The organism is Roseibium sp. MMSF_3247 (assembly GCF_030733765.1).
Classification (GTDB): Bacteria; Pseudomonadota; Alphaproteobacteria; order Rhizobiales; family Stappiaceae; genus Roseibium.
Genome location: NZ_JASHII010000004.1, coordinates 168,701 through 281,415 on the forward strand (window position 1 = coordinate 168,701; position 112,715 = coordinate 281,415).

General features: G+C 56.4%; 109 protein-coding genes and 1 pseudogene (2 of these 110 running past the window's edge). 46 read left to right on the plus strand and 64 right to left on the minus strand.

The window, feature by feature from the left end; genetic code table 11:
* A protein-coding gene (locus RBB44_RS14685) for an 8-oxoguanine deaminase (RefSeq protein ID WP_306148462.1) crosses the window boundary here: on the plus strand, nt 1–58 show its 3' portion. The gene continues 1,364 nt to the left of window position 1, outside the view; only the last 58 of its 1,422 coding nucleotides appear in the window; its start codon lies off the left edge, out of view; it ends in the stop codon at nt 56–58.
* An 18-nt stretch (nt 59–76) separates the two neighbouring features.
* On the opposite strand, the gene RBB44_RS14690 is transcribed toward RBB44_RS14685, so the two are convergent.
* Both RBB44_RS14690 and RBB44_RS14695 read right to left on the minus strand, forming a co-directional pair.
* Nucleotides 77–841: an FKBP-type peptidyl-prolyl cis-trans isomerase gene (locus tag RBB44_RS14690; RefSeq protein ID WP_306148463.1), complete on the minus strand. Its 765-nt coding sequence runs from the start codon at nt 839–841 to the stop codon at nt 77–79.
* A 149-nt stretch (nt 842–990) separates the two neighbouring features.
* Nucleotides 991–1,566, minus strand: a complete 576-nt coding sequence (locus RBB44_RS14695) for a MarR family winged helix-turn-helix transcriptional regulator (protein WP_306148464.1) — start codon at nt 1,564–1,566, stop codon at nt 991–993.
* Between the two features lie 232 nt (nt 1,567–1,798).
* On the opposite strand from RBB44_RS14695, the gene RBB44_RS14700 reads away from it, so the two are divergent.
* On the plus strand, nt 1,799–2,773 hold the full coding sequence (locus RBB44_RS14700; RefSeq protein ID WP_306148465.1) for a DMT family transporter: 975 nt from the start codon (nt 1,799–1,801) through the stop codon (nt 2,771–2,773).
* Nucleotides 2,774–2,999: 226 nt separating this feature from the next.
* Nucleotides 3,000–3,479, plus strand: coding sequence for a hypothetical protein (locus RBB44_RS14705; protein WP_306156128.1), 480 nt, complete (start codon nt 3,000–3,002; stop codon nt 3,477–3,479).
* Between the two features lie 133 nt (nt 3,480–3,612).
* Here the strand turns inward: RBB44_RS14705 and RBB44_RS14710 are convergent, their stop codons facing one another.
* The 4 genes from RBB44_RS14710 to RBB44_RS14725 form a co-directional block, all read right to left on the minus strand.
* On the minus strand, nt 3,613–3,990 hold the full coding sequence (locus RBB44_RS14710; RefSeq protein ID WP_306148467.1) for a hypothetical protein: 378 nt from the start codon (nt 3,988–3,990) through the stop codon (nt 3,613–3,615).
* Nucleotides 3,991–4,042: 52 nt separating this feature from the next.
* The gene (locus tag RBB44_RS14715; RefSeq protein WP_306148468.1) at nt 4,043–4,939 is read right to left on the minus strand and encodes an ROK family protein; all 897 of its coding nucleotides are present in this window, start codon (nt 4,937–4,939) and stop codon (nt 4,043–4,045) included.
* Nucleotides 4,940–4,941: 2 nt separating this feature from the next.
* Nucleotides 4,942–5,664, minus strand: coding sequence for a class II aldolase/adducin family protein (locus tag RBB44_RS14720; RefSeq protein ID WP_306148469.1), 723 nt, complete (start codon nt 5,662–5,664; stop codon nt 4,942–4,944).
* Between the two features lie 154 nt (nt 5,665–5,818).
* Nucleotides 5,819–6,754: a pirin family protein gene (locus RBB44_RS14725; RefSeq protein ID WP_306148470.1), complete on the minus strand. Its 936-nt coding sequence runs from the start codon at nt 6,752–6,754 to the stop codon at nt 5,819–5,821.
* Nucleotides 6,755–6,913: 159 nt separating this feature from the next.
* On the opposite strand from RBB44_RS14725, the gene RBB44_RS14730 reads away from it, so the two are divergent.
* On the plus strand, nt 6,914–7,519 hold the full coding sequence (locus RBB44_RS14730; protein ID WP_306148471.1) for a thiamine phosphate synthase: 606 nt from the start codon (nt 6,914–6,916) through the stop codon (nt 7,517–7,519).
* 9 nt (nt 7,520–7,528) lie between these two features.
* On the opposite strand, the gene RBB44_RS14735 is transcribed toward RBB44_RS14730, so the two are convergent.
* On the minus strand, nt 7,529–8,410 hold the full coding sequence (locus tag RBB44_RS14735; protein WP_306148472.1) for a LysR family transcriptional regulator: 882 nt from the start codon (nt 8,408–8,410) through the stop codon (nt 7,529–7,531).
* A gap of 333 nt (nt 8,411–8,743) precedes the next feature.
* On the opposite strand from RBB44_RS14735, the gene RBB44_RS14740 reads away from it, so the two are divergent.
* On the plus strand, nt 8,744–10,243 hold the full coding sequence (locus RBB44_RS14740; RefSeq protein WP_209175041.1) for a CoA-acylating methylmalonate-semialdehyde dehydrogenase: 1,500 nt from the start codon (nt 8,744–8,746) through the stop codon (nt 10,241–10,243).
* Between the two features lie 67 nt (nt 10,244–10,310).
* Here the strand turns inward: RBB44_RS14740 and RBB44_RS14745 are convergent, their stop codons facing one another.
* Nucleotides 10,311–10,631: a hypothetical protein gene (locus RBB44_RS14745; RefSeq protein WP_306148473.1), complete on the minus strand. Its 321-nt coding sequence runs from the start codon at nt 10,629–10,631 to the stop codon at nt 10,311–10,313.
* Nucleotides 10,632–10,867: 236 nt separating this feature from the next.
* On the opposite strand from RBB44_RS14745, the gene cydD reads away from it, so the two are divergent.
* From cydD to RBB44_RS14775, 6 genes are all read left to right on the plus strand, one after another.
* The gene (gene cydD / locus RBB44_RS14750) at nt 10,868–12,673 is read left to right on the plus strand and encodes a thiol reductant ABC exporter subunit CydD (RefSeq protein WP_306148474.1); all 1,806 of its coding nucleotides are present in this window, start codon (nt 10,868–10,870) and stop codon (nt 12,671–12,673) included.
* Nucleotides 12,670–14,355 (plus strand): thiol reductant ABC exporter subunit CydC, encoded by a 1,686-nt coding sequence (cydC, locus tag RBB44_RS14755; protein ID WP_306148475.1) that lies wholly within the window; start codon nt 12,670–12,672, stop codon nt 14,353–14,355. The genes cydD and cydC overlap by 4 nt, the downstream gene beginning before the upstream one ends.
* A 153-nt stretch (nt 14,356–14,508) precedes the next feature.
* On the plus strand, nt 14,509–16,113 hold the full coding sequence (locus RBB44_RS14760; RefSeq protein WP_306148476.1) for a cytochrome ubiquinol oxidase subunit I: 1,605 nt from the start codon (nt 14,509–14,511) through the stop codon (nt 16,111–16,113).
* A 6-nt stretch (nt 16,114–16,119) separates the two neighbouring features.
* On the plus strand, nt 16,120–17,277 hold the full coding sequence (gene cydB, locus RBB44_RS14765; protein ID WP_306148477.1) for a cytochrome d ubiquinol oxidase subunit II: 1,158 nt from the start codon (nt 16,120–16,122) through the stop codon (nt 17,275–17,277).
* Between the two features lie 27 nt (nt 17,278–17,304).
* Complete coding sequence (gene cydX / locus RBB44_RS14770) at nt 17,305–17,424, plus strand: cytochrome bd-I oxidase subunit CydX (protein ID WP_008196892.1); 120 nt, start codon at nt 17,305–17,307, stop codon at nt 17,422–17,424.
* 281 nt (nt 17,425–17,705) lie between these two features.
* Nucleotides 17,706–18,716: a BMP family ABC transporter substrate-binding protein gene (locus tag RBB44_RS14775; RefSeq protein ID WP_306148478.1), complete on the plus strand. Its 1,011-nt coding sequence runs from the start codon at nt 17,706–17,708 to the stop codon at nt 18,714–18,716.
* 66 nt (nt 18,717–18,782) lie between these two features.
* Here the strand turns inward: RBB44_RS14775 and RBB44_RS14780 are convergent, their stop codons facing one another.
* Entirely contained in the window at nt 18,783–19,325 is a 543-nt protein-coding gene (locus RBB44_RS14780) for a peroxiredoxin (protein ID WP_306148479.1), read from the minus strand.
* Nucleotides 19,326–19,558: 233 nt separating this feature from the next.
* Complete coding sequence (locus RBB44_RS14785) at nt 19,559–20,392, minus strand: DUF6134 family protein (protein ID WP_306148480.1); 834 nt, start codon at nt 20,390–20,392, stop codon at nt 19,559–19,561.
* A 341-nt stretch (nt 20,393–20,733) separates the two neighbouring features.
* Here RBB44_RS14785 and RBB44_RS14790 point away from each other — a divergent pair, with 341 nt between their 5' ends.
* From RBB44_RS14790 to RBB44_RS14800, 3 genes are read left to right on the plus strand one after another with little or no spacing between them, the layout of a single operon-like run.
* Nucleotides 20,734–21,207: a TRAP transporter small permease subunit gene (locus tag RBB44_RS14790; protein WP_306148481.1), complete on the plus strand. Its 474-nt coding sequence runs from the start codon at nt 20,734–20,736 to the stop codon at nt 21,205–21,207.
* Entirely contained in the window at nt 21,204–22,763 is a 1,560-nt protein-coding gene (locus tag RBB44_RS14795) for a TRAP transporter large permease subunit (RefSeq protein WP_306148482.1), read from the plus strand. The genes RBB44_RS14790 and RBB44_RS14795 overlap by 4 nt, the downstream gene beginning before the upstream one ends.
* Nucleotides 22,764–22,786: 23 nt before the next feature.
* On the plus strand, nt 22,787–23,851 hold the full coding sequence (locus RBB44_RS14800) for a TRAP transporter substrate-binding protein (RefSeq protein WP_306148483.1): 1,065 nt from the start codon (nt 22,787–22,789) through the stop codon (nt 23,849–23,851).
* Between the two features lie 54 nt (nt 23,852–23,905).
* Here the strand turns inward: RBB44_RS14800 and RBB44_RS14805 are convergent, their stop codons facing one another.
* On the minus strand, nt 23,906–24,814 hold the full coding sequence (locus RBB44_RS14805) for a DMT family transporter (protein WP_306148775.1): 909 nt from the start codon (nt 24,812–24,814) through the stop codon (nt 23,906–23,908).
* A gap of 259 nt (nt 24,815–25,073) precedes the next feature.
* Here RBB44_RS14805 and dusA point away from each other — a divergent pair, with 259 nt between their 5' ends.
* Complete coding sequence (gene dusA / locus RBB44_RS14810; RefSeq protein ID WP_306148484.1) at nt 25,074–26,093, plus strand: tRNA dihydrouridine(20/20a) synthase DusA; 1,020 nt, start codon at nt 25,074–25,076, stop codon at nt 26,091–26,093.
* A gap of 14 nt (nt 26,094–26,107) precedes the next feature.
* Here the strand turns inward: dusA and RBB44_RS14815 are convergent, their stop codons facing one another.
* From RBB44_RS14815 to RBB44_RS14830, 4 genes are all read right to left on the minus strand, one after another.
* Complete coding sequence (locus RBB44_RS14815) at nt 26,108–26,821, minus strand: TIGR02281 family clan AA aspartic protease (protein ID WP_209175055.1); 714 nt, start codon at nt 26,819–26,821, stop codon at nt 26,108–26,110.
* Nucleotides 26,818–27,003, minus strand: a complete 186-nt coding sequence (locus tag RBB44_RS14820; protein WP_371932268.1) for a DUF1289 domain-containing protein — start codon at nt 27,001–27,003, stop codon at nt 26,818–26,820. Before RBB44_RS14820 ends, RBB44_RS14815 begins: the two co-directional genes overlap by 4 nt.
* 68 nt (nt 27,004–27,071) lie before the next feature.
* Nucleotides 27,072–28,259 (minus strand): alpha/beta hydrolase, encoded by a 1,188-nt coding sequence (locus RBB44_RS14825; RefSeq protein WP_306148486.1) that lies wholly within the window; start codon nt 28,257–28,259, stop codon nt 27,072–27,074.
* Between the two features lie 40 nt (nt 28,260–28,299).
* Nucleotides 28,300–29,013 (minus strand): adenosylcobinamide-GDP ribazoletransferase, encoded by a 714-nt coding sequence (locus tag RBB44_RS14830; protein ID WP_306148487.1) that lies wholly within the window; start codon nt 29,011–29,013, stop codon nt 28,300–28,302.
* Between the two features lie 272 nt (nt 29,014–29,285).
* Between RBB44_RS14830 and cobT the strand changes: the two genes are divergently transcribed.
* Nucleotides 29,286–30,311 carry a nicotinate-nucleotide--dimethylbenzimidazole phosphoribosyltransferase gene (gene cobT / locus RBB44_RS14835; RefSeq protein WP_306148488.1) on the plus strand — a complete coding sequence of 342 codons (1,026 nt, stop codon included), beginning with the start codon at nt 29,286–29,288 and terminating at the stop codon, nt 30,309–30,311.
* A gap of 19 nt (nt 30,312–30,330) precedes the next feature.
* Here cobT and RBB44_RS14840 read toward each other — a convergent pair whose 3' ends face one another.
* Complete coding sequence (locus RBB44_RS14840) at nt 30,331–31,881, minus strand: HAMP domain-containing sensor histidine kinase (protein ID WP_306148489.1); 1,551 nt, start codon at nt 31,879–31,881, stop codon at nt 30,331–30,333.
* 130 nt (nt 31,882–32,011) lie between these two features.
* Between RBB44_RS14840 and RBB44_RS14845 the strand changes: the two genes are divergently transcribed.
* A complete protein-coding gene (locus RBB44_RS14845; protein ID WP_371932269.1) occupies nt 32,012–32,659 on the plus strand; it encodes a uracil-DNA glycosylase family protein in 648 nt (215 codons plus the stop codon).
* 50 nt (nt 32,660–32,709) lie between these two features.
* On the opposite strand, the gene RBB44_RS14850 is transcribed toward RBB44_RS14845, so the two are convergent.
* A complete protein-coding gene (locus tag RBB44_RS14850) occupies nt 32,710–33,666 on the minus strand; it encodes a sulfurtransferase (protein WP_306148490.1) in 957 nt (318 codons plus the stop codon).
* 234 nt (nt 33,667–33,900) lie between these two features.
* Here RBB44_RS14850 and RBB44_RS14855 point away from each other — a divergent pair, with 234 nt between their 5' ends.
* On the plus strand, nt 33,901–34,392 hold the full coding sequence (locus tag RBB44_RS14855; protein ID WP_209178775.1) for an Lrp/AsnC family transcriptional regulator: 492 nt from the start codon (nt 33,901–33,903) through the stop codon (nt 34,390–34,392).
* Nucleotides 34,393–34,540: 148 nt separating this feature from the next.
* Nucleotides 34,541–35,842 (plus strand): glycosyltransferase family 87 protein, encoded by a 1,302-nt coding sequence (locus RBB44_RS14860; RefSeq protein WP_306148491.1) that lies wholly within the window; start codon nt 34,541–34,543, stop codon nt 35,840–35,842.
* Here the strand turns inward: RBB44_RS14860 and RBB44_RS14865 are convergent.
* Nucleotides 35,829–36,470, minus strand: coding sequence for a TetR/AcrR family transcriptional regulator (locus RBB44_RS14865; protein ID WP_306148492.1), 642 nt, complete (start codon nt 36,468–36,470; stop codon nt 35,829–35,831). The two genes, RBB44_RS14860 and RBB44_RS14865, sit on opposite strands and share 14 nt — an antisense overlap.
* 163 nt (nt 36,471–36,633) lie before the next feature.
* Between RBB44_RS14865 and RBB44_RS14870 the strand changes: the two genes are divergently transcribed.
* From RBB44_RS14870 to RBB44_RS14885, 4 genes are all read left to right on the plus strand, one after another.
* The gene (locus RBB44_RS14870) at nt 36,634–38,670 is read left to right on the plus strand and encodes an NADH:flavin oxidoreductase (RefSeq protein ID WP_306148493.1); all 2,037 of its coding nucleotides are present in this window, start codon (nt 36,634–36,636) and stop codon (nt 38,668–38,670) included.
* 144 nt (nt 38,671–38,814) lie between these two features.
* The gene (locus RBB44_RS14875; protein WP_306148494.1) at nt 38,815–40,050 is read left to right on the plus strand and encodes an aromatic ring-hydroxylating dioxygenase subunit alpha; all 1,236 of its coding nucleotides are present in this window, start codon (nt 38,815–38,817) and stop codon (nt 40,048–40,050) included.
* Between the two features lie 3 nt (nt 40,051–40,053).
* Nucleotides 40,054–41,133, plus strand: coding sequence for a hybrid-cluster NAD(P)-dependent oxidoreductase (locus RBB44_RS14880; RefSeq protein WP_306148495.1), 1,080 nt, complete (start codon nt 40,054–40,056; stop codon nt 41,131–41,133).
* Nucleotides 41,134–41,234: 101 nt separating this feature from the next.
* A complete protein-coding gene (locus RBB44_RS14885) occupies nt 41,235–41,738 on the plus strand; it encodes a DUF302 domain-containing protein (protein ID WP_306148496.1) in 504 nt (167 codons plus the stop codon).
* A 25-nt stretch (nt 41,739–41,763) separates the two neighbouring features.
* Here the strand turns inward: RBB44_RS14885 and RBB44_RS14890 are convergent, their stop codons facing one another.
* Both RBB44_RS14890 and RBB44_RS14895 read right to left on the minus strand, forming a co-directional pair.
* Nucleotides 41,764–42,480 (minus strand): DNA alkylation repair protein, encoded by a 717-nt coding sequence (locus tag RBB44_RS14890; RefSeq protein ID WP_306148497.1) that lies wholly within the window; start codon nt 42,478–42,480, stop codon nt 41,764–41,766.
* A gap of 6 nt (nt 42,481–42,486) precedes the next feature.
* Entirely contained in the window at nt 42,487–43,368 is an 882-nt protein-coding gene (locus RBB44_RS14895; RefSeq protein ID WP_306148498.1) for an NAD(P)-dependent oxidoreductase, read from the minus strand.
* Between the two features lie 358 nt (nt 43,369–43,726).
* On the opposite strand from RBB44_RS14895, the gene RBB44_RS14900 reads away from it, so the two are divergent.
* A complete protein-coding gene (locus tag RBB44_RS14900) occupies nt 43,727–44,605 on the plus strand; it encodes a LysR substrate-binding domain-containing protein (protein ID WP_306156129.1) in 879 nt (292 codons plus the stop codon).
* 27 nt (nt 44,606–44,632) lie between these two features.
* On the opposite strand, the gene RBB44_RS14905 is transcribed toward RBB44_RS14900, so the two are convergent.
* From RBB44_RS14905 to RBB44_RS14930, 6 genes are all read right to left on the minus strand, one after another.
* Nucleotides 44,633–45,223, minus strand: a complete 591-nt coding sequence (locus RBB44_RS14905) for a LysE family translocator (RefSeq protein WP_306148500.1) — start codon at nt 45,221–45,223, stop codon at nt 44,633–44,635.
* A 75-nt stretch (nt 45,224–45,298) separates the two neighbouring features.
* On the minus strand, nt 45,299–46,456 hold the full coding sequence (locus RBB44_RS14910) for a PLP-dependent aspartate aminotransferase family protein (protein WP_306148501.1): 1,158 nt from the start codon (nt 46,454–46,456) through the stop codon (nt 45,299–45,301).
* An 83-nt stretch (nt 46,457–46,539) separates the two neighbouring features.
* Complete coding sequence (locus RBB44_RS14915) at nt 46,540–47,367, minus strand: ABC transporter permease (RefSeq protein ID WP_008190950.1); 828 nt, start codon at nt 47,365–47,367, stop codon at nt 46,540–46,542.
* Complete coding sequence (locus RBB44_RS14920; RefSeq protein WP_133947030.1) at nt 47,364–48,077, minus strand: ABC transporter permease; 714 nt, start codon at nt 48,075–48,077, stop codon at nt 47,364–47,366. Before RBB44_RS14920 ends, RBB44_RS14915 begins: the two co-directional genes overlap by 4 nt.
* Before the next feature lie 134 nt (nt 48,078–48,211).
* Complete coding sequence (locus RBB44_RS14925) at nt 48,212–48,988, minus strand: ABC transporter substrate-binding protein (RefSeq protein WP_209175070.1); 777 nt, start codon at nt 48,986–48,988, stop codon at nt 48,212–48,214.
* Between the two features lie 216 nt (nt 48,989–49,204).
* Nucleotides 49,205–49,648, minus strand: coding sequence for a hypothetical protein (locus RBB44_RS14930; RefSeq protein ID WP_306148502.1), 444 nt, complete (start codon nt 49,646–49,648; stop codon nt 49,205–49,207).
* Nucleotides 49,649–49,854: 206 nt separating this feature from the next.
* Here RBB44_RS14930 and RBB44_RS14935 point away from each other — a divergent pair, with 206 nt between their 5' ends.
* The gene (locus RBB44_RS14935; protein ID WP_306148503.1) at nt 49,855–50,502 is read left to right on the plus strand and encodes a glutathione S-transferase family protein; all 648 of its coding nucleotides are present in this window, start codon (nt 49,855–49,857) and stop codon (nt 50,500–50,502) included.
* A 5-nt stretch (nt 50,503–50,507) separates the two neighbouring features.
* Here RBB44_RS14935 and RBB44_RS14940 read toward each other — a convergent pair whose 3' ends face one another.
* Complete coding sequence (locus RBB44_RS14940) at nt 50,508–51,440, minus strand: LysR family transcriptional regulator (protein ID WP_306148504.1); 933 nt, start codon at nt 51,438–51,440, stop codon at nt 50,508–50,510.
* 154 nt (nt 51,441–51,594) lie between these two features.
* Between RBB44_RS14940 and RBB44_RS14945 the strand changes: the two genes are divergently transcribed.
* Complete coding sequence (locus RBB44_RS14945; protein ID WP_306148505.1) at nt 51,595–52,593, plus strand: MBL fold metallo-hydrolase; 999 nt, start codon at nt 51,595–51,597, stop codon at nt 52,591–52,593.
* A gap of 39 nt (nt 52,594–52,632) precedes the next feature.
* Here RBB44_RS14945 and glp read toward each other — a convergent pair whose 3' ends face one another.
* From glp to RBB44_RS14985, 8 genes are all read right to left on the minus strand, one after another.
* Nucleotides 52,633–53,910 (minus strand): gephyrin-like molybdotransferase Glp, encoded by a 1,278-nt coding sequence (gene glp / locus RBB44_RS14950; RefSeq protein WP_306148506.1) that lies wholly within the window; start codon nt 53,908–53,910, stop codon nt 52,633–52,635.
* The gene (mobB, locus tag RBB44_RS14955) at nt 53,907–54,428 is read right to left on the minus strand and encodes a molybdopterin-guanine dinucleotide biosynthesis protein B (RefSeq protein ID WP_306148507.1); all 522 of its coding nucleotides are present in this window, start codon (nt 54,426–54,428) and stop codon (nt 53,907–53,909) included. The genes glp and mobB overlap by 4 nt, the downstream gene beginning before the upstream one ends.
* A complete protein-coding gene (mobA, locus tag RBB44_RS14960; RefSeq protein WP_306148508.1) occupies nt 54,425–55,078 on the minus strand; it encodes a molybdenum cofactor guanylyltransferase MobA in 654 nt (217 codons plus the stop codon). The genes mobB and mobA overlap by 4 nt, the downstream gene beginning before the upstream one ends.
* The gene (gene fdhD, locus RBB44_RS14965) at nt 55,075–55,953 is read right to left on the minus strand and encodes a formate dehydrogenase accessory sulfurtransferase FdhD (RefSeq protein ID WP_306148509.1); all 879 of its coding nucleotides are present in this window, start codon (nt 55,951–55,953) and stop codon (nt 55,075–55,077) included. The genes mobA and fdhD overlap by 4 nt, the downstream gene beginning before the upstream one ends.
* 66 nt (nt 55,954–56,019) lie before the next feature.
* Nucleotides 56,020–57,189, minus strand: coding sequence for a benzoate/H(+) symporter BenE family transporter (locus RBB44_RS14970; protein WP_306148510.1), 1,170 nt, complete (start codon nt 57,187–57,189; stop codon nt 56,020–56,022).
* 106 nt (nt 57,190–57,295) lie between these two features.
* Nucleotides 57,296–57,754 (minus strand): BLUF domain-containing protein, encoded by a 459-nt coding sequence (locus tag RBB44_RS14975; RefSeq protein WP_306148511.1) that lies wholly within the window; start codon nt 57,752–57,754, stop codon nt 57,296–57,298.
* A 209-nt stretch (nt 57,755–57,963) separates the two neighbouring features.
* Nucleotides 57,964–58,554, minus strand: a complete 591-nt coding sequence (locus tag RBB44_RS14980) for a GNAT family N-acetyltransferase (RefSeq protein ID WP_306148512.1) — start codon at nt 58,552–58,554, stop codon at nt 57,964–57,966.
* Between the two features lie 38 nt (nt 58,555–58,592).
* A complete protein-coding gene (locus RBB44_RS14985; protein ID WP_306148513.1) occupies nt 58,593–59,273 on the minus strand; it encodes an SDR family oxidoreductase in 681 nt (226 codons plus the stop codon).
* A 264-nt stretch (nt 59,274–59,537) separates the two neighbouring features.
* Here RBB44_RS14985 and RBB44_RS14990 point away from each other — a divergent pair, with 264 nt between their 5' ends.
* The 3 genes from RBB44_RS14990 (at nt 59,538) to RBB44_RS15000 (ending at nt 62,982) form a co-directional block, all read left to right on the plus strand.
* Nucleotides 59,538–60,686: an Mrp/NBP35 family ATP-binding protein gene (locus RBB44_RS14990; protein WP_306148514.1), complete on the plus strand. Its 1,149-nt coding sequence runs from the start codon at nt 59,538–59,540 to the stop codon at nt 60,684–60,686.
* Nucleotides 60,687–60,757: 71 nt separating this feature from the next.
* Complete coding sequence (locus RBB44_RS14995) at nt 60,758–61,636, plus strand: DMT family transporter (protein ID WP_306148515.1); 879 nt, start codon at nt 60,758–60,760, stop codon at nt 61,634–61,636.
* A gap of 101 nt (nt 61,637–61,737) precedes the next feature.
* Nucleotides 61,738–62,982 (plus strand): multidrug effflux MFS transporter, encoded by a 1,245-nt coding sequence (locus tag RBB44_RS15000; RefSeq protein ID WP_306148516.1) that lies wholly within the window; start codon nt 61,738–61,740, stop codon nt 62,980–62,982.
* A gap of 104 nt (nt 62,983–63,086) precedes the next feature.
* Here the strand turns inward: RBB44_RS15000 and moaA are convergent, their stop codons facing one another.
* From moaA to RBB44_RS15015, 3 genes are all read right to left on the minus strand, one after another.
* A complete protein-coding gene (moaA, locus tag RBB44_RS15005; protein ID WP_306148777.1) occupies nt 63,087–64,076 on the minus strand; it encodes a GTP 3',8-cyclase MoaA in 990 nt (329 codons plus the stop codon).
* 246 nt (nt 64,077–64,322) lie between these two features.
* On the minus strand, nt 64,323–64,775 hold the full coding sequence (locus RBB44_RS15010) for a MarR family winged helix-turn-helix transcriptional regulator (protein ID WP_133947046.1): 453 nt from the start codon (nt 64,773–64,775) through the stop codon (nt 64,323–64,325).
* A complete protein-coding gene (locus RBB44_RS15015; RefSeq protein ID WP_306148517.1) occupies nt 64,768–65,874 on the minus strand; it encodes a twin-arginine translocation pathway signal protein in 1,107 nt (368 codons plus the stop codon). Before RBB44_RS15015 ends, RBB44_RS15010 begins: the two co-directional genes overlap by 8 nt.
* Nucleotides 65,875–66,041: 167 nt before the next feature.
* Between RBB44_RS15015 and RBB44_RS15020 the strand changes: the two genes are divergently transcribed.
* Nucleotides 66,042–67,478, plus strand: a complete 1,437-nt coding sequence (locus tag RBB44_RS15020; RefSeq protein WP_306148518.1) for a deoxyribodipyrimidine photo-lyase — start codon at nt 66,042–66,044, stop codon at nt 67,476–67,478.
* 61 nt (nt 67,479–67,539) lie between these two features.
* Nucleotides 67,540–67,902: a DUF971 domain-containing protein gene (locus RBB44_RS15025; RefSeq protein ID WP_306148519.1), complete on the plus strand. Its 363-nt coding sequence runs from the start codon at nt 67,540–67,542 to the stop codon at nt 67,900–67,902.
* 42 nt (nt 67,903–67,944) lie between these two features.
* Here the strand turns inward: RBB44_RS15025 and RBB44_RS15030 are convergent, their stop codons facing one another.
* Together RBB44_RS15030 and RBB44_RS15035 are read right to left on the minus strand one after the other, a co-directional pair.
* Entirely contained in the window at nt 67,945–68,904 is a 960-nt protein-coding gene (locus tag RBB44_RS15030; protein WP_306148520.1) for an alpha/beta fold hydrolase, read from the minus strand.
* Between the two features lie 48 nt (nt 68,905–68,952).
* Nucleotides 68,953–69,582, minus strand: a complete 630-nt coding sequence (locus tag RBB44_RS15035) for a pyridoxamine 5'-phosphate oxidase family protein (protein ID WP_306148521.1) — start codon at nt 69,580–69,582, stop codon at nt 68,953–68,955.
* 236 nt (nt 69,583–69,818) lie between these two features.
* Between RBB44_RS15035 and RBB44_RS15040 the strand changes: the two genes are divergently transcribed.
* Complete coding sequence (locus RBB44_RS15040; protein ID WP_306148522.1) at nt 69,819–70,385, plus strand: TetR/AcrR family transcriptional regulator; 567 nt, start codon at nt 69,819–69,821, stop codon at nt 70,383–70,385.
* Between the two features lie 49 nt (nt 70,386–70,434).
* On the opposite strand, the gene RBB44_RS15045 is transcribed toward RBB44_RS15040, so the two are convergent.
* The 6 genes from RBB44_RS15045 to RBB44_RS15070 all read right to left on the minus strand — a co-directional run bounded on the left by RBB44_RS15045 (nt 70,435) and on the right by RBB44_RS15070 (nt 76,920).
* The gene (locus RBB44_RS15045; protein WP_133947053.1) at nt 70,435–71,028 is read right to left on the minus strand and encodes a L,D-transpeptidase; all 594 of its coding nucleotides are present in this window, start codon (nt 71,026–71,028) and stop codon (nt 70,435–70,437) included.
* Nucleotides 71,029–71,329: 301 nt separating this feature from the next.
* Complete coding sequence (locus RBB44_RS15050; protein ID WP_306148523.1) at nt 71,330–72,172, minus strand: DUF1989 domain-containing protein; 843 nt, start codon at nt 72,170–72,172, stop codon at nt 71,330–71,332.
* Nucleotides 72,173–72,573: 401 nt separating this feature from the next.
* Nucleotides 72,574–73,662 carry a DUF389 domain-containing protein gene (locus tag RBB44_RS15055; RefSeq protein WP_306148524.1) on the minus strand — a complete coding sequence of 363 codons (1,089 nt, stop codon included), beginning with the start codon at nt 73,660–73,662 and terminating at the stop codon, nt 72,574–72,576.
* 187 nt (nt 73,663–73,849) lie between these two features.
* Nucleotides 73,850–74,440: a hypothetical protein gene (locus RBB44_RS15060; protein ID WP_306148525.1), complete on the minus strand. Its 591-nt coding sequence runs from the start codon at nt 74,438–74,440 to the stop codon at nt 73,850–73,852.
* 404 nt (nt 74,441–74,844) lie between these two features.
* Nucleotides 74,845–75,150, minus strand: a complete 306-nt coding sequence (locus RBB44_RS15065) for a hypothetical protein (RefSeq protein WP_306148526.1) — start codon at nt 75,148–75,150, stop codon at nt 74,845–74,847.
* 132 nt (nt 75,151–75,282) lie between these two features.
* The gene (locus tag RBB44_RS15070) at nt 75,283–76,920 is read right to left on the minus strand and encodes a fumarate hydratase (RefSeq protein WP_306148527.1); all 1,638 of its coding nucleotides are present in this window, start codon (nt 76,918–76,920) and stop codon (nt 75,283–75,285) included.
* A gap of 234 nt (nt 76,921–77,154) precedes the next feature.
* Between RBB44_RS15070 and RBB44_RS15075 the strand changes: the two genes are divergently transcribed.
* Entirely contained in the window at nt 77,155–77,781 is a 627-nt protein-coding gene (locus tag RBB44_RS15075) for a LysE family translocator (RefSeq protein ID WP_306148528.1), read from the plus strand.
* 26 nt (nt 77,782–77,807) lie between these two features.
* Here RBB44_RS15075 and RBB44_RS15080 read toward each other — a convergent pair whose 3' ends face one another.
* From RBB44_RS15080 to RBB44_RS15090, 3 genes are read right to left on the minus strand one after another with little or no spacing between them, the layout of a single operon-like run.
* The gene (locus tag RBB44_RS15080) at nt 77,808–78,362 is read right to left on the minus strand and encodes a YceI family protein (protein ID WP_306148529.1); all 555 of its coding nucleotides are present in this window, start codon (nt 78,360–78,362) and stop codon (nt 77,808–77,810) included.
* On the minus strand, nt 78,359–78,970 hold the full coding sequence (locus RBB44_RS15085) for a cytochrome b (RefSeq protein ID WP_306148530.1): 612 nt from the start codon (nt 78,968–78,970) through the stop codon (nt 78,359–78,361). Before RBB44_RS15085 ends, RBB44_RS15080 begins: the two co-directional genes overlap by 4 nt.
* Nucleotides 78,971–79,026: 56 nt before the next feature.
* On the minus strand, nt 79,027–79,611 hold the full coding sequence (locus RBB44_RS15090; RefSeq protein WP_209175099.1) for a YceI family protein: 585 nt from the start codon (nt 79,609–79,611) through the stop codon (nt 79,027–79,029).
* Between the two features lie 389 nt (nt 79,612–80,000).
* Here RBB44_RS15090 and RBB44_RS15095 point away from each other — a divergent pair, with 389 nt between their 5' ends.
* The 3 genes and pseudogenes from RBB44_RS15095 to RBB44_RS15105 form a co-directional block, all read left to right on the plus strand.
* Nucleotides 80,001–80,723: a glycerophosphodiester phosphodiesterase family protein gene (locus tag RBB44_RS15095; protein ID WP_306148531.1), complete on the plus strand. Its 723-nt coding sequence runs from the start codon at nt 80,001–80,003 to the stop codon at nt 80,721–80,723.
* Nucleotides 80,724–80,773: 50 nt separating this feature from the next.
* Entirely contained in the window at nt 80,774–81,937 is a 1,164-nt protein-coding gene (locus RBB44_RS15100) for an MFS transporter (protein ID WP_306148532.1), read from the plus strand.
* A gap of 495 nt (nt 81,938–82,432) precedes the next feature.
* Nucleotides 82,433–82,654 (plus strand): annotated as a pseudogene (locus tag RBB44_RS15105) (FecR domain-containing protein); the annotation flags it as partial.
* A gap of 104 nt (nt 82,655–82,758) precedes the next feature.
* Here RBB44_RS15105 and RBB44_RS15110 read toward each other — a convergent pair.
* Together RBB44_RS15110 and RBB44_RS15115 are read right to left on the minus strand one after the other, a co-directional pair.
* Complete coding sequence (locus RBB44_RS15110; RefSeq protein ID WP_306156133.1) at nt 82,759–82,908, minus strand: hypothetical protein; 150 nt, start codon at nt 82,906–82,908, stop codon at nt 82,759–82,761.
* 19 nt (nt 82,909–82,927) lie between these two features.
* Complete coding sequence (locus RBB44_RS15115) at nt 82,928–83,311, minus strand: hypothetical protein (protein ID WP_306156134.1); 384 nt, start codon at nt 83,309–83,311, stop codon at nt 82,928–82,930.
* A gap of 115 nt (nt 83,312–83,426) precedes the next feature.
* On the opposite strand from RBB44_RS15115, the gene RBB44_RS15120 reads away from it, so the two are divergent.
* Nucleotides 83,427–86,204: an EAL domain-containing protein gene (locus RBB44_RS15120; protein ID WP_306148534.1), complete on the plus strand. Its 2,778-nt coding sequence runs from the start codon at nt 83,427–83,429 to the stop codon at nt 86,202–86,204.
* A gap of 6 nt (nt 86,205–86,210) precedes the next feature.
* Here RBB44_RS15120 and RBB44_RS15125 read toward each other — a convergent pair whose 3' ends face one another.
* Together RBB44_RS15125 and RBB44_RS15130 are read right to left on the minus strand one after the other, a co-directional pair.
* Nucleotides 86,211–87,668, minus strand: coding sequence for an NAD-dependent succinate-semialdehyde dehydrogenase (locus RBB44_RS15125; RefSeq protein WP_306148535.1), 1,458 nt, complete (start codon nt 87,666–87,668; stop codon nt 86,211–86,213).
* 185 nt (nt 87,669–87,853) lie between these two features.
* The gene (locus RBB44_RS15130) at nt 87,854–88,297 is read right to left on the minus strand and encodes a helix-turn-helix domain-containing protein (RefSeq protein WP_133947066.1); all 444 of its coding nucleotides are present in this window, start codon (nt 88,295–88,297) and stop codon (nt 87,854–87,856) included.
* On the opposite strand from RBB44_RS15130, the gene RBB44_RS15135 reads away from it, so the two are divergent.
* Nucleotides 88,296–88,448 carry a hypothetical protein gene (locus tag RBB44_RS15135; RefSeq protein WP_306148536.1) on the plus strand — a complete coding sequence of 51 codons (153 nt, stop codon included), beginning with the start codon at nt 88,296–88,298 and terminating at the stop codon, nt 88,446–88,448. The two genes, RBB44_RS15130 and RBB44_RS15135, sit on opposite strands and share 2 nt — an antisense overlap.
* Before the next feature lie 9 nt (nt 88,449–88,457).
* Here the strand turns inward: RBB44_RS15135 and RBB44_RS15140 are convergent, their stop codons facing one another.
* The 6 genes from RBB44_RS15140 to RBB44_RS15165 form a co-directional block, all read right to left on the minus strand.
* A complete protein-coding gene (locus RBB44_RS15140) occupies nt 88,458–92,801 on the minus strand; it encodes a translocation/assembly module TamB domain-containing protein (protein WP_306148537.1) in 4,344 nt (1,447 codons plus the stop codon).
* 5 nt (nt 92,802–92,806) lie between these two features.
* Entirely contained in the window at nt 92,807–94,792 is a 1,986-nt protein-coding gene (locus RBB44_RS15145) for an autotransporter assembly complex family protein (protein ID WP_306148538.1), read from the minus strand.
* Nucleotides 94,793–94,982: 190 nt separating this feature from the next.
* Nucleotides 94,983–95,894 carry a bifunctional methylenetetrahydrofolate dehydrogenase/methenyltetrahydrofolate cyclohydrolase FolD gene (folD, locus tag RBB44_RS15150; protein WP_306148539.1) on the minus strand — a complete coding sequence of 304 codons (912 nt, stop codon included), beginning with the start codon at nt 95,892–95,894 and terminating at the stop codon, nt 94,983–94,985.
* A gap of 133 nt (nt 95,895–96,027) precedes the next feature.
* Nucleotides 96,028–97,197 carry an AGE family epimerase/isomerase gene (locus RBB44_RS15155; protein ID WP_306148540.1) on the minus strand — a complete coding sequence of 390 codons (1,170 nt, stop codon included), beginning with the start codon at nt 97,195–97,197 and terminating at the stop codon, nt 96,028–96,030.
* Nucleotides 97,198–97,346: 149 nt separating this feature from the next.
* Nucleotides 97,347–97,715, minus strand: a complete 369-nt coding sequence (locus RBB44_RS15160; protein WP_306148541.1) for a GFA family protein — start codon at nt 97,713–97,715, stop codon at nt 97,347–97,349.
* 18 nt (nt 97,716–97,733) lie between these two features.
* A complete protein-coding gene (locus RBB44_RS15165; RefSeq protein ID WP_306148542.1) occupies nt 97,734–99,275 on the minus strand; it encodes a trimethylamine methyltransferase family protein in 1,542 nt (513 codons plus the stop codon).
* A gap of 351 nt (nt 99,276–99,626) precedes the next feature.
* Between RBB44_RS15165 and RBB44_RS15170 the strand changes: the two genes are divergently transcribed.
* Complete coding sequence (locus RBB44_RS15170) at nt 99,627–102,188, plus strand: FAD-dependent oxidoreductase (protein ID WP_306148543.1); 2,562 nt, start codon at nt 99,627–99,629, stop codon at nt 102,186–102,188.
* Between the two features lie 193 nt (nt 102,189–102,381).
* Nucleotides 102,382–103,413 carry a betaine--homocysteine S-methyltransferase gene (bmt, locus tag RBB44_RS15175; RefSeq protein WP_306148544.1) on the plus strand — a complete coding sequence of 344 codons (1,032 nt, stop codon included), beginning with the start codon at nt 102,382–102,384 and terminating at the stop codon, nt 103,411–103,413.
* A 32-nt stretch (nt 103,414–103,445) separates the two neighbouring features.
* Here bmt and RBB44_RS15180 read toward each other — a convergent pair whose 3' ends face one another.
* Entirely contained in the window at nt 103,446–104,168 is a 723-nt protein-coding gene (locus RBB44_RS15180; protein ID WP_306148545.1) for a hypothetical protein, read from the minus strand.
* A 233-nt stretch (nt 104,169–104,401) separates the two neighbouring features.
* Between RBB44_RS15180 and RBB44_RS15185 the strand changes: the two genes are divergently transcribed.
* Nucleotides 104,402–104,767, plus strand: a complete 366-nt coding sequence (locus tag RBB44_RS15185) for a VOC family protein (protein WP_306148546.1) — start codon at nt 104,402–104,404, stop codon at nt 104,765–104,767.
* 52 nt (nt 104,768–104,819) lie between these two features.
* Here RBB44_RS15185 and RBB44_RS15190 read toward each other — a convergent pair whose 3' ends face one another.
* The 3 genes from RBB44_RS15190 to RBB44_RS15200 all read right to left on the minus strand — a co-directional run bounded on the left by RBB44_RS15190 (nt 104,820) and on the right by RBB44_RS15200 (nt 107,145).
* Complete coding sequence (locus RBB44_RS15190) at nt 104,820–105,575, minus strand: ABC transporter substrate-binding protein (protein WP_306148547.1); 756 nt, start codon at nt 105,573–105,575, stop codon at nt 104,820–104,822.
* An 80-nt stretch (nt 105,576–105,655) separates the two neighbouring features.
* Nucleotides 105,656–106,441, minus strand: coding sequence for an ABC transporter substrate-binding protein (locus RBB44_RS15195; RefSeq protein WP_306148548.1), 786 nt, complete (start codon nt 106,439–106,441; stop codon nt 105,656–105,658).
* Between the two features lie 227 nt (nt 106,442–106,668).
* Nucleotides 106,669–107,145 (minus strand): hypothetical protein, encoded by a 477-nt coding sequence (locus RBB44_RS15200; RefSeq protein WP_306148549.1) that lies wholly within the window; start codon nt 107,143–107,145, stop codon nt 106,669–106,671.
* A gap of 212 nt (nt 107,146–107,357) precedes the next feature.
* Here RBB44_RS15200 and RBB44_RS15205 point away from each other — a divergent pair, with 212 nt between their 5' ends.
* Together RBB44_RS15205 and RBB44_RS15210 are read left to right on the plus strand one after the other, a co-directional pair.
* A complete protein-coding gene (locus tag RBB44_RS15205) occupies nt 107,358–108,701 on the plus strand; it encodes a ferredoxin reductase family protein (protein ID WP_306148550.1) in 1,344 nt (447 codons plus the stop codon).
* A 100-nt stretch (nt 108,702–108,801) separates the two neighbouring features.
* Nucleotides 108,802–109,227, plus strand: coding sequence for a PaaI family thioesterase (locus RBB44_RS15210; RefSeq protein WP_133947078.1), 426 nt, complete (start codon nt 108,802–108,804; stop codon nt 109,225–109,227).
* 24 nt (nt 109,228–109,251) lie between these two features.
* On the opposite strand, the gene RBB44_RS15215 is transcribed toward RBB44_RS15210, so the two are convergent.
* Nucleotides 109,252–110,520, minus strand: a complete 1,269-nt coding sequence (locus tag RBB44_RS15215) for a GGDEF domain-containing protein (RefSeq protein WP_306148551.1) — start codon at nt 110,518–110,520, stop codon at nt 109,252–109,254.
* A 305-nt stretch (nt 110,521–110,825) separates the two neighbouring features.
* Between RBB44_RS15215 and rplM the strand changes: the two genes are divergently transcribed.
* From rplM to RBB44_RS15230, 3 genes are all read left to right on the plus strand, one after another.
* Nucleotides 110,826–111,293, plus strand: coding sequence for a 50S ribosomal protein L13 (rplM, locus tag RBB44_RS15220; RefSeq protein WP_306148552.1), 468 nt, complete (start codon nt 110,826–110,828; stop codon nt 111,291–111,293).
* A gap of 2 nt (nt 111,294–111,295) precedes the next feature.
* Nucleotides 111,296–111,772, plus strand: coding sequence for a 30S ribosomal protein S9 (gene rpsI, locus RBB44_RS15225; protein ID WP_306148553.1), 477 nt, complete (start codon nt 111,296–111,298; stop codon nt 111,770–111,772).
* Nucleotides 111,773–112,238: 466 nt separating this feature from the next.
* Nucleotides 112,239–112,715, plus strand: the 5' portion of a protein-coding gene (locus tag RBB44_RS15230) for a YqaA family protein (protein WP_306148554.1). 63 nt of this gene lie beyond the right edge of the window; 477 of the gene's 540 nt are visible here — the first part of the coding sequence; the start codon lies at nt 112,239–112,241; its stop codon lies beyond the right edge, outside the window.

Here is a 112,715-nt window from a genome sequence, read left to right on the forward strand (position 1 = left end):
GGTCCCGGTTATCGAGACTCATAACCGGTTGAGCCTGAAACTGGCCGAGGGGCTCTGAAGGCTGGCCGGTGAGACTTCAGCAGAGCCAGCAATTCTCGGGCTGCACAGCTTCTGTGACGTCTCCGCCGCCTGAGATCCAGCTCGTGATGCCATTGGTCACGTTGGCGACCTGGGTGAAACCGCCCTGTCCGGCAAGGTACTCCGACAAGGCTTTGCTGCGCGCGCCCGTCCGGCACAGGAAGATGACCTCATCGCCGGGGCCGGAGATCAGTGACTGCAGTTCCTTGCCGAAATTGGGGTTCGGGTTTCCGGAGGCATCGAAGAAGGTCACCAGATGGGTGCCGGGAATAACACCGGTCTGTTTCCATTCATCCGGGCGGCGAATGTCGATTACAGTCGCTCCTGCGGCCAGGCGCTCTTTGAGCTGATCATTGCTGAGCTCGGAGAATTTCTTGCCTTTGACATCCAGTAACTCGATTTCGAATTTGAGCGTGGCATTCGGCGGAATGACCCCGCCAGCACCGGATGCGCCATAGGCGAGATGCGGCGGGATGATCAGCTCGCGCTTGCCGCCGACTTGCATGCCTTCAACGCCTTGCTCCCAGCCCGGGATTACACGGCGTTCGCCGAGTGTGAAGGAAAACGGGGTGCCCCGGTCGATGCTTGAATCAAACTTTGTCCCATCCATCAGCCAACCGGTGTAATGCACGACGACGGTCTCGCCGACATTGGCTTCTTCTCCGGTGCCTTTTTCGATGTCCTTGATTTGCAGTTCTTCTTGCGCGACTGCCGGGAGCACAAACAGTGTTGCGGCAAGTATGGGAGCGATCCACTTGATCATGTCGGGGTCCATTTGTCCGAGAATTATTTTCTCGCCGACCGTCGATCATCTCCTTCTGAAATGCAAATCAAGGTGCGTTGATTGGGACCACGCCTATTGCCGCACCAATATGCATTCTTCTGGCAGGTTGCGGTTATCTGGCGGGTGGATCAGCCGGTCTTCTTCTCGTTGGCCGTGCGGATGAGTTTTTGCAGGAGGGTGCAGAGTTGCTGTTGTTCGTCTTTGCTCAAACCGTCGACAGCGGCGGCCTGCGCGTCCACATAGTCCGGCATCATGCCTTTGACGAGACTCAGTCCCTTGTCCGTCACACAGACGGTTAGAGCCCTTCGGTCTTCCGGATGAGGGCAGCGTTCGACAAGACCGGCCTTTTCCAGCTTGTCGAGCCGGGCCGTCATGCCGCCGGAGCTCATCATTGTGGTCCGGTAGAGTTCGGTCGGGGTGAGCTTGTAGGGCGGCCCGGAGCGGACGAGCGTTGCCAGGACGTCGAACTCCCCGAGTTTCAGGCCGATCTTGGCATAGGCCGGTGTCAGATAATCGGCGGTCATAATCTGTGAGGCTTCATTGATCCTGCCGAGCACCACCATGGGTGTCAGCTTGTCTGCGATCTCCGGCACTTCCTTTTGCCATTGCTGGCGGGCGCGTTCAGCCCGATCCATCAAAAGCTCTTCAGGATCCCCGAACATGTGGTCCGGGTTTTTTGCGCGTGAAGACGGCGATTTGGACATCTTGCTTCCTGGTTTTATCGCGCAAGCTTGTCCAGGGGACAGATTTGCGCTGCGCAGTGGCTTTTCTAGATGATTGATTTCTATTCCGAAAATGCGCCAGGACTCGCTGGTTGTCAATCAATATCAAGAAGCTTGATAAAAAGTATCTTGATATAAAGATAAAAGTTCTTATGTTGACCGTTACCGGCCGTATTGCAGCGGCTGAGAGACTGTTTCTGAGAAGGATTTTCAAATGTCGGATACGTTTAAAGCCCTGCCGTCACAGGCCGGGGAAGTGCCCCGGCAACAACCGAGCCTCCTGACCCGGTTTTACGACAACCCGCATATACTTCTTCTGACCGTTGGCAGCTTTCTGGCCGTCTCAGTCGTGTTCGCCAAAACCGGCCCCATGGTGGGATGGCATCCGTTGGGACTGTTGCAATGGGCCATTATTGGCGGTGCCGCGCTGCTCTGGAGCGGGACGCTGCTCGCCGGTGTCGAAAGCGGTGCCCGGCATCGCACCACCCGTGCGGCGAAGCTTCGTCTCCTGAAATACCTTTTCATAACCGGCATATTGTTCATTGCGCCCAACATGATTGCGGTGGTTGCGGCCCCTGAAGTCGGCGCAAGTTTTGTCTCGCTGAGTTATGCGTTTCCGCTGGTTCTGACCTATGCCTTCGCCGTGCTGATCGGTCTTGAGCGGTTCCAGTTTTTGCGCAGCATTGGGGTTCTGGCCGGTCTTGCCGGCGGTGTCCTCTTGGCGGGCGGTGGGGCCGGGGTGTCTCCTGAAGGCTCCCTTTGGGCCGTGGTCACACTCGCAATCCCGGTGTTTCTCGCCGTTGGAAACATCTACCGGTCTCTGAAATGGCCGGACGGTGCGACACCCATCGAACTGGCTCTTGGCATGATGGTCGTGGCGTTCATCGCGCTGGCAATTTTCAACGCGGTCATGGGAATACCTGTTGGTCCGGCCGAGTGGACGTCCGCAGCGCTTGGCCTTTTGTTGGCACAGATCCTGGCGTTTTCGGTACAATACGGGCTCTATTTCCGCCTGCAGCAGGTGGCCGGTCCGGTCTACCTCAGCCAGATCGGCTCCGTGGCGGCCATCGCCGGACTTGGCCTCGGATATCTCGTCTTCAGCGAAGTGCCCAACCTTGCGAAACTCGGGGCCATCGCAGCCGTCGCCCTCGGCATCGTGTTCGTCACGCTCGGAAAGGGGCGCGGATAGTCAGTCTTCCGTTCAAATCTGAAAACGCTTTCCCGGCCTCGCGCCGGGACCAATTCGTTTCAGACAGTGAGACCCAGGTCCCGGTTCGCACTTAGCTTGACCGGGACGGCATGTCATTCATGATTTCTCGTTTCGAAAACTATTGTAACAAATACCAGGAATTTCAGCTTGAAAAGCATTCATTGAGCCCATTAGTTATCGATCAGCGACACGAGTAAGAGCAAATATGAGTTCAATAAACGCAGTTAATTTCGAAAACGCCGTCGATATGATTTGGGAGAAAGTCGCAACCAGTCGCGTTTGGCAATATCTGGACAGGAGCGTAGGGTTCACGTGTTTCGATCCTCGGGATGAGATTTATTGTTACTATGACAGGGGCGTCGAAATCCGCTTCACCGAGATAGAACAAGAGCCGAAACTCGTTTCAATTATCCTTTACTTGGAAGCGACCCAAGGAGACGCCGAGGATCCTGGGTTCAAACGCTTTGAGGGCATTCTTCCTTATCGGTTGCCATCTGGCCTTACAAAGCAAGTTGTTCTCGATAGGTTCGGCGAGCCAACTGCGATCGGCAAAGAACAGCAGCATCCCGTTTTTGGCCGAATGCTGCCGTGGATAAAATACTATCCGAAAGACAACGTTCAAATCCTATTCGAACATCGCCAAGACGAGATCGTCCAAATTCATTTCAGTAAGGCGATTTATTGAACATCGTTTCTCTAGTTGTGTGATCAGCGCTTTGTATTGTTCGCAAAAATCAATCATTCTACAGCCAGGCCGCACCGCGCACGCCGGAACTGTCGCCGTGCTTGGCTTTGCGCATGGGCGATCCCTGGAATTTTTAATCCAGGTGAGAACCGAACTTCTCTATCCAGCCATCTTCGGTGTAGAGCTCTCCGCAAAGACCGTCACTTGTCTCCGCAACATTGATCACCGATCCGTCTGAGGCTTTGAACAACAGTTCGAGTGTATCGTAGTTGTTTTCGAGCATGAAGAGAAACTCGTGGAGGCAATCATCAATCGTGGCTTCTACGATTTTCCTGAGTTTTTCTTTTTGTTCGGAACTTGCAGCAAGGGCATCGGTGGTTTCATGCCGCCTTTTGGCATTTTCACCGCGTAGGGACCCGTTTTCTATCTGCCGATATTTCCAATGAACCTGATTTCTAACAGCTGAAATAAACAGTTTGCCGAATTGGTCTAGTGAATCGTTTTGTGTCATACTCTACCTAAGTATTTGATATTAAAATCAGTGTCTTAGAGAATTGATCTGACTAGTCGTTCCAAAGCCAGGCAGCACCGCGCACGCCGGAACTGTCGCCGTGCTTGGCCTTGCGGATGGGCGTGTCATAGGTGTCTGAAAAGACGTAAGGCAGCATGGCGTCCGGCAGGTCGTCATAGAGCTCTGCAATGTTCGACATGCCGCCGCCGAGCACAAAGACATCCGGATCCAGAAGGTTGGCCGACATGGCCAATGCCCTGGCCAAGCGGCTCACATAATCCTGGTAGACCTTTGTGGCCACCGCATCTCCGGATCGTTTCAAGTCGATAATCTCATGACCTTTCAGCGCTCTCCCGGTGCGTTCTTTGTAGTCCCACTGGAAGCCGGTGCCCGAGCACCACAGATCGATGACACCCTTGTGGCCGATCCAGCTGTCGGGGCCCGGAAACTCTTCCGCCGTCATCCAGGGCAGGGCGATGCCGCCCCATTCCCCGCCAATGCCGTTGGCACCAAGATGGGCCTTGGCGTCAATTGCGATGCCGGATCCGGATCCCGTGCCAATGATAATGGCGTGCACGATATGAGCGCCCGCGCCGGCACCATCCGTCGCCTCGGAAACGGCCAGGCAATTGGCATCGTTCTGGATGCGCACCGGACGGTTGAGGGCCGATTCCAGATCCTTGTCGAGCGGCTTGCCGTTCATCCAGGTGGAGTTGGCGTTCTTTACAACACCGGTTTTTGGGGAAAGCGATCCGGGAATGCCCAACCCAAGCGAGCCTGTCCGGCCGGTTGCACTTTCGGCGGCCTCGACCAGATCCTTCACCACGCGGATGCAGCCTTCGTAATCATCTTTCGGTGTTGCGCTGCGCTGACGGAACAGTTCTGCGCCCGCATCATCGAGCGCGATGATCTCGATCTTTGTTCCACCCCAATCAATTCCAAGACGCATGTTCAGCCCACCCGTTTCGGCAATTCAAATGCAGCGGATTGACCGTCTTTGAGGTCGCCCGCCTGTTTGCCGTAAGTTTTGAATTTCGTGAGAATGTCGGCCATCTCCGCCGCATCCAGAATCACCGGTTGCCCAAGTGCCAGCGCGGACAAATATTGGTCCGCAAGATCTTCAACACCTTCGGCAACCGACAAGGCCTTCTTGAGCGTTGCCCCACCGGCAATCTGTCCGTGATTGGCGAGAAGACATGCGTTTCGATCGCCAAGGGCGTCGATCATGGCTTCTGAGAGGGCGCGGGTCCCGAAGCTCTCGTATCGGGAACACTCGATCCGGTCGCCTCCAGCAAGGGCAACCATGTAGTGGAAGGCCGGAATGCCCTTCCGATGGCAAGCCAAGGCTGTTGCACGCGGGCTGTGACAATGGACGACCGCTCCGCAGCCTAACTTAGCCAAATAGAAGTCCAGATGCATGCGCCATTCCGAAGAGGGCAGAATGTCACCGCGGTAGCACCCTTGCATATCCACGGCGATGATCTTCTCGTCAGTCAAATCCTCATAAGGTGTGCCGGACGGAGTGATCAGAAAACCGTTCTCTGTGCGTGCACTGACGTTCCCGGACGTGCCTTTTGTCAGCCCCAGTTTCGGCAAGGCCCGTGCCGTCTCGATGATCTCCGTGCGGAGCGCCTCGGTGTCTTTGGGAAAGACAGGCTGGGTTTGGGCGGTCATGACAACTCCTTGAAACCAATCCGTTCTGTATAAAGGCCAGAGCGACGGCTTCAAGGGACTTGGCGGTGGCATACGGTTTCCGCACCGGTTTCGCAAAAGAAAACCGCGCCGGAGGCCCGGCGCGGCTGAAGTCTTTTTGGGAATGACCTGAAAACTACGGCCCAGGCCGGTCGGGCAGGGGAATGAACTCCTCTTCGTCGCCCGGCACGATGTCGAACCGGCCCTGACGCCAGTCCTCTTTGGCCTGCTCGATCCGTTCCTTGGACGAGGAAACAAAATTCCACCAGATGTAGCGCTCACCATCCATAGGCTCGCCGCCCATCACGACAAACCGGGCGGGTGCCGGAGAGGTGTTTTCGATAACGAGATGATCGCCCGGTTTGACGACCATCAGCTGAGCCGGATCGAAAGTCTGTCCGGCAATCGTGATTTGCCCGGAGATCGTGTAGATGCCGCGCTCTTCCCAACCTGCGTCCAGTGGAACCTTTGCGCCCGGCTCCAGATGGATGTCGGCATAGAACATGTCCGAGGCTGTTTTAACAGGCGCCGTATGGCCGTATAGCGATCCGGCAATCAGTTTGACTGACGCGCCCTGATCGGCAAATTCCGGCTGCTCATCGGTTCCGTGGTGCTGGAAGGTCGGGTCGGTCTCTTCCAGATGTTTTGGCAGTGCCACCCAGCTTTGCAGACCAAACAGCGGACGTTTTTCGTTCAGGCGCTCCGGCCGTTCGCGCTCTGAATGGACAATGCCTTTTCCGGCGCTCATCCAGTTGAGTGCGCCGGGGGCAATGGCGATTTCCGTGCCGAGACTGTCCCGGTGGTACATTTCACCTTCAAACAGATAGGTCACGGTCGCAAGGCCAATGTGCGGGTGCGGGCGCACGTCAATACCGCCGCCAACCAGAAGCTCTGCCGGGCCCATCTGGTCGAAAAAGATGAACGGGCCGATCATTCGGCGCTTTGCGGATGGCAGCGCCCGGCGGACCGAGAAACCGCCAAGATCTGATGTGCGCGGCACGATAATCGTCTCGATCGGATCGCAGCTTGCAGCGTCTCCCGGAGTTGGATCCGGGCAATTCAACCAGCTCATGGGCCTCTCCCAATGTCACAAATACGTTTCTTCTCATCATAGATAGGGGATGCATGCCGAAAGTGTCCATTGAACAGTCCGTTTCGGTCTTGAGCAGTGATTTGCACGCAGTATAACGGACCGGTAATCGGCCTTACGCCGCTATCTCCGTGAGCCAGTATGAAACTCGATCCTTTTTATCTCATCGTTGACAGCTCTGATTGGATTGCCCGGCTGGTGCCGCTGGGCGTGAAACTTGTGCAGCTGCGCATCAAGGACCAGCCGGACGCGGACATCGCCCGCCAGATACGCGAAGCAAAATCCGTCTGTGCCGATCACGGATGCCAATTGGTCGTGAACGACTATTGGCAGCTCGCCATTTCCGAAGGCTGTGATTTCGTCCACCTGGGGCAGGAAGATCTGGCAGATGCTGACGTGGACGCGATCCGTAAGGCTGGCTTGAAACTGGGCGTCTCCACCCATGATGGCGCGGAGCTCTCGACGGCATTGGCAGTGCAGCCGGAGTATGTGGCGCTCGGTCCGGTCTATCCAACAGTTACCAAGGAGCTGAAATGGGCGCCGCAGGGGCTGGAAAAGATCACCCGCTGGAAAGCGGACATCGGCGATCTGCCCTTGGTTACCATCGGTGGATTGACCGTGGAACGGCTTTCGGGTGTCTTTGAGCATGGCGCAGACAGCGCTGCGGTGATCACTGACATTACCCGCAATAGCGACCCGGAAGCGCGGACACGCGAATGGATCTCTGCAACTAAAACGTGGCGCTAAGGTCCCCCATTACTCAAATATCGCCTTGTCGCGCGCGACTTGCTCGCGCAGGAAGTCCTGCACCGCTGCGACGTGGCGCAAGGGTCGGGAACTTTCGTGGGTAACCATCCAGTAGGCGCGTTTCAATTTCATATCTGGTAGAACAGGCACAAGCGATGGATCTGCGCGGGCGATAAAGTCGTGCAGGATGCCGATGCCCGCGCCCGCCTTGACAGCTTCAGTCTGGCCGAGTGCCGACGCGATTTCGAAGCGCGCGGTCCAGCCCTTAAAGAACTCCGTCCCATAATTGAGCGAAGCGGAATAGAGCAGGTCCTCCACGTACCCGATCAGATTGTGCGCGCTCAAATCTCCAGGACTAGCCGGGATACCCCGTTCCGACAGATAGGATCTGGAGGCGTAGAGCCCGAGGGCGTAATCGACCAGTTTTCCTGCGATCAGGCGGCCCGTTTCCGGCCGCTCAATGGTGACGGCAATGTCCGCCTCCCGGCGGGACAGGGAGAAGGAGCGGGAGACCGGAACAAGCTGAACCGTGAGGCCCGGATGCTGGCGCGTGAGAAGCCCGAGGCGCGGGGCAAGGTACGCCACCCCAAACCCGTCTGGTGCACCAATGCGCACGGTGCCGGATATCTCCGGCGTGTCATCGCCAAGATCAGCTTCGGCTTGAAGAGCTGCGGCTTCCATTGTCTCGGCGCGGTCGAAAAAACGGCTGCCGGCATCGGTTAAGACGCAGCCTGAGGTCGAGCGATCAAAGAGCCGGGTGCCAAGACTGTCCTCAAGCGCAGTCAACCGCCGGGCAACGGTGGCATGGTTCAGCCCGAGCCGTTTGGCCGCCGCCAGGATCTGCCCCGTGCGGGCCACGCCCAAAAAGATGCGAATATCGTCCCAGTTCATAGAGTATGTCTTTGTTGTCGTCTCGGACCCTGCGCAGCGAAGATCCGGGGTCCAATCGATTGCGGATGGCTGGTTTAGTTTTCAGCCCGGGTAGTCCCAGCTCCGCGCTCTGCTTGGCCCGGGTTGCGTGGGGTGGCTTTTTGTGCCGGGTTTGTGATGCCTGTTTGTTATCGAGTTATAGTGGAGCTTATGCGTTCTAACTATCAAAAACGCACAACGGATGCGGATTTTCGGTTCTTGTAGAATGCAAAAATAAAAGCGAAAACAGCTGCAGCATAATTTTGGTGGCAGTTATCAGCTGCCGTTGCTTCTGACGTTTTGGGAGAAACGAACATGGAAAAGATCGGTCATTTTATCGGCGGCAAACAGGTTGAGGGTACCTCTGGCCGGTATGCAGACGTCTACAACCCGGCAACCGGTGAAGTCCAGGCGCAGGTCGCGCTTGCAACCACTGCCGAAATGGAAGCTGCCGTTGCCAACGCTGCCGCTGCCCAGCCGGCCTGGGCTGCGCAGAACCCGCAAAAGCGCGCCCGCGTGATGATGAAGTTTGTCGATCTTCTGAATCGTGACATGGACAAGCTGGCCGAAAAGTTGTCCTCCGAACACGGCAAGACCTTTGTCGACGCGAAAGGCGACGTGCAGCGCGGTCTGGAAGTGATCGAGTTCTGCATCGGCGCGCCGCATCTCCTGAAAGGCGAGTTTACCGACAGTGCCGGCCCGGGTATCGACATGTACTCCATGCGCCAGCCGCTGGGCGTTGTTGCCGGGATTACCCCGTTCAACTTCCCGGCCATGATCCCGCTTTGGAAGATGGGCCCGGCGCTCGTTGCCGGTAACGCTATGATTATGAAGCCGTCCGAGCGCGATCCGTCCGTTCCGATGATGTTGGCGGAGCTGTTGAAAGAAGCCGGTTTGCCGGATGGCGTTTTGAACGTCGTCAACGGCGACAAGGAATCGGTCGATGCGATCCTCGACAACCCGACCATTCAAGCTGTCGGCTTTGTCGGCTCCACGCCGATCGCCCATTACATTTATCACCGGGCTGCTGAAAACGGAAAACGGGCGCAGTGCTTCGGTGGTGCCAAAAACCACATGATCATCATGCCGGATGCGGACATGGATCAGGCAGCTGACGCGCTTGTTGGTGCCGGTTATGGCGCGGCAGGCGAGCGCTGCATGGCGATTTCCGTTGCTGTGCCGGTTGGCGATGAAACCGCAGACCGCCTGATCGAAAAACTCGTCCCGCGTGTTGAAGCGTTGAAAGTCGGCCCATGGACAGCCGGTGATGACATCGATTTTGGTCCGGTCGTGACCAAGGCCGCACAGGAAAACATCCTGCGCCTCATCAACTCCGGCGTGGACCAGGGCGCGAAGTTGGTCGTGGACAACCGTGACTTCTCGATGCAGGGCTATGAGGACGGTTTCTTCGTCGGACCGCACCTGTTCGATCACGTCACCAAGGACATGGACATCTACAAGACCGAGATCTTCGGTCCGGTGCTGTCCACTGTGCGCGCCAAGACCTACGAGGAAGCCATTGGCCTTGCCATGGATCACGAGTACGGCAATGGCACCGCGATCTTCACCCGCGACGGGGACACGGCCCGCGACTTCGCCAACCGGATCAACATCGGCATGGTCGGCATCAACGTGCCGATCCCTGTGCCGCTCGCCTACCACACGTTCGGCGGCTGGAAGAAATCCGGCTTCGGCGATCTGAACCAGCACGGTCCGGATGCGTTCAAGTTCTACACGCGGACAAAAACGGTCACCTCCCGTTGGCCGTCCGGTATTCGGCAAGGCGCAGAATTTTCCATTCCGACCATGAAGTAAGTCTTGTTTAAACCGACAGTTTGAGGCGCGGGCGGACCATCTGGTTCGCCCGTTCTTATTTTTAGCTTCAGGCGGCGGCCGTCATCTCGGCCTCGACCACCCGGTCCGCGGTGTAATGTGCCATTGAAACGAGACCATCGATTTCTGCCATGATGGCTTTGAAGCCTGGATCAGACATGACCTTCTGTCCGGCAGCTTTGGCCGTCGCGAGATCGCGCCACATGACAACATCAGCTAAGAGGCCTTCGTCGTCGCAGGCCTCATAGGCGGACCAGGACAAAAAGCCTTCATAGTTGCGAACGACGTCCTGGGCTGCCCGGCGGGCAATGCGCGCCTTGGCGCGGTCCTTGACTTTGAAAACCACCAGTTCGAGGCACGGAGTTGTCATGACGGATCATCCTTTTTCGGTGTTGCTGTTGAGGAAACAATGTCCGCAGACTTTGTTGCACAGGCCTCCTGCCAGCTTCCTGTCAGGAGAAACAGCTGGTGATTGGGGCAAAATCCGCGCTCAAACCTTGGGCTAGATGGAAATTTCGAAAAACCGCGTGTAAGAGTCGTTGAAACAAGACAAAGGGGCAAAAAGCCTCAGTGACATCGCGGGGGGAGCGCGGCGATAAGCAGTCCATGACTAAAGGGAATACCAAACGGGCAAGAATACCGGGTGCGAGCGTGACGACTGCCGATGCGGCTGATGGGCCGATCGGCGTGCCGGATGACGCCTGCGCGAAGGCTCTTCGGCGTGCCGGATTGTTGTTGGCATTCGCCGATCTCATTTGGATTGCCCAGGCCGGACTGATCGCGTTTGCCGCTGCTCTCTTGCTTCAGCCCTTTTTGGATCCAGCAAGCGCAGACGTCTCCCTCGAGAGCTCTGTTCCGGTTCTCGTAGCTGGTTTTGGCGTCATAGCGCTGGCGCTTGTTCGCATGGTTTTGCAAACGAGGGGTATGAATGCGGCACGCCGTTCTGCTCGCAGGGTGCAAAGTGCGGCGCGAACCCGGTTGCTTAAAGCAGCCGTTGAAGTTTCGCCTGCAGCAACATTCCCATCTTCAGGGGCCTTTGCTGCCCATCTGACCGAACAAGTGGATCTTCTTGGTCCGTATTACCAAAACTATGTGCCGCAAATGATGCGGGTGAAGGTCGTTCCGCTGGTCATTGTTGTGGCAGTGCTGCCGGTCAGCTGGATTGCCTCTCTCATTTTGCTGATCTGTGGCCCGTTGATCCCTGTCTTCATGGCCCTGATTGGCATGCGGGCCAAAAAAGCCAGTGCCCATCAGCAAAATGAGCTAACCCGGTTAAGCGGAACGTTGCTGGATCGTATCAGAGGGCTGGAAACGCTCACTCTCTTTGGTGCGCTCGATCGTACGTTGCAAAGTGTCAATGACGCCGGAGAGCGGTTCCGGTCCGGCACAATGAATGTCCTGAAGATTGCGTTTTTATCTTCAACCGTGTTGGAGCTGTTCTCTGCGCTCGGGATTGCTTTTGCTGCCGTTTATATCGGTTTTTCGCTCCTTGGAGACATCTCCATCGGAACTTGGGGATCGCCGTTGACCTACGGCGGAGGGTTGTTTGTCCTGTTGCTGGCACCGGAGTTTTTTGCGCCCTTGCGCGGATTTGCGGCCGCCTATCATGACCGGGCAGCAGGGCTGGCAGCATTGGACAGCCTTGCCAGCCTTGAAGACAGCTTTCCGGCACCCAAGCCAAGCAGTGCTGAAAAGAGCGAAGCAGTTGCGTTCCATGTCGGAGGCGGCGTACCAACTATCCGGTTTGAGGACGTGTCGATCCGGTTCGGCGAGCGGTCCGTCTATGATGGTCTCACACTGGATATCCCGTCTGGCCAGACGCTTCTGTTGTTCGGTCCGAGCGGCAGCGGCAAGACAACGCTGATCGACTGTATCCTGGGTTTCCACACACCAGCAGACGGTGCCGTAACGGTTGATGGGCAGGCGCTGACATCAGCAATGGCCAAGGAATTGCGCCAGAGCGCCATGTGGCTCGGTCAGTCGCCGCGCTTGTTTCATGGCTCGATCAAAGCCAACTTGATGCGGGGCGCGGGGCCTAGCGAAACCGTAAGTGACGATGATCTCTGGGCCGCACTACGGCTTGCCGGTGCAGAGGGACTGGTCCGCGGGTTGCCGCGTGGACTTGGGACACAGCTGGGCGAGGATGGTTTTGGCCTCTCTGTTGGCGAGATCCGGCGGATTGCGCTCGCAAGGGCTGCCGTGCGCAGATCGGCCAAGCTCCTTCTGGCAGATGAACCGACGGCAGGGCTTGATGATGAAACCGCTGCCGATGTGATCTCCGGGCTGCAAAAGCTGTGCGCCGGCCGGACGGCGGTCATTGCAACCCACAATCCGGCCATTTTGGCTCTTCCTGGACAAAAGATTGATCTTGCTCGTTTGGCAGGAGCGAAGATTTTGGAGACAGCAGGATGAGCGCTGTTCTGAGCTTTGTCTCCCGCCACTTTCGGCACAATCGCCTATCATTTTGCCTCGGGATTGCAGCTGCACTGGTTCCGGCAATCTCCGGCCTGTTGCTATTGGGTGTTGCGGGCTGGTTCATCACGGCCGCCGGTATTGCCGGGGCGACGGGTGTGTTTTTGAACATCTTTGCCCCGAGCGCCATGATCCGGGCTTTGGCGATCTTGCGAACGGCGGGCCGGTATGGTGAGCGGATGCTGACCCATGACGCAACATTCCGGTACCTCGCGGATCTGCGCACAAAGCTCTTTGCCGCAATGGCGTCGAAGTCGCTGTCCAGACAGCGATCCGGCTTGCTGTTGAACCGTCTGACCATCGACATTTCCGCTCTGGACGGTGTTTATCTCCGGTTGGTTGTTCCTTTTGCGGTAATTTCGACGGTTTCGCTCGCGGCTCTTGCGATCTGGTTGTCCATGCCGGCAATCGTGTTTGCCGCTGGTGCAATTTGCCTGACTGGCTGGTTCTGGCTCGCAGTCTATGCGGTCCGCAGTGCCGACAAGAAACTTGCCCGCCGGGCGGACGCGGCGAATGAAGCCATGCGTTTGAGAGCTACCGACATGGTTGCCGGGCGACGGGATCTTGCGGTGTTTGGTGGGCTGGAGCCGGTTGTTGAAACCATTCGGCAGGCGGATGACAGCCAAGGAGCAGCGGAAGATCTGGAAGATCGCCGGGCGGTACGCTTGACCGGGTTTTCGGGCGCGCTCGGACAGGTGTTTGTGGCCCTGATGCTGGTCGCCGTTTCCCTCTCGGTTATGGCGAGCGATATCTCTCCCGGCCTCGGCATTGCTCTTGTCCTTGCAGCCATAGCCGTTCCTGAGATCATCGGTTCTATCCTGCCGGGGCTTGCAAAACTGCCCCGTATCGCTTTGGCAGCAGACCGGACAAACACTTTGCTCGCGCCGTCTCATTCGGACGAAAGAGCTGGTGTCCACCAAAGAAACGACAACAACCAGGAAGAGCCAGTCACTGGTTCAATTCTAAAGTTCGACTCGGTGTCATTCGGCTATCCCGGTGCAGAGCGCACTGTTCTGGAAAATCTGTCCTTTGAACTTTCAGAGAAACAAACGCTGGCAATTGCGGGGCGCAGTGGATGCGGCAAGAGCACCGTTGCCGCACTTGCCTCCAGAATGCTGGTTCCAGGCAAGGGTCGGATCCTTCTGAATGGTCAGGATTTGGCTAATGTGCCCGAAGCAGAGCTTCGTTCACGCGTCACGGTTCTGAGCCAGCGACCGCATCTCTTCAATGATACGGTCGCTGCGAATCTAAGGATTGCGAACCCGTCTGCAAGCGATACCGAACTCTGGATCGCGTTGGCGCAAGCGGCCATCGCGCAGCGGATCTCTGAAAGCCCGGATGGACTAGATACGATCATCGGGGAGGGGGGGCTTGGTCTGTCTGGTGGTGAACAGCGGCGGATTGCTCTCGCACGTGCGTTTTTGACCAGTCCGGACCTGTTTATCCTGGATGAGATGACGGAAGGATTGGACACGGCGACGACAACAGATGTCCTTGAGCGGTTCTTCTCGTTCCGGGGGCGCGCTGCTGTTCTCATGATCGCGCACAAGCGGATCGAATTGGAATCGGCCGGCAGCGTTTTGTTTCTCAATCAGAGAAAAGCCGATCTTGCGGCGGAATAAAGTGACTTCAGATTATCTCGAATTTGTAATTTCGTATTCATTTTGATGTAGTTAGGTGTCCTGCAATATAGTTTGGGTGCATTGACCTTGCGATGCACCTGGGTCACCATCTCGTCAAAGGCTAAGGCCGCACGGGCTTAAAAGGGGAACCTGATGGAACTCAACGTCGTCGATCTGTCACGGCTGCAGTTTGCCATGACTGCGATGTACCACTTCTTGTTCGTGCCGCTGACAATCGGACTCTCCATCCTGCTTGCCACCATGGAAACGGTCTATGTCATGACCGGCCGCGAAATCTGGAAACGGATGGTGAAGTTCTGGGGAACCCTGTTCGGCATCAATTTCGTGCTCGGGGTCGCCACGGGGCTGACCATGGAGTTCCAGTTCGGCATGAACTGGGCATATTTCAGCCAGTACGTCGGGGATGTGTTCGGCGCGCCGTTGGCCATCGAAGGCTTGATGGCATTCTTTCTTGAAGCGACCTTTGTCGGCTTGTTCTTCTTCGGCTGGGACAGACTGTCGAAGCGCCAGCACCTCGCTGCGACCTGGGCCGTTGCTTTTGGAACCAATTTTTCAGCGCTCTGGATCCTGATCGCGAATGGTTGGATGCAGCATCCAGTTGGTGCCGAGTTCAATCCCGACACGATGCGGATGGAAGTCACAAGCTTCTATGAAGTCCTGTTCAACCCGGTTGCCCAGGCAAAGTTCGTTCACACCGTATCGGCTGGCTATGTCACCGCGGCGATGTTCATGATCGGGATTTCCGCTTGGTACATGCTGCAGGGCCGGCATCTGCAGATCGCGAAACGGTCCATGGCAATCGCCTCGGCATTCGGCTTTGCCTCGGCACTGTCCGTCGTCGTTCTGGGCGATGAGAGCGGTTACGAAGCCAACTTGAACCAGAAGATGAAGCTCGCAACCATCGAGGCCATGTGGCACACGGAACCGGCCCCGGCTGCGTTCAACGTTGTCGCCTGGCCCGACATGGAAACGCGGGAGAACATCTTTGCGATTGAAGTCCCGTATGTGATGGGTCTCATTGCAACACGGTCTCTCGATACCGAGATCCCGGGCATCAACGAGCTCGTGGAGCGATCGAAAGATCGCATCCGGCAAGGCGCGGTCGCTTGGGATGCGTTGCAGAAAATTCGAGAGAACCCGGCTGAGGCCAGCGAAGAGTTGCGGGAAACATTCCGCCAGAACGCACAGTCTCTCGGCTATGCCTATCTCCTGTTGCCCTACACCGACAACCCGATGGCAGCTACGACCGAGCAGGTTGATGCGGCAGCCTGGTCGACGGTGCCGAATGTTTGGCCGATGTTCTATGCCTTCCGGATCATGGTGGCGTGCGGTTTCTTCTTTATCCTACTGACAGCCGTGTTTTTCTACTATTCCTCTGCTGGCCGGCTGGAAACGCTCATGGAAAAACGGCGCTGGATCCTTCATGTCGCGGTCTGGTCCATACCGCTGCCCTGGATCGCCTGCGAGATGGGCTGGTTTGTTGCTGAGTACGGCCGTCAACCCTGGATCATCGAGAGTATGCTGCCAACGTCTGCTGCCGTTTCCAGTCTCTCAGTTCCTGAAGTTCTGCTGACGCTCGCCGGTTTTGTGGCCCTTTACAGCACGCTGTTGGTCATCGAGATCGCGCTGATGATCAAATACATCAAGATTGGACCGGAGGATGGCGAACGGATTGCTCCCACACCACCACCGTCCATCTCGGCGCCCTCATCAGCTTCAGCAGTTCCGGCGGAGTAAACGATCATGGTCCTTTACGAACTCATCGATTACTCGACCCTGAAAGTGATCTGGTGGTTGCTGCTCGGCATCCTGCTGATCGCATTTGCCGTGACCGACGGTTTCGACATGGGTGTTGGAACGCTGCTGCCGTTCATCGCCGAAACCGATATTGAGCGGCGCGTCGTGATTAACACGATCGGTGCCACCTGGGAGGGTAATCAGGTCTGGTTCATCTTGGGCGGCGGTGCGATCTTTGCTGCCTGGCCGCCGCTCTATGCGATCAGCTTCTCCGGGTTTTATCTGGCCATGTTCGTGGTTCTGGCGGCCATGATCCTGAGGCCAGTGGCCTTTAAGTATCGCTCCAAACGGCCTGATCCTAATTGGCGTAGCGCCTGGGACTGGGCACTCTTCACCGGGTCTTTTGTGCCTGCGCTGGTGTTTGGTGTTGCGGTCGGCAATGTTCTTCTTGGGGTGCCATTCCGGCTCGATAATGAACTTCGCATGACCTATGACGGCTCGTTCTTCGGTCTGTTCTCTCCATTTACGCTTCTGTGCGGACTTTTGTCGGTTACCATGCTCGTGATGCATGGAGCGGTCTGGCTGGTGATGCGGGCGACCGGGGAGATTGCTGCACGGGCCAGAAAGGCCGGCACCTTTGCAGCTCTCGGCGGGATCCTTCTGTTCGGCGTTGGCGGATATCTGATTGCAACCGGTTATGTGGAGGGCTTCCGGATCACATCGGAGGTCGACCCAAACATGCAAGCCAACCCGCTCGCCAAACAAGCGGTTGTTGAGGGCGGAGCCTGGATGCAGAACTATGCGGCTTATCCGGTACTGTGGCTTGCCCCGATCATGGGGTTCCTGGGGATGCTCGGCACACTTGTTTTGCTGCAGACGCGCTTCGAGATGCCGATTTTCGCGTTCTCGAAGATGGCTGTATTCGGGATCATTGCCACCGTCGGAGTTTCGATGTTCCCCTTCATTTTGCCGTCATCGGTACAACCCGAGGCGAGCTTGACTGTTTGGGACGCCTCTTCGACACATCGCACGCTCTTCAACATGCTCGTGGCGGTTGTCATCTTCCTGCCGATCATCCTGGTTTACACGGCCTGGGTCTACAAGGTGCTGTGGGGCAAGATTGATGAAGAAACCATCGAACGCGACAACCACACGGCCTACTGAGGCACGCACAGACGGAGACGAAATCTCATGTGGTACTTTGCCTGGATCCTGGGAATGCCGCTCGCCTGCTGTCTGGCGATCTTGAATGCAATGTGGCTTGAGTTGCGCTCTGAAGACGAACGGCGCCGGGGTCTCAATCCGGACTAAAAGCAAAAGCCGTGTCTCTGACCGCCGCTCCGCCCCGAAAAAAAATCACGGGGTCAAAACGGCTGCGATCCGGCGGCCGTTTTGTCTTTTCCAGGTGCGATAGAGCATGCCTTACTCGTCTCCTGAGTGGTCTATGTGCTGACCTTAGGTAATAATTCAAATTTCAATTGTATTTTTCAGTTGCCCGACAAGTCCGGTATTGGCAGGCTTCGGGTTAGTCGCGTTGATTGCCTTTTCATTCAGTAGAAACACAAGCAATCATCGCCGGAAGAAAGGCGAGAATGCAGAAGATTACGTTATTGAGACTGATTGCCGTTTCTATTTTTCTCGTTTTTTCCGGGGTTGTACCCGCGCGCGCCGAGACTGTTGGTGCTGTTATTTTTACGAATGCCAAGATGGATGGTTCCTTCAACGAACTCGCAGCAATTGGGTCTGAGCGAGCCGCGGCTGAGTTTGGACTCGAAATCCGGGAATGGATCAGCACGGATCCGGACGAGACGATGAACGTCATCCGGCAGTTCGCGAAGTCCGGTGTGAATCATATCCTGACGCTAGGATTTGAGAGCTCGGAACTCGTTCGCACCACGGCGATGGAGTTTCCGGATGTCAAATTCACAAGTATCGATGGTGTCATTAGTGACCTTCCCAATGTCCGGTCTATCCTCTTTGCGGACGACGAGAGCGGATTTCTTGCAGGTTATGTTGCCGGCCTGAAGACAAAAACCGGGACAGTGGGAACCATTGGCGGGATGGATATCCCACCGGTGCGCCGGTTCATGTGTGGATTTGAAGCCGGGGCGAAATATGCCAATGCTGATGTCAGCGTGTTGTCATCTTTCGTGGGGCAGGACATGTACGCTTTCCGGAATATCCAAGGTGGAAAGGCGATCGCAGACAAGATGTTTGCAGATGGGGCCGACGTGATTTTTGCACCGGCCGGAATGGCCGCGGAAGGCGTCGCACGGGCCGCTCGAGAGCAAGATGCCCATGTGATTATGGTGGATGCTAACAAAAACGGGTTTTTGCCAGGAACCGTTTTGACCAGTGCTTTGAAACGGGTCGATGAGGCGGCCTATGCGACTTGGAAAGCTGCGATCGATAACACATGGACACCGGGCCTGGTTGTAATGACAACCCGTGACAAAGGCGTCGGCTGGGCGGTTGACGAGCACAACAGGGCGCTGGTTTCCGATGTCGAAGACCAGGTGAATGCAATCGTGGATGGATTGGCCGCCGGCAGTGTTGCGATTTTGCCTGGGGACACTGTTGCTGGATGCGCCGATGTTCTTTGAAGCTTTGCTGGAAACAAAAAAGCCCCGGAGCAGTTTGCGCCGGGGCTTGATCCAAAAGGCTGCAGTTTAAGCAGCTTTTGCTTTGGATGCCTTGAGGCTCTCCAGAATGTTCTGCGGAGATGAAACACCGTATGGGTCGATTTCGCAGTTGTCAGAGAAGCCTTCTTCTTCGAACCACTGCTCAACAATGCCGTCGGTGACGACCGCGCCATAGCGCCAGGACCGCATGCCAAATCCAAGATTGTCCTTGGCGACCAGCATGCCCATCTTGCGGGTGAATTCACCAGAGCCGTCCGGAATGACTTTGACCTTGTCGACGCCCTGAGCCTTTGCCCAGGCGTTCATGACAAAGGCATCGTTCACGGAGATGCAGTAGATTTCGTCGACACCTTCGGCCTTGAAGTCATCGAACAGTTTTTCAAAGTCCGGCAGCTGATAGGTGGAGCAGGTGGGGGTGAAAGCACCCGGAAGGGAGAACAGCACGACCTTCTTGCCTTTGAAGTAGTCATCGCTTGTCTTGTCGTCCCACCGAAACGGGTTCGGGCCTTCGATGGATTCGTCGCGGACACGGGTGCGGAAGGTGACAAAAGGAACTTTTTTGCCGAGCATTTATAAACTCCAGGAAATGGATTTTGAATTTGCTTTCAAACCGGTAGGAGGTGCAGCGCCCGGGAGGAGGTGGGCCGGCCCGTTATCCAGTCTGAAAACGAAAGGACGGCCCCGACCTAGCGCACTTGCTGCGCTGCGGCAAGGCGCGACGGTTCAATGAGAAGCGGCAAATTCACAGATTGCTGAAACTGAGACCACGCGTTCGACGTGGTCTCAACTGGAGGTCTGATTTGCTAGTGCGCGTCGGTCAGGGACACCTTGAATTTGGCACCATCGCTCACTCCTGAAATCTGAAAGAAATGGGCTGGACCTGTTTTCGGCCGCACCATCCAGATCTCCATCGGTTTTGCATTGGCAACATCAAGTTGGATATGCCGAATAGTCAGGTTTTTCCCTGAGACCGAGGTCTGCGTATCGCCGAGATCTTTCACCTTTGCCTTGAAGACGGACATCTCCTCCGTGTCGATGATCGTCAGAGAGCTTGGCAGATCGTAACCATTCGACTGCCAATAGAGCGGCAGGCCGATCAGTGACGTATCGAAATGGTCGGTTGTCAGGCGTTTGTGCTGCGGAGCGTCCCGCTTGTCTGAGAGGAGAATGCCGGCAACAGTCATCGCGTCTCCTGCGTAAGGGACGACCGTCGCAATGACCTCCTTTGCCAAGCCCGCAAGCTCCTCGGTTTCAAGTTGTTCCGGTGTCTTCATCTCGGCTGTAAATGCCAAATAACTGCTGCCGGACCGTTGAATCTTTGTCCAATAGGTTTTCTTGTTCTCAACCAGCCTGTTGGAGGCTGCATCAAGATATCCGTCAACGGAGATTGTTTCTTCCAGAACGCTGTTGATGCGGACCTTGCTGAAGAATGATTTTGTTTCGATCTGAGTGGACAGTTTCAATCCGTGACCGCCATCTGGCTGCTGAACGTATTCATGAACGATTTGGCCGACCGGTTTTCCATCGAGTTCAATTTGATAGGTAAGGGGGGAAGCCGCATGGGCGCCCGACAGGCTGCCAAGGACCAAACAGGCGAAAACACTTGAGGTGACGATAATTGGTTTTAAGAAGCGCATGTTGAATGAGGCCTGAGTTTTTGAGCAGATGCTCCGGTTAAGACAGGAGGAAAGGGCGTAAGCCCGCAGAGTTCGATAAGTTTCCATAACTGTTGCAGCACGCATGAAGCTGGGATGGTCAGGTGCTCTGCGCTTATTTAAACGAACGAACGTTCGTTTACAATATCTGTGTCTTTCGTTTTTTGTGCACGCTTGTGGTGCTGGCATTTGTTCGGTGTGTTTCACCGATCACTAAAAAGCGAAAACGCTGGTACCGCCGATAACCGGGACGGGCTATTGCGGGATCACAGGCTGAGCCGCTACAACATGGTCGGAATCACGTGTTGCAGTTCGGAATTTTCATGCAAAACTTGTTACAAGCGGTGCGCTGGCTTTGCATGGGGCTCGCCGTCATCGTTTTTGCCGGCCAGCTGGCCATGGTGCTGATGCGGTATTTGCTGGGCGTCGGCTTTGTAGAACTTCAGGATGCTGTCAGTTATTCGTTTGCTGCGCTGGTTGCACTGTCCGTCGCTGTAACCTTTGACCGGGACCGTCACGTTCGAGTGGACGTTTTCCGACAGACCTGGTCGGAACGCGTCAACCAAAGCATTGATCGGGCGGGAGATCTGCTGTTCGCACTTCCAGTCTTTGGGCTGATGCTGTGGGCGGCGTATCCGCTTGTCAAAAGCTCCTGGCTCATTCTGGAGGGCTCCCAGGAAACCGGCGGTCTCCCGGGTCTTTTTGTCGTTAAGACCTGTCTCGTTATCCTCCCCGCATTGATCCTTTTGATTGTGCTCACAAGACTTGTTGGCGTTGTCCGCCGGAGCGTTTCATGAATCCCGATCTTCTCTGGCTTGTAGTTCTGGCTCTGGCCGTCTTTGCCGGGATCCTTTCCGGCGTTCCGGTCCTATTGGCAATCGCGGGCGCACCGACGCTCGTTGCTTTAATCGCCGCATCTGCCGGACAATTTGATCTCGGTTATTTCCAGGCTGTGCCGCAGCGTGTCTTCGGCGTCATGACCAATCCGCTCCTGCTCGCGGTTCCTTTGTTCGTGTTGATGGGGCTGTTGCTTGAGAAATCCCAGCAAGCGGAAAAGATGCTAAAAAGCCTGACGGCTGCGCTTGGTGGCAATCAGTCCGCGCTCGCCTTGGCGGTTGTTCTGGTCAGCGCGCTGATCGCGGCCTCGACGGGTATCATTGGTGCGACCATTGTCATGCTCGGCACGATCACGCTGCCCGCGTTGTTGAAGGCGGGGATCAACAAACATATGAGCAGTGGCCTGATTTGCGCGAGCGGTACGCTCGGCCAGATCATTCCTCCGTCAATCGTCCTCATCTTGCTGGGCGATCAGATTTCCAACGCCTATTTTGAAGCGCAACAGGAAGCCGGCAATTTCGCGCCTGACCCGGTCACCGTTGGTGATCTGTTCGCAGGTGCGCTGTTGCCGGGTCTTCTGCTGGTGGCGCTTTACTCCGGCTACGTGTTTTTCAATCTGCGCGGCAAAGCGTCGGAGACCGAAGAGGCTGCAGATTCACCGAAATCCTCGCTTTCGGAGCTTTTGAAGAACATCGCGCCGACACTCGGTCTCATCATTGCTGTGCTGGGCAGCATTCTGATCGGGGTTGCAACACCGACGGAGGCGGCCGGCGTTGGCGTTGCCGGTGCACTGGTGATTGCTGCGGCCGGGCAGGGGGCTCGCGCATTTTGGACGGCATGTGCCTGTGCAGCTCTCGCAGTTTTACTCCTGATCCTTCGGCAAAGCGGACTGTTCGGTCTTGAGTTTGCCGGCGGCAAGATCGCCTGGACGCTGCCGACACTGACCGCAGTCGGGGCTGTTGTTGTGCTCGGCGCGCTGCTTGCCGCGGTCGTGATGGCTTTGCCCCGCCGCGATGTCTTGGGCTCCGCTCTTAGCGAGACAGTCATCATCACCGGCATGATTTTCGGCATTGTGATTGCCGCAAGTATCCTCTCCTTGGTGTTCCGTGGCTTCAACGGCGACGAACATGTCTCAGAGTTGCTGCAATCGCTGCCGGGGGGCGCCTATGGCATGCTGCTCCTCACGATGCTCGTGATTTTCCTGCTCGGTTTCATACTGGAATTCGTCGAGATCATTTTCATAGTTGTGCCGATTGTTGGGCCAATCATCCTGCAGACGGACATCAGTCCGGTCTGGTTCGCTGTTCTGATCGCGCTTAACTTGCAAACATCGTTCTTGACGCCGCCCTTCGGCTTTGCCTTGTTCTATTTCAGATCGGTTGCGCCCGATACGATCCGGACACGGGACATTTATGTTTCGGTCCTTCCGTTCGTCGGCTTGCAGTTGTTTGCTCTGGCCCTTGTGGCCGCTGTTCCGGCTCTGGCCACCTGGCTGCCGGACGTCTTGTTTAAATAGAAATCATCTGAGGGAGACTTTCCATGAAAAGACGTGATTTCCTGAAGGCTGGAGCTGTTGCGGCACCGGCCACAATGCTTGCAGCACCAGCGATTGCGCAGGGCAAGATCGAGTGGAAAATGCCAACGTCGTTTCCGGCCAAGGCGCCGGGCGTTGGAACAAATGCCACGACATTTGCCGCCCGCGTCAACGCTATGTCGGATGGTCAGTTGACGCTGAAAGTCTTCTCCGGCGGGGAACTGGTACCGCCCTTTGGCGTTGAAGACGCCGTGGAGCAGGGTACGGCCGAGATCGGTCATTCCACGCCGTATTATGCGGCTTCCAAGAACTCGGCCCTTCATTTCTTTTCTGCCGTGCCTTTTGGCATGACGGCGGTTGAAACGACAGCCTGGCTTCAGTACGGCGGCGGCCAGCAGCTTTGGGACGAGATCTACGCCGAGCGTGGCCTCAAGCCTTTCTACTCCGGCAGTTCCGGTGTCCAGGCAGCGGGCTGGTTCAAGAACCCGGTCAACAGCCTTGAAGACCTTGCCGGTTTGAACATGCGGATTGCAGGTCTTGGCGGCGAAGCCATGCGCAAGATCGGCGTCAATGCGGTTCTCCTGCCGCCTCCGGAAATCTTCCCGTCCTTCCAGTCCGGTGCGATTGATGCAGCAGAGTGGGTTGGTCCGCTGCTCGATCAGGCGTTCGGTCTGCAAAAGGTTGCCAAATACTGCTATGTCCCGGCCTTCCACGAGCCGTCCGCGGCGCTTGAAATTGTCGTCAACAAAGACGCTTATGACAGTCTTCCAGCACATCTTCAGGCAGTGATTGAGAATGCCGCCGCTGCGGCGTCTGTCGAGACGACCGCGCAATTCGATTATTACAACGCGCTGTCTTTGAAGAGCCTGCAGGAAGACGGCGTCACGTTTGGTGCCTTCCCTGATGATGTGATCGCGGCGCTTAAGACGGCTGTTGCAGAAGTCATGGCGGAAAATGCTGAAGCGAATCCGCGCTTTGCAGAAGTGCAAGAGAGTTACAATACGTTCCTCGATCTCGCCAAGGACTATGCCACCTTGGTCAAGGAAACGACCTTCACGCAGCGTGTCTAAAGCTTAAAGGCCGGGAGCGATCCCGGCCTTTTTGAAATTGGGGCACAGACAGACCTAAGGCTGCGACCGGCTTTCCCGCAACACGATGAAAATCCCGCTGGCGATGATGATCGCCGCCCCGACGTAGGTCCAGGTATCCGGGATCTCCCGCCAAAACATCCAGCCAAGCAAGGTCGCCCACAATAGCGACGTGTACTCAAACGGCGCGATCGTGGACGCGGGGGCAACGCGAAAGGCCTGGGTCAGCATCGTTACACCCGCCGTCCCGAAAGCTGCAATGCCGAGAAACAAAAGGGCATCTTCTGCCCGCGGCGGCACCCATAGGAACGGCATGGTCAACGCACTGATCAACCCGCCGGAGCCAACCAGATAGAGCATCAATGTCCAGACGCTTTCGCGTTCATCGACCAGCCGTGCGCTCAGCATCAAGACGGCATAGAGAAAAGCCGTTGCAAGCGGCAGAAGCAGGGCTGGCTGAAAAGCGCTTGCACCTGGCCGGACGACCACCAAGACACCGATAAACCCAACCATCACGGCGGACCAACGGCGCCAGCCGACTTGCTCGTTCAAAAACAAGGCCGAGATCGCCGTTATGAAAATGGGCGCGATGAACACGAGGGTCGTCGCTTCGGCCAGACCCAGATAGCGGAAGCTGGTGAAAAACGTCATGGCTGCCAGCACCCAGACACCGCCGCGGACCAGATGAGCGATCGGTTTGTGCGACTTGAGTGCGGAAGGCCCCGCCAGCTTCCAAATCAAGGCCACAACAATCGGCAGAGCGATCAAGTTCCTCAGGAAGAGGATCTGCAAGACGGGGTAATTGGCCGACAAGGCCTTGGCAATCGCGTCGCTGATGCAAAGACAAATGACCCCGGCACATATCAGGATGATTCCGGCCCGGGCATTTGACCGTGGTATATAGGCTGCCGAATTCATGAAATACTCCGAAAAAAGAGCGCCAATAAATCACTGAAGCTTGTCAACGGCAAGCCGAATGTAGCAAATGACCTGATATGTTCTGATGGATCAAAAATCTGTAAGTTATTGAAAAAATACATACCTATCTTCGACTGGCATTGTGTCAGCTGAAGGAGGCAGTCATCTCACCGCACAAGGGTGAGCGAACCGGCGGAACGAGCGCCGGGCTTGATCCCAATCCGCACAAAACATCCGCAGAATTCGCTATTTTGCGTTCCAGGCGGCCAAGTGATATGGAGGCGCCATGACAACCCGTGATCGCCTTTACACCGCCCATCAGCCGCGCTTCGCAGTTGCACCGATGATGGAGTGGACTGACCGCCATTGCCGCGCATTCCACCGGCATTTGTCGGCGTATGCGCTGCTGTACACCGAAATGGTCACGACCGGCGCGGTGATTCATGGTGACCGGGAACATATTTTGGGGTTTTCCGATCTGGAGCATCCGGTTGCGTGCCAGCTTGGCGGGTCTGATCCGCAGGCAATGGTAGAAGCGGCAAAGATCGTGGAAGACTTCGGCTATGACGAGGTCAACATCAATGTCGGGTGTCCATCCGACCGGGTTCAGTCCGGGCGGTTCGGCGCGTGCTTGATGGAAGAGCCGCAGCTTGTTGCGGACTGTGTTTCAGCGATGAAGGCGGCAGTCGCCATTCCGGTAACCGTCAAATGCCGGATTGGCGTTGACGATCAGGACCCGGAGCCGGCGCTTGATGCAATGGCAGATCTGACCTTTGCCGCCGGATCCGACGCGCTTTGGGTTCATGCCCGCAAGGCTTGGCTTCAAGGATTGAGTCCGAAGGAAAACCGGGATGTTCCGCCGCTCGACTACGACCGGGTGTTGCGCTTGAAACAGCGCCTTACGGACAAGTTCATTGGCCTCAACGGCGGTCTCGATACGCTTGACCAGGGCGAGCCTTATCTCAAAACGCTGGATGGCCTGATGTATGGCCGGGCCGCGTATCATTCACCGGAAATCTTGGGCGAAGTCGACGTCCGCCTTTATGGTGCAGAGACCGAGACCATCTCGCCATGGGATGCGGTGCGCGGCCATATGACCTATCTGGAAGATCAGTTGTCAAGAGGCGTGAAACTGGCGCACATGACCCGGCATATGCTCGGACTGTTCCATGGCAGGCCGGGTGCGCGTTCCTGGCGCCGCATTCTGACCGTGGAAGCCATCAAGCCCGGCGCTGGACTGGAAGTGGTTGAAAAGGCACTCGACGCGGTCAGTCTGACGAATTTTGAAGTGGATGCCGCCGAGTAACCGTTGGCTATTTTCTATGGATTCATGATCAGCCGGTCGCCCTCGATGCGCCAGCTTCGAAGACGGTCGAGCGCGGTCATGCCGAGCAGGCTTTGACCGAGTGAGCCGTCCCGCGCGACAAACGCCCGGACATTGCGCAAAGTGTGATCACCGATCGTCAGATTGTCGATCCGGATCGGGGCAACAAGTGTCCGCCCGTTGGCCGTTGCCACCGGCACGGTGAACGACAGATCGCGTTCCGGAATTCCGGCCCTGGCTGCATCTTGGTAGGTGAGGACAACGGCGCTCGCGCCTGTGTCGAGCAGAAAGCTTGTTTTCCGGCCATTGGCACGGCCGTCGACCACGAAATGCCCACCAGCGTCCCGCACGATCAGGATCGAGCCGTCAGCCTGGGTGACCGCCATACCCGGCGCCAAAGAGCCAAGGACCCGGTAACCGGCCTGCACCAGATCGGTCCGGTAGGTGTAGCCGACCACCAGCAAGGCACATAAACCACCCCAGAAGAGCGTGCCTTGAATGATGTCGCGCACTTTCGGCTGTCCAAAAATGAAGCTTGCCAGGAAGACAAAGGCGAGAGTCGACAGGGCGACGACCCGCGGTCCGGTGTCGTCGAAATTGAGATTTTCCGGGTCAGTCGGATCGCCAAAAAAGAAATAGAAGACCGCGGCCGCCATCACCGTGATCAGGATGACAAGTGCAAAGCCCCGGTACTGTCCGCGCCCGCTCACGTGAGCGCCGCTTCTCCGGCAGAAAAACGCATGCGCCGGGTGTCCAAGCTGTCCATGATCGCTTGCCGCCGGGTGTCGTCATAGGTGCTCCAAGACGCAATTTCATCAAGCGTCCGGAAACATCCGGTGCACAGGCGGCTTACCTGGTCGATCTGACAGATTTTGATGCAAGGTGATTTCATAATTCTCATATGGCGTTTGCAGATGGTGCTGCCAATGCTTCTTTCAAGAATTTCACAATTCTCAACTCCTAGAATCCACCTGTCGCCAGTGTAAATGGTGCAGCTATGATTTTGATAGGCAGCGTGACAGCAGCCTGAGTGGTTGTCCCGACAAAGCTGCCGAGATCGTCACCAAAATTCTTGGGACCTGTGGCGCTCGTCTCGCTTGTGAGACCACTTTTCAGCAAGGCATCGCGTAACTCTGGAGAGTACTCAGCCAACGCTGCAAATTTGCTGTGGCTGGATGTTTCGCCTGTTTCGAGTTCGGTCACGTCAAAGACGATCGCCCCAAGTTCCGCCAGTTCTTCGTCATCCGAATAGGCGCCGACCCGCTCAACCCCGCCGGCTATCGCCCTGGATAGCCGAAGTGCCTGATCATCACGAGACACAATAATCACGTAAGGTTTGGCTGGCCCACCTTCCAGTTTCCGGAGGGTGGATTTGAAAAGGTCGATGTCGATATCGGGAGCTGCAAGAACGACGCTGTTGACCTTACGATTGAAGCGCTGTCTGTCGGCCTCTGGGATCTGCCGAGCGGTTTCCATGAGCAAGTAGTTGCCCATGGAATGCGCTAGAATTGAGATGTCATCGGCATTGCTTTTCTCTAGCAGACGGAACGTTTGTTCGAGGCTGTCACGGGCGATTGCGGCGCTGTTGAGATCGTACACATACCCTTGGAGTTGCCCACGGGAAGCCCACGTGAACAGAACTGGCACGACGGGTGTTTTGGAATCGTGGATGATCTGTGTGAAGCGATAAAGCCCCTCCACAAACCTCGTATTGTAACCGTGAATGAACAACATCACGTCCCGTTTGCCCTTGGGAAGTTTTGCGAGCTGCTCGTTCAATTGTTTCAAGAACGCTTGTTCATTTTCGATGTAGCCAGCCTTTCGAGCTACGAAATCAGTGGCTGGATTGCCGGGAAGTTCGCGCGGCCATTCTACCGCACCTGCCTTGTGGGTTGGCGGGACGGAAATTGTTGCTTGCGCATAGTTGGTTGTTTTTGAGCGTTCACCGTTGAAGTAAGTATCCGGCGCAGAGTCTTTTTCACGAGTGGTTACGATGAGAATGTCGTGGTCTTCCGCACCGGCGGCAAGTTCGGTGTTGATTGCAAGAGCACCTGTTGTCGGCCGGCTGCCACAAGCGCTGACCAGAAGCGCGACCAGTAGAGCTGACAGGGCAAGTCTCGCCGGCGCGGGAACTGATATACTCAACATAAACGGCCACGCCTCTTGCTCGGTCCGGATCACCGCCTGATTACACGGCCACCATAAGCACTCCGGTCAAGAATCCAAGTCCGCTGATCTGCTGAATTGCCCCTAGGACATCTCCGGTTGTTCCATTGATCTTGGACAGTGCCACCTGTGCCACACTCATAGCCGCAGACACGGCGACCACAATGCCAACTGCGATGGTCTGCAACGGCAAAGCAAGAAGGGCGGGGAGCAAAAGCACCAGCATAACCAGAACACATTGGCGCAGGGCAGCGTCAGAGGGTTTGCCAAACCGGGCCCCAAGTCCGTCGGGCCGGGCCAATGGCAATCGGTGCCATTGCCATACCATCAGAAACCGGCTGAAGGCCTCTACGCTCACAATGAGCAAGGCGGTGTCCGCTGCTCCGAACCGATCCAGCAAGGCTGCGATTAGAGCAACTTTCAGAACAATGGCAAAGACCAGTGCAATTGCGCCAAAGGCCCCGATCCGGCTGTCTTTCATGATGTCCAGTCGCTTGGAGACCGTGGCTCCTCCGAAAAAACCGTCGGCAACATCGCTCAAGCCGTCTTCGTGCAAGGCCCCGGTCACGATCGTAAGCGCGGCTGCGGCCATCACAGCGACGACGAGTGCCGGGAGGCTGGTTGCTCCAAGCACCAGCAGCAGGCCTGCCGCCGGAAGGGAGACAAACGCACCTGCGAGCGGAGCAGCTCTCGAGATCCGGCTAAAATCCGGAAGCGCTGCCGGATCATCGGCCACATTGAGCTTCTGAAGAGGCATGCGCGAAAAGAATCGGACGCAGGCCGCCATATCAGCGAACAGGACCGCTAGAGATGATACCGTCGTGGTTGATTGGTCCCAAGAAAACTCAGGCTTTGTTTTGGATGCTGTTTCAGTGTTTTGGTCGTTTTCAGACGGCATCCTGTTCGGTCCGGAGCTTGAGTTTTATCAAGGGGCGGTTATAGAACGGCCTCTTGAAGAGACCAAGAGGCGGCCTAACTTTCCGCCCATCAATTGGAACTGTGAGCACCATGTCCCTGTCCGAAACCGCGCTGCCCTTCGACGATATTCGCAACCTGGTCAAGTCCATGCCTGGCCCGGACGAAGAGGCGCTTCAGAAGGTGAAGGCTCGGGATGCAGAACTCACCAAGCCCGCCGGGTCTTTGGGCCGTCTGGAAGAGATCGCGGAATGGCTTGCGGCCTGGTCCGGCAAGGCCCCGCCGAAAATCACCCGGCCGATGGTCGGGATCTTTGCAACGGCACATGGCGTTGCGGACGAAGGCGTTTCAGCATTTCCAAGTGCGGTGAACCGGCAAATGGTCGAAAACTTCGCAGTTGGCGGAGCGGCTATCAATCAGATCTGCCGGGTCAACGACATTGGCCTGAAGGTGTTTGATCTTGCCGTTGATATGCCCACACCGAGCATCACCCAGGAAGATGCGTTGGATGAGGCCAACTGCGCGGCCACCATGGCTTACGGTATGGAAGCGCTGGCGGGCGGTATCGATCTGATTTGTCTCGGCGAAATGGGCATTGGTAACACGACCGTTGCAGCTGCCGTCTTGAACGGCCTGTTTGGCGGATCGGCTGCCGACTGGATTGGCCGTGGCACCGGCGTAGACGACGAAGGTTTGGCGCGCAAACGTGACGCCGTTGAAAAGGCCGTGAACCGGCTGAACGGCGAAAAAGACCCGCTGGAAGTGCTTCGCAAGGTTGGCGGACGTGAAATCGCAGCCATGGCCGGACTGATCATCGCAGCGCGCCTTCAGCGCGTTCCCGTGGTGGTGGATGGGTTCGTTGCAACGGCTGCTGCAGCGGTGGTTTACGCGATGGATCCGGAAGGACTGGATCATTGCCTGTTTGCGCATGTCTCTGCCGAACAAGCCCATGCCAAGGCGCTGTCCCATATGAGCAAAGATGCGCTGTTCGATTTCGGCATGCGTTTAGGTGAAGGTAGCGGAGCTGCGTTGGCGGCCGGGATCATCAAGACCGCGGCCGAGGTGCATTCGGGTATGGCAACCTTCGCAGATGCCGGTGTTTCAGAAAAGTCGGAGTGACGAAACGCGTCTCACGGTCTTATGCGCTGCGCGCGTTCTCAAGGTCGAAGTCGGTGCTGTCCGTGTCTGCCCAAACGACGTCCGGTGAATAGTTCATCACCCGGGCGCGGGGCAGGGACATGATTGCCTCGGTGCCGACACCCAGCTGAGATTTGATTACGAATTTACCGTCATGCATTCCAACGAGCGCCTGGACGATTGACAGTCCGAGCCCAGTGCCGGGTTCTGCGCTCTTGATGGCATGAGACCCTTGGCCAAAAGCTTCCAGCACTGTTGGAATTTCGTCTTCCGGGATGCCTGGGCCGGTGTCGGTGATGGAAACATATTGCCCGTCATCACTGGTCCGTCCGACCTTGATGTGCACTTCCCCGCCCACCGGGGTAAACTTCACCGCGTTTGAAATGAGGTTGAGGACGACCTGACGCAATGCGCGCTCGTCGGCCCACACCCGGGGCATATCCGGTTCGTGGGTGTGATGCAGCATGATGTTCTTGGCGTTGGCGCGTACGGTCATCATCGACCCGCACTCTTCCACGACCTCTTCCAGATAGAGCGATTCTTCCTGAAGCTCATGCCGGCCCGCTTCAATCCGCGACAGATCGAGGATTTCATTGATGAGATTCAATAAGTGTTGGCCCGAGCCATGGATATCGGCGGAATAGCTCTTGTAGGTGTCGTTCTTCATCGGACCGAGCACTTCATCCTTCATGATTTCGGAAAATCCGAGGATCGCGTTGAGCGGTGTGCGCAGTTCGTGGCTCATCGTGGCAAGAAACCGTGACTTGGCAACGTTTGCAGCTTCAGCGCGGCGGCGTGCTTCGTCCGACATGGCGTTGGCCGTTTCCAATTCAGCAATCAGATGGTCCTTTTCAGCGCGATACTCCAGCATGGTGTTGGCGTTCTTCAAGAGCTGGTTGCCAAGAATGAAGAAGAAACCCTGCGCGCCAATTGCCATGGCGGCCAGCGTGTAATGGATCGGGTCGATCTGCTGCAAAAAACTCGCCGTGACGATGAGCGTCATCGGCAAAGTGCTCGCCAACAGGCACCGCGGCAGCGTTGCCGATTGCATCGTGTTCATTGCAACGACAATCAGGAGCGTCGCAAAGTGAAAGATCACAAAACCGTCGCCCGCGTTGTCAGATCGCGGCAGAAGAAAGAACACCGCCCATGAGCATCCATAGAGTAGGTCGCCGAGGGTGAAGCGGCGGCGCCAATAGATCCTGGCCTTTTGGTCTGACGGCGCGCGCTCATAAGAGTGGCACGTGACGACCATCAAGAGATGCGTGCAAAGCGTGACAATGAGCCAGGCGCCGAGAAAAAACGGGTTCAGCCAGATTACAGAGATTGCGGTGACGATAAGCACCAGAAGGGGAACCGCAAAAGCCGCGTTGATCCGTGTGTCGGCGAAGAGATGCTGGCGTTCCAGCTCAAAGGTTGAGTGCTGCCGGTCGGATGTGCCGAGACGGCTGCGGACATTTCCGGCCGAACGGGCCATCTCGCGCCGGCGGCGCGCGCGATCCCGATCAATCGCCTGACTGTCGTCGTCTTTTACTGACGCGGCGGTGTCCATTCGGCCTGCCCAAGGTGTTCAATTGGTTATTTCAATTATGCTTGTTTCCTTGTTTTGACTCACCATTCCTTAAGATCGTCCCTAGAATTGTGGTAAGCAAAGGGTTAACCGGATCGCAAAAATTAAGGCATTGATTGAATTGACAAAAATCGAAGAAATTGAAGCTGTTTCTAACGCAGTGCGCGCGTGCCGGATTTGTGTCGAGAAGCCGGAAAAGGCGCCCTTGCCGCATGAGCCTCGACCGGTTCTCCAAACATCTTCGACGGCGCGGATTTGCATTAGCGGCCAGGCACCTGGGACCCGTGTGCACAAGAGCGGACGAGCCTTTACAGACCCGTCCGGAGATCGTCTGCGATCCTGGATGGGGATTGGGGAAGATATCTTTTATGACCCGGACCTGCTGGCAATCGTACCGATGGGGTTCTGTTTCCCGGGCCTGGATGCCAAGGGAGGGGATTTGCCACCGCGCCCGGAATGCCGAAAAGTCTGGCACGATCGCGTGTTTGCAGCGATGCCGCAAATCGAATTGATCCTGGTTATCGGGCAATATGCACAGGCTTACCATCTGGGTAAGGCGCGCAAGGGCTCTTTGACGGAGACCGTTGCTGCATGGGAGACCTACTTTCAAGAAAGTGGACAGTCTGACCGTCCGCTTGTGCTGCCGTTGCCCCATCCGTCCTGGCGCAACAATGCATGGCTCAAAAAGAACCCGTGGTTCGAAGCGGAGCTTTTGCCGGTCCTTCAAAAAGAAATCGCCCGGCTGTTGAGCCGGGCGTAAGGTGAGGGGCGGCACATTTATGGATGCCATGCCAACCCCAGGGGAAAAGCTTAGTTCGTTGCCGTTTTCGGGCTTGAGATCGGCAGGTCTTTTTGCTGGCTCCAACCAACCATGCTGTCGTCATAAACGGCGACATTCTCGTGACCGAGCAGCTCGCTCAATACAAACCAGTTCGTCGCGGCCCAGTGACCTGTGTTGCAGTACGAGACGACCGGTGTGTCCGAGCCGGAAACCGCATTCTCTGCCAGCGATGCCAAAGCTGCCTGCGGCTTCAACTGGTTGCTTTCAGTGTCGTAGAACTTTGCCTGGTCGAAGTGGGTTGCGCCCGGCAAATGACCGAAGCGGGTTGCATCCTTGTGCTTCTCTGCGCCTTCAAACTGCGCCAGCGGCCGGCCGTCGAGCAGAACGGCATCCCCACCAATGAGGGACGCTACATCGTCGGTCGAAACCAGCAGCTCAGGACGTGGCTCGGCAATGAACATGTCACCCTCTGGCACGACTTCTCCTGTTTCAAGGGGCTTGCCGGCTTTTACCCACGCGTTGTGGCCACCATCCAAAATGGCGACTTTGTCGTGGCCGAGATACTTGAAGGTCCAATAGATCCGGGTCGCAGCCCCAAAATCGAGGTGAGATGTGCCCGCTGGAACCAGAACGACGGTCCGGTCTTCATGAATGCCGAGCTCAGATAGCGAAGCCTCCAGCTTTTCAATCGACGGCAGAACGCCCGTCACATCGCCGCGCGAGGTGCGCCAGAAACCTGGATATTCACTCCAGACAGCTCCTGGAATATGACCTTTCAGGTAATCGTCTTTACCGGACTTGGCGAGCGGGGAGCGAATGTCGAGGACCAGAAGGTTATCGTCGTCTTGGTTGGTCTCAAGCCACTCGACGCTGACCAAAGGAGATGCGTCCAGCGCCTGTGCGGCACTGATCAGGCTTGTGGCCTGAAACAAGATAGCACATGCGGCGGCCACAATCGCTTTTGTGCCAAGGTGCAAACGTGTCATGCCGATCTCCTTCCAAAATTCGAATAAATTTCTATTTGACCGTGGAAATTGCACTGAGAGGGTGCTGTTTCAAGCCAAATCGGCTCCTCTTTTGGAAGAAAAATCTCAATTTCTCTTGCCTTCCCCCCATGTAGAACGGTATTGCGGGATCTGGACCCGGCAGGCAAAAAGAATCCTGTCATTTTGGGGCGTCCCAAAGCTTGGAGACGCTGCGTTTTCTCAGGCAAAACCATGATCGACCGCATAGACCGCCGTATTCTCTCCATCCTTCAGGAAGACTGCACCGTGCCCGTTGCCGAAATCGGCCGGCGGGTTGGGCTGTCGACCACTCCGTGCTGGCGGCGCATCCAGAAGATGGAAGAAGACGGTGTGATCACGGGCCGGGTGGCTCTGCTTGATCCGGCCAAGGTCAATGCAAAGGTGACGGCTTTTGTTGCAATTACCACGAGCCAGCACTCGGAAGACTGGCTGAAGAAATTTGCCGACGTCATTCAGGAGTTTCCCGAGGTGGTCGAGTTTTACCGCATGGCGGGGCAGGTGGATTATCTCCTGCGCGTTGCGGTGCCGGATATCGAAGCCTACGACTCGTTTTACAAACGCTTAATCGCCAAGATTGATATCTCTGATGTGTCTACCACCTTCGCGATGGAGCAAATCAAAAACACCACCGCCTTGCCCCTGGCCTATGTCGCTACAGAAAAGCCGAAAGCTGACAAGGACGCGTAGGATCATCAGGTTGTTTTTGCAGGGGTTATGCATTTATAGCGATTGTATTTATAAATTACACTTTTTGCGTTTATGTGATTTTTACTAATACTGCGTACTTTCAAAAGTGTTGGCTGTAATCAAGCTTGCATTTTTTGAGAGTTTTTCAATGAACTATATTATGGCAATTGCCGCGCAGTGGCGGATAAGTTACCCCACGTTCCTCAACACAGGGCCACTTTGTAAACAGTTAGGCGGTCCGTTTTTTTTCCCTTTTTGGCTTCTTGCGGGCATCTTGACTCTGGTTTTTTTGTTCGGAGTCGATCATGGCTTGTTGGAGTTTGATAAAGGCATCGGTGAGATAGGGGCGGAGGACTTTGCTGCATTTTATCGCGGTGGGCAGTTGGCCCTGAATGGTGCTGCAGCTACAGCTTATGATCCAGTTGTTTTTGCTGAACCGTTCTCTCATGAAAACAAAGGGTTGCTGTTTCTAAATCCTCCACATGCATTCCTTTTTTTTGAACCGCTTGCCAATCTTCCTTATGCCGTTGCACGAGGGATCATTATCGTTGTCAATTTGTCGGCAATTTTGGGCTTGGTGTATATTCTGCGCTTGAAATTAGGGGGGGCTCCATATGTTTTTGCCCTATTTTCTTGCGGGTCCTACTTCAGCTTTAGTGTGCTTCAGATTTCGCCAATTATCATTTTTTTGGTGATCTACGCTTTGATCCATCATCAACGCCGACCTGTCTTGAGCGCAATTGCGCTTGCAATCGCGACAATTAAGCCGCAGCTAGGTGTGCTTATTCCCTTTTTTCTTATTTCTGCAAGAAGTTGGACAACGCTTACTTATGCGACTGTATCTACACTGTTTTTGTTTGTGCTCAGTGTTGCGTTTTACGGCTTTATTGTTTGGACTGCTTTCTTTGTTTCACTGGTTGATGGTTCGCATGTTGTTCAATTTGAAAATATGATTGGATATATGATCGGTATACGCCATTCATTCAGCATAATTGGAGCATCAGGTACTACTAAGTTGGTGTTTCAGTTGCTCGTGACTTTGTGCGGTTCAGTTTTGGTTTGGTATTCAGTTCGCAGCTTTCCCGAAAAACAGGCATTGCCGATCGTTGTTTTTTTGATGTGCATCGCTGCACCGTCCTTTCTTCTCTACGATTGGTTGCTGTTGTCTGCGGCAATGCTTCTTGCGCTAGGTATTCAGAGCCGTTGGTCTGCGCTGTTGCAGATTCTGGCCGGAATGCTGCTGTTGGCTCCATATATTCAAGCGCTGCTTCGTATAAGAGGTAGTGATGCCATGATCCTGTTCTCCTTATTCGTGCCATTCCTAATGATCGGTGTCTGCTGGCTCTACATAAGGGAACTATCTAGCAAAAAGCATGTGACCCGTGGTGCAAACGAAGCGCCTCGACGCCAGAGTTCACTACCCCGAAATGAAGTATTTAGTACCCAATAGGATGCCGGGCGCGGAAGCGGGCGATTTCGGCGTCTGAGACCGGTTGGCCGGTGAAAATCTCCGCGTAGTGGGGCATGCGCGCCAGGCGCGGTTCCAGCGGTTCGGACGGCCCGTCCTCTTTCATCGAGATATAGCCGATCTGGGTCTGATAAACGGTGTTCGCGCGCACATTTGCGTATTGCGGCGCATCGCCAAACCGCAAAAACAGAGCTTCCAAAGCTTCGACGCGCACCTGATCGGCCTCGTTCAGAAGTTTTGCCAGCTGCGGGTCGGTGTGCGCCCAGTTGCGGACGGCAAACTCCAGGCGGGAATCGAACAGTTCCGGCATGAGCCACAAATCGAAAATGTTCAGCATCGCTTCCGTGATAGTCTCAGCGTAAGCCTCGGTTCGTTGGACGAGGTTGCCGGTGTTCTTGGTTTGCCAAAGCGTGATCAGCGCGTCCAGAAGATCCTGCCGGTTTGAAAAGTGGCCGTAAAAACTGGTGCGCGACAGACCAAGCCGGTCGGCAAGGGGCATGACTTTCACTGCGTCAATACCGCCGTTCAAAAGCGCTTCATAAGCCGCCTGGACCCATATGTCGCGAGACCCGCGCCATCCCGATCTTTTGCTGATCAGATCTGTGTTCATTCAGATCCGTTATCAGTGCAAATCCGCAGAAACAAGCAAAATTGACACCTATGTTTTCAAATCCGACATAAATGTCGTTTTTACGGCTTTTCAAAGGAGTTTATGCGGCCTTTATTGAAGGTATTCCGCGGCCATCGCGGGCATGCGCACAAGAGGGAGAGGCATGTCGAAAGATCCGTTGCTGCAGCCGTATCAGCTGAAACATCTGTCATTGAAAAACCGGATCATGATCACCTCTCATGAACCTGCCTATCCTGAAGACGGGATGCCGAAGGACCGTTACCGGGCCTATCACGAGACCCGGGCCAAGGCGGGTGTCGCTCTGACTATGACGGCCGGATCTGCTGCCGTCTCGCGCAACTCTCCACCGGTCTTCAACAATATTCTGGCTTACAAGGACGAGGTGGTGCCTTGGGTTAAACGGCTGACCGATGCTTGTCATGATCATGGCTGCGCGGTGATGATCCAGCTGACCCATCTTGGCCGGCGGACCCACTGGAACAAGGGGGACTGGCTGCCGGCCGTCTCATCAAGTCATGAGCGGGAAGCGGCCCACCGGGCCTTTCCGAAACAGGTCGAAGACTGGGACATTGCCCGGATTGTTCAAGATTATGCCGATGCCGCTGAGCGTATGAAAGACGGCGGCATGGATGGCATTGAGCTGCAGGCCTACGGACATCTGATGGATCAGTTCTGGTCTCCGGTCACCAACACGCTCGAAGGTCCCTATGGCGGGTCTCTGGAGAACCGGATGCGGTTTTCGATGGAAGTGATCGATGCGGTACGAGAGCGGGTTGGCGATGAGTTCATTGTGGGTATACGTTTCACGGCTGACGAAGACCTTGAGGGTGGGATCACCGAAGCCGAGGGACTGGAGATTGCCCGTCGTTTAAATGCAACAGACAAGATCGACTTCCTGAATGTGATCCGCGGGCATATCGATACCGACCCGGGCCTGACAGACGTTATTCCGGTTCAAGGCATGCGCAACGCGCCACATCTTGATTTTGCCGGGCGGATCAAAAAGGAAATCGGACTGCCGACATTTCACGCAGCGAAAATCCCGGATGTGGCCACCGCGCGGCACGCCATCGCGGAAGGTCTTCTTGATATGGTGGGCATGACCCGCGCCCATATGGCGGATCCTCAGGTCGTGAAGAAGATCGCAGAGAAACGCGAGGACGATATTCGTCCTTGCGTCGGGGCGACCTATTGTCTGGACCGGATCTACCAGGCGGGTGACGCGCTGTGCATACACAATGCGGCGACAGGACGTGAACTGACCATGCCGCATGAGATCCCGCCGGCAGACGAGAAAAAGAAGGTCGTTGTTGTGGGAGCTGGGCCTGCCGGATTGGAAGCGGCGCGTGTTGCCAGTGAACGTGGTCACGACGTTACGGTCTTTGAAGCGGCGCCCGATGCAGGTGGTCAAATCCGGTTGACGGCGCAGTCCGAGCGCCGCCGGGAGATGATCTCCATCATCGATTGGCGCTTGCAGCAGTGTTCCAATCGTGGGGTTACATTTCACTTCAACAGATTTGCGGAAAGCTCTGATATCGAATCTGAAAACCCGGATGCTGTCATCATCGCAACCGGAGGCTTGCCGCACACGAATGTGCTTCGTGAAGGCAATGACCTGGTAGTTTCTGCCTGGGACGTCATCGCGGGCGACGTCAAGCCCGGTAAGCGAGTGCTGGTCTATGACGATGCTGGCGATCATCCAGCCTTGCAGGCGGCAGAGTTGATTGCCGCATCAGGGGCACATATTGAAATCATGACCCCGGACCGGTCCTTTGCGCCCGATGTCATGGCGATGAACCTGGTGCCTTACATGCGTGCGCTTCAAGACAAGGATGTGCGCTTCACGGTGACCTACCGCCTGAAAAGCGTGCGCCGGTCCGGCAACCAATTGGCAGCTGTGATTGGAACTGACTATTCGGCGCACACCGAGGAGCGTGAGTTTGATCAGATCGTTGTCAATCACGGCACCGTTCCGATGGATGAGCTCTATTTCGAGCTGAAACCGAAATCGACCAACTTCGGCGCGGTGGATCAGGACGCTTTAATCTTCGGTCGGTCTCAGCCGCAAGGCGCGAATCCCGATGGGGCCTTTGCGCTCTACCGGATCGGCGATGCGGTTGCCGCCCGTAACACACATGCGGCAATCTATGACGCTTTGAGGATAGTGAAAGATATCTAGAAAAGCGGCACAGCTGACTGAATTTGCAGCACGTCTTACTTGGATAAAATCATGCCGTTTTTGTGCTATGTAAAATCACAATTGCGCGTCAATTATCCGCCAGATCAATGGCCACCACAAACGGCTTTTACAGGATGATGCAGAATGCACAGCGACGCTGATATTCTTTCGCTTCTCATGTCCCGGACCCCCGGTTATTCCCTGCCGCAGGCCTTCTATGCCGATGAGGATGTGTTCCAGGCGGACATGAAACACATCTGGCACAAAGAGTGGGTGTTTGCGATCCCATCTGCGGAATTGCCGAAGACCGGGAATTACGTGACGCTTGAAATCGGCGCCTATTCAATCATCATCGTGCGCGGTACGGACGGTCAGATTCGCAGCTTCCACAACTCCTGCCGGCACCGTGGCAGCCGCATTTGCTCTGCGTCCAAGGGAAGTTCCCCGAAGCTCGTCTGCCCCTATCATCAGTGGACCTACGAGCTTGACGGCAAGCTTCTTTGGGCGCGGGAAATGGGCGAAGACTTCAAGCCTGAAAATCACGGGTTAAAGCCGGTCCACTGTGCCGATGTGTCAGGCATGGTGTTCATTTGCCTCGCCGACGTCGCTCCCGACATCTCGGACCTGAAGGCTCAAGCATCCCGATATCTTGGTCCGCATGATCTCTCCAATCTGAAGGTGGCGCACCAGTCGACGATCACGGAGAAGGCCAACTGGAAGCTTGTCCTTGAGAACAACCGCGAATGCTATCACTGCTCCGGTTCGCACCCGTCGCTCTGCCGGACCTTTTCGGATGATCCAAATCTTGTTGGCGGAGACGATTCCAGCAGTTCCAATGTGGGCCTGGCGCATGTCGATCGCTGCGAAAAATCCGGCTTGCCGGCCAAATATGTGATCAACGACGACGAGCAGTGGCGGTTCGTCCGCATTCCGTTCCTTGGGGACGCGGTGAGCTACACCATGGACGGCAAGGCGGCAGTTTCTCGCCGGGTGGGGTCGATCCCGTTCGACAATGCCGGGACGTGCCTGTTTTTCCATTATCCGAACACGTGGAACCATTTCCTATCCGACAGTGTTCTGACGTTTAGCGTGCTTCCGGTCGGGCCGATGGAAACCCGGGTCACGACGACGTGGCTGGTGCACAAGGATGCCCAAGAGGGCGTTGACTATGATTTGAAGCGGCTTACCGAGGTCTGGGTGCACACCAACGATGAAGACCGGCAAATTGTTGAAGAGAATCAGATCGGTATCAATTCCCCTGCCTATGAACCCGGACCATACTCGCCTGTTCAGGAGAGCGGCGTGATCCAGTTTGTCGACTGGTATGCCCGCACCCTTGAAAAGGGCCTTGTGCGCCGGTTTCGTGTAGCAGCGGAGTAAGTCATGGCGATGATTCCGATGCCGGACAAGGACACACCTGTCTGGACCGATGCCGAGATGCTGGAATGCGTGAACGTTTTACCGGAGGCACCAAACGTGAAGACTTTCACGTTCCGTCCGCCGTCCGGCAATCGGTTTGTTTACAAGGCAGGCCAGTTCATCACGCTTGATCTGCCAGTCCCCGGCGGGAACGTGCAACGCACCTATACGATTTCCTCTTCACCAGTGACACAGGCCTATTTGTCGGTGACGGTGAAGGCCCAGGAAGGCAGCATCGGGACGCGCTGGATGCTCGATCACCTGGCCCCGGGCATGAAGATCAAGGCCTTTGGGCCTGCAGGCCTGTTTCATTTGCCGCCTAATCCTGACGGCAAATTCCTGTTCATTTCCGCCGGATCTGGCGTGACGCCGATGATGTCGATGGCGGGCACGTTGTTCGAGCGCGGTGAAGAGCCGGATATCTGCTTCATTCAGTGCGCCAACCGGCCGGCAGAGCTGATTTTCCGCAAGCGTCTGGAATATATGGCCTGCCGGACGAACGGTCTGCAGTTGCATTTCGTTGTCAATCAAAGCGATCCTTACGAGGTTTGGACCGGCTATCGCGGTTACTTCAACCAGCTGATGCTTGGTTTGATGTGCAACGACTATTTGGAACGCGACGTCTATTGCTGCGGCCCTGAAGGGTTCATGGAAGGTGTGCGTGAGATCCTGAACGCGCTCGGTTACGACATGGACCGGTATCATCAGGAAAGCTTCCAGGCTCCGGCGGAGACCAAGGAAGAGCTCACCGAGTTCGACGACGTGGTCCCGCAGGAAGACACCAAGGCGCATATCGTCTTTACCGGTTCCAACGTGTCGGCCTGGTGTTCTGAGACGGATACGGTTCTGGCTGTTGCCAAGGAGGCCGGGTTGAATATTCCGTCCGGCTGTACATTCGGCGTTTGTGGGACCTGCAAGGTCAAGAAGGTGTCTGGCGACGTGCATATGGTGCACTCCGGCGGTATCAGCGATGAGGACATCGAGGATGGTTTCATCCTGGCCTGTTGCTCCAATCCGATTGGCACCGTCGAAGTCGAAGTCTAATCCGGACCGAATAAAACATTCAAAAATTGAGATGTATCAATGGCGGTGGCCGTAATCGTGCCGTATCCTCCAAAAAAACAAAGCTTTCTTGGGAGGATGGTATGAAAACGGGTTTAACCACGGCTGTCGCCATCGCGATTGGAGCGTTTGGGTTTGTCAGCTTTGCAACAGCCAACGCGGCTGACAAGGCAGATGCTCCGGACGGCGTAACCGCCTATTCGGTCGAGGCAGACTTCGAAGATGTCCGGTTCGGTCTTGAGACCGCGATCATCAACAGCGGCCTCGTCATCGACTACACCTCCCATATTGGTGAGATGCTTGCGCGCACATCCGCCGATGTCGGGGGAACAAAGCAGATCTATGCCAACGCCCAGGCGATGCTGTTCTGCTCTGCGGATCTGTCGCGAAAAGTGATGGAAGCCGATCCGGCCAACATCGCCTATTGTCCTTACACCTTGTTCGTTTACGACACGCCGGACGCGGAAGGCAGCATCACGGTCGGGTTTCGCCGCTTGTCCGAAACCGGATCAGATGCATCCAAGGCGGCGATCCGTGACATCAACGCACTGTTGGATGGCATTGCACAGGAAGCTGTCTCTGAGTAACGGAGCAGAGGGGGAAGCGGATCACTCAGTCTTTGCTGATTGAAAAGCGCTGGCGCACCTTGTCGGAGTTCAGTTCCCGAAACGCTTCGCGTCCTACCCGCCTTACGGTTTTGTTCTGATCTTCAGAAAGCTCTTCAGCGAGCTGAAGGGCAGGGCCATGCAGACTGGCAGACCGCTTTCCGATCTGGCGCAAGGCCCAATGAACCGCCTTCCAGACAAAATTTCGGGGATCGCTGGCGGCTGTTCTGATCAGTGGCAGGTAGCTGAGAAAATCGGTGTCCGGCGATTTCTTCGCGTGAACGGCGCGCCAGGCGATCAGCGCGAAGGCTGCGCGCCGGAGGAACTCTTCTTCTTTGGCTGCGAGGGGTGCGATCAAGCCGTCTGATCTTTCCCGCCGAGCCAGGACGTTTGTCAACTGATCGCAGTGGTCCCAGGACCTGATCTCGGCCATCCAATGCAGGGCGCGCTCGTCCGTCAAGGCTGCTGGCGGAATGATCAAAATGGCGAGCAGACGCGCTTCATGATACCCGCTGGCCCAAAGCTCATCAGCCAGGTTTTCGTGTTTGCCAATACGCCGCGCCAAGGGACGCAGCTCTGCCATTGGAACGCCGAAGGCCTTGGACGTTTCAATGCCGAACCGCGCCATGCCGGCGCGGTTTTCTTCTGAGCACAGGGCCGTCAAGGTGTCCAGAACGTGATCTAAAGACCAGTCTTCACCGGAAGGTTTTGGGCGGCGGGACACGTTGAATTAGCTTTTGTCGGCGTTCCGCAAGCGGGCGACCAAGCTGGAGGTGTCCCACCGGTTTCCGCCCATGGCCTGGACTTCCGCGTAGAACTGGTCGACCAGTGCGGTTACCGGCAAGCGGGCACCGGTGTCGCTTGCGGTTTTCAGGCAGATACCCAGGTCCTTGCGCATCCAGTCGACCGCAAAACCATAATCGAATTTGCCGTCGCGCATGGTTTCCCAGCGGTTTTCCATCTGCCAGGACTGTGCTGCACCACCGCGAATGGCGGAGATGACGGTCTCCACGTCGAGGTTTGATTTCTCGGCAAAATGAATGGCTTCAGACAGTCCTTGAACCAGTCCGGCGATGCAGATCTGATTGCACATCTTGGTGAGCTGTCCGGCGCCGCTCGGACCCATCAAGCCGACAAACTTGGAAAAGCAATCGATGACCGGCTTGGCTTTGTCGAAGACATCTTCATCTCCGCCGCACATGACGGTCAAAACGCCATTTTCAGCACCTGCCTGGCCGCCTGAAACGGGCGCATCGATAAAACCGCAGCCCTTTGCTTTGGCCGCTTCATAGAGTTCGCGTGCGACCTCTGCGGAAGCCGTTGTGTTGTCGATGAAAATCGCGCCGTCTTTCAGGCTGTGAAACGCGCCGTCTGGGCCAGTTGTGACAGACCGCAAATCATCGTCATTGCCGACGCAGCAGAAGACAAAATCACACCCCTCAGCGGCTTCCTGCGGGGTCTTTGCGAAGGAGCCGCCATACTCGGCCGCCCATTTTTCTGCCTTCGCAGTTGTGCGGTTGTAGACCGTGACGTCATGGCCGCCTTTGGTCTTCAAAAACCCGGCCATCGGGTATCCCATGACCCCAAGACCGATGAATGCCACCTTTGCCATGATTTTGCTCCCCATGCAGACGAAGGCCCGGCTTGCCGCCGGGCCTCGGTGTTCAGATGTTCGGCAAAGTTCTAGGGCATCTTGATGGACTTGTCAGTCCCTTGCTCAGATCCAATACGGTCCGCGACGCCACAAGCGTGTGTGACGTGTTCTTGCTGCCGTTTGCTGATCTTGATGCTGTTGGGTAGCAGGATCAGGGCGTGTGTTTTGTGTGAAGCGTGTTGCCTCAAAGAAAGAACGGGCATAAACGTTAAACATGATCTAACATCCTTCTATCCGGTTGACTGGAGATAATGTGCGTTTTCTCGCCTTCTTTAGCGAGTCAGGAAGATTTTCAATATGTAAGGAAATCTAATATATGGATTGGCGCAACATGCCCCCGCTGAATAGCCTTCGTGCATTTGCGACTGTCGCGGAAAGCAAAAGCCTGTCCGCTGCCGGACGTGAGTTGAACGTCACACATGCAGCGATCAGCCAACAGGTGCGGGCTCTGGAGAAACACCTTGGTCTTCCGCTTGTCGTCCGGGCAGGGCGTGGAATCGAGCTCACGGACGAAGGGCGGCAGCTCTATGAGGGCCTTCGAAAAGGGTTTGAAACGATCGGTGAAACCGTTGAGGCTATTGGCGCAAGCGGAGAAGCCCGCCCGCTGAACATCACGATGACACCCTCATTTGCAGTGAGTTGGTTGATGCCTAGGATCAACGATTTCCGGCATAAACATCCAGGTGTTGAGCTCATGCTCAATCCGAGCGCCGAGGTGACCGAACTGGCGCCTGGCGGTACGGACCTTGCTATTCGTTTTGGAAAGGGCAATTGGCCTGGATTGGAAGCCGAATTGTTCTTGGCGACCAATTTCGTTGTGGTCGGGGCGGATTGCCTGATTGGCGACCGGAAAATAGAAAATCCGGAAGATATCCTGGAGTTTCCCTGGCTTCAGGAATACGGGACAAATGAGCTTGGCGTCTGGTTGGAGCGGCAGGGGGTTGTTCCGAAAAACAAGCTGAGCGTTACGCACCTGCCTGGCTACATGGTTCTGGAAGGTCTTCGCCGCGGAGAAGGCATCTCCGCCACTGCGAAGGCTTTTATCCAGCCTGACATTGATGCCGGAAATCTAAGGGTGCTGTTTGAGGAGGGCCTCTATCCGGGGACAGGGTATTATTTGGTCACACGGCCCGGCGTAAAGCGGCCCGCCCTGAAGAGCTTTATCAGTTGGCTCCGCTCGATGATGCAGGAATGAGCCGAGCAGTCTTTTTGTTGCGGCGGGTTATTTGGGTGCAAGCAACGCGAGACCGACCACAATCAGCATTGACATTGCCACGGCGATGTTCACCCGCCGTTGCACATGCGGGGCAAGATTGAGCCGGTGGATTGTCATTCCAACATATAACCAACCAAAATGTATCGGGATCCAGATCAGGTTCATGATCAGGAACTTTAATAGCGTTTCCGCGACGAGGCTCGACGGCAAAAAAGCAAACCCCGTCAGCAAGGTTGTGTTCACGGCATAGGCCTTGGGGTTGACCAACTGCAGTGTGACGCCTGCCCAAAAGCCAGGCACGCTTGGTGCTTCCTTGAACGCAATACGCGTTCCCGCAAAGGCAATCCGATAGGCAAGGTAAAGGAGGTAAAGCACCGAGGCGATCAACAGACCTGCGCGAATGTTTTCATTTGCCAGGATTACGGTCGCCATGCCGGACACAACGGCGATCGCAACCAGATTGGTGCCGATGAATAGCCCGGCAATGTAGCGGGCGCCGGGACCAAGCCCGAACGCAGATCCTACACCTGCTACCGACAAGACGCCGGGCCCAGGAGTGATGATCAAGAAGAAAACAGCAAGAGCGAATGTGATCATGCACGTCCTCCTCTCGATTTGTGTCGGATCACCGGCCTATTGCGATTGATGTGTCTGTTATCCCAGGATCATGGATTAGATTGCTTTCAGTGCCGCATCGAAGTCGGCGATCAGATCATCGATGTGTTCGATGCCAAGCGAGAGGCGCAGGAGGTTCCCCGGGATACCGGAAGTTTCGCCTTCAATGGAGCGGCGATGCTCGATGAGGCTTTCCGTACCGCCCAGCGATGTTGCCCGCTGGAACAGCGTCAGCGCTCCGGTGACTTTGAGCGCTTCCTCTTTGCCGCCCTTGGTCTGAACGGACATCAAAGATCCATATCCGCCCGACATCTGTGCCTTTGCGACTGTGTGGTCCTTGTGGCCGGCTAGCCCTGGATAAAGGACCTTCTCGATCTTTGAGTGCGTCTCAAGGTGTTCTGCCAAAGCCTGTGCGTTGGCATTCATGCGCTCAACGCGAAGGCTCAGGGTTCTGAGACCCCGCAGCAGCAGCCAAGCTTCGAATGAGCCCATCACGGCGCCGGCCATCTTGCGTTCCGTCTTGATGAAGTCCCAGGCTTCTGACTTGGCATCGCGTGTGGTGACGACACCGCCAAGGAGATCAGAGTGTCCGTTCAAGGCTTTTGTTGCCGAATGCATGACCAAATCCGCTCCAAGTGTGAGCGGCTTCAGGATCAGCGGGGTTGCGGCTGTGGCGTCGACCGCAAGGAGAGCGTCCGCAGCTTTACAGAGTTCTGCGGCTTTCTCGATGTCTGCGACCTTGAGGTAGGGATTGCTTGGAACCTCAAGCCAGACAAGGTCGGGCTTGGTGATAGCCAGTTCATCACGGAAGGTGGCGAGATCGCTCGCATCGCATTCAACCAGGGCGATGTTGTTGCGGGCGCAGTGTTCACGCAGGAACAGAGTGGTTCCCCAATAAATCCCGGACTGGACCATCAAAGTACCGCCCGGTTTCACAATCCGTGCAACAGCTGCAACTGCGGCCATGCCTGAAGAGAACAGCCGGCTTTCCGCGCCGTTTTCCAGCGTTGCGAGTAGATTCTCCGTCTTGCGGAAGAGGTCATTGTCGTCCCGGCTATAAAGGTGCCCATCGCTGACCAAGGCGTAGTTCTCGTCCCGCACAAATGTCGTCGCCACCGGAATGGGAGGCACAACAGCCCCGGTCGCGGCATCGAACCCTCCGCCGCCATGAGCGAGGAGCGTGTCAGCGTGAAGCGGTGGTTTGTGTGAGGACATGAAAGGCTCCATCACCACGCCCAGTGTCGAGAACAGATGAGCGGGTTTATCAATATTGAAGAATTGGGGAAGCGGTGAGGGGCTCACCGCTTCAAGTGCCGGGTCAACCGGGCTTCGATTTTGTCCCAGATCCGGCGCAGCGTTTCCACGATCAACAGATAGGCAACCGCCGCCCAGATGTAAGCCTGGAAGTCGTAGGACCGCGAATAGGCACGGCGAGTTTCACCCATGAGATCGTAGATTGTCACGATTGAGGCAATCGCCGATCCCTTGATCATCAGAATGATTTCGTTGCCATAGGGCCGCAGGGCGACCATCAAGGCCTGGGGCAGGATGATCTTGAAGAAAATCACATTTCTGGAGAGCCCAAGAGCCTCTCCGCCCTCCCATTGGCCTTTCGGCACGTTCTGGATCGCGCCGCGCAGGATCTCTGCCTGATAGGCCGCCGTGTTCAGCGAGAACGTGAAGATCACACAGTACCAGGCGTCCCGGAAGAACCACCAGAGACCAGCAGCTTTCAGCTCTTCGCTGAAGGATCCAAAGCCGTAATAGACCATGAACGCCTGGGCGAGCAGAGGCGTGCCGCGGAAGAAGTTCACATAGGCATAGGCCGGCCAGGAGAAGATTTTCAGTTTTGACGCGCGCCCGGCTGCAATCGGCACCGACAGCAGGGCCCCCAGCACCAGTGAGACGCTGACGATCTGGATCGTGACGATGAAGCCATCGACATATTCAGGCCAGTACTTCTGGAAAAACGGGCTCGCGACGTTCGAGCCAAGAAAGTACAGCAGATAAAGACCGGATAGGATCCAAAGCGCCATCAGGACATGGCCGGCGATCCGGAGGTTGGTCCACTTTTTCTGCGGTGGTGGCGGGCGTGTCATGCCGGTTGAGGGATTGGCTGCGATCATCTTGCGGCGTCTCCCCGTTTGGACCAGCGTTCAATGCGGAGCAGCCCCACAGAGGAAATCATGGTCAGAAGGAGGTAGATGACCAGCACCAGCCCGAAGAACAGGAACGGCTCTTTGGTCACACGTGCAGCAATTCCGGCTTCTCGAACCAGGTCTGCCAAGCCGATGACGGACACAAGCGAGGTTTCCTTCAACAGGATCAGCCAGAGATTTCCAAGCGCGGGCAAGGCAAGGCGGATCAACTGCGGCAGGATGATCAAACGCATTGTCTTGTAGCGCGACAGGCCAAGCGCGTAGCCGCCTTCATATTGGCCTTGCGGAATGCCGTTGAATGCGGACAGGAAGGCTTCGGAGGCATAGGAGGAAAACACCAAAGACAGCGCTACCATCCCTGCGACGAAGGAGTTGACCTCGAAGTAGATGTCGTAGCCGAGCAGTTTGATGAATTCCTGGATGGCGATTTGAACGCCGAAATAGACCAGGAACAGGGTCAGGAGCTCAGGAAGGCCACGGAAGATTGTTGTGTAGATGTTGGCCGCCAGCTTGAGGCTGGGTTCGGACGAGTTTTTGGCCAGTGCAATCAGAAAACCAAGGATAAGACCGATCGGTAAGGTCGCGAGCGCCAGCGATACGGTGATCAGCACACCTGAGGCAATCGTATCACCCCAGCCTTGTTCCCCAAAAGATAACAGCGTCAAAGCTTCATTCATGAGCCGGCGCTTCTTTCTGTTTTGTCGTTGTTAGTCCAGCCGCCCCTCCGGCTGGCAGCGTGAGGACCACCTCACGATAAAGCGTGGCCCGGAGGTCCGCGCCACGCTTCAAAGGTTTTCACACCGCGATCAGATTAGCCGCCGTATACGTCGAAGGAGAAGTACTTGTCGTTGATTTCTTTGTACTTTCCGTTCGCAATGATGGCTTCGATCGCTGCGTTGAATTTGTCTTTCAGTTCATCTTCGCCCTTGCGGATCGCGATGCCGGCACCTTCACCGTTGATGACCGGATCGGACTTCAACGTGCTCAGAACTTTACAGCATGCACCGTTGTCGGTTGCGAGCCAGTCGGACAGAACCACAACGTCTTCGATCACAGCGTCGATACGGCCGTTTTCGAGATCCAGCTTGTATTCGTCAGCAGTCGGATACAGCTTCAGTTCGGCATCCGGGAAGTGCGCTTCCGCATAGTTGGAGTGGGTCGTGGAGGACTGTGCACCAAGAAGAATGCCGCTCAGGTCTTCCTTGGTAACGCCGGTCAGCTTGGTGTCTTTCGGAACACCGATTGCCGGAGGAGTGTTGTAGTACTTGTTGGTGAAGTCGACCTTCTGCTTGCGCTCTTCGGTGATCGACATGGACGCGATGATCGCGTCGTATTTGCCAGCCTGAAGTGCCGGGATCATGCCGTCCCAGTCCTGAGTGACGAATTCGCACTCGACCTTCATTTCTTCGCAAAGAGCGTTGGCGATATCGATGTCGAAGCCAACAAGCTGACCGTCAGCGGTCAGGGAGTTGAACGGAGGGTAGGCGCCCTCGGTTCCGATGCGGACCTTGGACCAGTCTTTTGCAGTTGCGCCACCAACCGTGGCCAGGACTGCAACCGCAGCTGCGGCCATACGCACAAAACGCATATTGATTCCCCTAGTATTTTGTTTGGGTTTCAGGCGGGTTCGTCCCGCCTTTTTGCCCGAAGGCCCTATTCCATACACTTCGATCCAAATTTCAAGCATGCTCATAAAAAAAACACAGCGGAAATTTGCCTTTTTTTGATCCAATTAGGCATGCCGTAGGGAAATGCTGGCCGGTTGGCGAACATTGTTGTTTGGTTTTGCCTAATATCGAGACAATTATCTTTCGCGGCCGTTGTCGATGCTGTTCGCCAAGAGAGCGGTATCTTGCCGTGCTCCGGCGGGTTCGTTCGCATCCGCGGGGGTGGCGTCGGAAATGGCGAGTACCGAGGCAAGAGAAACGACGGGCTTGAAAAGGGCTGATCTGCTGGTGCTTTCGTCAGAAGATGGCGCAAACACGGGCTGCTGACTCGCCTCAGCGATTTTTTGCTCAAACTGGGCACGCTCTGCTTCTGGAAGATTGTCCAGATCCTGTTCGCTCAGTCCATGCTTTTCAAGTTTGAGGTGGCGCAATTTCTGATCTTCGGGCAGCGCTTTCCAGTCTTCGTATTGGCGGGCGAGCTCTGCCCTGATCTCAGACATGTTGAAAGGAGATTTGGACGAAGAAAGATGTTTGTTTGTTTGGGCAACGGTCAAAGTCTTGGCTGCGGCGGAAACGGTCATTGGATGTAAGTCCTTAAAAATTAGAAACGCATGTTCCGATGCAAACAGCATGCCGTTGTCCACCCATGAGACTTCCTTATGGAATTGATGAACTTATTCAATTTGATGCGGCCGTTGGGTGCCGGTAGGACATTATCGCCCGGCACAGTTTGCCGGTTGCATCTCATGAAACAATCTGGAAACGGATTTGAAAGCGGGCGGAGCAGATGGCCGAATTCGAACTCTTCATCGGCAACAAGAACTATTCGACCTGGTCGTTCCGACCCTGGATCGCGATGCGGCACAAGGGTATTGCGTTTAAGGAAACGCTTGTTCCCTTCGATTTTGAAAACGGCAATCCGAAGTTTCGTGATTTCTCGCCAAGTATGAAAGTGCCTGTGCTGAAGCACGGTGATCTCACGGTTTGGGACAGCCTGGCGATCCTTGAATATGTTGCCGATTGTGAACCTGAGACGGGCCTTTGGCCGACGGATCTTAAATCGCGTGCGCGCGCAAGATCAGTTTCGGCGGAAATGCATTCAGGTTTTCCAGCTCTGAGAGCCGAATGTCCGATGAACATGCGCCGGCCGGCTGAAAAGCGGTCCGTCAGCGAGGCTGTCCAGGCGGATGTCGGCCGGATCCTTGAGATTTGGGAAGAGTGTCTCGAGGCCTCCGGCGGACCGTTTTTGTTCGGCGATTTCACGATTGCAGATGCCATGTATGCGCCCGTCGTGAGCCGCTTTAACACATACGGCCTCAGCGATGCGTCTGTTGCCGCCAAATACAGCCAAACCTTGCGCGGGCTTGATGCCTGGCAGGAATGGGAAGCTGAGGCACTCAAGGAGACGTGGGTCGTCGCCGTGGATGAGGTTTGACGGGCTTATTCCGCTGCAGCCAAATGGGTGTTCGGGTCTGCGAAGGCCTGCTGCTCATCCAGATGAGCTTGAAGGTCCGAGACAAACTGGCGGACTTTCATTGGTATGAAGCGGTAAGACGGATAAACCGCGTGGATGGGATGAACACCATAGGACCAATCCTCAAGGATCAGTTCCAGTTCTCCCGTTCCAAAGTGCGGTGCTGACAGCCAGGTTACCGCGGTGGAGATGCCCAAGCCTGCGATTGCTGCACGGCGGAGGGCCGCTGAATTGTTGATCACCATTGTTGGCGACACAGCAACCTTGGTTGCCTTTCCTGTGGGGCCGACGAGGTCGATGGATCCAGCCTCGGCGATATGCGGATAAAGTAGGAAGTCGTGCGTTTTGAGATCTTCCGGTGTCTCGGGGCGCCTCCTTCGGTTCAGATAGTCTGGTGAGGCAACAAGGCATCGTTTCATGTCGCCGAGCTTCTTAACGATCAACCGGTCGTCACGCAAATGCCCCATGCGAATGGCGACATCAATCCGTTCCTTTTGCAGATCCACCATGGCGTCCGACAGTTGCACGTCGAACAAGATGTTCGGATAGGCCGCCTTGAACTTGGTCAGGAAGCCTGCCAGCTCCGGCTCTGTGAAGGCATACGGCAGGCTGACGGTGAGGCGGCCACTCATTTGGGCTTCATTGCTTTGTACCGACCGGTCCGCCTCGGAGAGCTTTTCCAGAATGTCACTGGCATAAGCGAAATAGCGTTCCCCCGCCTCGGTCAAAGACAAACGCCGGGTTGTGCGGTTGATCAGCCGTGTTCCGAGCGTGTCCTCCAGGCTTCGGACCTGTTGGCTGACCGCTGGCTGTGACACGCCCAGGTGCGTTGCGGCCGCGGAAAAGCTGCCCAGTCTCACCGCGTTCACAAAACTGCTGAGCGCGCTCAATTTGTCCATTTCAGTCTCCTGAAGCCGCCAGAAAATGTAATTCATAAGTTGAGCTTCTGGTTCTTATAAATAATCTCCGGCTTTAAAATCCAGAAGAATAAATCAATTAAAGGGCACGGCCTCTTTAGGGGGCGGATTGGCAGAACGGCATTGGAGAACAGGTATGACCGTTGAAACAATTTCCATGAACCGGCGTGGCTTCTTGGGCGGCGCCATGACCGGCGGTGCTGCACTTGGCGCGGCAAGTGCTTTGAGCCTAGTCCCGGCAACAGCACATGCGGTAGCGCCTTTGGCAAGGTCACCAATGGCGGGTGCTTTGCGGCGCAAAGTCGGTGACTTCGAAGTGACAGCGCTTCTCGACGGTTACCTGCAACTGGGTCCAGAACTCTTCGTTGGCTACGAAGAAGAAACTGCGGCGAAACTTCGTGAGGCGGCCTTTATTGAAGGTCAGGCCCTCACTGGACCGGTGAACGCTTATCTCGTCAACACCGGGGACAAATTGGTGCTGATCGATGCGGGCACATCCGACAAGATGGGGCCGACACTGGGGCATCTAAGCAGTGCTTTGTCCGCAGCTGGTGTCACGCCGGAACAGATCGATGCGGTTCTGATCACCCACATGCACCCGGACCACCTTTTCGGCGTGTTGACACCGACAGGTGAAAAAGCGTTCCCGAATGCTGAATTGCTGCTGCCTGAGCTGGATAACACCTTCTGGTACGATGATGCGGCGATGAACGCAGCACCTGAACAGTTCAAACCGTTCTTTCTGGGGGCTCGCGCAAGTGCGGATGCCTACAAGTCCACCCAGACATTGTTCAATCCGGGAAAGGAACTCTTTCCGGGTATCACTGCAAAGGCCTTGCCGGGCCACACGCCCGGACATGTCGGTTTTGTCATCGAAAGCAATGGCGAACAGCTGATCATTGCGGCGGACATCATTCACGCAACAACGTATCAATTCGAGAACCCGGAATGGGCGATTGCCTTTGATATTGATCCAGCGCAGGCAATTGAAACCCGGAAGAAGTTTTTCGATGAGGTTTCGGCCGACAGGGTGATGTTTGCCGGAATGCACATCCCGTTCCCGGGTTTTGGCTATCTCGCCAAACAGGGCGATGGCTACCGCTTCGTTGCAGCGGACTGGCCGTACACCTTCTAAAGGACTTCTGAAAGAGGTGGGAGCGCTTGGACGGCGCTCCTACAAAACACCCATACCGGAGAACGGTAGGAAGGTGACGAGCTCTCCGCGTTTTACAGACGTTGCGTCTTCCGGGATCTCGATCAGCCCGTCCGCTTCGCGCAACCCCGTGATCAGGCCAGAGCCGTCTCTGTCGAACTTGCGGGCGATCGTCCTGCCGTCTTCGTCTACCCCGAGGATACCTCTGTAGAACTCCCGGCGGTCCGGCTTCTTCTTTGGAACCTCGAAGTCCGCCGGGGCCTGGAACCGTTGTGGTTTCACAAAACCGCCGCCACCCAAAACACTGATGACCGGGCGGCCATAGAGCAGAAAACAGACCATCGCCGCGACCGGGTTGCCGGGCAGTCCAAGAAACACGCAGTTTTCGATCTGGCCGAACATCATAGGCCGTCCCGGCTTGATGGCGAGTTGCCACATGTGCCGTTGGCCAAGCTTTTCCAGCGCGGTCTGCATGTGATCTTCTTCGCCGCGGCTTGCCCCGCCGGTCGTCAAGATGATGTCAAAGGTCTTTGAGGCTTCAGCCAGAGTGTTTTCGACAAGACCCGCATCGTCCTTCAAGATCCCCAGATCTTCGATCTCAACCGGCAATCCTGCGGCGAGGCTTTTCAGCAAGTAGTGATTGGAATCGTAGACGTCTCCAACGGTGATCAGATCGCCAGGCCGGCGCAATTCATCGCCGGTTGAAACGAGCGCAACCTTGAGCTTTCGATAGACCGTGATTTCAGCAAGTCCGGTCGATGCAATTGCCGCAAGGTCTTGAGGCTTCAGCCGGTGCCCGGAGGTCAATATCTTCGTGCCCTCGGCAACATCTTCCCCGGCCTTCCGGCAATTGGCACCTTTCTTGAGGCCTTGGGGCACGATGACGAAATCTTCGCCGTCCTGGCTGTGAGTTTCACAGTCTTCCTGCATGGCGACCGTGTCCGCCCCCGGCGGCATGACGGCTCCGGTGAAGATCCGGGCGGCGCCCCAAGGTGTAAGCATTTCATTGCTGGCATGACCGGCGGCAACACGCTGGCGCAACCGGAAAAAACCACCGGCTTCATCATGGTCCGCAAAGCGGAATGCATACCCGTCGACAGCGGAATTGTCGGCGAGCGGAATGTTGCGCGGCGCGGTTATGTCTTCTGCCAGGATCCGGCCGAGCGCTTCGCCCAGGGTAATGGTCTCCGATAGGGCCACCGGCGCAAGCCGGTCTTTCAGAATAGCCAGGGCTTCAGCGTGTTTCAGCCGGTCCTTGTCGTGCAGAAAGCAGTCGTTCAAAAGCGGCTTTGCTGTCATGACTGGACACTCTGCAGGCTGAGGTGGCTGGTTATGAAGTCAGCAAGACCTGAGATGTCGTTAAGATCATAAACAGGCAGTGTTTCGTCAGGAATTGCATGATCAGCGGCAACAGCCAAAATGTTTGGGTCGTCCGGTGACAAAGGTCCTTTGCTGGCCGATTCGATGCGTCTGGCTTCAATCTTCGGATGGTTTTCCCGCTTATACCCTTCGATCAGGATCAAGTCGCAGGGCGCCAATCGTGGGAGGATAGCTGAAAGCGGTGGCTCTTCTTCCTCGCGCAGCTCGTGCATCAAGGCCCAACGGCGGCCGGACACAAGAGCGACTTCAACGGCACCTGCCTCCCGGTGCCGGTAACTGTCGGCGCCTGGCCGATCGATATCGAAGTTGTGGTGGGCGTGTTTGACTGTCGAGACCTTAAGGCCACGTGAGGTGAACTCCGCCACCAGCCGGGTCACCAATTGCGTCTTGCCGGAGTTCTTCCAGCCAGTAATTCCGAAGACAGGCGTTGATATCATGAGGACAAAAGGCTCGCCGCGTTGCGGGCCGTCTCAAGATCATCCGGCCGGTTGGCATTGAAAAACGGATCGAGGCCGGTCGCCTGATCCAACTCGAAGCCGACTTCGATGCTGTCATGCCGGTCGACAAAGGCCAGAACCTTGCCGCTTTGTCCCGTCGACAGCCAGTCGTGCAGATCGTTATAGAGCGCGACCGGCCAAAGACCAAAGACCGGGTGGAGTTTGTCAGAAGAACTGGCGAGTGCGATCACCGGTTTGTCGCCAGGAGCCGCTTCCAGGAAACGATCAACAAGGTTGGATGGATAGAACGGTGTATCACCGGCGACTGACACGACATGACTGAAGTGAGGCAGATTGCGCCGTGCGTGATCAAGTCCAGCAAGGACACCGGCAAGAGGGCCTGCAAAGCCGCCGATTGGGTCAGGCTCTACCGGAAGCCGGAACTGGGCAAACCGCTCGGGGTCGCCATTTGCATTCAGAACGATCTGGGAGACCTGCGGGTTGAGCCGATCCAGAATGATCTCCAGCATCGATTTGCCATTGAGGTCAATCAGCGTCTTGTCGCCGCCGCCCATCCGGCGCGATTGCCCGCCCGCGAGCACACAGCCGAGGACACGGTCTTTGGAGATCCGAGCATTTGCCGGGGTCATTCCGCTTTTTCACTCCCTTTCCGGCCGGAACCGCGGGGTTCGTCGTCCGCAAGCGCGGGATCCATATCAAAGTCAATTCGTTCAGAGCCGGACAGCACGACGAATCTCTTGCCCCGCGCCCGGCCAATCAAAGTCAAACCGGCTTGCTGGGCAAGTTCCACGCCCCAAGCGGTAAAGCCGGAGCGCGACACGAGTATCGGAATCCCCATCATGACAGTCTTGATCACCATTTCGGATGTCAGACGTCCTGTTGTGTAGAAGACCTTGTCGTCTGCTGGGATCTTGTTCAGCTCCATCCAGCCGGCGATCTTGTCGACAGCGTTATGGCGGCCGACATCCTCCATGTAGACCAGCGGCTGGTCATGACGGCACAACACGCAGCCGTGGATCGCACCAGCTTCCAGATACAGCGACGGTGTTGTGTTGATCGCCTTGGTAAGCGCATAGAGCCAGGATGTTTTCAGCCGGGCGTCCTTTGGAAGGTCAATGGTTTCAAAGCCCTCCATGACATCACCGAAAACGGTGCCTTGGGCACAGCCGGAGGTCCGTACCTTCTTCTTCATCTTGTCTTCGAAGTTGGTCTCGCGCTCTGTGCGAACGATAACCACTTCGAGATCATCATCGTATTCGATCCCGGTGATGACATCGTCGGGTGCCAGCATGTTCTGGTTTTTGAGATAGCCGACGGCAAGCAGGTCCGGATGATCACCGATGGTCATCATCGTGACCACTTCCTGGGAATTCAGAAACAAGGTGAGAGGTTTTTCGGTGACCACTCTTGTGTCGACCTCGGCACCGGTATGGTCGACCCCGGTCACGGTGGTCGAAAGGGCGGGATTGAAAGGGTCGGGTTGCAGTATGTAGGGCGCCGTCACAGGCACAGAACTCCAAAGTTGTTTCGTCTGGAAGACTATGGGAGCCAAAGGGGGAAGGGCAAGCACTTAAGTCTGTTTTCGAAAGCGCATAAGTGCCATGAACACTCCCCCTGCAAGAAGTCCCCAAAAGGCGCCGGACACTCCGAAGAAGCTGACGCCGGAGGCCGTGATTGCAAAGGTGATGATCGCGCTGTCCCGCGTTTCGGCCTCTTTGGTCGCTTCACCGATTGAAAACGCAAGCGCGCCAAGCAAGGCAAGACCTGCTACAGCTTCAATCAAGATGCCAGGTGTTGCGGCCACGAAAGCCATAACCAAACCGGCGAAGAGACCGAACAGGATATAGATCACACCGGCAAACACGGCCGCCCAATAGCGGGCGGCTGGATCCTTATGCGCATCTTCACCGGCGCACATGGCGGCCGTGATTGCGGCAAGGTTTACGGCGTGCCCGCCGAACGGGGCCGATACCAAGCTGAAGACACCGGACAGTGTAAACAAAGAGCTGCTGTTCGGTTGGTAGCCAAAGGCTCTCAAGACCGCGATGCCCGGTATGTTCTGAGACGCCATCGTCACAATAAAAAGCGGCAGTGCGATGCTGACCAGTGCCTCGAAAGTGAACACGGGGAGGATAACAAGCGGTTGGCTGATGAGAGGCGTTTCTCCAAGATCGAGCGAACCGCCGGTCAAAAACGCAATGCCAAAGGTGACGACCATGGCCAGCGGGACGGCGTAAAGCCTGGCAAAACGCACAGCGACTGCCCAGGACAGGATCACCGCCAATGCATAGACCGGCATTTCGCCAACCGCCCGCACCGGAGCAAGACACAGCCCGAAAAGAACGCCCGCGAGCATGGCATTTGCCAGCGGACTTGGGATAGCCGCAACGGCGCGCCCAAAAGGACGGATCAGGCCTGCGAGAATGATCAGAACAGCGCACACAAGAAAGGCACCAACTGCAGCCGCAAAGCCTCCCTCGATTGGGCCGGCGGATGCAAGCAAGGCTGCACCGGGCGTCGACCAGGCAATGCTGACCGGGATCTTTGTCCAGAGCGATGCGACGACAGCGCAAAGGCCCATGGAGATGGACAGAGCCATCAGACCGCTGGTTGCCTCAGCGGGCGTGGTTCCGGTGGCATTCAACCCCTGGATGACGATGGCGAAGGAACTGGCAAAGCCCACGATTGCGGCGAGCAGTCCGGCAGAAAAAGACTGGAAGGACGGGTGTGCGGCGGACATGAAAATGTGATTCCAAGGAAAGGGAACCACACCCTAGTCCGCACGGAGCGGAGATGGCCAGATCAGTTCAGCCGCAAACCGTTCTCTTTGGAGTTCGGGTCCGGGCTCAGATCATCAACATGTCGTTGGTCATCCGGCCTTCGCGCAGCTCCTTGGCGAAGTGGCTGAGCGCCAGATAAGCCTCATCGCGGGTGACTTCACCTGGATGATCAAGGAGTGGGCGGAGTTCTGCATGCCGGGATGCAGCAATGCCGTCCGTCAGATCTCGGAAGAACATCAGCGAGTTCGGAAACAACCGGTAATCGGCCGGCTCGTGAATGATGCCCTCAATGTCGTGGAGGCGTGGATCGTTCATGACACAGTACACGGTGTCGAGCACTGGTCCGGTGTAGCCTTCCAGGACCTGAATGATGTGCTGATCGACAAGAAGCAAAGCCCCGGTCACACCTGCACGACGGTTGATGCGCCGAATGCGCAGCAAGGTCTTGTCGATTTCATCCGGCAGGGGCAAGCGCATGTTGTTCCATTTAATCTTGCTGCGGTAGCAGGCCCGGTAGAGTTCCATTTGCTTGTGTCCCATCCAATCCCTGACAAGACCAGCCTGCGCTTCAATTCCTCACATTTGCTTAAAATTTGAATCAAATTGGAAGAAGAGGACCGGTTTTCGACAGGTCCTCTCCTTGGTCTGCTGATTCCGGTGCTGTTGGCCTAAAAGATCAGCATCAAGAAAGCTGTGCACAAATACATTGGCTGATCTTCTTGTGTGAAAGCGGCTCAGATGTCTCGCGACAGCTTGAACATTAGGCCGTTCTTAACTGCTGGCCATTCGTGTGGAAGAATCGAATAAACCGCCGTATCCCTCAACGCACCATCTGCGGATCTTTGGTGGGACCGCAAGACGCCATCAAGCCGCGCGCCAAGCCGCTCGATGGCTGTCCGGCTCTGCCGGTTCAGGAAGTGGGTCCGGAACTCCACCGCTATACAGTCCAGCTCTTCAAAGGCGTGCGTGAGCAGCATCAGCTTGCACTCTGTGTTAAGGCCGGTTCGTTGAACAGACTTACGATACCAGGTGGAGCCGATCTCGACACGTTTGTGAACCGGATCGATGTTCATGTATGTCGTCATGCCGACTGCCTTGCCATCCGGTGTGAGAACCGAAAAGGGCAACATCGATCCGGCGTCCTGCAATCCCAGGCGCCGCTCTATTTCTGCCCGCACGTCTTCAGGCTTCGGAATGCTCGTATACCAGGCTTTCCATAAATCCCCTTCGGCCGAAGCTTCCGAGAGATCGTCCGCGTGTTCAAGGCTGAGAGGAACGAGAGAGACATGTGTACCGGTCAAGGTAATGGGTAGGGGCCAGGACATCGAATGATCCGCTAGTTTGTTGGTGCGTTGGTTGTCTATCAGAAGGGGCGTTCTTCGCCGCTCCATTTGAAGAACTTGCCGGTGTCTTTCAACGTGAGGGTTTCGCTTAAGTTCAGAATGCCCGAAGCAACATCGGCCGGGCAATTGTCGGCCTCCGGTCCGCCCATGTCGGTGCGGACCCAGCCCGGATCGATCAAGGCGACCGGAACACCTTCGTCTTCGAGCTCTGTTGCCAAACCTTGCATCACCTTGTTCACCGCCGCTTTGGATGCCCGATAGGCGATGCGGTCGGACTTGCGATAGCCCATCCAGGACATCTGGCTGGAGACCGTGATGATCGTCCCGGGTTTGCCTTTCAAGATGTGAGGCAGAAAGGATTGGCTGACGGCAAGGGGACCAAGGGTGTTGATTGCCAGCGTTTCGTGAAAGCCGTCATAGTCCATATCGAGAGGACTTTGCCGGTCGGGTCCGATAATGCCCGCATTGTTTATCAGGACGTCGATTGAGGCGTCGAGTGCTTCTGCAGCTGCTTCCACGGCCTTGTGATCGGTGACGTCAAACACGAGAGGCGAGACTTTGCCGTCAAAGGCTTCAGTGACTTCGCGGGCGGCCTCCGCTGACCGGACAGACCCATACACAGTCCAGCCCTTAGCAAGAGCGGCGGCGACAAGTTCGCGGCCAATTCCGCGATTGATGGCGGTAATCAGACAGGTGGTCATATGTTTTCTCGAAAGGTGGCTGTTCAGGCGACAGGGCCGAAACTATCCGGGCTGCCTGGGGAGGGGCAAGGACAACATTGTCCTCTCTCCGCAAGGGGGACAATGTTGAGCGCTCAACACACCTTGTAACGCGCAATCATCAACCCTAAGAAACAGAAGGAAATCACCTTAAGGGGTGAAAATCATAGAATAAGGTGATTTAGGGCCGATATGGCACATCAGCGGAGGAGCGCTGCGATCACCTGAGACCGACAGGACGCATAGATGAGTGAAACCATAAAAAACGCCGTGATGGACCGGCTGCGCCAAATCAAAGGGCCTGACCTGGAGGGCGACATCGTCTCGCTTGGACTGGTTTCAGACGTCTTCGTGTCCGATGGCCGTGTGGCATTTTCGATTACCGTCCCAGCTGCGCGAGCTCAGGAATTGGAGCCCTTGCGTCAGGCGGCCGAGAAAGTCGTGAAGGAAGTTGAGGGTGTTGAAAACGCCATGGTTGCTCTCACTGCGGAGCGCGCGCCTGGAAGTGCTCCCCCACGTCCGCCGCAGCCAGCGCCTGCGCCGCGAGCGTCAAGACCCCCGCAAGAAGAACAGGCCTCCGCTAAACCGGGTGTTCCGGGGATTAAGCACATTGTTGCAGTTGCGTCCGGAAAGGGCGGTGTTGGCAAATCGACCACAACTGCGAACCTCGCTCTGGGCATGGCTGCAAATGGTATGAAGGTCGGTGTTCTCGATGCCGACATTTATGGACCGTCCGTGCCGCGGCTTTTCAATGTCTCCGGACGTCCGGAAGCCTTGTCCGGTCGCATGCTCAAGCCGTTGGAAGGCTATGGCGTCAAGGTGATGTCCATGGGCTTCATGGTTGAAGAAGAAACTCCGATGATCTGGCGTGGTCCGATGGTGATCTCCGCGCTCACACAGATGCTGCGCGAAGTTGCCTGGGGTGAGCTCGATGTCCTCGTGGTCGATATGCCTCCTGGAACCGGCGATGCGCAGCTCACAATGGCCCAACAGGTGCCGCTCGCAGGGGCTGTGATTGTCTCTACCCCGCAGGATCTTGCCTTGATAGATGCGCGCAAAGGGCTTGCCATGTTTAAGAAGGTCGACGTGCCAGTTCTCGGCATCGTTGAAAACATGAGCTACTTCCTCTGCCCGGATTGCGGCAGCCGCCATGACATCTTCGGCCACGGGGGCGCACGCGCCGACGCTGAGCGTCTTGGTGTGCCGTTTCTAGGAGAGGTGCCGTTGGCGATGAAGATCCGCGAGACGTCCGATGCAGGAACGCCAATCGTTGTGTCTGATCCGGAAGGCCAGTCTGCGCAAATCTACAAAGAGATCGCGGGCAAAGTGATGGCCGGCATCGAAGGCGGGACGGACGGTGCAGATCGCGCAGCACCCGCGATTGTTTTTGAATAGTTAGCGCAATAGTTTAGTTTGGATCGGGCAGGGGCGATGTTCCTGCCCGAATTTCGTTTAAAGGCATTTTTATGGACCATCCGAGCAACAGCCGGGCGATTGCTGCGATGCTGATCGCCATGGCTGGCTTCATCTTGAACGATACGCTGGTCAAGATGGCTTCTGACGCGGTGCCGCTCGGACAGATCATTCTGGTACGTGGTTTGATCTGCATCGCCGCGCTGGGCGTTGCCGGTGCCGTGACCGGGCTGTTTCACAATGCGCGTGTTCTGGCGCATCCAGCGGTACTGGTTCGGGCACTCGCAGAGACAGCGGCCACCATCCTATATTTGACGGCGCTCTTCCAGTTGCCGATCGCCAATGCGACTGCCATTCTTCAAGTGTTGCCGCTCGTGGTAACAGCCGCAGCAGCGGTTTTCCTAAAAGACGCGGTTGGGTGGCGCCGATGGAGCGCGATCCTTGTCGGTCTGATCGGTGTTTTATTGATTATCCGGCCGGGATTGGAGGGCTTCAACGCGTTCTCCCTTCTGGCACTGGCAGGTGTTGGCTGCATGGCGCTGCGGGATCTTGCAACCCGTCAGTTGCCCAAGGATGTCCCGACCCTCGGTGTCGCCTTGGTAAGTTTTATTGCCGTGACGCTGCTTGGTACCTTCTTAACCCTGCAATCCGGCTGGACGGATCTGTCTTTGGTGGAATACGGCTATCTCGGCGGGGCGGCTGTTTTTGTCCTGGCTGGATACGTCTTCATTATTCTGGCGATGCGGCTTGGGGACATCGCCGTGGTTGCGCCCTTCCGGTACACCATTGTCGTCTGGGCGATTTTTCTGGGCTACATTGTGTGGGGCGATGTCCCGGATGGAATCACATTGGTAGGCATTGCTATCGTCATCGCTTCCGGCACCTACAGCTTTTTCCGGGAGCGCAAAGCTGTCGCAGCGGACACAAGATGATATGCAACTATCGCGATAGTTGGTACCGCATTCAATTAATAAGATTGATTTTTTGAGAACGCCTTCCTAAGGTCTGCGTTCAGCGAAAAGAACACTTTCAAATGGCCTCAGATCTGACTGCGCATACAACCCGGGAACCCAAACGGATCGCGTTTGTTGTCATGCTCATGGGCATTTCGACATTGTCTCCCTTTGCGATGAACATCTATCTGCCATCCGTCGACGGCATGATGAGTGCGTTCTCGGCTACTGCTGCTGAGATCCAGCTCACATTAGCGTTCTATTTCATCGCAATTGCTGGAGCGCAGATTTTTTTGGGGCCGATCTCCGATCAGTTCGGCAGGCGACCTGTTGTTGTTGCCGGAATGGTGCTGTTCGTTATCGGCAGCGTGTTGTGTTTGATGGCACCGACAGTTGAGGCCCTGATAGCTGCCCGTATTGTTCAAGCGATCGGCGGCGGGGCCGGTCTCGTTCTGGCCCGTGCCATCGTTCGGGACGTCTACGGACGCAACAAAGCAGCCAGCATGATCGGTTATGTTGCTATGGGCATGGCCGTCGCGCCGACCATCGGGCCCGCGATTGGCGGTTTTCTCGACGCGCATTACGGTTGGCGGGGTGGTTTTGTGTTGATGCTGACTTTTGGGATCGGCGTTACAATTTGCGCCTGGCTGTTCCTTCCGGAGACCAATCAGCACAAAAAGGCGGTCAGTCTGAAGCAGATCGGGCAGGGCTATGCTGATCTTTTCAAGGTGAAGATGTTCTGGGTGTATTGCGGAGCATCGACCTTTATGGCCTGGCTGTACTTTGCCTATCTCGGCGGGGCCCCGTTTGTGGCGGCTGGTGTGTTCAATATGGCTCCTGCGGAAATCGGCCTTTATCTGATGGTGGTCTCAATCGGCTATATCATCGGGAACTTCATCACAGGCCGAATTGCAGCTCGTGCAGGGATTGCGCGGATGATCGCACTTGGTGTGATCACGGGTGTCTTTGGGGTGTCGCTTCTTGTCCTTGGGACGTTGACGGATAGCCTTACCGGGGCGTTGTTCTTCCTGCCGATGTTTTTCATCGGTCTGGGCAATGGGCTGGGCATTCCAAGCGCCATTTCCGGAGCTGTGAGCATCCGCCCTGATCTTGCCGGCACGGCGTCAGGAATGCTCAGTTTTCTCCAGGTTGGCGCTGGTGCGCTGGTCTCAAGTGCCGTCGCTTACATGTTCTCGGCCGACATTGCCGGTGGTGGTGAAATGCCGATGATCCTGGTCATGGTTGTCGGAGGCGTTTTCGGACTGGCGTGTGTGCTCGCCGTTTTTCTTGGCGAGCGTCAAGACACACCATATGAAGACCGGTGAGCAATCACTAGGCACGTAAGCCGCTGCTGCGCGGTTAAACTGCCGCGCAACATGTTTTTTGCTGCTTGGCGTTTCTGGTTTCCCGAAACGAATGAGACCCGAGATTAGCCGCCCGTAACGCTCATATGACGGGAAACCGCCGGCTGATTGCGCTCCCGGTCAATGACAAAGTCGTGCCCCTTCGGCTTGCGCCCAATGGCCTCGTCGATTGCGTCACTCAGCAGTTCGTTGCCTTCCGAGGCCCTGAGAGGCGCACGCAGATCCGCCATGTCATCCTGACCCAGGCACATGTAAAGCTGGCCCGTGCAGGTCACGCGGACCCGGTTGCAGCTTTCGCAGAAATTGTGGGTCATCGGCGTGATGAAGCCGAGGCGACCGCCGGTTTCCTCAACCGTGACGTAGCGCGCCGGACCACCGGTCTTATAAGGAATGTCCGTCAGGGTGAAGCGTTCGCTCAGGCGTTGGCGCACGGTGGAGAGCGGTAGATACTGATCGGTGCGATCTTCGTTGATCTCGCCGAGCGGCATGGTCTCGATCATTGTGAGATCATACCCATGCTCATGGCACCAGGACATCATGCTCTCAATTTCATGCTCATTCACTTGTTTGAGCGCGACCATATTGATCTTTATCGCAAGCCCGGCTTCCTTGGCAACTCGGATGCCGTCCATGACTTTGGCAAGGTCGCCCCAGCGGGTGACTGCCTTGAATTTTTGCGGATCGAGCGTGTCGATGGAAACATTGATCCGGCGGACACCGCAATCATAAAGCTCGTGGGCAAAGCGGGCCAGCTGGGATCCGTTGGTGGTGAGCGTCAGCTCGTCCAGAGCGCCGCTGCCCAGATGCCGTCCGAGGCTGCGGATCAGGCTCATGATATTTTTGCGCACCAGCGGTTCACCGCCCGTCAGGCGCAGCTTGCGGACACCTTTTTCGATGAAAGCGGTGCACAGGCGGTCCAGCTCTTCAAGGCTGAGAACTTCGCGCTTCGGCAGGAACGTCATGTCCTCTGCCATGCAGTACACGCAGCGGAAATCGCAGCGGTCTGTTACGGAGACCCGAAGATAGGAAACGGCGCGGCCAAAGGGATCGATCATCGGTTTAGGCCTTGCGGATGTCTCTGGTGCCGCCGGTTTCGAAACCACGATATTGCCGTCTGTCACGTTCCGCTCTCCCTCAGAATTGTCTTTGACGGCGGGTCTTCGCCCGCTCCTGCATCATATGGAACAAACCGGCATGTTTTCAAATAAAACCGGAGCCAAATGGTACAGTTCCGAATTATCGGTAAACTGGTTAGTGTAGTTCTGTCAATCGCGCGCGAGCTTTGCAGGTCGCCGGTGCAATCAATTCTCGTCGCGATAAGCGTCCATGAAACTGCGGATTTCCGCCAGAAGTGGTAGGATTTCAGCGATCTTTTCCTCCGGGATGGCCGATTTTATCGCCGACATGTCCGGGTCAATCGAGCGGATGGCCGTCTCACGGAATTGTCGCCCGGCTTCGGTGAGCCAGACTGTTTTGCTGCGGCCATCTTTTGGGTTGGGGCGCATGTCAACCAAGCCATGATCCAGCAAACCGCTTAGCGTGTGGGTCATCGTCGTCTTGGGGACCTGGAAAGCTTTGGCAAGGGCAAGTGGCGTTTGACCGTCCTTGACCCGTATCAGGTGATTGATCACGCTGAAGTGGGGCAGGGTCAGGCCCTTCGGCAGCCGGGCTTCCATGGCAGCCCGGCTCAGTTGGGCGATAATGCCGATTTCATTGAAAAAACTGAACAGCGTATGGCGGGACGCGTTATCCATTCATCATCCGTGTTTCAAGGGGCCAGCGCGGCGTGCGGGCGGTTTGCGGCCCGAATCCCAATCGTCCAAGCATCTGAACAGTTTCTCCGGGTTTGGCAAGCAGGCGGTGCGCTTCAGCATGATGCGGGGTCATTTCATCAAACTCCTGCAGCGCCTGGCTCACCGGGTGAAGCGCCAATCCGAGACGTGTCGTGTCCAGGTTGAGCCTCAGCCAGCGGCGGCCAGCCTCTATCTGATCCTGCCGCGTGTTTGCCGGCGTTGTCAGGCTGATATAGGCGGGCGTTGCATGGAGCATTGCCTGGTACATTTTCACGCCCTCCTGAAATCCTGTGGACGCCGGATCCAGCTGACTGTCCTTGGTCAGAAGACCAGCCACCATGAGGCTTTCCAGGAACGGACCGCCGAGATCAATACCGTCCGGATTTGCATTGATTTCTGCTTTGCCGAAGCGCATCAAATCGACGCTTTCCTTCAAGGTCCGGTGGGTGTTCATTTCCGTTAGCCAGGCCTGCCATGTCAGGTCCTTGATGCTTTTAACATCCGCCGGATTGGTCCAGACCGAGCCATAGGTCTGGAGTTGCGCCGCCATGGCATCTGGAACCGGCGTGTTCTGAAAGGGCTCCTTGCAAGACCGGCGGTCCATGATATGCGCACCCAATGGATCTGCGTCCGCCCCGTCGATCAACACAACGTCCGCGATTGGACCATCAGTTCCCTCTGGAAAGAGCGAAATCTCAGTCGAAAAGCCTTTGAGGCTAGCGGCAATGGCCATTTGCTCCAGGAAGCAACCGAGACCAATGAAGATCTGCCGGTGATAAGGGTCAGTGTGAGGGAGATCCCGCGCCGGATCTCTGTGCAGCCGGAATGTGTCCTTGTCAGTCAACTCGATCAGCCAGGGCTGCCGGTTATGCGGGTTTGGTGCAAGCAAGGCGTAAGACAGCGCAAACAGCCGTGGATCTTCGTATCCGCCGGCGCTGCTCCACGGTTTGAGCGCCTTTTCTGGAGTGCGGGTTGCGAGAAATGTGCCGGCCGATGCGGTGGCGGCAACTATCAGACCACCTCCAAGGAGGGCGAGCGTTTTGCGGCGGGAAACTGACATGGAAGGCTCCTATATGATGCGATATCGTACTATATAATACGATTTCGCACTAAATCAAGATGTGGTGCCAACCGTTCGGTTTTTGGGAGCATGTGCTTTTAAAGTCAGAGAAAAATTGATCTGAAGAGGGGCGGCCGCGTAGGAAAGAGACACACTTAAGAGGCGTTATGACTACAATCGTTTGGTTCCGGCAGGACTTGCGTGTTTCGGACAATCCGGCCCTTCATGAAGCAACTCGGCGCGGCCCGGTGTTGCCGGTCTATATTCTTGAGACACCGGATCAATCTGGCGATGACCATCCCATGGGCGGCGCCAGCAGGTGGTGGTTGCATCACAGCTTGGCGGCGCTGAAGGAAGACCTCCCGGGCCTTGTCTTCCTGCGCGGCAGCGCGCGGCATCTGATCCCGGAACTCGTTCAGGAGACCGGCGCAGATGCTGTGTACTGGAACCGCTGCTATGAGCCGCATGCCATCGAACGCGACAGTGCGCTGAAAGAGGCCCTGAAAACGGACCTGATCGATGCCAAGAGTTTTAAGGCCTCTCTGCTGTTTGAGCCCTGGGATGTCGAAACGAAGACGGGTGGCCCCTACAAAGTCTATTCGCCGTTCTGGAAAGCGGCTCAAAAAATCAACGTGCCGGATCCCTTGCCGGCCCCAGAGGAGATTGACTTCGCTGCCTACGACAAAAGCGATAGTTTGTCCGATCTGGAGTTGCTGCCGACCAAGCCGAACTGGGCCGAAGGCTGGGAAGACATCTGGCAGCCTGGGGAAGCCGGTGCCAAAGACCGCCTGATCGAATTTTTGGATCACGGATTGTCCGGCTATGGCGACAAGCGCAACCGGCCGGACTTGCCCAACGTCTCACGTTTGTCGCCGCACCTTCATTTTGGCGATATCTCGCCGAGGCAGGTGTGGTCGGCAACCCAGCATGCAACCGCACGCAAATCCAGCCTTTCCAGCGACGGGCACAAGTTCCTATCGGAAATTGCCTGGCGGGAGTTTTCCTATCATCTCCTCTATCATTTCCCGCAATTGCCAGAGAAAAACTGGCGGCCTGCCTTCGACGCATACCCTTGGCGGGAGAGTGCGGAGGATCTCACAAAATGGCAAAAGGGATTGACCGGGTATCCGATGGTGGATGCCGGGATGCGTGAGCTCTGGCACACGGGCTACATGCACAATCGTGTGCGAATGCTGGCTGGCAGTTTTCTGGTCAAGCATCTCCGGCTTCACTGGAAGCATGGAGAGACCTGGTTCCGCGATACGCTGGTCGATGCGGATCTTGCCAACAACTCGGCAAGCTGGCAGTGGGTGGCCGGGTCCGGTGCGGATGCGGCACCATATTTCCGGATCTTCAATCCGATTTCTCAGGGACCGAAATTCGATCCGGACGGCAAATACGTGCGCCGCTGGGTACCGGAGTTGGCAAAGCTGCCGACAAAACACCTGTTTTCGCCGTTCGAGGCCCCGGCCAGTGTCCTGCGGGAGGCAGGCGTCAGGCTTGGAGAGACCTACCCGTATCCGATTGTGGATCACAGCAAGGCCCGCCAGGCTGCGCTCGACGGCTATGAGGATGTGAAATCAGCGGGACAAGATGCAGCTTGACCCGTTGTTTTTGCCCGGTATCGTCGCGCCACCAAATTCTGCCTAACCGGACACAGACAAAATGACCGACTCTTCCGCACCCTGGCCAACCGAACTCAGGGTTTCAAAGGATCGCAAGACGCTGACCGTTGCTTTCAACGACGGGGAGCGACACGAGTTGAGCGCGGAATATCTGCGGGTGTGTTCACCGTCGGCGGAGGTAAAGGGTCATGCTCCCTCGCAGAAGAAAACGGTCCCGGGCAAGAAAAACGTCGGCATCATGAAGATCGATCCGGTCGGCAACTACGCCGTCCGCATTCATTTCGACGACCTGCACAATTCCGGAATTTTCAGCTGGACCTATCTCCTGGAACTGGCAACGGACCGGTCAAAGCACTGGGGCGGGTATTTGCAGGAGCTCGGTGAGAAGGGCCTCAGCCGTTAATGTGATGGGCAGCGCGGTTTTTGCCGCGCTACCTCTGTTGGATTACTGGGTGATTTCGCGTTCCAGGAAATCCCGAATTTCTTCAGCTATGAACGCGCCGTCTTCTTCAAGAGCAAAGTGCCCGGTATTCAGAAGATGGAACTCGACGTTGGTCAGGTCCTGCCGATAGGGGTGAGCGCCTTCCGCCGGGAAGATCTGATCATTCTTACCCCAGACCACGAGGGCAGGCGGCTGATGCTCGCGGAACAAAGCCTGCCATTCCGGATAGTGCGTCAGGTTGGTCCGGTAATCATAGAACAGCTCCAGTTGAACCTCGGCATTTCCCGGACGATCCAAAAGGTATTGGACGTGCCAGTAATTGTCCGGGTTGATGGCTTCCGGGTTACGGGTTCCATGGGTGAATTGCCATTTGGTGCCTTCGATCCCGAGGAACGCGCGCAGAGGCGCTGCATTTTCCTCTGACGGATCTGCCCAATAGGCCCGAATTGGATCCCAGAACTCCGGCAGTCCTTCTTCATAGGCGTTGCCGTTTTGAATGATAAAACCCGTGACCTTCTCCGGCGCATCGGCGAACAGGCGGTATCCTACCGGCGCGCCATAGTCCATCAGGTAGAGTGCATAATTTTCAATGTTCTTGCGCTCCAAAAGTTCTTCGACCGTACCGGCCAGGTTGTCAAACGTGTAATCGTAGGTCTCAGCGGACGGCATGTCGGATGCGCCAAATCCCTGAAAGTCAGGTGCGATCACGTGATAGTCCGCGGCAAGGTCCGGAATCAGGTTGCGGAACATGTGCGACGAGGTCGGAAAGCCGTGCAGCAGCAGCACAGTCGGATTGGCCGGGTCTCCGGCTTCCCGATAAGCTATCCGCAACCCGTCAATCGTTTCGTATCCAAACTTGGTCTCAAACGCGGAGGCGCGCTCTGACGCGTTGGATGACGCTATTGGTGTGATCAAGGCCGCTGCCAACAAGGCAGCCGAAAGGGTTCTGGTAATCAGCGACATGGGAAGTCTCCTATTGTAGTGGGTCGCCGGAAACTGCCGGCGTCAGGTTTAGGGTGCGGGTTTCAGGAAGTCTTTGAGTTCCGCGTTTTCCGCTTCGAGTTCTGAAATGCGGTTTTTAAGAGCCAGAATGTCCGGGGCGAGTTCTTCCAGCGTGTAGCGCTTTGGAATGTGCTGCGGACAGTTCCAGTCGAGGGCTTCGATCGTCAGGGCGACGGCGCGTTCTGGCAGGCCGCGATATCCGTCTTCGCGCAGGGTTGCGATAAGGTTCGGATCGTCCTTGGCATCAATCTGCCGGGCCCGCGCCCAGACTTTCAGACGGCGACGGTTTGGGTAATCCATCAGGATCAGGGATACACGGTCATTTTCTTTGAGGTTTCCGGAGCTGATGTACTGCCGGTTGCCGCGAAAGTCCGCATAGGCCAGCGTCTTTTCATCCAGAACCTTCAAGAACCCGCGGGGGCCGCCGCGAAACTGAACGTAGGGCCAGCCGGTCTCGGAAACGGTTGCCTGATAGAAGCCATCGCGTTCGGAGATGAAGGCAGCTTCTGCTGGGCCCAGCCGATCGCCGTTGTCTGCCTCCGGAAGATCGAGCGGGGCGTAAGCCTCCCGGGAACCTTCTTCCGTTTGCCGCGCCCGAACAGCCGGGGTGAAGGCAATGGTTGATAATGCGCGTGCCATGACGGGTCTCCAATCTGATGATGTACCGATCTGTCCACTTTGATGGTTTGTATATGTACAGATCTGTTCATTTAATCAAGGGGAGTCAGACATATTTTTTGAGCTCGCGCGCTTTGAAATTCATCTAAACTCAAATAAATATCTGTAATAAATGAATAATACTGGATTTCAAAAATTTAGTTTGAATGGAAAGTCAATCTTAATATATATACAGATCAGTACACATAGGAGTGAGCATGCGCCCGAGTAAACGCGATGAACTGGTCCATAAAGCCCAAGAGATTTTCGATCGGGATGGATTTCAGGCGACCGGTATGGATGCGCTTGTGGCTGAGACCGGTATCAGCAAGACAACGATGTTCAAGCACTTCCGCAACAAGGATGAACTGATCCTGGCGACCTTGCGGCTGCGGGATGAGACGTTCCGCAACTGGATGCACCGGAAACTTGACCGGTTCTCAGGAGCGCCAGATCAGCAACTCTTGGCGGTTTTCGATCTGTTGCAGGAATGGTTTGAGCAGCCGGATTTTCACGGCTGCTTGTTCATCAAGGCAGCCTCGGAGTTCTCTGACGGTGAAGCGGCGATCCCGGCGCAGGCCCGCGAACACAAACGGCTCCTGCTGAACGACTTGATTGGCCTGGCCAAGGCTGCCGGTGCAGATCTGCCGGATCAATTGGGCCTACAGTTGATGCTTCTGATCGAGGGTGCAATCGTCGCAGCGCGCATGGGGTACTCCAAAACGCCGGCCCGCGATGCACATGCGGCTGCGTCGGTGCTGATCGGACAAGCTACTGGCAAATAAAAAAGGCCGGGATGCCCCGGCCTTTCCTTGATGACATGCGGCTGACAGATCAGCGCTTCACGACGATTTTCGCGCCGACATCTACGCTCTTGTAAAGATGGATGACGTCTTCATTTGCCATCCGGATGCAGCCGGAAGAGACCGCTGAGCCGATCGTCCACGGTTCCGTGGTGCCGTGAATGCGGTACAAGGTGTTGCCGATGTAAAGCGCGCGTGCGCCCATCGGGTTGTTCGGGCCGCCTTTCATGTGCGCCGGAAGGATCCGGCCCTTGGCACGCTCGCGCGCCCGCATTTGCGCCGGAGGTGTCCAGCTCGGCCACTCAGCCTTGCGGGTTACGCGGTGTGTCCCGGCCCACTGGAAGCCTTCCTTGCCGACACCCACGCCGTATTTCATGGCGCGGCCATTGTCCAGGATGTGGTAAAGGCGGCGCTCGGACGTGTCGATGACAATCGTGCCCGGGCTGTAAGGACCGTCATAACGCACGCGCTTGCGCTTGATCGGGGACGGCCCGCCTGGATGATATTTCATGGTGAGCCAGCGTTTGCTCACCGGATCGAAGTACGTTCCTTGCGCACTGGCCGGGGTTTCGAACATGATCGCGCTGATCGCGACTGCCAAAACCAAATAAAAAAGTTTTCTCATAACATTTCCCCGTAAGCACCCAGCCTCCTGACGGAGAGGCGAATCCATGTCTTCAAGATAAAAAGACGTCCTTGCCGTACCGTTAACACTATTGGCGTAATCGAGGCGCGTCTTCCATCTCACGTATCTGTGATCGACCTATATCAGCCGATATTTGTGCTTCATTAGCAACAATTCATGCACGTCAGTGCAGTCAAAACCGACGGCACACGCATAAGTTAGTCTTTGCAGTCACTCTTTTTGGTGATCCGGAACACACTTTGCCGCCGCTCTTCTAAAATTTCCAATCAATTCCCATGCGTCAGGCCCCGTGGCTGCGGTCATACGGATTGATATCAGGTGATTCCCATCCAGCGAGGCGACCATCCTGCGGCTTGAAGACTTCCATGAGCATTGGATGACAGGGCGCTGTATCGCTGGAATGCTCAGATCCGCAATCTCCGCCAGGACAGGCGCTCATGACGGCGAGCAATCCGATTTCGGCGAAGAGTTCCAGATAGTCGCCCGGCCGCACTGGGCTGGCCTTCATGAAGTACTGACCGGTGTCGCGAGTAAAACCGGTGCACATGAAGACATTCAGGACATCATGCACATGTTGTTCCGCGTCTTCCAGGCTCATGCCTTTTGTCTGAGCGAGCGCACGGGTCAAATTGGAATGGCAGCAATGATGATAGTCGGGACCGCCAAGCGCACGGCCGGTATACGGGTCGCAGCGGGTGCCGATAACATCGTGCACCGAGCCGCCGAATTCATCGATGCCATACCAGTCGAGGGTATCGGTGGTGACCGTTGCCAGCGGGCGCAGGGTCGGGAAGTTCGACCAGAGACGGTCGCCGGTGGTCACATGCGTGCCATGGAGAGCACGGGTCTTGCCGGAGTAAAACCGTTCGGTGAGATCTGCGCTGTTGAAGAGATTGAGGTCACCTACCTGTGGGCCCTCAATCGAAGTGATCCTCAAGAAACATCCGGTCGGGACTTCAATGCTCGCCGCTTCCCGTGGCGGCACCGTCACCTCACCAATTTTTTCAGCCCCTTCGCGCGCCTTTCCATAGAGCGGCAGGTCAGGGGACGGCAGGGTGTCGTTCGGATAACAAATCACCGGGCGGATCGCACGGCGGTCTGCAGCATCAACAGGTTGGGTCATCGGTGCGTCCAGCAAAATTTGACGATGGACGAGTTGTGGCCGGGCCGGTGACGCCTTGCAAGACCGGTTGGCAGAGAAAACGACCTGTCTCCTGTCAAAACTGTAATGGTCCGGTGGGTCTTATTCGGCCCGGATGTGACGACCATCACGTCATGAAGCACACGCCTTGGATAGTCTTATTTCAGTTGAACGGAAGATCCTTGGGAGGACATCATGGCTCAGTACGGCGGAAGAAGAACATCTCACATTCGTCAGATGTGCGTGGCGCTGAAACCGTTAAAGCGGACGGACGCCGAAACTTCAGGTGAAGCGTTGAAATCCGACACTGATGATCAGGATTGATAGTCTTGGTGTGCACGGCGGAACAGTCGGGTCGTGCGCGTGGCTCTGGCGCGGAAACATCAACTCCCTCGGCCGAGCGCACGTAAGCGCATGACATCTATGGCGCCGATGTCGACCTCTATAAGGACGTCTTCGCCAATGTCCTTTGCCAGCTGGGCACTGAAACGTTCAAGATTCTCTTGGGCTTGCGCCAGTTTTTGGCGGTCGGCCAGAAGGTCGACCCGGATGAACAAATGGTCGTTGCGATAGCCCACATTGACCGTTTGGATCCGCACCTCGGTGCCTTTGGAACCAAAGGTGGGTTCCCGTTCGAGGTTTTTGTTCACCAGCCGCAAGAGGCGGTTTTTGACATAGATCTCGTGCAAGGCCGTGTTGAGCGGAGGCACAAGGACGTAGCCGCCAAGCGAAGCAACGATCAGTAAGGCGAGACCCTTCTTCCACTGGCCATAGTTCTGCAAAAGAAACACCAGAGCGGCGACGATAATGATGCCGGCAAGGTTTGTTAAAAATAGCAGAGCCCCTCCAGCTGCGACATCGATGCCCGCATCCTGCAAACCGAACTCGTCGAGACGCAGACCGATCTCAGAGCTTGCCTTGCTGCCCAAAGCCAGCCCAATTCCGGCAACAGCAAGGGGAGGGACAAGGGCAACCGCGATCGCGACCCCGGCAATGGAATCGGCGATGCTGGGCCGGGTTTGCGCATAGGCGCCAGCACAGCCTGCAGCCAGGGCAACGGCGAGATCAATCATCGACGGGCTGGTTCTTGCGAGGATCTCCGGTCCTACGATCCGCGCGCCAATGGCCATCACCCCGAGATACCCGATCGTCACCACACACACTGTTCCTGCCAGAACGGTGACAGCCGAGCGTGTGATCAGTGCCCAGTCGTAAGTTGCTATGCCAAATGCGAGGCTCAGAATGGGCGCCATCAGGGGCGCAATGATCATTGCTCCAATCACTGTTGCGGTGCTGTTGGCAACCAGGCCCAAAGTTGCCAGGACGGCGCTTAAGGAGAGCATCAGAAAGAAAGGGAAAGTGGCGGCGGAGAACCGCTCCATGCGGGCCGCGAGTTCATTTCCGTTCGTTTTTTCAGATGGCTCCGCATCAGGGCGGGGGCGGAACCACAATGCGTAAATCGGTCGTCGCACGGCGCACCTCATCAATCGCAAGCTGACGTAGGATGCGTTGATGTTTAGCGGTTCTCAATCCTGTGAAATTTACGCTTAACCGGGCCGAAGTAGGCGTGTCACATTGTGCAAGCTTCCTTGGTAAACACCTGGCTAGTGACCTGTACCTAACATTCAGAAGGCGCGTTTTCCCGTTCTTGGAGGCCGGTCAGTCTGCAGGCTCTTTCTTGGTGACTTTGTACCAAAGGACGGCCACGGCGACCCCGGCACCGCCGAACTTGGCCATTGTCTCCAACAACTGTGCCGTCAGCGGCTCGTCCTTTCCGATGTCGGTGCGCAATCCGAACATCCCGGACCAGTCATAGCCCGCAATGTCCAAAAGGCTCTGTTCCCTGGTGATCATAAAATAGACAAGTCCGGCGATCATTCCGGCAATCGGCACCAGTGGATACTTCGCCTGGATCGCGCGCTTCCTCTTTTCCTTTTCACCCTGCATGCCACGTTGCAGTCCCTTGAACTGCAGAAACAGGATGAAACCGACGAAGGTCATCATCGGAACCAACATCAGCAGTGTTATGGTGCTAACCTCGCCAACAGCGAAAAGTGTGGTCGCTATGACCGCCAGCGTAGTTCCCGCAGCAGCATAGGCCGGCCAGGGCGTGTCCGTTGCAAAGCGCACAAGGACAGGATCTTCATAGCTATCGACCGCATCGTGGATTGGACGGCGGGGCAGGGACCGTCCCCGCTCTTGCGGGACAAAACTGTGGTCGCGCTTTCCAAAGGATTTCTGCTGCCGCATTCCCGATCCTCCGCATGTCAGAATTGCTGAGAAGATAGAGAATACAACTTAAAATAGGCTTTCAGATTGCCCTAAATGCTTAAGGAGATGGCCCGGTAACGGAGACTTGGTCTTTTGGCGCAATAACTCCCGGAATGCCGTTCAATACGTGGCCGTCCCGGCCTTTGAGCCGGGACCTATAACAACACGATTGTGGTCCCGGGTCGCGCCCGGGACGGCGGAGCGGGAGTTCGAAAATGTGTGGCGAAACCCGCAGCTTCTCCTATGTCATCGCCGGGCTTGACCCGGTGATCCATGCCGTTTCCTTTTCACTCGATCAGCATGGGTGCGAAACATCGGCACGGCATGGGAGGCTCCGCACCCGTAGCGGGGACAGGATTTCTGCTACTCAATTCCGCGTCTTATCACGGATCTCGACGTACACTTTTATCGAGCAGATTTCTCTGGGTCGCAATGCGATCCATTTTCTTGTCGGCGCGAAAATCGGATTTCAGACCGAACACCAGTCCTACCAATAGGAGAATCGAAAGAATACGAAATAGCCAAAGGGCACCTGTAACACCAAGTAGCTCTACGGCCCATTGAGCCCGATAATCGGCTTGGATTGTGTCTGCGCCGACGAAGATCAGGCCGAACACGCATAGTGAAAGCAAACAGAATCCGATGAGTTTGTGGCGGTTATGTCTTTTGAACAGGGAAAGACCAAACACTCAAAGCTCCGAGTGATTTATTTGTTTCGTCTCTAAGGTGACAATCAGAGGTTTAAGGAATATGAAGCCCGCAAGTATGGCTACTTGCGGGCTACACTAGAATAAGTTGGTTTTACCGGATCCCGGCCACATTCACCCCAAATTCAGTTCCTTGAAGAAGTCATTGCCCTTGTCGTCGACGACGATGAAGGCGGGGAAGTCTTCGACTTCGATCTTCCAGACCGCTTCCATGCCAAGTTCCTCGAATTCGACGACCTCGACCTTCTTGATGCAGTCCTGGGCAAGCCGGGCAGCCGGGCCACCGATGGAGCCGAGATAAAACCCGCCATGCGCCTGACAGGCGCGGCGGACTTGAGCCGAGCGGTTGCCCTTTGCCAACATGACCATCGAGCCGCCGGCCGCCTGGAACTGATCGACATAGGCGTCCATGCGTCCGGCCGTTGTCGGCCCGAAGGAACCGGAGGGCATACCGTCCGGGGTCTTGGCAGGGCCCGCGTAATAAACCGGGTGGTTCTTGATGTAGTCGGGCAGGGGCTCACCGGCCTCCAGCCGTTCGCGCAGTTTGGCGTGGGCCGCGTCACGGGCAACAATAAGTGTTCCGGTCAGGGAGAGACGGGTCTTGATCGGATGTTTTGTGAGTTCCCCGAGGATCTCGGACATCGGCTTCGTCAAGTCGATCTCGACGACGTCACCCCCCAAGTGTTCATCGGTGATTTCCGGCAGATATTTTTCCGGATGCATTTCCAGCTGTTCAAGGAAAATACCGTCCTTGGTGATCTTGCCGACAGCTTGACGGTCGGCGGAGCAGGACACGGCCAGACCGATCGGCAGGGAGGCACCATGGCGTGGCAGGCGGATCACACGGACATCGTGGCAGAAGTATTTGCCGCCGAACTGTGCGCCAACGCCGGTTGCCTGTGTCAGTTTGTGGATCTCTTCTTCCATCGCCAGATCGCGGAACGCGTGCCCGGCTTCCGAGCCTTCGGTCGGCAGGTTGTCGAGATAACGGGCGGAGGCGTATTTCGCCGTCTTCAGGTTCATTTCCGCCGACGTGCCGCCGATGACGATCGCCAAGTGGTAGGGCGGGCAGGCGGCCGTTCCGAGCGTGAGGATTTTTTCCTTCAGGAAGTCGATCATGCGGTCATGGGTTAGGAGCGACGGCGTTCCCTGGAACAGGAAGGTCTTGTTCGCCGAACCACCGCCCTTGGCCATGAACAAGAACTTGTAGGCGTCTTCGCCCTCTGAATAGAGTTCGATCTGCGCCGGCATGTTGTTCTTGGTGTTTTTCTCCTCGAACATGGAAATCGGCGCGAGCTGCGAATAGCGCAGGTTCTTCTTGTAATACGCATCGCGCGCACCTTCACCGAGCGATGCCTCGTCGCCGCCGGAGGTCCACACGCGCCGGCCCTTCTTGCCCATGATGATCGCTGTGCCTGTGTCCTGGCACATCGGCAAGACGCCATGGGACGCGATGTTGGCGTTTTTCAGTAGATCAAAGGCGACGAACTTGTCGTTTTCGGTGGCTTCCGGATCATCCAGGATCTTTTGCAGCTGTTCGAGGTGTCCGGGGCGCAAAAAGTGGTTGATGTCCTTGAAGGCCTCTTCGGCCAGAAGACGCAGGCCTTCCGGCTCGACGACCAAAACTTCTTCGCCGTTGAATTCGGCTGTTTTGACGTGGTCAGAGGTCAGCTTGCGATAGGGCGTTGTGTCTTCGCCTTGCGGGAAGAGGGCGCTGTGCTGATAGTCTGGCGGGGTGACGGGCGCGTTCATGCAAAAAGCCTTCCTGATCTGGCTAGGCGCTGACGGTTCAGCCCCTGGCAAAAGGTCTGTGGCGTGTTCTTAAGCAAAATGTTGGAAGAGTCCAAGCCGACATAAGACGCAATCGATCCGGTTTTCGAAATTCGGCGCATAGCCGTTGAGCTTGTTGAGCGCTTGTGAAACAGTGCGATCAGGAAATTCGTCCGATCTGATCGTGTTCATTTAGCTATTATCTTTGGGGGACTTATGGACCTGTCGTTTTGGGCCCTGTTCGCGCTGACAGTCTTCACCGCCTCGATGGTGCCGGGCCCGAGCACTTTAATCGCATTTACCCACGGTGCGCGTTATGGATGGAAACAGGTGCTTGCGACCGCACTTGGAAATATGAGTGCTTCCGTGGTGCAGGCCATCTTGGCCTGCGCTGGTCTCGGCATTGTGCTTGCCAAATCGGCTGTCTTGTTCATGTTCATCAAATATGCTGGTGCGGCATATCTTGTTTATCTTGGCTTTTCGATGTGGCGCAGCGCTTCCAACGGGCTCGACATCGGCGGAGACAAACGGTCAGAAGCGGATACGACCGGGCGCCTTTATCGGAGCGGATTTCTCGTCGCTGCTTCAAATCCCAAGGCAGTTGTGTTTTTCACGGCTTTGTTTCCCCAGTTTCTTGACCCATCGGGAACAGCTGTCACTCAGCTGACCGGGATGGTTGTTCTGATCGCGCTGGTGTCGTTCTCGGTCGCTATGATTTACGGCTTCGTGGGAAGCCGTTTGAGCGTTCTTCGCCTGTCGCGACGGTTTATGGGACGGATGCACAAAGCGATTGGCGGTTTGTTCGTTGCCAGCGGCATCGGTCTGGCGGCCTCGCGCGGCTGAAGACCGCGCGGGCCCCTTAGGAATTGTCAGCGGGTCGCTGTGAGATTGAGCGTGACGGTGACTGCATCGCCGACGGTATCTGGGCCGACACCGGATCCAAGGCCGTATTCAAGACGGTTTAAGGTCGCCATGCCATTGGCTGTGGCTGTGTCACCGTTGATAGCCAGCGTAAAGTCCAGGACGAGCGGCATGGACACACCTTTGATCGTGAGCGTTCCGTTTGCCCGGTAACTGTCGCCTTCCACCCGTTCGACACTGTCGGCGGCGAAGGTGGCGTCCGGGAAAGCGGCGGTGTCGAACCAGTCGCCATTCGGCAGGGTCCCATCGAACTGGGCGTTGCCGGTGGAGGCGCTGGCCGGGCGGATCGTTGCCGAGATATCGGCGTTCTCCGGCGCGTCCGGGTCAAACTCGATGGATGCGTCCCAGGAGGTAAACCGTCCTGTCAAAGCGCTGCTGCCCTGCTGGACTTGGAACCCAAGTGTGCTCTGCGCCGGATCTACAGTCCATGTCGCGGCAAGTGCGGGCTGCACGGTCAGGAAAGACAAGGTGCAGCTGAGGAGTGCAAGTGATTTCAGTGTCATGCTTTGGCTTTCTCAGAATGTGATTCAAGCGCGTTTTGAGCTGGCTTGGTTGATGTCATCCGCTTCAAGGTGTCGTCCTTGGCAATGAAGTGGTGCTTCAGTGCGGCGGCGATGTGAACAACCACCAAGGCGATCAACAGATACGCACCATATTCATGGAGGATCATGAAAAAGGCTTCGGCCTGTTCTTTTGTTCCAAGGGCCTCCGGATAGGGCAGGTGTGGGATCGGCAGAACGTTAAAGACCACCGTCGGGATGCCCCAGGGGGACGCGGACACCATGAACCAGCCTGTGATCGGCATTGCGAAGATCAGGACGTAGAGCCCGATATGACCGAGATGAGCTGCGAGTTTTTCAAGAGCCGGCATGTCGGACGGCAGTTTCGGTGAAGGGTTTGTCAGACGCCAAACCAGCCTGAAGGCCGCAAGCGCCAATACAACAAAGCCGAAGGACTTGTGCAGCTGGTACAGCTGAAAAAGGTTCGGGTCGGTCTGCGGCAGCTGCTTGAGATAAAGTCCGAAGGCGAGCATGCCGATTATCAGCAGGGCCATGGTCCAGTGAAAGAAAATGGCTATCCGGCCGTAACCGGTTGGCGTATTGCGATACATGGCAGTTTCCTTCGGCAAACGGGAAGCCTTAACAAGGCTCCCCGCATCTTCGCAGATTAGTTTGTTGCGGCAGTCGTAAGCGTTTCGGTGTGAAACGTGATTGTGACCTCGTCCCCTACATAGGGCACGAACATGTCCATGCCGTAGTCAGAGCGTTTGATCACGGTGTTTACGGCAAAACCAACCGATTCCTTCTTCGCCATCGGATGCTCACCCATTGCCTTGACATCAACGGTCAGGGTCGCCGGCTTCGTGATGCCTTTGATGGTGAGATCGCCGGTGACTTCAAGCTGCTTCTCGCCGGTTTGTTCAACACTTGTGCTCTTGAAGGTCGCTTCCGGGAACTTTTCAGCGTCAAAGAAGTCGGCGCTCAGGAGGTGCTTGTCGCGATCTGCCCAGAATGTATCGAGGCTGCCGATCTGAATGGTGAACTCGATCGAGGAATTGGCCGGGGTTTCCTTGTCGATCAAAAGAGTGCCATCCCAGTCGCCAAAACGGCCATCGGTGGTGGAGTAGCCAAGGTGATCATACGTGAAAGACAGGTTGGAGTGGGACTTGTCGAAGTCGAACGCAACCGGTTCAGCGACAGCAGCGCCAGCGAGAACGGACAGGGCAAAGGCAGATGTAGCAAGACGGATCATTTTGGAACCTCATCAATAAGACTGTTGAAGACGTTCCATGGGGAACGCTGATCCATCACATAAGCTGTATTTCAAAAGCTGCAATTTGACTGACTGTTTATTGGGGGTGAACAATTTGTCATAATTCCGCCGGATGGTTCGGGAAAACGACTCGGCGCGTTATCGAGAAGACCGGAAGTTTCTGCGAGGTCTACAACTGCGCTCGGCAACAGTTGATAGTGACCGAAGCGGCCACTTTTGACCTTGAACCAATCTATAGTTTGGTGAACGTGATATGTGTCATGAAGGTATCAAAGTCCTCAGGCATCTCTTTCGTGTCTCGATCAATCGAGATTCGTTTCCCTTCAACATCGCCGGTGCTTTGACCCCGAACCTTCTGGAGCATATCCATGAACCGTGCAGCTATTGTTTGCCATCGTGGCCTCAGCCTCAAAGCCCCGGAAAACACCCTGGCGTCTCTTGAAAAAGCGATCGAAGCAGGCGCCGAAGTTGTCGAGCTCGATGTCCGTCCATCCCGCGACGGTGTCCTCTACGTCTTTCACGATGACACGCTGGATAGAACGACGAACGGCTCGGGCCGGTTTGCCGACAAACTCTCATCTGAGATCGACCGACTTGATGCAGGTTCCTGGTTTTCAAAAGAGTTTTCCGGCGAACGTGTGCCGCGGTTTGATGCATTCCTGAAGGCGTGCCGGGAGCGGATTTCGGTCTATGCTGAGATCAAAGAAGGAGACCCGGCGAAGGTCAGAGACATGCTCCAGGCTAACGGTCTCCTGGAAACAGCCTGGACGTTCTCCTTTGACCAGGCCATTCGCGCCGAGGCACGGGCCCGTGTTCCTGATCTCCGGCTCATGGTCTTGTTTGATCATGTCGGCTCGGTTGAAAGGGCGGTCGCGCAAGGCGCGGCAATTTTGGAGTTTCAAGCGCACAACCTGGACCCTGATCTGGCCGCTTCAGCAAGGGATGCTGGGCTCACCACGCAGCTCTTTTATGACGGTGATGATCGCGACGTGTTCGAACTGGCGGTCAAGTGCGGCATCCAGCAAATGAACATTGACCATGTCGACGTTTTCCGCTCTGTTGAAAACGAAATTCTGACCCCGGCGACCTAGGATTTTTGATCACGAGCCGGGCCCTGCAAAACACAAAAGGACTGCGACCGGTGACGGGTCATGATGCTGCCTTGAGCCTCAACCGGTTCGAAACGCGGCTTGCAACACGGCTGGTGTTTTTCATTGGTGGACTGACCATGGGCGCCTGGTCACCGCTGATCCCGTTCGCACAACAAAGGCTTGGCGTTGATGATGCCGGGCTTGGTCTTTTGCTCTTGTGCCTCGGTATTGGCTCGGTTCTTTTCATGCCGCTTGCCGGACCTCTATGCGCCGCATTTGGAAGCCGTCGAGTGATCGTCGGGTCCGGGATCGGTTTGATTGCCGGATTTCCGGCTCTTGGGTATGCAGAGACAATCCCGCTCATGGCTATCGCGGTTTTCCTGTTCGGGAGCTTCCTCGGTGTCATGGAAGTCGGCATGAATTCCCATGCGGTGGATGTTGAAAGCGGATCGGATAAACCGCTGATGTCGGGGTTCCATGCCCAGTTCAGCATCGGCGGGTTTGCCGGGGCAGGGGGTGTCACGCTTTTCTTGACGCTCGGCCTGTCACCGTTCGCATCTGCTGGCTTGATTGCGCTGTCAAGCCTCTTGCTGCTGATTTTAGCGGCCCCCCGGCTGCTCCCAAATCGCACGGGCGGTTCTTCAACGGGCGGGGCTTTCCCGAAAGGCGTTGTCCTGCTTCTGGCACTCCTCATTGCCATCACGTTTTTGACCGAAGGAGCTGTTCTGGACTGGAGCGCTGCGCTGATCACAGATCAGGGGCTGGTGGACATTGCCCAGGGCGGTATTGGCTTCATGTGTTTTTCAATCACGATGACGATCGGTCGTTTGCTGGGCGACCGGGTGGTTGCCAGGTTCGGCCCGAAAAACATCCTGCTTTGGGGCGGAGTGATCACCATTGCCGGTATTCTGCTCGTTGCAACGGCGAGCAACCTGGCTGTGTCGCTGATCGGATTTGCGGCAATCGGGGCCGGGGTCTGCAATATTGTCCCGGTGCTCTTCAGCTTAACAGGGCGGCAAAAGGTCATGCCGCAAGGCGCCGCGATTGCAGCGGTCGCAACAGCCGGGTATGGCGGAATATTATTGGGGCCTGCGGTGATCGGTTTCGTTGCGGACGGGATCGGCTTGCCCGTGACGTTCGCCGGACTTTCTCTGCTTATGGTAATCGTAGCGTTAAGTGCTAGTGTTGCCGTTCAAGGTTCACAGGCTGAATAAAACTGTTGTTTTGATTGTCGTTAGACAGCATGGAAGCCGGAATTTGTCAGGCATTTCAATTCCTCAGCGCAGGTGACCGTCAGTTGGAAATAGTTGCGATAGTCTTGGCCTCTATCGCTGTGGTAGTATGAGCATGGCATCGGGGTTCAACTTATGTTCCGCGACCTATTTGCTGACCTTCACCTAACGTTAAAATTGTCAATGTTATAAGGTGCTTCAATAATCATCTAAAATACGGTGTCTGGCGTGGTTTCCATTCGGTCAATAGACGTGTCTACGGTGTTTTATAAGCTCCTTGCTATAAAACCATTTGGCAGATCGATTGGGTTCAACGTATTCGCTTTTTTCCTCTGCAGTTTCGCGGTCCTGTCGAGCGTCGGTGAAGCGCGCGCTGAGTGGGTTGTCAAGCGGGTGTCTGGGGTCGTTTATTTTGTCGCGCCAGAGGTCAAAGCGTTCCGCGTTCAACGCGGTATGGTGTTTCAACCAGGTTACACCATGGCAACGCGTTCCGGCGCGCGGGCGCTAATCGCGCGCGGCGCAGAGACCATTTCGGTTGGCCCGAATGCCAAGTTTGCTCTTTCAAAGTATCGGAGCAACAATCGCAAGACCACGCTGCTTCAGCGCTCTGGCCGCCTGACCGTCGATGTTCAAAAGCGCGGGCGTCCGCATTTTACAGTCGAAACCCCTTTTCTCGCCGCTGTTGTCAAAGGAACGCGGTTTGGTGTTTCCGTGAACAGCCGCGAAGCTCGGGTCTCTGTTGAACGTGGCCTTGTCGAGGTCTCCGATTTGGCGACCGGCCAAACCGCTTCGCTGGGACCAGGTCAAAGTGCCTCAAGTGCGCCCGGCAGTCGGTCGGGCTTGTCGGTGTCCGGTGTGAATGCGCCCTCTGTGTCACCGGGCGCTGCAAGGGCTCCGGCTTTTGCCACTCCGTCAATCGGAAATGTTCCGAGCCAGTCTACGAACACCTCCAATCAAGGCGTTTCGGGAGGCTCAACAAACAGCCAGGGACAGAATGCTGGTGGCAACTCGGGTGGCGCCGGTAATGGGAGCGCGGGCAGTTCTTCCGGGAGCGGCGAATCCGCTGGCAACAATGGAAGTGGCAACGGAAACGGGAACGGCAATTCCGGTAACAACGGAAATGGCAACGGCAACTCCGGCAACAACGGGAATGGCAACGGCAATTCCGGTAATAACGGAAATGGCAACGGCAATTCCGGTAACAACGGGAATGGCAACGGCAATTCCGGTAACAACGGAAATGGCAACGGCAATTCCGGTAACAACGGAAACGGGAACGGCAATTCCGGCAACAACGGGAATGGAAACGGCAACGGCAACGGTGGAGCTGATACAGGCGGTCGTTTGTAACGCCATTGGTGTTTGCGTACTCAAGCTATCGGTTGGGGAGCCGAAACTTGATGCCAAAGCGTCCTGATAGGATGCAAGCCGGAGTGTATCGAGCATTTAGAGGTGGGATTGGGCGGGCAAAGTGCGATTAGGAGCAATTTCGGCTGACTTAAAAAGATTTCTTGCAGCGATCGTGTTTGCAGGCCTGATGGGGGCAGGTCTTTTGGCGCTGCAAGCTGTCCGCGTTACGGACGGGCTTGACCGGATGCTATGGGAACACCGGTTCACAGCGTCCGAGCGTCCGGTCACAGGAGATTTGCTCTTTGTCGATATTGACGCGCGGTCGCTCGAGCAACTTGGCGTATGGCCAATACCGCGGCGAACCTACGCGGATCTGATCGACAATCTGTCCGAAGCTGGCGTCACTGAAATCGTTTTTGATATCGATTTCAGTTCGGTCTCAACTCCGGAAGATGATGCGATTTTTGCGGCGTCCATTGAGCGTGCAGGAAACGTCAGTCTTGCAGCTTTCCGCCAGGCGGCAACCGGTGCAGAGGACGAATCCGAAGAAATTCTCAACCAACCAATAGCGGAATTTTTGGAATTCGCCTGGCCCGTCGTTGTGATGGTGCCGGTGGAGGCCGACAGCCGGATTTGGCGAAACATCTACGGATTTGAACTAAACGGCGTTGAGGAGCTGTCCGCCGCCGCCTATCTCGGCGGCCATACCGGCGCAACCTCAGGGGCCTTTTGGCTGGATTACAGCATCGCCATTGATCAGATGCCCCGGGTATCCATGATTGATGTGCTTGAAGGAGACGTCGCCAATACGACCGTCTTTGGGAAAAAGGTCATCATCGGAGCAAGCGCTCAGGAACTGCGGGACCTGTTTCCAACACCCGTCTACGGTATCCTTCCTGGCGCAATGATTCAGGCCCTTGGGGCTGAAACCCTCATGCAGGACCGGGCGTTGATTATCCGTGGCGCAATGCCTGCTGTTTTATCGGTTCTTCTCCTGTTTGTGCTCCTCGCAACAACGAAAAGAACAGGCCTCAGCACGAAATTGGCCGTGCTGGTTGGCTTCATGGTGCTCCTGGAGCTTGCCGGGTATTTTGCCCTTCAAGAACGTCCCGTGCTGATGTCAACGGCGTCCGCGCAAGTGCTGCTTGTCGCCTCTGCGATTGTCATCATTTTCCAGGAACTCGGCCTCAGGAAACTGATCTCTCAGCTCTACCAGATCAGCCAGCGCAATACGGTCCGAATGCTGGGACAGGTCTTTGACGACAGTTTTGATGCCATCGTTGTGATTGATCGGTCGGAGAAGATTACAGCATCGAGTGAAGTCGCGCGTCAGCTCTTTGGTCTGAACGCTGTTCCGAACGCCTCTGGCCGCGAGGCTTTGCCAGCTGAATTGGTGGATGACGCCGTTGCGGTGTTATCCGACACAACAGAGGGCAAACCTGAACCCAAACTCCTCAAGATGACTGGGGAAGATGGTCAGCTGCGCGTTATTGAGTATGTGGTAACGCGCTCTGAAAAAACGGTAACCAGCAAAAAAGGGAAACACGCGCGGGAAAATGAGGCGCTGGCGTGTCTGACCTGCCGGGATATTACCGAGGAATACGAAGCCAACAAACGGCTGGCTTATCTTGCAAGGTTCGATCCTGTCACGGGTTTGTTCAACCGCAATGGTTTCGAAGACGAGATGCCGGCAACCGTTGAAAGAGCCGGATTTGATGGGCAGGTCCTTTGTCTTGTTCAGTTCTCGATTTCCAATCTTGACCAGATCATCGCCTCACTGGGTTTTTCCTACGGGGATTTGTTGCGAAAAGCGGTTGCGGACCGCGTGACCCAGCATTTTGGCACGGAAGTGACTTGGGCGGCGCTCACGGCCGATGTATTTGCTGCAGCCTATATTTCGGAAGAAGGGGAGATCTGCGCTGAACGGTTCCTCGAGACGGTGCAACAAGTCGTCGGCAAAGACTATATGATCGAGGGATCCCGGATCTCTGTCCGGCTGGATTTCGGGTACATCGTCGACCACTACGCGTCCGAAATAGACGAGCTACTGAAAAAGTCCGGCAACGCGCTGGCCTTGTCGCGGAGAAGCGCTCAGCTGGCCTGCGTGGCTTTTCGTCCGGAAATGAATGACACGTTGCAACGGCGCCGGAGCCTGGAAACCGAGCTCTTCAAGTCGATTTCACGGAACGAACTCCGGATGGTTTACCAGCCACTGATTGATCTGCGGAGCCGAGAAATCATTGGCGTGGAAGCTCTGCTGCGTTGGCGGCACGGAGAATTGGGTGAAATCTCACCCGTGGAGTTCATCCCGATATCGGAGGAAAACGGGTTTATCGTCGAATTGGGTGCCTGGACCTTGCACCGGTCAATGGAAGAGGTCGGTCAATGGAACAGCAACATCAATCTTTCGGTCAATGTGTCCGCCCTCCAGTTTTCGCGGGGCGATATCGTCGCCACCGTCGAAGATGCGCTCAAAGCCACCAAATTTCCGGCGGACCGGTTCGACCTGGAAATCACAGAATCGCTGTTTATTGACGAGACCATTGATGTCCGCTCCAGCATGCAGGAGCTCGCCGAGCTGGGGTGCTGTTTCTCTCTGGATGATTTTGGCACGGGATATTCGTCGCTGGCCTATCTTCAGAACTATCCATTTTCCAAGATCAAGTTGGACCGGATGTTCATATCGAAGGTGACAACCAACAAGAAGGACGTCGCCCTCATTGAAGCGGTCCTACATATGGCCAAGGCCTTTGGCATGGAAACAGTCATGGAGGGCATTGAAACCGAGGAACAGACTGAAACGCTCCTCGGTCTCGGGTGCCGTGTCGGACAAGGCTATCTTTTCGGGCGCCCTATGAGCGCTGCGGACCTTGCGCAACTTCTTCGCAGGTCCGCCTAACCGCTTTTAGAGGCCGAGGCCGCCAAGGCAGCTGTATTTGATGTTCAGATAGTCATCGAGGCCGTATTTGGAGCCTTCGTTGCCGATGCCGCTGTCCTTGACGCCGCCGAAGGGCGCGACTTCAGTGGTGATAACGCCTTCGTTTATGCCGACAAGGCCATACTGCAGAGCTTCCATGACGCGGAAGGTCCGGCCGAGATCCTGGGTGTAGAAGTAGCAGGCCAGGCCGTATTCGGTGTCGTTTGCCCGATCGATCGCGTCTTCTTCGCTCTCGAATTTGAAGAGCGCTGCCAAGGGGCCGAACGTCTCTTCGTTGGCGACTTTCATGTCCGCGGTTGCTCCGACAATCAGTGTCGGCTCGTAGAAAGTGCCCGGACCGTCGCTGCGCTTGCCGCCGGAGATCAGCTCACCGCCTTTTGCAAGAGCGTCGGCCACATGGTCGGCCACCTTTTCAAGAGCTGCCTCATTGATCAACGGACCTTGTGTGCTGCCGTCTTCCAGACCGTTGCCGGGTTTGAGTTGTGCGGCAATCGCGTCCTTCAGCTTGCCCGCAAAGGCATCGTAAACACCGGCTTGCACGTAGATCCGGTTGGCGCAGACACATGTTTGGCCGGAATTGCGGAATTTTGAGGCGATTGCGCCCTCAACGGCCTTGTCGAGATCCGCATCGTCGAACACGATGAACGGCGCGTTGCCGCCAAGCTCCATGGAGATCTTCTTCATGTTCTTGCCCGCGTTCCCGGCCAGCAGTTTGCCGACGCGGGTCGAGCCGGTGAAGGTGATCTTCCTCAAGAGCGGGTTTTCACACATTTCTTCGCCAATCGCCGGAGCGTCGCCAGTGACGATGTTGACCACACCGGCAGGAATACCGGCTTTTTCTGCAAGAATGCCGTAAATCAGAGCGGAGTAGGGTGTGAATTCAGCCGGTTTCATCACCATGGTGCAACCTGCTGCAAGGGCCGCGCCGAGCTTTCGGGCAATCATGGAATTCGGGAAGTTCCATGGCGTGATCGCGCCGACAACGCCGACAGGCTCCTTGGTCACCAGGATGCGACGGTCCGGCCACGGAGACGGAATTGTGTCGCCATAGACCCGTTTGCCTTCTTCGGCAAAGAACCGGATGTATTTCACACCAAGAGCGATTTCGCCTTTGGCCTCGGCGAGCGGTTTGCCCATTTCAGTGGTGAGCAATACGGCCAAGTCGTCGATCACCGCCATGATCTCATCGCAGAGCTTGTGCATGAGCGTGGCACGGGCTTCTGCGGTCAAGGCCTTCCAGGCCGGCATGGCCTTGTGGGCCGCATCGATTGCGCGTTTTGTCTCCTCCCGGCCGCAGACCGGAATGGTGCCTATCACATCTCCGGTTGCCGGGTTGGTCACTTCCATTGTTTGGCCGCTGTCGGCATCCACCCAGGACCCGTCGATGTAGACTTGCTGTTTCAAGAGCGCCGGATTGAGAGACATAGAGAACTCCGTGACATAGGTGCAGGAACCGGGCGAGTGCCGGTCTGAGTTGTTCAAGTGATAGGCGGATCACCAAGGGTCTGGCAAGGCAAAACACTGTTGCAACAGTTCACCGCCCAAACGCGGCGTGGCCGTGTCTGAGCGGTGAACGAAGAAGCGTTGAACGGATCGGGGATTGTGCCGGATCAGCTGCCGCCAAGCCGGCTTTGCAGGGTTGCGATCTCATCGGCAAGGGACTGGGCCTGCTTCTGGATGCGATCAAGGGCGACCCGCATGCTGTCGAGATCTGCGGTGGTGTCTTCTGCAACAGGCGGCGACCCGCGTCCGACAAGAAGCCAGGTCGGGCTGACGTTCAAAAGGCCTGCCAGCAGGATGAGTTTGTTGGACCGCGGTTCGGAGCGGTCGCTTTCCCAGCTTTGCAATGTAGAGGTTTTGATGCCGAGGCGGCGCGCGAGCTGAGCGGTGGACAGTCCGGCAATATCCCGTGCCTTACAAATCCGTTCTCCCAGGGTGTAGTCGCTGCTGCTGTTCGACATGTAGTTGGCTCCGGTGTCCGCAGGTGCGCCGATAGCCGGATAAACGGTCTGATCGTCTTCCTGCGGAACTTCAATTTTCTTTAGATTGGTCATGGGCCGGACCCTCGCACGTTGTGGCGGTGCACCGCAACAGCAAGCCGGCGATTTGTCGGAAAAAGAAATTTGTGTGGCGGAAATCCGCGCCGGGTTCGCTAAAAATGCCGGTGATCGTTTAGCCATGCTTGACAGTTTCGATTGGCAATAAAAACGCCCATCAATACTCCCGCTCAAAGAAAATGCCGGCTTTCGACGACCCATCCGCTCCGACTTCGCCGCGAACCTTTAGGCCGCGGTCGAGGTCAATGTCGACTTTCACACGGCTGGAGCCGCTGGACGCGCCTTGCTCGACACCCAAGTAGATGTTGTCGTTGATATAGCGGCCAACCGACACCGATGGTCCATCTTCGCCCGATGTGTCGATGTCGATTGCGTCAAGGCCGAGAGACTTCCGGATCTGGGCAAGCGGTCCGCTGTCACTGCCGCCGGTCAGGGTTGCAACGGCCGCTCCAAGCTGGGCGATCTGAGTGGCAGACAGGTTGCCGACAGATTTGCCGAACAAGAGAAGTGCCAGGACTTCATCCTGTGGCAGTTCCGGGGAGGATGTGAAAGCGATCTGCGGATCATCCGCTTCGCCTGTGACCGTGATCGTAATGGTGGTGTCACTGACGGTCGTGGTCGCAACAAACTCCAGAAATGGAGTGAGGCTGCCTTCAAATGTGGCGCGGCCCGTGGAGAACGTCAAACGGCGGGTCAGGATGTCCAGCACGCCGCGGCGCAAGGTAAACGCGCCGATGGCTTGGGGATCGGCAGTTGTTCCGACAATCTTCAAGTTGCCCTGTAGTTCTGCATCAAGGCCGCGTCCGCGAATGAAGATACGGCCAGGTGCCGATACCAGAACATCAAGGCGTGGAGGGTTGCTGCGTTGTTCGGTTTGCCGCCCGCTGTCGCCGCCGCCGAGCTCTTCAGCCTGGCGCCGGACGGCCGCAGACGCATTGAGGTGGCGGACATCAACCGGGGGGATTGCCCCGGGCAGCGACTCTGGAATGGAGACATCTGCCTTGTTGATGGTCACCGTGCCGCCGATCAGCGGTGATGCGGAGGTCGAGGCAAGGGGACCAGTGACAGAAATGCTGGCATCGACTTCTGCGTTGACCAGACCTGGATCAATATAGCGCGCCTTGTCGAGGGCAAGGTTGAGATTGGCCGGCGACCCGTCTTTCATTCCGACAGTACCAGATGCCGACAAAGACCCACCTGTTGCAAGATCACCGGCAATACCATTCAGCGAGGCTTGATCTTGGGTGACGTTCGCCGAACCGCGAATGTTTTGCACAGTCAGACCAGTTGAAAGACTGGTTACCTTGAGGCCGGATGGCGCCGCTGTGAGATTATAGGCTGGAGATTGCGCACTGCCACCGATGGATCCGTTCAAGCTTATTCCGCCTTCCGCGCGGATACCCGCCTCCAGCAGTGGCCGTCTCAAGGCCGCAGTCGGAATGGTTCCGTCTACAGTGATGGAAAGCGGCTGCGGTGCAGTCAGTCCGACGGTGCCGTTGGCGCTGATAGACAGTCCGTTTGCGTCGGACACCTTCGTGGTTTGGGATATCTGATTGTTAATCAGAGTGCCGTTTGAGTTTAGCGCCAGGGCTGAGAGCCCATTGTCCCGCAAGGGAGATGCTGTTAGGCCATCGCCGGAGAGCGCCCAGTCAACTTCCGGGGCTGATGTGCTGCCTTTTGCATTTACCGTTCCCGTCAAAGTGCCGCCGATGCCGAGCGACGACACAAAAGCGTTCGCCAATGAAAGGGGCACTGCGTTCAGATCGGCTTGCAGGCCCAGAGCCTCGCCGGCAGATCCTGAGATTGATAACGACCCTTGACCGAGCGCAAGTTCCAGCGGAGTGATGTCGGCTGTCCCATCGCCATAGGTGATCGTGGCAGGCTGCTTCAGTTGGCTGGCGATGCCCTGATAATTTAGCGCAAGCTGATTGAGTGCGAGCGCATAAGTCGTGGCAGTGGGCTGGGACAGGACAGCTGCAAGGGTGAGGCCATCTTGCGCACCATCTTCGAGCTTTACATCGGCGGTCAGAGCCGTGCCATCGCCTTGCGGTTTTGCCGTCAGGGCCACACTGCGCACCGGGGTTGCCGCCGTGATCAGATCGTTCACGACAAGATCGGCTGACACCGTTTTGGGATCATAGGGACGCGCGATATCGGCTTTCAGCTGAAGACTGCCGATGTTGACTGAAGGAACGTCGATTTCAGAACCGGAGAGATCCAGCAGAAGTTTTCCAGCATCAGGATCGGCGGTAAGGGTTCCTTCAAGGCGGCCGCCAAGCTCTGTCAGGGCCAAGGGGGAGATCGCTGCAAGGTTCGGCGCATCGATCTTCAAGGAACCACTTAGCGTCTCGACAGGGTTTTCCAAGTCGGCCACTGCAAGATCGCCGGAAATTGTGTTTTCCGCCACTCTCACGGCCAACGGATTGAGTTCCGCCGCGCCATCAGCGCTTTTGAGATCCACATCAACCGAGACGGTGTGCCCGTTCAGGTCTGCGGACCCATTGACGCTCGCGGACGGTGCCGACGGATCGGCGGTCGCCTCGATGTCCAGTTCCAGATTGTCGAGAGGAGTGCCGGCCAGGAGGATCTGTTTGGATTTCACATCCGCGGTGATGTCCAGCCGGTCCAGCGGGCCGGATGTTTCAGCACTGAGGTCCAGCGCGCCGCCCAACTGCGGATCCGCCAAAGCGAGATCGAGGAGGGATACAGTGATGCCGGAAGCGAGGGTACCCGACACATAATCCGCAGATCCGGCCAGGGTTAAATTGGTGTTTGTCACCGTCAAATCTTCAACCGATACATCGTCCACACCGGCAAGTTTGACGGTGCCTTTCATGTCCGTTCGACCAGTGAGCAGCGCATCGGCTTGCGCCGTGCCTGTCCGAATATCTTGCGCGACGGCCTGAAGATTTGCTGTTCCTTCCAGCGCTGAGGGGTCCAGGTCGAAATCCACGCTTGCCGTCACAGCACCGCCTAGATCTTGTACAGCGAGTTGTGAAAAGCGGCTTAGATCGGACAGGGTTAGCCGACCATTGCCGGACGCCTTTTCCGCACCCAGCTCAGTATCGGATAGATTAAGGTTCACAAAACTGGAGGTGAGGGCGAGGGCGCTCAAATTGAGTGTTTGCGATGCGCCATTGACCGATCCATTGGAGTTGAGTGCCAAAGCACCCGTGACAAACTGGATTTCAGTCATTAGGCCCTGCAAGCCATCAGCAGTCAGGGAGAGATCAAAGGGGGTCGTCAGCACGTCCGGGGTGAGATTTGCACCGCTTCCCTTTGCCGCCAGTTGGATTTGACCGCTGCGGATTTCAGTGGTTTCGAACGAGGCCAGTCCAATGTCCGTTGACCAGCCGACCGACGACATGTCGCCATTTGCGGAGAGTTTGACCGTCAATGGTCCGAAGGCAATCCGTCGGTCACCGAGATCGAGTGCAATCAGAGAATCTCCGCCCGCGCTGACGGCCAAGTCGGCATCGGCCGACAAGCGGTTGTTTTCAAGCGCCCCTTGGGCCGACAGGGAGACGGTCTGTGTTTTCAGGTTGATCGCACCGGACTGCGGCGCGAAATCCAATGTGAAATCTGCCTTGCCGGTGGCGTTGGTTGTGCCCAGCAAAAAGGCATGCGCTTCGGGCGGCGCCAGTGGGGCGAGGTCGCCGTCAAGGTCGAAGGTCAAGTGGCGGGCCGCCGCAGTTTCGGCAAGCTTGGCCGTGCCGGAGACCGTCTGGCGTCCATCAAGAGCGATGCTGAGATCCGCGGCCCATTCATTAAGCGGGCCGCTGCCGGTCAGCTCAAGGCCGAGGGCCGGAAGGTCTGGAACATCAAGCACCCGGGCTGCCAAACCACCGCGCGGTTCGGACACCTTGATGTCAAAGGCCAGGGTTTCTTCCGAGGGGGCGAACTCTGCTTTTGCGGTGAGCTGCGCGTCTACACCGTCGATCCGCCGGACGTCCAGGTTGGCCGAAAAGATCGCCGGATCCATTGCCGCACTGCCTGAGCCGGTCAATGCCAGCGCGATCGGTGTCCCGAGAAGTGGCTCGCCGAGATTTATCTCCGAAATGCTGAGCGATCCGAGTGCAACATCAAGAGGGAGCGCGAAAGATGATCCTGTTTCATCGGTGCTTTCGGCGGGCTGCGTCTCTTCCGAAGTCGCGGGAAGCCGGTTCAGGTCGAACCGGGAGGCGGAGATGTCATTGACTTGCAGTGTGCCGGAGATGAGCTGAAGCGGAGACCATGAAACGCTTAAATCATCCGCTTCGAGCCAGGTGCCCAAGTCATCGCCCAGTGCAATGCGTTTGGCCGAAAGGTCGAGGTCAAACCCAAGATAAGGGTCTTCGACAGAGATGGTTTGGGAAGAGGAGGATGCAAGATCGCTCACAATGTTGGACACGAGTGTCCGTCCTGCCGGAATTTGCAGGATTGCGATTGCGACAACTGGGATTGCGACCGCCAGTGCGACCAGCAGTCCAATGATCCTCAGGGCTAGATTTACAAAACGCATCGGCGTTAGAAGGCCTGGCTTAGTCCAACATAAAGGGCAAAACTCGGGTCGTCCTGTTCCGGGTCGAGCGGGACGGCCGCATCGACTCGAAGGGGACCTATGGGCGTAAAGTAACGCAGTCCGGCGCCCACGCCTATCTTAAGGCCATCAGAAAAATCAGGAATGGTATCTTCATAAGCATTGCCCGCATCGACAAAGCCGACGACGCCGATTGTCTCGGTGATCCTGACGCGAACTTCGCCGGACATCTCGATGAGCGAGCGCCCGCCGACAACTTCGCCGTTTAACCGCGGGCCAACGTTCCGGTAAGCGTAGCCGCGGATTGACCCGCCGCCGCCTGCAATGAGACGGCGGTTCGCTGGCACGGCCGACACAGACGGCGCGATGATTGATCCGGCGGACAGCTTTCCGGCAAGAATAAAGCGTTTTGCTTCATCCAGGGCGTAGTAGCTTGAAACGGTTCCTTGGAGGAAACCCATTCCGTTGCCGTTCTTGGCATCATAGGCCGGCTCGCCAAAGAGCGCCGCAAAGACACCCTTTGACGGATTGAGCTTGTCGTCCCGGTTGTCGAAGGTCAGATCCGCCGGAAGCCCGACCAGAAGATATTGGTTGTCGCCAAATGCGTCTTCTTCGTCGGCGTACTGGATTTCAAAGCCGGCCCGGCCCTTTACCTGTTCGCTGAATTCCCGGCTCAGGAATGCGTCATAAGTCAGCGTCCGGCTGATGTAGGCATCCGGGTTTTCTTGCTTGGCTTCAAGGCTTGTCGTGAAGCTGGTGAGAGGGCCGAAAACACCGGGTTTTTCAAATGCAATGCGGGCGGAGTATTCCTGGTTGGCAATGCTCTCGGACCCGATCCGGCCAATCGAGCCTTCGACCGACAGGGTTTCCCCGCCGCCAAACAGGTTGCGGCGGCGCCAGTAGGCTTCCGCACTGAAGCCTTCGGTGCTGGACCAGGACGCGCCCGCACCGATGACATGGCGTTTGCGCTCGGTAACCTGGATGGTGATCGGCAACGTGCCATCCGGTCTTGCAATGTCGCCTTCGACAAACCGGATTGAGGAAAAAATGCCGAGGTCGTTCAAGCGTTTCCGAGCGCGTGAGATGTCTTCGGGTGAATAGATGCCACCTTCCGGGATCATCGCCTGCTGGACCACAAACTCCGGCTTTGTGACTTCGGTGCCTGAGACCGATACCTTGCCGAACCTTGCCTGCGGACCGGCTTCTGCGACCAGGGCGACGTCCAATCGATCGGAGCTGTGATCTGCCGTAATCCGGCGTTCTGCGATTTTCGCCTCCGGATAGCCGCGTCCACGCAACATCGTGACAATTCGGCGCTCGGCACTCAGAATTTTGCCGGAGCCTGCGGGCTCTCCGGGAGCAAGACCCCAGAAAGTAGGATCGGTCGAGAGTTCGCCGCCGGGGCTTTGTACTGTGACAGTGCCGAATGTGAAAGCCGGGCCCGGGTCCACCAGGATCTTGACTTGAACAGGCCGCCCGTCCGGCAAGCCGGCACGTTCAAGCGCGCTTTCAAGCGGCAGTCCATTAAGAGAAATGCTGACTGTGCCGCCGTAGCGCCCATCGGCATAAAGGCGGGCGATCAAACGTTCCCGGTCCGACAAGGACCGGGCGATCAACCCGGCTTCACCCGAGGGCGGTTTTTTCACTTGCTGAACCAGAAGCGACGTGGCGGTTATTTCCTCGGTCAGATCAGCATCACTGCGCTCAGATACAGCAACCTCTGCCTCATAGGCGATGGGATCCGGGACGGCGGCCTCTTCTTCCTTGCCGTTTTCAAAAAACTTCCAGCCGAAGATTTCAAATGCGTGTGCGGGCTGTGGCGCCAATAGGAGCGGTACTGAGACGCTGAGGGCCAATAGTGAAGAAGTGGACAGCAAAAAGGGTGCCGCGTTCTTTATGTGAACGCGTGCATCTCTTGCGCTTGAGCGCAGGCGCCGGACATGTCCGAACGCTTGAGACGGTAGACCCTTCACTCACTGCCGCCTGTTCAGGTTTAAAGTCGGCATGACCAAGCACTTAGCGTCCTTTGTCATGCCATCAACTTATCTGCAATTGCAGTCCCTACATGGCGCAGCTTAGTTGGCCATGGTTAAGAGGCTGTCAACATTGATAGACCATGGCGGCAGGCCGAATGCAAGGCGGCGGTTTGACCTAGCGGAACAGCTAAAAAAGCGGCTCGTCTTCCGGTAGGCCCATGAGCCGTCGGGCGGCGGTTAGCGTGTTGACCATCAACATGGCAATCGTCATCGGTCCGACGCCGCCAGGTACAGGCGTGATGGCGCCGGCGTGTTCTGCGGCTTCGTCAAAGGCGACATCGCCGACAAGACGGCTTTTGCCTTCACCCTTTTCCGGTGCCGGGATCCGGTTGATGCCAACATCAATCACTGTGGCCCCCGGTTTGATCCAATCGCCCTTGATCATCTCAGGCCGTCCGACGGCTGCAACGACAATGTCGGCTGCGCGGACAACGCCGGGCAGGTCTTTCGTGCGGCTGTGGGCGATGGTGACGGTGCAGCTTTCTTGCAGCAGCAGCGAGGCCATCGGCTTGCCGACGATGTTCGAACGGCCGACGACAACAGCATTCTTGCCGGACAAAGTGTCGCCGAGGGTGCGCTTCAACAGCACAAGGCTGCCCGCAGGCGTGCAGGGGACGAGTGCGCTGTCGCGTTCGCCGGCGGTCAAAAGACCAACATTGATCGGGTGAAAGCCGTCGACATCCTTTTCCGGCTTGATTAGGCGCAGAACCTTGCTTTCATCGATATGGCCGGGCAGGGGAAGCTGCACGAGGATCCCGTGAATGTCTGGGTCGTTGTTTAGCTGATCTACCATGCCCAGCACTGCATCTTCGCTGGAGTCGGCAGGCATGGTGTGCTTCACGGAATGGAAGCCACACGCTTCGGCAGCGCGGTCCTTGTTTCGGACATAGACCTGACTTGCCGGATCTTCTCCGACAAGAACAACCGCAAGGCCGGGGCGTTTGCCGGTTTCGCTCAACAGCTTTGCTGCGCGTTCAGTGATCTCACCACGCACGGATTCCGCAATGGCTTTGCCGTCAATGATTTGAGCTTGTGGCATTCCGCCTCCCTTTGAACCTCAGATCGGTTTTCGAATCCTATCCGGTGCTCAGCTATAGAGCGCCCGTCGCTTCTGTAAAATGCGGAAAACGTCTTATCGTGCTCTGCATTCGCCATTCATGTTCAAGTCGCAGTTACAGCGACTTGGCGAATGCGTTCAATTCTGAAATGGCGCAGACGATGTGATAGAGCGAACTGGCAGGAGCGGCCTCGTCTTCAAACGAGCCGTCCACGTGCCACTTGTCCCGGTAAAGGCCGGCGGGCACGTCCTCAAAATAAGCTGTTAGCGCTGCAACCGAGAGCGAAATGTCGGCCGTATAGGCCTCACGTTCCGCGCCGACCGATATACTGGCCAAGGCGATGGCTGCCTTGATCCATTCGGTTTGACCCCAGAGTCGTGCGACTGGGTCGCGCGCGCTGAAATCGTCGTTGATCGACATGAAGGTTGCGCCGCGGCTTTCGTCAATGCCGTAGGTCCAGCCGATGTCGTAGAGCCGCCGGGCTGCGACAAGTGCATCCGCGTCGGCCCGGCTTGTGCCCCACCGGACCAGCAGCCAAGCCCATTCAAAATGGTGTCCAGGCTCCAATATCCGTCCTTCGTCGCCGGGCAACGGCCCCCAGTGAAGATCGAAAAACTCGCGCAGCCCACCGTTCACCGGGTCGATCAGTTTGGTCAGTGCCAGCTCGGCCAACTCATCCGCCATGCCGGACCACATCGGGTCGTTGGAGATGCTTTCCCAAGCCATTGCAGCTTCAAACAGATGCATGTGGGGATTTGCGCGCAGCGGGATGCGGTCCGGATTGTCCTCCCGGAACCCGATGACCGGGTGCTTGTAGCTTTTGACCAATACCTCAACGAGTGACTTAGCATCTGCTTCGGCGCTGCTCGCGCAGGCCGGGATCTTGTCGGCCATGTGGGCCAAGGCAAAAAGCACGAACGCCTGATTATAGAGATCGAAGCGCGCATCGGTCAGGGTGTTGTCCACGGCCGCGGTGGCCGCAAAGGTGCCATCCGGCAGCCGGTAGGTGTCCGAAAACCAGGCCCAGAGCCGGGTTGCTATGCTCTCCGACGGGCCCGTCCAGCCAAGCCGGGCTCCTTCAAGAAACGAGTAGATTTGCCGTGGAATAACACGCGCCCGGCGGTCTTTGGGCACGCCTTGCTGGGTTGCAAGGTCGATGGTTTCGTAACACTCGCCAGTGTCTGAATTTATGCCGCCCGCTTGCCAGGCCGGCAATGCGTCCTCCGTTAGCCAACGTGTCAGGTCATCGGCGAGTTTTTGGACGTGCGCGGTTTCAGAGGACATGGTCACCTATCACGTTACCGAGTGCATTTTGCAGGACCTGCTGGCAGGAGTGGGCGGCAGGTTAGACCAACGTGGCAAACAAGCAAACCGGTAATCTGATCAATGCGTTTTTCGCGTTTCCCTTGCCGGTAAGACGTCGCTGAAGGCGCTTACTCAGAAGCACGGTCCGGTAACAGGTAGTAATCACCTTTGGTATCGGTGTGAATGTGATGACTGATTTGAAGGCCGGTTGGGCCGTCCAGTGTGCCGGCCATAATCGACACCGCGTCTTGGCCGTCCGGCTCCCAGAAGAGCTGGCTACCGCAGGCTGCGCAAAAACCGCGGCGAGCGCAATCGGAGGACTGAAACCAGGTCAGATTGTCTTCGCCCTGAATGTGGAGGTCTTTCTTCGCCGCCTGTGTGGCGGCGACAAAATGACCGGATGTCTTGCGGCACTGGACGCAATGACAAGCAACAACGGGGCGCAATGGCCCCGTTACTTCATAGGTGACACGACCACAAAGACAGCTGCCTTTCATCGTATCACTCCGGGCGATTTAAACGTTACTGTCCGGGAAGGACGCTTTACGCTCTGCCATGAAGTCCAACAGTGCTTCGTCGATGGCCGGATCGAGAGCAGGGCCTGTATAAGCCGCAAGCTGCTCTTTCCAAATCTTGTTTGCCCGTTTTGCCGCGTCCAGTTCACCATCCGCGAGCCATTGCTCATAGGAGTTGTTGTCCGCAACGCTGGAGCGGTAGAAGGCGCTCTCGAAGTTGCGTTGTGTGTGGGCAGCGCCAAGGAAATGGCCGCCCGGGCCGACTTCTTCCAAGGCGTCCATCGCGAGCGACTCGTCGTTTACGTCGATGCCTTTGGCCAGGACATGCATCATGCCGAGCTGATCGGCATCCATGATGAACTTTTCATAGGACGAGCAAAGGCCGCCTTCGAGCCACCCAGCTGCGTGCAGGCAGAAGTTCACGCCGCCCTGGACCGTAGCCGTTATTGTCTGAGCCGATTCTTGGGCGGACTGTGCATCCGGCAGTTTGGATGCGGTGAACGAGCCTCCGGAGCGGAACGGAAGACCTGCGCGGCGGGCAAGCTTTGCTGCCCCATTCAAAAGGAGCGAGCCTTCCGGGCTTCCAAAAGTTGGCGCACCGGATTGCATGGAGATGGAGCTCACGAAAGCGCCGAAGACAACCGGAGCGCCGGGACGGATCAGCTGGGTGAGGGCGCAGCCGGCCAATGCCTCGGCCAGAACCTGTGCCAGAGTACCGGCAACGGTCACAGGGCTCATCGCACCGGCCAGAATAAACGGCGAGACGATGCAAGCCTGATTGTTCCGGGCGTAGACCTTGAGTGCGCCCAGCATGGTTGCGTCGAACACCAGAGGCGAATTGGCGTTGATCAGCTGTATCATTACGCAGTTCTGGTCGACGAAGTCTTCGCCGAACGTGATCTGGGCCATCCGAACCGAGTCTTCTGCACGTTCCGGCGCTGTGACGGATCCCATGAACGGCTTGTCGGAATATTTGATATGGGAATAGACCATATCAAAGTGACGCTTGTTGACCGGCAAATCGACCGGCTCACACACGGTGCCGCCGGAATGGTGCATCCACGGGGACATATAGGCGAGCTTCACGAAGTTGCGGAAGTCGTCGATCGTGCCGTAGCGGCGACCTTGGTCAAGGTCGGTAACGAAAGGAGGGCCGTAGACCGGGGCAAATACAAGATTATTGCCGCCGATTTCCACATTGCGCGCCGGATTGCGGGCGTGCTGTGTGAACTGTGCCGGAGCCGTTTTCAGGATCTCGCGCAGCATGCCCTTCGGAAAGCGAACGCGCTCGCCGTCAACTTCTGCGCCTGCAATCTTCCAGATGTTCAGGACATCTGGATCTTCACGGAACTCCAGTCCGATTTCAGCAAGGATGCGATCCGCGTTGGCCTCAATGGTGGCCGCGCTCTCGTCGCTCAGCACTTCGTAATTCGGAATGCCCCGGCTGATATAAGGAGCGCCGACGCCTCCGGACGTGGCGGTGCGTCTTTCGCGGCGGGCGGATCGGCCACGGCGGCCGGTGCTGACGGCGGCGTCTGACATTGAGGGGCTCCCTGAACAGAAAAATTTGTGTCGTTATCTCAAGTCTTAGAGGGCTTGGCCAGCGATCTTGGTGCGGATGCGTCCTATCATGCCCTAATTCCGTCATTGCGGCGGTTCCGGCACCTGCGTCGGACGGCCGCGGTTTGCCGGGCTGAAATTCTGCTGCGTGTCGTCGCAACATGCTCCCATGACGCAATTGAGCTACTTTGCCCTCCCGAGTGTCGCAATACTGGCGGCCAAATCGGCGGGGCAATGGCTCCGGGGTGCAGAAGAATATCCTTCGTGGATGGGACAAGCGGAGGGGAGCGCGTTTAAGCACAGCGCTTCCTGCCATTTGAAGAGGAATGAAACATGTCAGCTTTTCCTGACAAGGCACAGGTCGTCATCGTCGGTCTCGGCGGCATCGTCGGCGCTTCGGTTGCGCATCACCTGATCGAGCGCGGCTGGACGGACATTGTCGGCATCGACAAGTCTGGCATTCCAACCGACGTCGGCTCCACCGCCCACGCTTCAGACTTCTGCTACACCACCAGCCACGACTTCTTGTCCACATGGACTTCGCTCTATTCCGTCGACTTCTTCGACAAGATGGGCGCCTACGAGCGCGTCGGCGGGCTGGAAATTGCCCGGACCGGCGACGATGCCTGGATGGAGGAAATCAAGCGCAAGGTGACCTCCGGCAAGGCATTCGGCACCAATGTCCGCCTCGTCACACCCTCCGAAATCAAGGAAATGTTCCCGCTGATCGAGGAAGATCAGGTTCAGGGCGGCCTCTATGACCCGGACGCCGGTCTTGTTGTGCCGCGGTCCCAGGCGCTGTCCGGCCGGCTTGTCGACATGGGCGTTGAAAGTGGCAAGCTGAAATCCTTCGCCAACACACCGGCGCAGTCCCTGATTGTCGAGGGCGGCAAGATCACCGGTGTGAAAACCCACCGCGGTACGATCATGGCCGATCATGTTGTTGTCTGTGCCGGTCTTTGGGGACGCCTGATCGCAAACATGGTGGGTGAGGATCTGCCGGTCATGCCCGTTGACCACCCGCTGACGTTCTTCGGTCCGTTCAATGAATTTGAGGGCACCGGCAAGGACATTGGTTATCCGCTGCTGCGCGACCAGGGCAACTCCGCCTATATGCGCGATACGGGCGATCCGAAAACCACCGAAGGTGGCCAGATCGAGTGGGGCTACTACGAGACAACCAATCCGCGTATGTGCCACCCGCGTGATCTTCAGTCCAAGGAAGAGGCGCGCCTGTCTCCCTCACAGCGCGACTTGGAGCTGGAGCAGGTCATCGAACCGCTTGAAAAGGCGATGGAACTGACCCCGATCCTCAGCGAACTCGGCTACAACGAGACTTGGTCGTTTAACGGCCTGTTGCAGGTGTCGGCCGCTGGCGGTCCATCCTGCGGCGAAAGTCAGAAGGTGCGCGGTCTTTGGTACTGCGTTGCCATCTGGGTCAAGGACGGTCCGGGCTACGGCAAGCTGATCGCCGACTGGATGACCGATGGCCGCACTGAGATCGATCATGCGGGTATCGATTATTCCCGTTTCTATCCGCACCAGATGACAGAAAAGTTCATCGAGGACCGGTGCTACGAGGCGGCGCAGAAGATCTACTTCCCGGCAATCCACCCGCGCGAGCCTTATGCCGGATCACGCAACATCAAGCGCTCGCCGTTCTATGAGCGTGAGGTGGAGCTTGGCGGATACTTCATGGAGCTTGGCGGCTGGGAGCGGGCGCACGGCTACGCGGCCAATGAGCACCTTTTGGAGAACTACGGCAACAAGGTTCCGGTCCGCGAAAACGAGTGGGACAACCGTCACTTCTGGCGCGTTTCCAATGCCGAGCAGCTGGCGCTCTCCGAAGACTGCGGCATCATTAACCTGTCGCACTTCTACATGTTCGATGTGGAAGGTCCGGACCATGTTGCACTGATGGAGTGGCTGTGCGCGGCCAAGATTGGCGGCGACAACAACATCGGCAAAGGCATCTACACGCACTTCCTCGATGATGAAGGCAATGTCCGCGCTGACCTCACCATTTTCCGCATGGAAGACCGCTGCCGGATCGTTGATGGCGCCGATGCCGGGCCGCGCGACTATCACTATGTAAAGCGCATTGCGGAAGACAAAGGTTTTGACGTCACGGTGACCGATGTCAGTGAAGAGTACACGACCATCGGCATCTGGGGTCCGAATGCCCGTGAAAACCTGAAGAAAGTCGTCTCCGATCCAGCGGCTCTTGATCCGGAAAACTTCCCGTTTGCCGCGATCCGCAACCTGGAAATCGCCGGCAAGAAAGTGTCCGCGCTTCGCTTGTCCTACGTTGGCGAGCAGGGCTGGGAACTTCACATGAAGTATGAGGACGGTCTGGCTGTCTGGGACGCGCTGCGTGCGGAAGGCATCATGGCCGTTGGTGTTGAAACATACGCCAACTCCCGGCGGCTGGAAAAATCTCTGCGTCTCCAGAACGCCGACCTTCTGACCCAGTACAACCTTTATGAGGCGGATCTGGCTCGTCCGAAGGTCAAGGAAGCCGATTTCCGCGGCAAGGAAAAGCATCTGGAGTACCGTGCGCGCGACAAGCAACCTGCGATGCTCTGCACGCTGGTCATGCAGGAAAACACGGATGCAAACGGCGTTGAGCGGTTCCCGGTCGGTGCGATGCCGGTTCAGGATCCGGACACCGGCAAGACACTGGTCGATGAGCTCGGCCGCATTTCCTACACCACCTCGGTCGCATACGGCCCGACCATCGGCAAAAACATTGCGCTGGCCTATCTGCCTCAAGAGTACTGCGAAGTCGGCCGCAAGCTTCAGGTGGAGTACTTCTCCGAAAGCTATCCGGTGGAAGTTGCCGGTGTCGGCTATGCGCCGCTCTACGATCCGGAGAACGCCAAACCGCGGAGCTAAGGCGCAGCGTATATTGACCGCAGTCCCGGGCTTGAACCGGGGCCATCAAACAACTGGTTAGCTCCCGGCGCAGGGCTGGAACAGCCGACGAACCGGAAAAACAAAACCCCGCGTGGACATCCGCGCGGGGTCTGCTATTGCAGGCCTCAGATTTGCCTTCGGGCTCGAGACGACTCGGAAAGACCAAAAAGACATGTCGAAGTTTGAAGATTTCCTCGCTCAAAAAGGTGCATTGCTGGCGGACGGGGCAACGGGCACCAACTTGTTCGATATGGGGCTGGTGTCCGGCGACGCGCCGGAACTCTGGAACATGGACGAACCACAAAAGATCAAGGCGCTCTATAAGTCGTTCGTCGATGCAGGGTCCGACATCATTCTGACGAACACCTTCGGCTGCAACCGGCACCGGTTGAAGCTTCACAGCGCGCAGGACCGCGTGAAGGAACTCAATATCGCCGCGGTCGAACTCGCCAAGGACGTGATCGCCGCTTCTGGCCGGGACGTACTCATCGGTGGTTCCATCGGTCCAACCGGAGAACTGTTCCAGCCACTTGGTGCATTGTCCTATGAAGAGGGCGTTGAGGCCTTTCGGGAACAGATCGAAGGGCTTGTTGAGGGCGGTGTGGATGTGCTCTGGGTCGAGACCATGTCTGCGATTGAGGAAATGAAGGCAGCGGCGGAAGCGGCTCAAGGCTTTGATATGCCTCTGGTCATCACCGCTAGCTTCGATACGGCCGGCAAAACTATGATGGGGCTGTCGCCAAAGGGGCTAGGGGATTTGCAGGGCCAGTTTGCCTGCACGCCGGTTGCCATCGGGTCGAACTGCGGCGTCGGTGCTTCCGATTTGCTGGCGGCCATCATGGAGATCACCGAGGCTTATCCGGACGCGGTTGTCGTTGCCAAGGCCAATTGCGGCATTCCCCAAATCAAGGGGGATGAGGTGGTCTATACAGGTACACCAGAATTGATGGCGGACTATGCCCGCATGGCTTTGGACGCAGGAGCGCGCATTGTCGGTGGATGTTGTGGCACGTCTCCCTCCCATTTGAAGGCAATGCGTCTTGCGCTTGACGACTACAAAAAGGGTGTGCGTCCGACGCTCGATCAGGTGATTTCAGAGATTGGCCCGCTTGTGTCTCCGCCCAACAAGGAAGCCGATGCTGCGCGCGCCGCAGAAGGCGAGGGTGCCGGATCCGGTCGCCGCCGCGGCCGTCGCCGGGGTTAATTGGAAGACTGGCATCTGCGGACCAAAATCACTTAGGCGTTGAAAGTGAACCGCACGCTTTCGACCAGCCATGCGATCACCGGGACTCGGAGACGGATCTGCAGGTTTCGCAGATCGCGGTCGACGCGGGCAAGGTGCTGTGGCGGTATGGCTTGATACCGCCCATCAGCGCGGCCAAGGCCTGGTACGCGGGTCGACAGCCTGTTCACCGCTTTCCCCTCGGCCCAACGGTCAATTGTTGCATTCATCGGGAGAAAACCGGCTTCATCGGTCCATGCTTCGATGAAGGTGATTTGCCCGTAATCATTGAAGGTGAACTCCTGATAAATATCGACATAGGAATCGATCCACTCATAGTGGAAAGTGACCCGGCACCGGCTGAAAGGTTGGACCTCAAAACTGCGGCAGTCCCGGTTCAGGACGCGCGTCGGATAGAGCACAAGCAACCGGTCCATCGTCATCCAGTGGTCCTTGTGACCGGTCAGGTACAGCCAGGGAGGCCACTCCCACCGGATCACATGGGTGGAATAGATGGGCTTTGAGGCGCGGGACGCATAGCTGTCTAGTGTGTCGAAGTATTTGTTGCCTTGTTCTGCATAGTATGCGGCCGGAAACTTCGGGCTGAGACTTCTGGAAAACGCGGCATCCGGCGGGCCCAGTGTGGCCAGCGCAGACGATACCAGCATGAAGATGTACGTGAAGAGCGCGTCGCAGCGCACTTGGTCCGCGCGCGGGCCACTGCTGCTGTTGTGCATCTCCTGTTCCTTACACGATGGTATTCCACAAAAGGTGCAACAGCACCCGAAGTTCACCGAAAGATTGTAAAGATATGTAGGTTGAGCGTGTAACGTCAATAATCGCGCGTTTTGCGGGAGGCGCGCGCTTTGAGTGCGGGCAGCCGTATCTGTGGTGTTTACCCGTACAAATGACAGATGTGCACGTGAGTGTTAGTGTTCGATTACTGGTTGTATTCCGGAGGGGGACTTCAGTGGCGCATTTCCGGTATCTTGTTGAAAATGTCGATGAGGCCGTCTCCTTCTATCGGGATCAACTCGGATTTGACCTGAAACAGCAATTTGGGCCGGCGATGGCGATTCTCAAGCGCGATGATCTTGAGCTCTGGCTGGCGGGGCCAATGGCGTCTGCGTCAAAGCCGATGGCAGATGGAACTGTCCCGCAATCTGGAGGGTGGAACCGCTGCGTCCTTATTGTGGCTGATCTGGAAACGCTTGTGACCGAGCTCGGGCAGAAAGAATTCCCGTTTCTCAACGACATCGTCATCGGGCCCGGCGGAAAACAGATCCTGTGCCGGGATCCATCCGGAAACGTTGTTGAGCTCTTTGAACCGGCATAAAGAAAGGGCCCCACCAAAAAGGGGCGGGGCCGCGCAAGGTTGGAGCATTCGGTTACTGGGCGAAATAAGCGTCGATGATGCTTTGATACTCGCCGCTGTCGATCATGCCTTGCAGGACGGTGTCGAGTTCATCCCGCATACCGGCCAGATTGTTGGCTTTTGAAAAAGCAATGTAAGACGGAACAGAAGACAGCTCCGGCTGGAGCTCTGCGACTTTCTCCAGACCGCCCAGGTTTTTCAGGTGATGCATGGCGCCGTACTTGTTCATGATGACGGCATCGATCCGGCCACCCATGAGCTTTTTGATGTTGTTGGAGCTTTCCGGGGCGTAGTCGAGAGACGTCAAAACACCTGATTTGATAGCGTCATCAACCGTGCCGCCGTAGCTCAACCCGTCGACGAGGCCGATCGAGACATCACTTAAACTGTCCATGCTGCCATCAAATGCAACGCTCTTGTCCTTGTTGACCCAAACGGAGACGACCTGCGGCATCAGAACGGTTTTGGAATAGTCGAGGAAGGTTTCCCGTTCGGCGGTCTTATAGGCGGTGAATATGGCATCGGCATCGCCGGTTTCGACCATCTTCAGAGACCGTTTCCAGGGCAAGACCTCAATGCTGATGTCCGCGTTCATTTTGGCAAATGCCTCGCGCAGGATGCGCACGACGATGCCGTCGGCATCAGATCCGGCCGCATACTGGTAGGGCGGGTACTCAAGGGTCACAAGTCTGACGGTTTCTGCTTTGACCGCTGTTGCGCAGAACGCCAGTCCCATTGCAATCAGAGTAATGTGTGCGAGTCGCTTCATGTGTGCCTCCATCCTTGGCTTTGACGCCCAACCTGCGGGACAGAAATTGGACGTCTCGAACCGCCACCCGGGCGGAAATGTCAAAACTGTGTTTTTGCCGATTTTTCAGCAAAGTAGTCGTCGATGATCCGCGCATAGTCGCCAGAGGCGATCATGGTCTCCAAGACGTGATCGAACTGGTCTCTCAGCACCGTGTGATTTCGAAGTTTCGAGAAGGCCACATAGGAGGGAACCGAAGAGATTTCGGGCGTCAGTTCTTTGACCCGTTCAAAGCCGTCTTGAAGGTGCAAATGGTGCAGGGCGCCGTAGCGGTTCATGATGACCACGGATGTGCGGCCTGCCAGAAGTTTCTTGATGTTCTGCGCGCTGTCCGGCGCATACTCCAGGTGTTTCAAAGCACCGCTCTTGAGCGCCCGGTCGGCTTTTTCGCCGTAGCTCACTCCAAGAACAAGGCCGATTGAAAGATCCGCAAGGCTTTCCATGGTGCCGTCATAGGCAACTTCGGTTTCGCGAAGCGCCCATAAGGAGACTGTTTGTGGGATAAGGACCTTCTTGGAATAGTCGAGGTACTTCAGCCGTTCAGGCGTCTCATATACGGTGAATATGCCGTCGACTTGGCCTTTTTTGGCCATGAGTTGAGCGCGCTTCCATGGAAGGACCGTAATTTCTATGTCCCGCCCCAGCTGTTCAAAAGCGTGGTGCAACAAGCGGACGACGATGCCGTCTACCTTGTCGCCATCCTGATACTCGTAAGGCGGATATTGAAGCGTTACGAGTTGCAAAGGCGCCGCGGCGGCGGACAGGATTAGGGCCAGCAAGAACGCTGCAGAAAGAACAAACTTCCGGAACACATATCCTGTCGCCATACTATCGATCCGCAGTCCTCGTGATGAGTTGGACAAGCAGTTTCGATAGATTTTGAATTAAATTTGGTTTACGACGCAGTTCGCAGCGCTTTTGAATCACATCACTATTTATGAAAGCTTGAGCTGGTCGCTTAGCACTCCAAGAAAGTCATGTATTTCAGAATGATACGCGGAAATGACTAGATGAAGGTGTTCGCCTTGTCTCTTACGCCCTTTGTAGTCAAAGCTCAGCACTTTTGAGGGGCGGCCTTTTCAAAAGGAACGTCCGTTTCCTTAAGCGATGCTTCGACGATCCCCATTGGCTGAAAGGGTGGTTCTGTCTGCATTCCAAGATTTGCCATGTGAATCGTGTAACAGCCTGAGAAAATGACAGTTGAGCCGTCGGTCTTGGTGGTGTTGAGTGCGACCGGAAGGCCCCAATAGATCTGACCGGCACCCGGATCAGGCTCGGTCGGGCCGAACGTCACTTCAACACTTTTGGTGTCCGCATAACCTTCCGACCAGGACTTGAAATCCTTGGGCGCCATGTCCGTTTGAAAATAGCTGTAAGCTTGAACATAAAGCTGGTTGCTGATCGCATAATAATAGCTTTCAACCAGTTTTTGAGGTGTCGACCGGTCATCCAGATATGTCCAGTCTTCGCCATGCGCCGCACTTGCAAGCATGCTGGCGGTTAAAGCTGCGATAAGGCCGTATCGTGTCATGTGCATGCCTCCAGATGAGGTTTGACCAAGCGTTGGGTCACCAGGTGCCTGCCGGGTTTCGATAAACGTTTTATATAAATACCAGAAAATCAGTCCGATAATCTTTTGTTGGCCCACGCCCGGTCTTGCCACCGTCATGGAGCTCTTCTAAGGCAGAGTGCATCTGCCCTCGCGTTTTGCTGAGCCAAAAGCCAAGAAGACGGAATTCCCCAATGCGCCCCCTCGGCCTTGTCCTCATTGCACTTGCGGTCCTGATACCGGTTTATTGGTTTGCGCCGATCGCCTCCGAGCGGGACCCAATTGCCTTGTTCAGCCAATATCTTGGCTCCGCCGCTCTCATCCTGATGGGCATCAATCAATTTGTTGCCACGAGGGCCCCGGGTTTGGAGATCGTTTTTGGTCCGCTTGACCGGATATACGTGCTGCACAAGTGGCTGGGTGTCATAGCGCTTGTCGCCATGGGGCTGCATGACATCATTGATGCGGAGATGAGCGGGTTGCGCGGCGGGACGTTCTCCGGAATTGCCGAAGATATCGGTGAGATCAGCCTTTATGGCTTGATGATCCTGATCCTGGCCTCTGTCATCACCTTCATTCCCTATCACCTTTGGAAATGGAGCCACCGCATCATCGGGGCGTTCTTCTTTCTCGGAGCCTTTCACTTCTTCTTCATTGCAAAGCCCTTTTCCAACTTCGATCCGCTTGGGCTCTATGTTTCGGCATTCTGTATTTTAGGAATACTTTCCTATGTACGGATATCTATCCTTCGCCCGATGGCACCGCGCGGTCACAGATATGAAGTGGATCTTGTCCGTCGGGTCGGCGGGTTGACTGAGCTGGTCTTGGTGCCCAAGGGGCGCGGGATGCGGCACAAGCCGGGGCAATTTGCGTTTCTGTCGATCGATGGTGGCGGACTGGGGGAGGAGCACCCATTTACGCTCAGTGGCGCGCCGGCAGACGACAAGGTCCTGCGGTTTTCCATCAAGGATCTTGGCGATTACACCGACCGGCTGCAAAGAACGGTTCAGCCGGGCATGGGCGCAACCGTGTCGGGTCCATTTGGGCATTTTTCGATGCCCCGTAGTCGGGATCCTCAGGTGTGGATTGGGGCAGGTGTTGGTATCACCCCGTTTCTGGCCTTTGCGGAAAGTCTCAAGGGCCGGGAGACCGGTCCGGTAAAGCTCTATTATTGCGTCCGGGAGCGGGACGACATTCCTTATGTGGTCGAACTTGAACGGCTGGCAGAAGAGGTGGACACGCTGGAACTGATCATCGTCAACTCCGCAGAGGGCATCCGGCTGACTTCGGATCGCATCGTGTCCGACCTTGGCGGCGATGTTGAGAATGCGCACGTCTTCTTTTGCGGGCCTGTGCCTATGCGCAAGGCGCTCAGATCCGGTCTGGTACTCAAGGGGCTCAAGGCGTCCAGGTTCCACTTTGAGGAATTTGAGATGCGCACCGGAATTGGCCTCCAGGCGCTTGCTGTGTGGCTTTGGGCTCGCGGTATCTATGAAGTGGAAAAACGGGTTTCCAGAAATACCGAACCTGCTGAATAAGACGATCTATCCCGCGAACACACTTGCATCAGAACTGCTTTGACGTTTACGTAAGTCAAAGAGATAGAACGATTGCAAGTTGAATGGATTGGGAGAGTCGATGCAGCCGATCATGAACGCTGATGAAATCATGGGGATGCTGGATGAGGTTTTTCCTCAAATCCATGCCGATGGCCGCGTCTATGCAATCGAGAGTGTCGGGCCCGGCGAAGCCGTGCTACGCCTGTCAGCCAACGAGCGGCATTTGCGTCCCGGTGGCACGGTGTCCGGTCCGACCATGATGGCGATGGCTGACTTTGCGGCCTATGTCGTCATTCTGGCGCATATCGGGCCGCAGGCGTTGGCGGTCACCACCAATCTCAACATCAATTTCCTGAGAAAGCCGGAGCCAGGCGATCTGCTGGCAACTTGCCGTCTTTTGAAGCTCGGAAAACGTTTGGCCGTGGTCGACTGCGCGATTGCCGGGGAGGGACAAGACGATATGGTTGCCCATGCAACGGCCACCTATTCAATCCCACCGCGGTAATCGACAAAAATACTCCTGATAGTGTCAGGCGCTTTTCTGAGCGGCTTCATCCTTGAAAAGCCCTTCCATATTTTCTGAGTATTCAACGACCTGGTTGCGCCCGCCGCGTTTGGCCGCGTAGACCGCCAAGTCCGCGCGGTGCAGGGCGAGATCTTCCGTGTCTCCATCGCGCGAGAGATAAGCCCCAACGCTCAAGCTGGGTGTGTAGCTGTTGCCTTCGTGGGTGCAGGGCGTCTTGGCGCCTTCCATGACGCGCTGCCAGAGCCCCCGGAAGTCCTCTTTCGTGATGTTCCGGCACAGAATCACGAACTCATCCCCGCCATAGCGGCCAACGACATCGTCTTTGAGGCGGATACTGGATTTCAGCACATCCGCGATATGTTTCAAAAGGATATCACCACAGGCGTGGCCGTACTTATCGTTGACCTGCTTAAAATAGTCCACGTCAACAAAAAGAATGCCGGTTCCGGCCGCCCTGTCGGGATCGATGAACAGTGCCTTCAAATGCTGCGTGGTCGAGTTGCGATTGAAAACCCCGGTCAGCTGATCATACCGCGTCAACTCAAGCATGCGCTTGTCGTTTTGCATAAGTTGTTGGGTCCGGCGCACGAATGCGCCGATCGGAAACAGAAGAACGAGCACGGTTCCGGCGACGAGGTATATGCTGACTTCCTGAAAGGTTTCTTCCAAAGCTTCTTCAAAGGCGCTGGCATCAACATAAAGCTCGATCGTGCCAACCTTTTCGCCGGAAGAGGTGATCGCCGGCACATACGCCTCGATATAGGTCTCGGGAACCCGAGGATCGCCATCCGTCCGCTCGTCATTGTCATCGTGATGAACTTCGATGACAGGTTGTCCCGTTTCGAAGGCGAGAACAGCGTTCTCGTTGGGTGCGTCACCGTAATTGCTGTTCCGGTCCAGGCTCCCGTTCGACAGGAAGGTCTGTCTGCCTTCTTCGTCAAAGAGCTGAAAGCGGATGATGTTCACCAGTGCAAAGGAGTCTTCCAGACGGTTGATATCGTTCATATCGCCTTTGCCTGTCTGGATCAGTTCAATTGCAGACGGCGTGGTTTCCAGGAAATTGTGGGACCAATTGAGCGCCCGTTCCTCAGCATTGCGCTTGATGGCTTCCTGGACCTGCCAGTCTATAAGTGTGTCCAGTGCAATCCACACGATGCCGATCAGGGCCAGCGTTCCCGTTGCTGCGGCAAGAAGCGTATAGCGGTGTTGTTCATACAAACGTGTGACGTTCATCAGGGTTTCCCAGTCATATCCGATGGAGATCGTAGCCATCGACCGCTTAAGGGCGCGTAAAATAGCGGAAAATTGAATGCTGCCAATTCCAGCGCTTTGGTCTCACCGACGCTGCAGGATGACGATAAGCCATCAAAAGACGCAAAAAAGATGCGGTAATGTAATACCGTTTTTTCAAATATTTGATTTTATTATGTTATTTTAAGCGTTGCGCGAATAAAGGTTCTTGACGCCCAATTTGGACAGGCGTATAAGCTCGATCCGAACGAATTGAAGGTCCGTTCGCTGTGCTTCTTGAAAGCCGCGCGGGCCTTTTCTTTAACCTGAACTCATGGATCGAACTCATGAAGACCTTCTCTGCCAAGCCGGCCGAGGTCGAGAAAAAGTGGATCTTGATCGACGCAGAAGGCATGGTTGTTGGCCGTTTGGCTGCCTACATCGCCAACCATCTGCGCGGCAAGCACCTGCCGACCTACACGCCGCACGTCGACACCGGTGACAATGTCATCGTCATCAACGCCGACAAAGTGGTTCTGACCGGCCGCAAGTACGACAGCAAGAAGTACTACTGGCACACCGGCCACCCGGGCGGCATCAAAGAGCGTACAGCACGCGGCATTCTCGAAGGCCGTTTTCCGGAACGCGTTCTGGAAAAAGCTGTTCAGCGCATGATGCCGGGCGGTCCGCTGTCCAACAAGCAGCTGTCCAACCTGAAGGTCTACGCTGGTCCGAACCATCCGCATGAAGCTCAGTCGCCGGAACTGGTCGACGTGAAGAGCCTCAACGCAAAAAATGACGGCAAGAGGGCTTAACAATGGCTGAGCTGCAATCCCTGGAAGAACTGGGCGGCGCGGTCGACACCGCAGCCCCTGAAGCTCCGGTCCATGTCCAGAAGCTGGACGCACAGGGCCGTGCATACGCAACCGGCAAGCGTAAAGACGCGATTGCCCGCGTTTGGGTCAAGCCGGGCACCGGCAAGATCATCGTCAACAAGAAGGACTTCACCGAGTATTTCGCTCGTCCGGTTCTTCAGATGATCCTGAAACAGCCGCTGATGATCACCGAGCGTGATGGTCAGTTCGACATCGTTGCCACCGTTACCGGTGGTGGTCTGTCCGGTCAGGCGGGTGCTGTGCGCCACGGCCTGTCCAAGGCTCTGACCCACTACGAGCCGGAACTGCGTTCGATCTTGAAGAAGAACGGCTTCATCACACGCGACAGCCGTGTTGTTGAACGTAAGAAATTCGGCCGCGCGAAAGCTCGCCGGTCCTTCCAGTTCTCCAAGCGTTAATCGCTGGACTTACTGGTTCGAAACTTCAAAGCCCGCCGGATCGCTCCGGCGGGCTTTTTGTATGACAAGACTGCAAAGCCGATTGAGCGGCCCGTCAGTTTTCCCGAACCGCGGCGATTTTTCCATTGCGAAACTCAACGAAGTTCCCATCTACCTGACTGTCCATCAATTCGGCTGATGGACTGCAGAAATGGCCTACGAGCATGACATAGACCGCGCCCACGTGTTGAACCTGCGTTGGTTCCACGTCGCGGCCCGAATGCCAAAAATGTAACAACATTGGTTTATGGTTTTCTGCTTGGATGATGAGATTTCTTAAGGGCTTGATGGAGTGGATTTCTAATCCGCTGAAGTTCCGGCAAAAAGACAATGCGCGTGACATCCAGGCATTTGTTGCGACGGACCTGTGTCCCTCAAGAGCAGCACTTCTGGATGAAGACTTTGTCCCACATGAAAGACGCTGCCGATGATTTCGGGAGCGGGCCGTAAACGCCGCCGGTTGTTTCGCTGGTCATGGCGGCTGGCAAATTCCCGGTCAGGCAATATTGGTGTCGCGGTTGTCAGTTTCGCCGAAGCGACAGTGGTTCCTGTCCCGCTTGAGGCCGTTCTGGCTCCGCTCATGCTGCTCAATCCCAAGCGCGGTTGGACTTTGGCCGCGATGGCAACGATCGGGTGTCTTGCAGCCGCGGCTGTCGGCTACGTGGTTGGCTGGCTGTTTTTTGAAAGTGTCGGCCTGCTCCTGATTGACACCTTCGGCTGGCAGGCTGGGCTTGCGACAACGCAAGAATGGATGAAAGCTTACGGTTTCTTTGCCGTATTTGTCATTGGCGTCGTGCCAATACCATTCCAAACTGCCATGCTCTTGGCTGGAGCCACGGGAATGGCGTTCCCGTTGTTTATGTTGGCGGCAGCCTTGTCGCGCGGCGCGCGCTACTTCGGCTTG

What these genes read in the sequence shown, in the direction of transcription:
- RBB44_RS14690 (WP_306148463.1), bottom strand. Translation starts at nt 841, where the DNA reads ATGATCAAGTGGATCGCTCCCATACTTGCCGCAACACTGTTTGTGCTC.
- RBB44_RS14695 (WP_306148464.1), bottom strand. Translation starts at nt 1,566, where the DNA reads ATGTCCAAATCGCCGTCTTCACGCGCAAAAAACCCGGACCACATGTTC.
- RBB44_RS14700 (WP_306148465.1), top strand. Translation starts at nt 1,799, where the DNA reads ATGTCGGATACGTTTAAAGCCCTGCCGTCACAGGCCGGGGAAGTGCCC.
- RBB44_RS14705 (WP_306156128.1), top strand. Translation starts at nt 3,000, where the DNA reads ATGAGTTCAATAAACGCAGTTAATTTCGAAAACGCCGTCGATATGATT.
- RBB44_RS14710 (WP_306148467.1), bottom strand. Translation starts at nt 3,990, where the DNA reads ATGACACAAAACGATTCACTAGACCAATTCGGCAAACTGTTTATTTCA.
- RBB44_RS14715 (WP_306148468.1), bottom strand. Translation starts at nt 4,939, where the DNA reads ATGCGTCTTGGAATTGATTGGGGTGGAACAAAGATCGAGATCATCGCG.
- RBB44_RS14720 (WP_306148469.1), bottom strand. Translation starts at nt 5,664, where the DNA reads ATGACCGCCCAAACCCAGCCTGTCTTTCCCAAAGACACCGAGGCGCTC.
- RBB44_RS14725 (WP_306148470.1), bottom strand. Translation starts at nt 6,754, where the DNA reads ATGAGCTGGTTGAATTGCCCGGATCCAACTCCGGGAGACGCTGCAAGC.
- RBB44_RS14730 (WP_306148471.1), top strand. Translation starts at nt 6,914, where the DNA reads ATGAAACTCGATCCTTTTTATCTCATCGTTGACAGCTCTGATTGGATT.
- RBB44_RS14735 (WP_306148472.1), bottom strand. Translation starts at nt 8,410, where the DNA reads ATGAACTGGGACGATATTCGCATCTTTTTGGGCGTGGCCCGCACGGGG.
- RBB44_RS14740 (WP_209175041.1), top strand. Translation starts at nt 8,744, where the DNA reads ATGGAAAAGATCGGTCATTTTATCGGCGGCAAACAGGTTGAGGGTACC.
- RBB44_RS14745 (WP_306148473.1), bottom strand. Translation starts at nt 10,631, where the DNA reads ATGACAACTCCGTGCCTCGAACTGGTGGTTTTCAAAGTCAAGGACCGC.
- cydD (WP_306148474.1), top strand. Translation starts at nt 10,868, where the DNA reads ATGACTAAAGGGAATACCAAACGGGCAAGAATACCGGGTGCGAGCGTG.
- cydC (WP_306148475.1), top strand. Translation starts at nt 12,670, where the DNA reads ATGAGCGCTGTTCTGAGCTTTGTCTCCCGCCACTTTCGGCACAATCGC.
- RBB44_RS14760 (WP_306148476.1), top strand. Translation starts at nt 14,509, where the DNA reads ATGGAACTCAACGTCGTCGATCTGTCACGGCTGCAGTTTGCCATGACT.
- cydB (WP_306148477.1), top strand. Translation starts at nt 16,120, where the DNA reads ATGGTCCTTTACGAACTCATCGATTACTCGACCCTGAAAGTGATCTGG.
- cydX (WP_008196892.1), top strand. Translation starts at nt 17,305, where the DNA reads ATGTGGTACTTTGCCTGGATCCTGGGAATGCCGCTCGCCTGCTGTCTG.
- RBB44_RS14775 (WP_306148478.1), top strand. Translation starts at nt 17,706, where the DNA reads ATGCAGAAGATTACGTTATTGAGACTGATTGCCGTTTCTATTTTTCTC.
- RBB44_RS14780 (WP_306148479.1), bottom strand. Translation starts at nt 19,325, where the DNA reads ATGCTCGGCAAAAAAGTTCCTTTTGTCACCTTCCGCACCCGTGTCCGC.
- RBB44_RS14785 (WP_306148480.1), bottom strand. Translation starts at nt 20,392, where the DNA reads ATGCGCTTCTTAAAACCAATTATCGTCACCTCAAGTGTTTTCGCCTGT.
- RBB44_RS14790 (WP_306148481.1), top strand. Translation starts at nt 20,734, where the DNA reads ATGCAAAACTTGTTACAAGCGGTGCGCTGGCTTTGCATGGGGCTCGCC.
- RBB44_RS14795 (WP_306148482.1), top strand. Translation starts at nt 21,204, where the DNA reads ATGAATCCCGATCTTCTCTGGCTTGTAGTTCTGGCTCTGGCCGTCTTT.
- RBB44_RS14800 (WP_306148483.1), top strand. Translation starts at nt 22,787, where the DNA reads ATGAAAAGACGTGATTTCCTGAAGGCTGGAGCTGTTGCGGCACCGGCC.
- dusA (WP_306148484.1), top strand. Translation starts at nt 25,074, where the DNA reads ATGACAACCCGTGATCGCCTTTACACCGCCCATCAGCCGCGCTTCGCA.
- RBB44_RS14820 (WP_371932268.1), bottom strand. Translation starts at nt 27,003, where the DNA reads ATGAAATCACCTTGCATCAAAATCTGTCAGATCGACCAGGTAAGCCGC.
- RBB44_RS14825 (WP_306148486.1), bottom strand. Translation starts at nt 28,259, where the DNA reads ATGTTGAGTATATCAGTTCCCGCGCCGGCGAGACTTGCCCTGTCAGCT.
- cobT (WP_306148488.1), top strand. Translation starts at nt 29,286, where the DNA reads ATGTCCCTGTCCGAAACCGCGCTGCCCTTCGACGATATTCGCAACCTG.
- RBB44_RS14840 (WP_306148489.1), bottom strand. Translation starts at nt 31,881, where the DNA reads ATGGACACCGCCGCGTCAGTAAAAGACGACGACAGTCAGGCGATTGAT.
- RBB44_RS14850 (WP_306148490.1), bottom strand. Translation starts at nt 33,666, where the DNA reads ATGACACGTTTGCACCTTGGCACAAAAGCGATTGTGGCCGCCGCATGT.
- RBB44_RS14860 (WP_306148491.1), top strand. Translation starts at nt 34,541, where the DNA reads ATGAACTATATTATGGCAATTGCCGCGCAGTGGCGGATAAGTTACCCC.
- RBB44_RS14865 (WP_306148492.1), bottom strand. Translation starts at nt 36,470, where the DNA reads ATGAACACAGATCTGATCAGCAAAAGATCGGGATGGCGCGGGTCTCGC.
- RBB44_RS14870 (WP_306148493.1), top strand. Translation starts at nt 36,634, where the DNA reads ATGTCGAAAGATCCGTTGCTGCAGCCGTATCAGCTGAAACATCTGTCA.
- RBB44_RS14875 (WP_306148494.1), top strand. Translation starts at nt 38,815, where the DNA reads ATGCACAGCGACGCTGATATTCTTTCGCTTCTCATGTCCCGGACCCCC.
- RBB44_RS14880 (WP_306148495.1), top strand. Translation starts at nt 40,054, where the DNA reads ATGGCGATGATTCCGATGCCGGACAAGGACACACCTGTCTGGACCGAT.
- RBB44_RS14885 (WP_306148496.1), top strand. Translation starts at nt 41,235, where the DNA reads ATGAAAACGGGTTTAACCACGGCTGTCGCCATCGCGATTGGAGCGTTT.
- RBB44_RS14895 (WP_306148498.1), bottom strand. Translation starts at nt 43,368, where the DNA reads ATGGCAAAGGTGGCATTCATCGGTCTTGGGGTCATGGGATACCCGATG.
- RBB44_RS14900 (WP_306156129.1), top strand. Translation starts at nt 43,727, where the DNA reads ATGGATTGGCGCAACATGCCCCCGCTGAATAGCCTTCGTGCATTTGCG.
- RBB44_RS14905 (WP_306148500.1), bottom strand. Translation starts at nt 45,223, where the DNA reads ATGATCACATTCGCTCTTGCTGTTTTCTTCTTGATCATCACTCCTGGG.
- RBB44_RS14910 (WP_306148501.1), bottom strand. Translation starts at nt 46,456, where the DNA reads ATGTCCTCACACAAACCACCGCTTCACGCTGACACGCTCCTCGCTCAT.
- RBB44_RS14915 (WP_008190950.1), bottom strand. Translation starts at nt 47,367, where the DNA reads ATGATCGCAGCCAATCCCTCAACCGGCATGACACGCCCGCCACCACCG.
- RBB44_RS14920 (WP_133947030.1), bottom strand. Translation starts at nt 48,077, where the DNA reads ATGAATGAAGCTTTGACGCTGTTATCTTTTGGGGAACAAGGCTGGGGT.
- RBB44_RS14925 (WP_209175070.1), bottom strand. Translation starts at nt 48,988, where the DNA reads ATGCGTTTTGTGCGTATGGCCGCAGCTGCGGTTGCAGTCCTGGCCACG.
- RBB44_RS14930 (WP_306148502.1), bottom strand. Translation starts at nt 49,648, where the DNA reads ATGACCGTTTCCGCCGCAGCCAAGACTTTGACCGTTGCCCAAACAAAC.
- RBB44_RS14935 (WP_306148503.1), top strand. Translation starts at nt 49,855, where the DNA reads ATGGCCGAATTCGAACTCTTCATCGGCAACAAGAACTATTCGACCTGG.
- RBB44_RS14940 (WP_306148504.1), bottom strand. Translation starts at nt 51,440, where the DNA reads ATGGACAAATTGAGCGCGCTCAGCAGTTTTGTGAACGCGGTGAGACTG.
- RBB44_RS14945 (WP_306148505.1), top strand. Translation starts at nt 51,595, where the DNA reads ATGACCGTTGAAACAATTTCCATGAACCGGCGTGGCTTCTTGGGCGGC.
- glp (WP_306148506.1), bottom strand. Translation starts at nt 53,910, where the DNA reads ATGACAGCAAAGCCGCTTTTGAACGACTGCTTTCTGCACGACAAGGAC.
- mobB (WP_306148507.1), bottom strand. Translation starts at nt 54,428, where the DNA reads ATGATATCAACGCCTGTCTTCGGAATTACTGGCTGGAAGAACTCCGGC.
- mobA (WP_306148508.1), bottom strand. Translation starts at nt 55,078, where the DNA reads ATGACCCCGGCAAATGCTCGGATCTCCAAAGACCGTGTCCTCGGCTGT.
- RBB44_RS14970 (WP_306148510.1), bottom strand. Translation starts at nt 57,189, where the DNA reads ATGTCCGCCGCACACCCGTCCTTCCAGTCTTTTTCTGCCGGACTGCTC.
- RBB44_RS14975 (WP_306148511.1), bottom strand. Translation starts at nt 57,754, where the DNA reads ATGGAACTCTACCGGGCCTGCTACCGCAGCAAGATTAAATGGAACAAC.
- RBB44_RS14980 (WP_306148512.1), bottom strand. Translation starts at nt 58,554, where the DNA reads ATGTCCTGGCCCCTACCCATTACCTTGACCGGTACACATGTCTCTCTC.
- RBB44_RS14985 (WP_306148513.1), bottom strand. Translation starts at nt 59,273, where the DNA reads ATGACCACCTGTCTGATTACCGCCATCAATCGCGGAATTGGCCGCGAA.
- RBB44_RS14990 (WP_306148514.1), top strand. Translation starts at nt 59,538, where the DNA reads ATGAGTGAAACCATAAAAAACGCCGTGATGGACCGGCTGCGCCAAATC.
- RBB44_RS14995 (WP_306148515.1), top strand. Translation starts at nt 60,758, where the DNA reads ATGGACCATCCGAGCAACAGCCGGGCGATTGCTGCGATGCTGATCGCC.
- RBB44_RS15000 (WP_306148516.1), top strand. Translation starts at nt 61,738, where the DNA reads ATGGCCTCAGATCTGACTGCGCATACAACCCGGGAACCCAAACGGATC.
- moaA (WP_306148777.1), bottom strand. Translation starts at nt 64,076, where the DNA reads ATGATCGATCCCTTTGGCCGCGCCGTTTCCTATCTTCGGGTCTCCGTA.
- RBB44_RS15010 (WP_133947046.1), bottom strand. Translation starts at nt 64,775, where the DNA reads ATGGATAACGCGTCCCGCCATACGCTGTTCAGTTTTTTCAATGAAATC.
- RBB44_RS15015 (WP_306148517.1), bottom strand. Translation starts at nt 65,874, where the DNA reads ATGTCAGTTTCCCGCCGCAAAACGCTCGCCCTCCTTGGAGGTGGTCTG.
- RBB44_RS15020 (WP_306148518.1), top strand. Translation starts at nt 66,042, where the DNA reads ATGACTACAATCGTTTGGTTCCGGCAGGACTTGCGTGTTTCGGACAAT.
- RBB44_RS15025 (WP_306148519.1), top strand. Translation starts at nt 67,540, where the DNA reads ATGACCGACTCTTCCGCACCCTGGCCAACCGAACTCAGGGTTTCAAAG.
- RBB44_RS15030 (WP_306148520.1), bottom strand. Translation starts at nt 68,904, where the DNA reads ATGTCGCTGATTACCAGAACCCTTTCGGCTGCCTTGTTGGCAGCGGCC.
- RBB44_RS15035 (WP_306148521.1), bottom strand. Translation starts at nt 69,582, where the DNA reads ATGGCACGCGCATTATCAACCATTGCCTTCACCCCGGCTGTTCGGGCG.
- RBB44_RS15040 (WP_306148522.1), top strand. Translation starts at nt 69,819, where the DNA reads ATGCGCCCGAGTAAACGCGATGAACTGGTCCATAAAGCCCAAGAGATT.
- RBB44_RS15045 (WP_133947053.1), bottom strand. Translation starts at nt 71,028, where the DNA reads ATGAGAAAACTTTTTTATTTGGTTTTGGCAGTCGCGATCAGCGCGATC.
- RBB44_RS15050 (WP_306148523.1), bottom strand. Translation starts at nt 72,172, where the DNA reads ATGACCCAACCTGTTGATGCTGCAGACCGCCGTGCGATCCGCCCGGTG.
- RBB44_RS15060 (WP_306148525.1), bottom strand. Translation starts at nt 74,440, where the DNA reads ATGCGGCAGCAGAAATCCTTTGGAAAGCGCGACCACAGTTTTGTCCCG.
- RBB44_RS15070 (WP_306148527.1), bottom strand. Translation starts at nt 76,920, where the DNA reads ATGAACGCGCCCGTCACCCCGCCAGACTATCAGCACAGCGCCCTCTTC.
- RBB44_RS15075 (WP_306148528.1), top strand. Translation starts at nt 77,155, where the DNA reads ATGGACCTGTCGTTTTGGGCCCTGTTCGCGCTGACAGTCTTCACCGCC.
- RBB44_RS15080 (WP_306148529.1), bottom strand. Translation starts at nt 78,362, where the DNA reads ATGACACTGAAATCACTTGCACTCCTCAGCTGCACCTTGTCTTTCCTG.
- RBB44_RS15085 (WP_306148530.1), bottom strand. Translation starts at nt 78,970, where the DNA reads ATGTATCGCAATACGCCAACCGGTTACGGCCGGATAGCCATTTTCTTT.
- RBB44_RS15090 (WP_209175099.1), bottom strand. Translation starts at nt 79,611, where the DNA reads ATGATCCGTCTTGCTACATCTGCCTTTGCCCTGTCCGTTCTCGCTGGC.
- RBB44_RS15095 (WP_306148531.1), top strand. Translation starts at nt 80,001, where the DNA reads ATGAACCGTGCAGCTATTGTTTGCCATCGTGGCCTCAGCCTCAAAGCC.
- RBB44_RS15115 (WP_306156134.1), bottom strand. Translation starts at nt 83,311, where the DNA reads ATGGCGTTACAAACGACCGCCTGTATCAGCTCCACCGTTGCCGTTGCC.
- RBB44_RS15125 (WP_306148535.1), bottom strand. Translation starts at nt 87,668, where the DNA reads ATGTCTCTCAATCCGGCGCTCTTGAAACAGCAAGTCTACATCGACGGG.
- RBB44_RS15135 (WP_306148536.1), top strand. Translation starts at nt 88,296, where the DNA reads ATGGGCCGGACCCTCGCACGTTGTGGCGGTGCACCGCAACAGCAAGCC.
- RBB44_RS15130 (WP_133947066.1), bottom strand. Translation starts at nt 88,297, where the DNA reads ATGACCAATCTAAAGAAAATTGAAGTTCCGCAGGAAGACGATCAGACC.
- RBB44_RS15140 (WP_306148537.1), bottom strand. Translation starts at nt 92,801, where the DNA reads ATGCGTTTTGTAAATCTAGCCCTGAGGATCATTGGACTGCTGGTCGCA.
- folD (WP_306148539.1), bottom strand. Translation starts at nt 95,894, where the DNA reads ATGCCACAAGCTCAAATCATTGACGGCAAAGCCATTGCGGAATCCGTG.
- RBB44_RS15155 (WP_306148540.1), bottom strand. Translation starts at nt 97,197, where the DNA reads ATGTCCTCTGAAACCGCGCACGTCCAAAAACTCGCCGATGACCTGACA.
- RBB44_RS15160 (WP_306148541.1), bottom strand. Translation starts at nt 97,715, where the DNA reads ATGAAAGGCAGCTGTCTTTGTGGTCGTGTCACCTATGAAGTAACGGGG.
- RBB44_RS15165 (WP_306148542.1), bottom strand. Translation starts at nt 99,275, where the DNA reads ATGTCAGACGCCGCCGTCAGCACCGGCCGCCGTGGCCGATCCGCCCGC.
- RBB44_RS15170 (WP_306148543.1), top strand. Translation starts at nt 99,627, where the DNA reads ATGTCAGCTTTTCCTGACAAGGCACAGGTCGTCATCGTCGGTCTCGGC.
- bmt (WP_306148544.1), top strand. Translation starts at nt 102,382, where the DNA reads ATGTCGAAGTTTGAAGATTTCCTCGCTCAAAAAGGTGCATTGCTGGCG.
- RBB44_RS15180 (WP_306148545.1), bottom strand. Translation starts at nt 104,168, where the DNA reads ATGCACAACAGCAGCAGTGGCCCGCGCGCGGACCAAGTGCGCTGCGAC.
- RBB44_RS15190 (WP_306148547.1), bottom strand. Translation starts at nt 105,575, where the DNA reads ATGAAGCGACTCGCACACATTACTCTGATTGCAATGGGACTGGCGTTC.
- RBB44_RS15195 (WP_306148548.1), bottom strand. Translation starts at nt 106,441, where the DNA reads ATGGCGACAGGATATGTGTTCCGGAAGTTTGTTCTTTCTGCAGCGTTC.
- RBB44_RS15200 (WP_306148549.1), bottom strand. Translation starts at nt 107,145, where the DNA reads ATGACACGATACGGCCTTATCGCAGCTTTAACCGCCAGCATGCTTGCA.
- RBB44_RS15205 (WP_306148550.1), top strand. Translation starts at nt 107,358, where the DNA reads ATGCGCCCCCTCGGCCTTGTCCTCATTGCACTTGCGGTCCTGATACCG.
- RBB44_RS15210 (WP_133947078.1), top strand. Translation starts at nt 108,802, where the DNA reads ATGCAGCCGATCATGAACGCTGATGAAATCATGGGGATGCTGGATGAG.
- RBB44_RS15215 (WP_306148551.1), bottom strand. Translation starts at nt 110,520, where the DNA reads ATGGCTACGATCTCCATCGGATATGACTGGGAAACCCTGATGAACGTC.
- rplM (WP_306148552.1), top strand. Translation starts at nt 110,826, where the DNA reads ATGAAGACCTTCTCTGCCAAGCCGGCCGAGGTCGAGAAAAAGTGGATC.
- rpsI (WP_306148553.1), top strand. Translation starts at nt 111,296, where the DNA reads ATGGCTGAGCTGCAATCCCTGGAAGAACTGGGCGGCGCGGTCGACACC.